The 115,343-nt window shown below is 48.8% G+C and carries 102 protein-coding genes; 44 read left to right on the plus strand and 58 right to left on the minus strand.

Features of this window, described 5'->3' with window-relative positions; translation table 11 throughout:
• Positions 1–144 precede the first annotated feature (144 nt).
• Both tsf and rpsB read right to left on the minus strand, forming a co-directional pair.
• A complete protein-coding gene (gene tsf / locus EWA64_RS04930) occupies positions 145–987 on the minus strand; it encodes a translation elongation factor Ts (protein WP_061894932.1) in 843 nt (280 codons plus the stop codon).
• A 130-nt stretch (positions 988–1,117) separates the two neighbouring features.
• Entirely contained in the window at positions 1,118–1,846 is a 729-nt protein-coding gene (gene rpsB / locus EWA64_RS04935; RefSeq protein WP_061894933.1) for a 30S ribosomal protein S2, read from the minus strand.
• A gap of 372 nt (positions 1,847–2,218) precedes the next feature.
• Here rpsB and map point away from each other — a divergent pair, with 372 nt between their 5' ends.
• From map to EWA64_RS04950, 3 genes are all read left to right on the plus strand, one after another.
• Positions 2,219–3,097 (plus strand): type I methionyl aminopeptidase, encoded by an 879-nt coding sequence (map, locus tag EWA64_RS04940; RefSeq protein ID WP_061894934.1) that lies wholly within the window; start codon positions 2,219–2,221, stop codon positions 3,095–3,097.
• Between the two features lie 92 nt (positions 3,098–3,189).
• The gene (gene glnD / locus EWA64_RS04945) at positions 3,190–5,811 is read left to right on the plus strand and encodes a bifunctional uridylyltransferase/uridylyl-removing protein GlnD (RefSeq protein WP_061894935.1); all 2,622 of its coding nucleotides are present in this window, start codon (positions 3,190–3,192) and stop codon (positions 5,809–5,811) included.
• A 168-nt stretch (positions 5,812–5,979) separates the two neighbouring features.
• The gene (locus tag EWA64_RS04950; protein ID WP_039430299.1) at positions 5,980–6,363 is read left to right on the plus strand and encodes a DUF3461 family protein; all 384 of its coding nucleotides are present in this window, start codon (positions 5,980–5,982) and stop codon (positions 6,361–6,363) included.
• A gap of 50 nt (positions 6,364–6,413) precedes the next feature.
• Here the strand turns inward: EWA64_RS04950 and truC are convergent, their stop codons facing one another.
• Both truC and EWA64_RS04960 read right to left on the minus strand, forming a co-directional pair.
• The gene (gene truC, locus EWA64_RS04955; RefSeq protein ID WP_061894936.1) at positions 6,414–7,142 is read right to left on the minus strand and encodes a tRNA pseudouridine(65) synthase TruC; all 729 of its coding nucleotides are present in this window, start codon (positions 7,140–7,142) and stop codon (positions 6,414–6,416) included.
• On the minus strand, positions 7,142–7,456 hold the full coding sequence (locus tag EWA64_RS04960; protein ID WP_061894937.1) for a YqcC family protein: 315 nt from the start codon (positions 7,454–7,456) through the stop codon (positions 7,142–7,144). Before EWA64_RS04960 ends, truC begins: the two co-directional genes overlap by 1 nt.
• Before the next feature lie 78 nt (positions 7,457–7,534).
• Here EWA64_RS04960 and EWA64_RS04965 point away from each other — a divergent pair, with 78 nt between their 5' ends.
• Both EWA64_RS04965 and EWA64_RS04970 read left to right on the plus strand, forming a co-directional pair.
• Positions 7,535–8,572: a DUF3549 family protein gene (locus tag EWA64_RS04965; RefSeq protein ID WP_061894938.1), complete on the plus strand. Its 1,038-nt coding sequence runs from the start codon at positions 7,535–7,537 to the stop codon at positions 8,570–8,572.
• Between the two features lie 6 nt (positions 8,573–8,578).
• On the plus strand, positions 8,579–8,878 hold the full coding sequence (locus EWA64_RS04970; RefSeq protein ID WP_039433441.1) for a DUF3301 domain-containing protein: 300 nt from the start codon (positions 8,579–8,581) through the stop codon (positions 8,876–8,878).
• Here the strand turns inward: EWA64_RS04970 and EWA64_RS04975 are convergent.
• Entirely contained in the window at positions 8,838–9,341 is a 504-nt protein-coding gene (locus EWA64_RS04975; RefSeq protein WP_061894939.1) for a GNAT family N-acetyltransferase, read from the minus strand. The two genes, EWA64_RS04970 and EWA64_RS04975, sit on opposite strands and share 41 nt — an antisense overlap.
• 835 nt (positions 9,342–10,176) lie before the next feature.
• On the opposite strand from EWA64_RS04975, the gene EWA64_RS04980 reads away from it, so the two are divergent.
• Both EWA64_RS04980 and EWA64_RS04985 read left to right on the plus strand, forming a co-directional pair.
• The gene (locus tag EWA64_RS04980) at positions 10,177–10,479 is read left to right on the plus strand and encodes a hypothetical protein (protein ID WP_061894940.1); all 303 of its coding nucleotides are present in this window, start codon (positions 10,177–10,179) and stop codon (positions 10,477–10,479) included.
• Positions 10,476–10,919 carry a YaiI/YqxD family protein gene (locus tag EWA64_RS04985; protein ID WP_039430306.1) on the plus strand — a complete coding sequence of 148 codons (444 nt, stop codon included), beginning with the start codon at positions 10,476–10,478 and terminating at the stop codon, positions 10,917–10,919. The genes EWA64_RS04980 and EWA64_RS04985 overlap by 4 nt, the downstream gene beginning before the upstream one ends.
• A gap of 77 nt (positions 10,920–10,996) precedes the next feature.
• On the opposite strand, the gene EWA64_RS04990 is transcribed toward EWA64_RS04985, so the two are convergent.
• From EWA64_RS04990 to EWA64_RS05000, 3 genes are all read right to left on the minus strand, one after another.
• The gene (locus EWA64_RS04990; protein WP_039430307.1) at positions 10,997–12,583 is read right to left on the minus strand and encodes an AbgT family transporter; all 1,587 of its coding nucleotides are present in this window, start codon (positions 12,581–12,583) and stop codon (positions 10,997–10,999) included.
• Positions 12,584–12,835: 252 nt separating this feature from the next.
• Positions 12,836–12,961: a type B 50S ribosomal protein L36 gene (ykgO, locus tag EWA64_RS04995; RefSeq protein ID WP_039430308.1), complete on the minus strand. Its 126-nt coding sequence runs from the start codon at positions 12,959–12,961 to the stop codon at positions 12,836–12,838.
• A 1-nt stretch (position 12,962) separates the two neighbouring features.
• On the minus strand, positions 12,963–13,226 hold the full coding sequence (locus EWA64_RS05000) for a type B 50S ribosomal protein L31 (protein WP_039439800.1): 264 nt from the start codon (positions 13,224–13,226) through the stop codon (positions 12,963–12,965).
• 124 nt (positions 13,227–13,350) lie between these two features.
• On the opposite strand from EWA64_RS05000, the gene tsaA reads away from it, so the two are divergent.
• From tsaA to EWA64_RS05025, 5 genes are all read left to right on the plus strand, one after another.
• The gene (gene tsaA, locus EWA64_RS05005) at positions 13,351–14,046 is read left to right on the plus strand and encodes a tRNA (N6-threonylcarbamoyladenosine(37)-N6)-methyltransferase TrmO (RefSeq protein ID WP_061894941.1); all 696 of its coding nucleotides are present in this window, start codon (positions 13,351–13,353) and stop codon (positions 14,044–14,046) included.
• 89 nt (positions 14,047–14,135) lie between these two features.
• Positions 14,136–15,851 (plus strand): proline--tRNA ligase, encoded by a 1,716-nt coding sequence (locus EWA64_RS05010; protein ID WP_011079744.1) that lies wholly within the window; start codon positions 14,136–14,138, stop codon positions 15,849–15,851.
• Between the two features lie 122 nt (positions 15,852–15,973).
• Positions 15,974–16,642 (plus strand): tellurite resistance TerB family protein, encoded by a 669-nt coding sequence (locus EWA64_RS05015; RefSeq protein ID WP_061894942.1) that lies wholly within the window; start codon positions 15,974–15,976, stop codon positions 16,640–16,642.
• A 120-nt stretch (positions 16,643–16,762) separates the two neighbouring features.
• Positions 16,763–16,966, plus strand: a complete 204-nt coding sequence (locus EWA64_RS05020) for a YaeP family protein (RefSeq protein WP_011079742.1) — start codon at positions 16,763–16,765, stop codon at positions 16,964–16,966.
• Positions 16,967–16,969: 3 nt separating this feature from the next.
• Complete coding sequence (locus tag EWA64_RS05025; RefSeq protein ID WP_061894943.1) at positions 16,970–17,161, plus strand: DUF4250 domain-containing protein; 192 nt, start codon at positions 16,970–16,972, stop codon at positions 17,159–17,161.
• A gap of 71 nt (positions 17,162–17,232) precedes the next feature.
• On the opposite strand, the gene EWA64_RS05030 is transcribed toward EWA64_RS05025, so the two are convergent.
• On the minus strand, positions 17,233–18,597 hold the full coding sequence (locus tag EWA64_RS05030; protein ID WP_061894944.1) for a sodium-dependent transporter: 1,365 nt from the start codon (positions 18,595–18,597) through the stop codon (positions 17,233–17,235).
• Positions 18,598–18,916: 319 nt separating this feature from the next.
• On the opposite strand from EWA64_RS05030, the gene EWA64_RS05035 reads away from it, so the two are divergent.
• Positions 18,917–21,457 carry an Ig-like domain-containing protein gene (locus EWA64_RS05035; RefSeq protein ID WP_061894945.1) on the plus strand — a complete coding sequence of 847 codons (2,541 nt, stop codon included), beginning with the start codon at positions 18,917–18,919 and terminating at the stop codon, positions 21,455–21,457.
• Positions 21,458–21,541: 84 nt separating this feature from the next.
• On the opposite strand, the gene EWA64_RS05040 is transcribed toward EWA64_RS05035, so the two are convergent.
• Entirely contained in the window at positions 21,542–22,285 is a 744-nt protein-coding gene (locus EWA64_RS05040; RefSeq protein ID WP_061894946.1) for a YggN family protein, read from the minus strand.
• 213 nt (positions 22,286–22,498) lie between these two features.
• Between EWA64_RS05040 and EWA64_RS05045 the strand changes: the two genes are divergently transcribed.
• On the plus strand, positions 22,499–24,418 hold the full coding sequence (locus EWA64_RS05045; protein WP_425315137.1) for a RecQ family ATP-dependent DNA helicase: 1,920 nt from the start codon (positions 22,499–22,501) through the stop codon (positions 24,416–24,418).
• On the opposite strand, the gene dinB is transcribed toward EWA64_RS05045, so the two are convergent.
• From dinB to EWA64_RS05100, 11 genes are all read right to left on the minus strand, one after another.
• The gene (dinB, locus tag EWA64_RS05050; RefSeq protein ID WP_061894948.1) at positions 24,405–25,469 is read right to left on the minus strand and encodes a DNA polymerase IV; all 1,065 of its coding nucleotides are present in this window, start codon (positions 25,467–25,469) and stop codon (positions 24,405–24,407) included. The two genes, EWA64_RS05045 and dinB, sit on opposite strands and share 14 nt — an antisense overlap.
• Positions 25,470–25,564: 95 nt before the next feature.
• Positions 25,565–25,798 carry a DUF2789 domain-containing protein gene (locus tag EWA64_RS05055; protein ID WP_061894949.1) on the minus strand — a complete coding sequence of 78 codons (234 nt, stop codon included), beginning with the start codon at positions 25,796–25,798 and terminating at the stop codon, positions 25,565–25,567.
• Positions 25,799–25,919: 121 nt separating this feature from the next.
• On the minus strand, positions 25,920–26,153 hold the full coding sequence (gene nqrM / locus EWA64_RS05060) for a (Na+)-NQR maturation NqrM (protein WP_061894950.1): 234 nt from the start codon (positions 26,151–26,153) through the stop codon (positions 25,920–25,922).
• A gap of 19 nt (positions 26,154–26,172) precedes the next feature.
• A complete protein-coding gene (locus tag EWA64_RS05065) occupies positions 26,173–27,177 on the minus strand; it encodes an FAD:protein FMN transferase (protein WP_061894951.1) in 1,005 nt (334 codons plus the stop codon).
• Positions 27,178–27,330: 153 nt separating this feature from the next.
• A complete protein-coding gene (gene nqrF / locus EWA64_RS05070; RefSeq protein WP_061894952.1) occupies positions 27,331–28,554 on the minus strand; it encodes an NADH:ubiquinone reductase (Na(+)-transporting) subunit F in 1,224 nt (407 codons plus the stop codon).
• Between the two features lie 33 nt (positions 28,555–28,587).
• On the minus strand, positions 28,588–29,184 hold the full coding sequence (nqrE, locus tag EWA64_RS05075; RefSeq protein ID WP_039430321.1) for an NADH:ubiquinone reductase (Na(+)-transporting) subunit E: 597 nt from the start codon (positions 29,182–29,184) through the stop codon (positions 28,588–28,590).
• Between the two features lie 7 nt (positions 29,185–29,191).
• Positions 29,192–29,824 carry an NADH:ubiquinone reductase (Na(+)-transporting) subunit D gene (locus EWA64_RS05080; RefSeq protein ID WP_061894953.1) on the minus strand — a complete coding sequence of 211 codons (633 nt, stop codon included), beginning with the start codon at positions 29,822–29,824 and terminating at the stop codon, positions 29,192–29,194.
• On the minus strand, positions 29,824–30,591 hold the full coding sequence (locus EWA64_RS05085) for a Na(+)-translocating NADH-quinone reductase subunit C (protein ID WP_061894954.1): 768 nt from the start codon (positions 30,589–30,591) through the stop codon (positions 29,824–29,826). Before EWA64_RS05085 ends, EWA64_RS05080 begins: the two co-directional genes overlap by 1 nt.
• On the minus strand, positions 30,581–31,825 hold the full coding sequence (locus tag EWA64_RS05090; RefSeq protein WP_061894955.1) for an NADH:ubiquinone reductase (Na(+)-transporting) subunit B: 1,245 nt from the start codon (positions 31,823–31,825) through the stop codon (positions 30,581–30,583). Before EWA64_RS05090 ends, EWA64_RS05085 begins: the two co-directional genes overlap by 11 nt.
• A 5-nt stretch (positions 31,826–31,830) precedes the next feature.
• Complete coding sequence (locus EWA64_RS05095; protein WP_082796687.1) at positions 31,831–33,171, minus strand: Na(+)-translocating NADH-quinone reductase subunit A; 1,341 nt, start codon at positions 33,169–33,171, stop codon at positions 31,831–31,833.
• Between the two features lie 504 nt (positions 33,172–33,675).
• Positions 33,676–33,987 carry a BolA/IbaG family iron-sulfur metabolism protein gene (locus tag EWA64_RS05100; RefSeq protein WP_061894957.1) on the minus strand — a complete coding sequence of 104 codons (312 nt, stop codon included), beginning with the start codon at positions 33,985–33,987 and terminating at the stop codon, positions 33,676–33,678.
• A 206-nt stretch (positions 33,988–34,193) separates the two neighbouring features.
• Between EWA64_RS05100 and EWA64_RS05105 the strand changes: the two genes are divergently transcribed.
• The 4 genes from EWA64_RS05105 (at position 34,194) to EWA64_RS05120 (ending at position 37,971) form a co-directional block, all read left to right on the plus strand.
• On the plus strand, positions 34,194–35,324 hold the full coding sequence (locus EWA64_RS05105) for a methyltransferase (RefSeq protein WP_061894958.1): 1,131 nt from the start codon (positions 34,194–34,196) through the stop codon (positions 35,322–35,324).
• Positions 35,325–35,401: 77 nt separating this feature from the next.
• A complete protein-coding gene (locus EWA64_RS05110; RefSeq protein ID WP_061894959.1) occupies positions 35,402–35,971 on the plus strand; it encodes a YajG family lipoprotein in 570 nt (189 codons plus the stop codon).
• A complete protein-coding gene (locus EWA64_RS05115; RefSeq protein WP_061894960.1) occupies positions 35,971–36,528 on the plus strand; it encodes a peptidylprolyl isomerase in 558 nt (185 codons plus the stop codon). Before EWA64_RS05110 ends, EWA64_RS05115 begins: the two co-directional genes overlap by 1 nt.
• A gap of 51 nt (positions 36,529–36,579) precedes the next feature.
• Entirely contained in the window at positions 36,580–37,971 is a 1,392-nt protein-coding gene (locus EWA64_RS05120) for an AmpG family muropeptide MFS transporter (protein ID WP_061894961.1), read from the plus strand.
• Positions 37,972–38,055: 84 nt separating this feature from the next.
• Here the strand turns inward: EWA64_RS05120 and EWA64_RS05125 are convergent, their stop codons facing one another.
• The 3 genes from EWA64_RS05125 to EWA64_RS05135 all read right to left on the minus strand — a co-directional run bounded on the left by EWA64_RS05125 (position 38,056) and on the right by EWA64_RS05135 (position 39,994).
• Entirely contained in the window at positions 38,056–38,721 is a 666-nt protein-coding gene (locus EWA64_RS05125; protein WP_061894962.1) for a ChrR family anti-sigma-E factor, read from the minus strand.
• Complete coding sequence (locus tag EWA64_RS05130) at positions 38,718–39,302, minus strand: RNA polymerase sigma factor (protein WP_061894963.1); 585 nt, start codon at positions 39,300–39,302, stop codon at positions 38,718–38,720. The genes EWA64_RS05125 and EWA64_RS05130 overlap by 4 nt, the downstream gene beginning before the upstream one ends.
• A gap of 107 nt (positions 39,303–39,409) precedes the next feature.
• Positions 39,410–39,994, minus strand: coding sequence for an LON peptidase substrate-binding domain-containing protein (locus EWA64_RS05135; RefSeq protein WP_061894964.1), 585 nt, complete (start codon positions 39,992–39,994; stop codon positions 39,410–39,412).
• Positions 39,995–40,303: 309 nt separating this feature from the next.
• Between EWA64_RS05135 and EWA64_RS05140 the strand changes: the two genes are divergently transcribed.
• The 4 genes from EWA64_RS05140 to csdA all read left to right on the plus strand — a co-directional run bounded on the left by EWA64_RS05140 (position 40,304) and on the right by csdA (position 43,890).
• Positions 40,304–41,083: a nucleoside-specific channel-forming Tsx family protein gene (locus tag EWA64_RS05140; protein WP_061894965.1), complete on the plus strand. Its 780-nt coding sequence runs from the start codon at positions 40,304–40,306 to the stop codon at positions 41,081–41,083.
• A 109-nt stretch (positions 41,084–41,192) separates the two neighbouring features.
• Positions 41,193–42,083 (plus strand): 2-dehydropantoate 2-reductase, encoded by an 891-nt coding sequence (gene panE / locus EWA64_RS05145; protein WP_082796688.1) that lies wholly within the window; start codon positions 41,193–41,195, stop codon positions 42,081–42,083.
• Positions 42,080–42,679 carry a DJ-1 family glyoxalase III gene (locus EWA64_RS05150; protein ID WP_061894966.1) on the plus strand — a complete coding sequence of 200 codons (600 nt, stop codon included), beginning with the start codon at positions 42,080–42,082 and terminating at the stop codon, positions 42,677–42,679. Before panE ends, EWA64_RS05150 begins: the two co-directional genes overlap by 4 nt.
• The gene (gene csdA, locus EWA64_RS05155) at positions 42,679–43,890 is read left to right on the plus strand and encodes a cysteine desulfurase CsdA (RefSeq protein WP_061894967.1); all 1,212 of its coding nucleotides are present in this window, start codon (positions 42,679–42,681) and stop codon (positions 43,888–43,890) included. Before EWA64_RS05150 ends, csdA begins: the two co-directional genes overlap by 1 nt.
• 196 nt (positions 43,891–44,086) lie before the next feature.
• On the opposite strand, the gene csdE is transcribed toward csdA, so the two are convergent.
• From csdE to EWA64_RS05175, 4 genes are all read right to left on the minus strand, one after another.
• Positions 44,087–44,521, minus strand: a complete 435-nt coding sequence (gene csdE / locus EWA64_RS05160) for a cysteine desulfurase sulfur acceptor subunit CsdE (RefSeq protein WP_061894968.1) — start codon at positions 44,519–44,521, stop codon at positions 44,087–44,089.
• Between the two features lie 40 nt (positions 44,522–44,561).
• Positions 44,562–45,371, minus strand: coding sequence for a tRNA cyclic N6-threonylcarbamoyladenosine(37) synthase TcdA (tcdA, locus tag EWA64_RS05165; protein WP_061894969.1), 810 nt, complete (start codon positions 45,369–45,371; stop codon positions 44,562–44,564).
• 82 nt (positions 45,372–45,453) lie between these two features.
• A complete protein-coding gene (gene mltA / locus EWA64_RS05170; RefSeq protein ID WP_061894970.1) occupies positions 45,454–46,557 on the minus strand; it encodes a murein transglycosylase A in 1,104 nt (367 codons plus the stop codon).
• Positions 46,558–46,675: 118 nt separating this feature from the next.
• Positions 46,676–47,149 (minus strand): DUF2850 domain-containing protein, encoded by a 474-nt coding sequence (locus tag EWA64_RS05175; RefSeq protein WP_061894971.1) that lies wholly within the window; start codon positions 47,147–47,149, stop codon positions 46,676–46,678.
• A 144-nt stretch (positions 47,150–47,293) separates the two neighbouring features.
• Between EWA64_RS05175 and argA the strand changes: the two genes are divergently transcribed.
• Together argA and EWA64_RS05185 are read left to right on the plus strand one after the other, a co-directional pair.
• The gene (gene argA, locus EWA64_RS05180) at positions 47,294–48,631 is read left to right on the plus strand and encodes an amino-acid N-acetyltransferase (RefSeq protein WP_061894972.1); all 1,338 of its coding nucleotides are present in this window, start codon (positions 47,294–47,296) and stop codon (positions 48,629–48,631) included.
• Positions 48,632–48,851: 220 nt separating this feature from the next.
• Positions 48,852–49,034: a hypothetical protein gene (locus EWA64_RS05185; RefSeq protein ID WP_039430341.1), complete on the plus strand. Its 183-nt coding sequence runs from the start codon at positions 48,852–48,854 to the stop codon at positions 49,032–49,034.
• 65 nt (positions 49,035–49,099) lie between these two features.
• Here the strand turns inward: EWA64_RS05185 and recD are convergent, their stop codons facing one another.
• From recD to recC, 3 genes are all read right to left on the minus strand, one after another.
• The gene (gene recD, locus EWA64_RS05190; protein WP_061894973.1) at positions 49,100–51,214 is read right to left on the minus strand and encodes an exodeoxyribonuclease V subunit alpha; all 2,115 of its coding nucleotides are present in this window, start codon (positions 51,212–51,214) and stop codon (positions 49,100–49,102) included.
• Positions 51,211–54,834 carry an exodeoxyribonuclease V subunit beta gene (gene recB / locus EWA64_RS05195; RefSeq protein ID WP_061894974.1) on the minus strand — a complete coding sequence of 1,208 codons (3,624 nt, stop codon included), beginning with the start codon at positions 54,832–54,834 and terminating at the stop codon, positions 51,211–51,213. The genes recD and recB overlap by 4 nt, the downstream gene beginning before the upstream one ends.
• Before the next feature lie 287 nt (positions 54,835–55,121).
• Positions 55,122–58,592 (minus strand): exodeoxyribonuclease V subunit gamma, encoded by a 3,471-nt coding sequence (recC, locus tag EWA64_RS05200; RefSeq protein ID WP_061894975.1) that lies wholly within the window; start codon positions 58,590–58,592, stop codon positions 55,122–55,124.
• Positions 58,593–58,845: 253 nt separating this feature from the next.
• Here recC and EWA64_RS05205 point away from each other — a divergent pair, with 253 nt between their 5' ends.
• Positions 58,846–60,672: a DUF3413 domain-containing protein gene (locus EWA64_RS05205; protein WP_061894976.1), complete on the plus strand. Its 1,827-nt coding sequence runs from the start codon at positions 58,846–58,848 to the stop codon at positions 60,670–60,672.
• A 33-nt stretch (positions 60,673–60,705) separates the two neighbouring features.
• On the opposite strand, the gene EWA64_RS05210 is transcribed toward EWA64_RS05205, so the two are convergent.
• Positions 60,706–61,686, minus strand: coding sequence for a TDT family transporter (locus EWA64_RS05210; protein ID WP_061895013.1), 981 nt, complete (start codon positions 61,684–61,686; stop codon positions 60,706–60,708).
• A gap of 106 nt (positions 61,687–61,792) precedes the next feature.
• Between EWA64_RS05210 and EWA64_RS05215 the strand changes: the two genes are divergently transcribed.
• The 8 genes from EWA64_RS05215 (at position 61,793) to EWA64_RS05250 (ending at position 71,125) form a co-directional block, all read left to right on the plus strand.
• The gene (locus EWA64_RS05215; RefSeq protein ID WP_061894977.1) at positions 61,793–62,686 is read left to right on the plus strand and encodes a LysR substrate-binding domain-containing protein; all 894 of its coding nucleotides are present in this window, start codon (positions 61,793–61,795) and stop codon (positions 62,684–62,686) included.
• A 111-nt stretch (positions 62,687–62,797) separates the two neighbouring features.
• Positions 62,798–63,106 carry a YebG family protein gene (locus EWA64_RS05220; RefSeq protein ID WP_039439704.1) on the plus strand — a complete coding sequence of 103 codons (309 nt, stop codon included), beginning with the start codon at positions 62,798–62,800 and terminating at the stop codon, positions 63,104–63,106.
• A gap of 265 nt (positions 63,107–63,371) precedes the next feature.
• On the plus strand, positions 63,372–64,403 hold the full coding sequence (gene dapD, locus EWA64_RS05225) for a 2,3,4,5-tetrahydropyridine-2,6-dicarboxylate N-succinyltransferase (RefSeq protein WP_061894978.1): 1,032 nt from the start codon (positions 63,372–63,374) through the stop codon (positions 64,401–64,403).
• A gap of 545 nt (positions 64,404–64,948) precedes the next feature.
• Positions 64,949–65,800, plus strand: a complete 852-nt coding sequence (locus tag EWA64_RS05230) for an MIP/aquaporin family protein (RefSeq protein WP_039433370.1) — start codon at positions 64,949–64,951, stop codon at positions 65,798–65,800.
• Between the two features lie 43 nt (positions 65,801–65,843).
• On the plus strand, positions 65,844–67,361 hold the full coding sequence (gene glpK, locus EWA64_RS05235) for a glycerol kinase GlpK (protein ID WP_039430349.1): 1,518 nt from the start codon (positions 65,844–65,846) through the stop codon (positions 67,359–67,361).
• A gap of 185 nt (positions 67,362–67,546) precedes the next feature.
• Positions 67,547–68,314, plus strand: coding sequence for a DeoR/GlpR family transcriptional regulator (locus EWA64_RS05240; protein WP_039430350.1), 768 nt, complete (start codon positions 67,547–67,549; stop codon positions 68,312–68,314).
• Positions 68,315–68,558: 244 nt separating this feature from the next.
• Positions 68,559–70,097, plus strand: a complete 1,539-nt coding sequence (gene glpD, locus EWA64_RS05245) for a glycerol-3-phosphate dehydrogenase (protein ID WP_061895014.1) — start codon at positions 68,559–68,561, stop codon at positions 70,095–70,097.
• 98 nt (positions 70,098–70,195) lie between these two features.
• Entirely contained in the window at positions 70,196–71,125 is a 930-nt protein-coding gene (locus EWA64_RS05250; RefSeq protein WP_061894979.1) for a zinc transporter ZntB, read from the plus strand.
• Positions 71,126–71,137: 12 nt separating this feature from the next.
• Here EWA64_RS05250 and EWA64_RS05255 read toward each other — a convergent pair whose 3' ends face one another.
• The gene (locus tag EWA64_RS05255) at positions 71,138–72,238 is read right to left on the minus strand and encodes a GNAT family N-acetyltransferase/peptidase C39 family protein (protein WP_061894980.1); all 1,101 of its coding nucleotides are present in this window, start codon (positions 72,236–72,238) and stop codon (positions 71,138–71,140) included.
• 66 nt (positions 72,239–72,304) lie between these two features.
• On the opposite strand from EWA64_RS05255, the gene EWA64_RS05260 reads away from it, so the two are divergent.
• Entirely contained in the window at positions 72,305–73,756 is a 1,452-nt protein-coding gene (locus EWA64_RS05260; protein WP_061894981.1) for a RimK family ATP-grasp domain-containing protein, read from the plus strand.
• A gap of 62 nt (positions 73,757–73,818) precedes the next feature.
• Here EWA64_RS05260 and EWA64_RS05265 read toward each other — a convergent pair whose 3' ends face one another.
• Positions 73,819–75,003, minus strand: coding sequence for an NnrS family protein (locus tag EWA64_RS05265; protein WP_061895015.1), 1,185 nt, complete (start codon positions 75,001–75,003; stop codon positions 73,819–73,821).
• 134 nt (positions 75,004–75,137) lie between these two features.
• Here EWA64_RS05265 and EWA64_RS05270 point away from each other — a divergent pair, with 134 nt between their 5' ends.
• Positions 75,138–75,692, plus strand: coding sequence for a gamma-glutamylcyclotransferase family protein (locus EWA64_RS05270; RefSeq protein WP_061894982.1), 555 nt, complete (start codon positions 75,138–75,140; stop codon positions 75,690–75,692).
• 30 nt (positions 75,693–75,722) lie between these two features.
• Here EWA64_RS05270 and EWA64_RS05275 read toward each other — a convergent pair whose 3' ends face one another.
• From EWA64_RS05275 to EWA64_RS05285, 3 genes are all read right to left on the minus strand, one after another.
• Positions 75,723–76,355, minus strand: coding sequence for an outer membrane beta-barrel protein (locus EWA64_RS05275; protein ID WP_061894983.1), 633 nt, complete (start codon positions 76,353–76,355; stop codon positions 75,723–75,725).
• 283 nt (positions 76,356–76,638) lie between these two features.
• Positions 76,639–78,240, minus strand: coding sequence for a methyl-accepting chemotaxis protein (locus EWA64_RS05280; RefSeq protein WP_061894984.1), 1,602 nt, complete (start codon positions 78,238–78,240; stop codon positions 76,639–76,641).
• Positions 78,241–78,438: 198 nt separating this feature from the next.
• Positions 78,439–79,347 (minus strand): LysR family transcriptional regulator, encoded by a 909-nt coding sequence (locus EWA64_RS05285; RefSeq protein WP_425315138.1) that lies wholly within the window; start codon positions 79,345–79,347, stop codon positions 78,439–78,441.
• Positions 79,348–79,446: 99 nt separating this feature from the next.
• Between EWA64_RS05285 and chrA the strand changes: the two genes are divergently transcribed.
• Together chrA and EWA64_RS05295 are read left to right on the plus strand one after the other, a co-directional pair.
• Positions 79,447–80,589: a chromate efflux transporter gene (gene chrA, locus EWA64_RS05290; protein WP_061894986.1), complete on the plus strand. Its 1,143-nt coding sequence runs from the start codon at positions 79,447–79,449 to the stop codon at positions 80,587–80,589.
• 249 nt (positions 80,590–80,838) lie between these two features.
• The gene (locus EWA64_RS05295) at positions 80,839–82,524 is read left to right on the plus strand and encodes an AMP-binding protein (RefSeq protein WP_061894987.1); all 1,686 of its coding nucleotides are present in this window, start codon (positions 80,839–80,841) and stop codon (positions 82,522–82,524) included.
• A 102-nt stretch (positions 82,525–82,626) separates the two neighbouring features.
• Here EWA64_RS05295 and EWA64_RS05300 read toward each other — a convergent pair whose 3' ends face one another.
• Positions 82,627–82,830: a DUF1127 domain-containing protein gene (locus EWA64_RS05300; RefSeq protein WP_061894988.1), complete on the minus strand. Its 204-nt coding sequence runs from the start codon at positions 82,828–82,830 to the stop codon at positions 82,627–82,629.
• Between the two features lie 129 nt (positions 82,831–82,959).
• Between EWA64_RS05300 and EWA64_RS05305 the strand changes: the two genes are divergently transcribed.
• Positions 82,960–83,859, plus strand: coding sequence for a LysR substrate-binding domain-containing protein (locus EWA64_RS05305; RefSeq protein ID WP_244881498.1), 900 nt, complete (start codon positions 82,960–82,962; stop codon positions 83,857–83,859).
• 105 nt (positions 83,860–83,964) lie between these two features.
• Here EWA64_RS05305 and fusA read toward each other — a convergent pair whose 3' ends face one another.
• Both fusA and radA read right to left on the minus strand, forming a co-directional pair.
• Positions 83,965–86,052: an elongation factor G gene (gene fusA, locus EWA64_RS05310; RefSeq protein WP_061894989.1), complete on the minus strand. Its 2,088-nt coding sequence runs from the start codon at positions 86,050–86,052 to the stop codon at positions 83,965–83,967.
• Positions 86,053–86,287: 235 nt separating this feature from the next.
• A complete protein-coding gene (gene radA, locus EWA64_RS05315; protein WP_039439676.1) occupies positions 86,288–87,667 on the minus strand; it encodes a DNA repair protein RadA in 1,380 nt (459 codons plus the stop codon).
• A 134-nt stretch (positions 87,668–87,801) separates the two neighbouring features.
• Here radA and EWA64_RS05320 point away from each other — a divergent pair, with 134 nt between their 5' ends.
• Positions 87,802–90,150, plus strand: coding sequence for a PilZ domain-containing protein (locus EWA64_RS05320; protein ID WP_061894990.1), 2,349 nt, complete (start codon positions 87,802–87,804; stop codon positions 90,148–90,150).
• 59 nt (positions 90,151–90,209) lie between these two features.
• On the opposite strand, the gene serB is transcribed toward EWA64_RS05320, so the two are convergent.
• Positions 90,210–91,190: a phosphoserine phosphatase gene (gene serB / locus EWA64_RS05325; RefSeq protein ID WP_061894991.1), complete on the minus strand. Its 981-nt coding sequence runs from the start codon at positions 91,188–91,190 to the stop codon at positions 90,210–90,212.
• Positions 91,191–91,292: 102 nt separating this feature from the next.
• On the opposite strand from serB, the gene EWA64_RS05330 reads away from it, so the two are divergent.
• The gene (locus EWA64_RS05330; protein WP_039431638.1) at positions 91,293–91,901 is read left to right on the plus strand and encodes a YtjB family periplasmic protein; all 609 of its coding nucleotides are present in this window, start codon (positions 91,293–91,295) and stop codon (positions 91,899–91,901) included.
• Positions 91,902–91,956: 55 nt separating this feature from the next.
• Here the strand turns inward: EWA64_RS05330 and deoD are convergent, their stop codons facing one another.
• The 8 genes from deoD to prfC form a co-directional block, all read right to left on the minus strand.
• The gene (gene deoD / locus EWA64_RS05335; protein WP_039430363.1) at positions 91,957–92,676 is read right to left on the minus strand and encodes a purine-nucleoside phosphorylase; all 720 of its coding nucleotides are present in this window, start codon (positions 92,674–92,676) and stop codon (positions 91,957–91,959) included.
• A 103-nt stretch (positions 92,677–92,779) separates the two neighbouring features.
• Complete coding sequence (locus EWA64_RS05340) at positions 92,780–94,000, minus strand: phosphopentomutase (protein ID WP_061894992.1); 1,221 nt, start codon at positions 93,998–94,000, stop codon at positions 92,780–92,782.
• 54 nt (positions 94,001–94,054) lie between these two features.
• Complete coding sequence (deoA, locus tag EWA64_RS05345; RefSeq protein ID WP_061894993.1) at positions 94,055–95,383, minus strand: thymidine phosphorylase; 1,329 nt, start codon at positions 95,381–95,383, stop codon at positions 94,055–94,057.
• A 92-nt stretch (positions 95,384–95,475) separates the two neighbouring features.
• The gene (gene deoC, locus EWA64_RS05350) at positions 95,476–96,252 is read right to left on the minus strand and encodes a deoxyribose-phosphate aldolase (RefSeq protein WP_045571126.1); all 777 of its coding nucleotides are present in this window, start codon (positions 96,250–96,252) and stop codon (positions 95,476–95,478) included.
• Positions 96,253–96,827: 575 nt separating this feature from the next.
• A complete protein-coding gene (locus EWA64_RS05355) occupies positions 96,828–98,090 on the minus strand; it encodes a NupC/NupG family nucleoside CNT transporter (RefSeq protein ID WP_061894994.1) in 1,263 nt (420 codons plus the stop codon).
• Between the two features lie 205 nt (positions 98,091–98,295).
• Positions 98,296–99,069 (minus strand): TatD family hydrolase, encoded by a 774-nt coding sequence (locus EWA64_RS05360; protein ID WP_061894995.1) that lies wholly within the window; start codon positions 99,067–99,069, stop codon positions 98,296–98,298.
• A complete protein-coding gene (locus EWA64_RS05365) occupies positions 99,056–99,193 on the minus strand; it encodes a DUF5363 family protein (protein ID WP_170320346.1) in 138 nt (45 codons plus the stop codon). The genes EWA64_RS05360 and EWA64_RS05365 overlap by 14 nt, the downstream gene beginning before the upstream one ends.
• Before the next feature lie 88 nt (positions 99,194–99,281).
• Positions 99,282–100,871: a peptide chain release factor 3 gene (gene prfC, locus EWA64_RS05370; RefSeq protein ID WP_061894996.1), complete on the minus strand. Its 1,590-nt coding sequence runs from the start codon at positions 100,869–100,871 to the stop codon at positions 99,282–99,284.
• 336 nt (positions 100,872–101,207) lie between these two features.
• Between prfC and EWA64_RS05375 the strand changes: the two genes are divergently transcribed.
• Positions 101,208–103,256 carry a putative bifunctional diguanylate cyclase/phosphodiesterase gene (locus EWA64_RS05375; RefSeq protein ID WP_061894997.1) on the plus strand — a complete coding sequence of 683 codons (2,049 nt, stop codon included), beginning with the start codon at positions 101,208–101,210 and terminating at the stop codon, positions 103,254–103,256.
• Here EWA64_RS05375 and rimI read toward each other — a convergent pair.
• From rimI to ubiT, 4 genes are all read right to left on the minus strand, one after another.
• On the minus strand, positions 103,243–103,695 hold the full coding sequence (rimI, locus tag EWA64_RS05380) for a ribosomal protein S18-alanine N-acetyltransferase (RefSeq protein WP_061894998.1): 453 nt from the start codon (positions 103,693–103,695) through the stop codon (positions 103,243–103,245). The two genes, EWA64_RS05375 and rimI, sit on opposite strands and share 14 nt — an antisense overlap.
• A gap of 6 nt (positions 103,696–103,701) precedes the next feature.
• A complete protein-coding gene (locus EWA64_RS05385) occupies positions 103,702–104,103 on the minus strand; it encodes a DNA polymerase III subunit psi (RefSeq protein WP_061895016.1) in 402 nt (133 codons plus the stop codon).
• A 124-nt stretch (positions 104,104–104,227) separates the two neighbouring features.
• Complete coding sequence (locus EWA64_RS05390) at positions 104,228–104,731, minus strand: GNAT family N-acetyltransferase (protein WP_061894999.1); 504 nt, start codon at positions 104,729–104,731, stop codon at positions 104,228–104,230.
• Complete coding sequence (gene ubiT, locus EWA64_RS05395; RefSeq protein WP_061895017.1) at positions 104,715–105,242, minus strand: ubiquinone anaerobic biosynthesis accessory factor UbiT; 528 nt, start codon at positions 105,240–105,242, stop codon at positions 104,715–104,717. Before ubiT ends, EWA64_RS05390 begins: the two co-directional genes overlap by 17 nt.
• A gap of 280 nt (positions 105,243–105,522) precedes the next feature.
• Between ubiT and EWA64_RS05400 the strand changes: the two genes are divergently transcribed.
• The 3 genes from EWA64_RS05400 to EWA64_RS05410 all read left to right on the plus strand — a co-directional run bounded on the left by EWA64_RS05400 (position 105,523) and on the right by EWA64_RS05410 (position 109,616).
• A complete protein-coding gene (locus EWA64_RS05400; protein WP_061895000.1) occupies positions 105,523–107,562 on the plus strand; it encodes a sensor domain-containing protein in 2,040 nt (679 codons plus the stop codon).
• Positions 107,563–107,708: 146 nt separating this feature from the next.
• Positions 107,709–108,722: a ubiquinone anaerobic biosynthesis protein UbiU gene (ubiU, locus tag EWA64_RS05405; RefSeq protein ID WP_061895001.1), complete on the plus strand. Its 1,014-nt coding sequence runs from the start codon at positions 107,709–107,711 to the stop codon at positions 108,720–108,722.
• 12 nt (positions 108,723–108,734) lie between these two features.
• On the plus strand, positions 108,735–109,616 hold the full coding sequence (locus tag EWA64_RS05410) for a U32 family peptidase (protein WP_061895002.1): 882 nt from the start codon (positions 108,735–108,737) through the stop codon (positions 109,614–109,616).
• A 35-nt stretch (positions 109,617–109,651) separates the two neighbouring features.
• On the opposite strand, the gene EWA64_RS05415 is transcribed toward EWA64_RS05410, so the two are convergent.
• The 5 genes from EWA64_RS05415 to rpsO form a co-directional block, all read right to left on the minus strand.
• Positions 109,652–110,989 (minus strand): MATE family efflux transporter, encoded by a 1,338-nt coding sequence (locus tag EWA64_RS05415; protein ID WP_061895003.1) that lies wholly within the window; start codon positions 110,987–110,989, stop codon positions 109,652–109,654.
• Positions 110,990–111,047: 58 nt separating this feature from the next.
• Positions 111,048–111,458, minus strand: a complete 411-nt coding sequence (locus EWA64_RS05420) for a MarR family winged helix-turn-helix transcriptional regulator (protein ID WP_061895004.1) — start codon at positions 111,456–111,458, stop codon at positions 111,048–111,050.
• A 125-nt stretch (positions 111,459–111,583) separates the two neighbouring features.
• Entirely contained in the window at positions 111,584–112,477 is an 894-nt protein-coding gene (gene nlpI, locus EWA64_RS05425; protein ID WP_061895005.1) for a lipoprotein NlpI, read from the minus strand.
• Between the two features lie 119 nt (positions 112,478–112,596).
• A complete protein-coding gene (pnp, locus tag EWA64_RS05430) occupies positions 112,597–114,729 on the minus strand; it encodes a polyribonucleotide nucleotidyltransferase (protein ID WP_061895006.1) in 2,133 nt (710 codons plus the stop codon).
• A 304-nt stretch (positions 114,730–115,033) separates the two neighbouring features.
• Complete coding sequence (gene rpsO, locus EWA64_RS05435; protein ID WP_011079620.1) at positions 115,034–115,303, minus strand: 30S ribosomal protein S15; 270 nt, start codon at positions 115,301–115,303, stop codon at positions 115,034–115,036.
• Positions 115,304–115,343 lie beyond the last annotated feature (40 nt).

The raw sequence follows: 115,343 nt of genomic DNA on the forward strand, positions 1-115,343 counted from the left end.
AGTCGCTAGAGAAGGCATCTTCGCTCTAGAAACTAGTCACCTAGGTGTTATTCCCTATTCATCACGGCTAAACAAATAGGCCGTTTATTCGTAAAAAGACCGCAGCCATGGCCACGGTCTAATCTTTGCACAAATCTCTAAGGATTAACCTTTCTGAGCCAGTGCTACTTCTTCAGCGAAGCTTAGGCCTTCAGCTTTCTCGATGCCTTCACCCACTTCTAGACGAACGAAAGTAGAAACTGATGCGCCGCGCTCTTTTAGGATCTCAGCAACAGTTTTCTTTGGTTCCATAACGAAAGGCTGACCAGTTAGTGAAACTTCGCCAGTGAATTTCTTCATGCGACCTTCAACCATCTTCTCAGCGATTTCTTTTGGCTTGCCTTCGTTCATCGCGATTTCAACTTGAACTTCACGCTCTTTCGCTACTACGTCAGCTGGTACATCTTCTGGATTTACGTACTCAGGACGAGATGCTGCTACGTGCATTGAGATGTGCTTCAGAGTTTCTGCGTCGCCTTCACCAGCAACAACAACACCGATTTTCTCGCCGTGACGGTAAGAAGCAATTGTCGTACCTTGAACGTACTGAACGCGACGGATGTTGATGTTTTCACCGATCTTAGCAACTAGAGCAACACGCTCTTCTTCGAATTTAGCTTGTAGCTCTTCGATAGACGCTTTAGATGCAAGAGCTTCCGCTACAACTTTGTCTGCGAATGCAGTGAAGTTACCATCTTTAGCAACGAAGTCAGTTTGACAGTTAACTTCAAGAAGTACTGCAACGCCGTTTTCGTCTTTGATGAAGATTGCGCCTTCAGCTGCAACATTGCCCGCTTTTTTAGCCGCTTTTGCAGCGCCAGATTTGCGCATGTTTTCAATCGCTAGTTCGACGTCGCCGTCAGTTTCAACAAGCGCCTTCTTACATTCCATCATACCTGCGCCAGTACGTTCGCGCAGTTCTTTTACTAGAGCAGCAGTAACAGCCATTCTCTATTCCTCAGTTAATTCTGGATACGGTAAAAATCAGGGGCCTACTTTTCGGCCCCCGATGCTAACTATAACTTAGCCTACACTACAAACAGGTTGCAAATAGGCCAAGTGTGACACAGAGCCGCTATTATTCAGCTTCTACAAAACCGTCTTTTTCAGCTACTGCTACAACGTCTTTGTTACGGCCTTCAGTAAGAGAAGTTGCCGCTGCGTTTAGGTATAGTTGAACTGCACGGATTGCGTCGTCGTTGCCTGGGATGATGTAGTCAACGCCGTCTGGGCTAGAGTTAGTATCTACTACTGCGTATACTGGAATACCCAGGTTGTTCGCTTCTTTGATTGCGATGTGCTCGTGATCAGCGTCGATTACGAATAGAGCGTCTGGTAGACCGCCCATATCTTTGATACCACCAAGAGATTTCTCAAGCTTCTCCATTTCGCGAGTACGCATTAGAGCTTCTTTCTTAGTTAGTTTGTCGAAAGTACCGTCAGTTGATTGAACTTCTAGATCTTTCAGACGCTTGATTGACTGACGTACAGTTTTGTAGTTAGTCAGCATACCACCCAACCAACGGTTGTTTACGTAGTACTGGTTGCTAGCGATAGCAGCTTCTTTAACAGCTTCAGATGCAGCGCGTTTAGTACCTACGAAAAGAACTTTACCTTTCTTCTCGCCAACTTTTACTAGCTCAGCTAGTGCTTCGTTGAACATAGGTACAGTTTTTTCTAGGTTGATGATGTGAACGCGGTTACGTGCGCCGAAAATGAATGGCTTCATTTTTGGGTTCCAGTAACGAGTTTGGTGACCGAAGTGAACACCAGCTTTCAGCATATCGCGCATTGATACAGTTGCCATTATATAATCCTCTATGGGGTTAGGCCTCCACATCCCCCATGCATCCGACCCTAACTTGGAGGGCACCCCGGAACATGTGTCGGAATGTGTGTGATTTAACAAAAAAGTTTAGTGGAAAAAACCCGCTTCGCCGAACGCAAATCGCAGTTTCGAAGAAAACAGACTTCATTTCCGGCGCGCTTTATACCATATTTTGCCTATCTATGGCAAAAAAAATTGGCAGATTCCGACAGCCGAACTCCACATTGCAAATCCTATTGCGCTTTACCGACGCCTCATGCACCAGTTCAACAAATACACATTCTCATTTGTTCCTGATAGAATACGCCATCGGCACATAACCGTGCTTGCGTATTTAAGTAGAGAAAGCCAATGTCAATTAAAATCAAAACTGCACAACAGATTGAGCGCATGCGACTTGCAGGTGCGCTGGCCGCTGAAATTTTGGAAATGATCGAACCTCATATTAAAGAAGGCGTGACCACCGACGAGCTCAATCAGATTTGCCACGACTATGCGACAGAAAAAGGCGCGTATTCAGCCCCTTTGAACTACCACGGTTTTCCTAAATCCATTTGTACCTCCATCAACCACATCGTTTGTCACGGCATTCCAGCCAGCAAAGATGAGATTGGCAGCAACGGTCAACTAAAACCTGCTGTGCTGAAAAACGGTGACATCCTCAACGTCGACATTACCGTCATCGTTCCTGATGATGAACAGGCGGACCTCTCTGTTCGACCACAAGGTTTCCACGGTGATACATCGAAAATGTTCCTAGTCGGTGAGGTTTCACCAGCCAACAAACGCCTATGTATGGTTGCTCAAGAAGCGCTGTATGTGGGGATGCGTCAAGTTAAACCAGGTGCAACGGTCGGCGATATCGGCACGGCGATAGAAAAATACATCAAAGACAACAACAAGAACAATCCGCGTAACAAGTTCTCTATTGTCAAAGATTTCTGTGGCCACGGTATTGGCGATGAGTTCCACGAAGAACCTCAAGTCGTGCACTATCGCAACAGTGACCGCCGCGTACTCAAAGAAGGCATGTGTTTCACTATTGAACCTATGATTAACGCAGGAAAGTTTGGTTGTACTGTCGATGCACAAGACGACTGGACAGTCTACACTGGTGATGGCAAAAATTCGGCGCAATGGGAACATACCATTGTAGTGACCAAAGAAGGCTGTGAAGTGCTCACTTTACGCAGCGAAGAAACCATTCCACGTTTGATGAAAAACGTCTGATATCTCAATATCCCCGCCTCGCGGGGATATTTTTTATCGTCCTCAACTCTGTTACAGTCTCCTGCAGATTATGATTGCACGGACAGCACAGTATGCCTTTTCACTCTCCTTTAGCTTTCAGTGACGAACAACTGGTAGTGCCGGATTTAAAAGACCAGCTCGAACAGTTTGCCGAAGCGCAAAAACACGCCTTTCTTAGCCACCATCCGGTCACCGATCTGGTCCTTGCCAGAGCGGAATACATGGATCTACTGCTGACTCGTTTGTGGCGCTACTATGGTTTTGCCAATATTCACAACATCGCATTGGTGGCCGTTGGCGGGTATGGGCGAGGAGAACTTCATCCGTTATCGGATATTGATATTCTGGTGCTGTCCCAGCACAAGCTTCCTCGTGAACTGGAAAGCAAAGTGAGCGAGTTCATCACCCTACTTTGGGACTTGCGCTTGGAAGTCGGCCATGCGGTTCGAACGGTGGAAGAGTGCGCCAATGTTGGTCGAGAAGACCTTACCGTGGCCACTAACCTCCAAGAGGCACGCCTAATTTGTGGGTGTGAAAACACCTTTCAAGCGTTGAAAAAAGTGGTCCTGTCGGATTCTTTCTGGCCGAGCGAAACCTTTTACCAAGCGAAAATCCAAGAACAGCGTGCACGGCATGCTCGCTACCACGACACTACCTACAATCTCGAACCCGACATCAAATCCACCCCTGGCGGGCTACGTGATATTCATACCCTCAGTTGGGTTGCACGCCGCCATTTTGGTGCCACCTCTTTGCTTGAGATGAGCCGCTATGGTTTTCTCACCGATGCGGAATATCGTGAACTGGTGGAGTGCCAAGACTTTCTCTGGCGTGTACGCTTTGCCCTGCACATTGAGTTAAGACGTTACGACAACCGCCTGACATTTGCGCATCAGGCGCAAGTAGCCGAACATTTAGGTTTTCACGGCGAAGGCAATCGCGGCGTAGAAATGATGATGAAAGAGTTCTACCGCACGCTGCGTCGTGTCGCTGAACTCAATAAAATGCTGCTCAAACTGTTTGATCAAGCGATCATCAATGGAGGGGAAACGGAACCCACCATCATCATTAATGAAGATTTCCAGCGCCGCGGACGCTTGATTGAAGCGCGTAAACCGGCCTTGTTCCAAGCCCGTCCAGAAACCATTCTCGACATGTTTTTGCACATCGCCAACGACTCAACCATTGATAGCGTCAGCCCCCCGACCTTACGCCAACTGCGCACCGCCAGACGCCGCCTAAACAAGTTCCTCCACACCTTGCCCGAAGCAAGAGAGAAGTTCATGGAACTGGTGCGCCACCCCAACGCCCTGCACCGTGCCTTTAACTTGATGCACAAGCTCGGCGTGCTTGCCGCATATTTACCGCAGTGGAGCCAGATTGTCGGGCAGATGCAGTTTGACCTTTTCCATGTCTACACTGTGGATGAACACAGTGTGCGACTACTCAACCACATCAATACCTTCAGCTATGCAAAAAATCACGAAAAGCATCCGATTTGCTGTGAAATCTACCCGAGACTACAGAAAAAAGAGTTATTGATTCTCGCTGCAATTTTCCATGACATCGGTAAAGGGCGCGGTGGCGATCACTCTGAAATTGGTGAAACCGAATCCTACGAGTTTTGCATTGAACACGGCTTGTCCAAGCCAGAGGCCAAATTGGTTGCTTGGTTAGTACGTAATCACCTACTGATGTCCGTCACCGCGCAGCGTCGTGACATTTATGACCCAGACGTCATCACCGAGTTCGCCAAACAAGTGCGTGATGAAGAGCGCTTGGAATATTTGGTGTGCCTAACAGTCGCGGATATCTGCGCCACCAATCCTGAGCTGTGGAACAGTTGGAAGCGTACTCTGCTTGCCGAACTGTTTTACTCCACCCAAAGGGCTTTGCGTCGTGGATTGGAAAATCCAGTCGATGTGCGCGAGCGTATTCGTCACAATCAGCAACTCGCTTCGGCCTTGCTGCGCAAAGAGGGCTTCAGTGCACGTGAAATCGAGGTGCTGTGGCAGCGTTTCAAAGCGGATTACTTTTTACGCCACACCCATCAACAGATCGCTTGGCACTGTGAGCATATTTTACGTATGCAAGAGCCCGAGCAACCTTTGGTGCTGATGAGTAAAAAAGCCACCCGCGGCGGCACGGAAGTGTTTGTATATACCAAAGATCAGCACGCCCTGTTTGCAACTGTGGTGGCTGAGCTGGATAGACGCAACTTTAACGTACATGACGCGCAAATCATGAGCAGCAAAGATGGTTATGTACTTGATACTTTTATGGTACTGGATCAAAACGGCGAGGCGGTCGATGAAAACCGCCATAAAGCCGTGGTCAGGCATCTCACGCATGTATTGACTGACGGACGGCCGACCAAGATCAAAACCCGCCGTATACCGCACAAGTTGCAACATTTTAAAGTCAAAACCAAAGTCGATTTTCTACCGACCAAGAGTAAAAAACGCACCTTGATGGAATTGGTGGCGCTCGATACCCCCGGGTTATTGGCTGTGGTTGGCGCAACCTTTGCCGACATGGGCTTTAATCTGCATGGGGCGAAGATCACCACCATTGGCGAGCGAGCGGAAGACTTGTTTATTCTTACCGGCGATTTGGGTGGTCGACTCAACGAAGAGCAGGAGCAATTGCTGCGCGAGAAACTGGTGCAAAATATTGCCGAGCTCGCACCTTAAACAGTTGCAATCATACGCTTCCCGTCGCATACACGGTGGGGAGCGTCCATCCTCAATCGAGCGCGATCTTGTCCACAAGTTAAACAATTTGGTGAGATATCAGCTATCTACTCTATGCACTGGCTGCTACATTGAAGCTTGTCAGTCATACATCAACAGAGGTCGCCTATGTATCCACACCTCACCGGATTAGGTATTCACGATCCAAACCAAATTGAACGTTATTCACTGCGTCAAGAAGCTCACAAAGACGTACTTAAAATCTATTTTCACAAGCAAAAAGGGGAACTGTTCGCCAAGAGCGTTAAGTTCAAATACCCGCGCCAGATAAAAAATGTGTTAGTGGATAGCGGCAGTCACCAATATAAAGAGGTGACGGAGATTAACCGTAATTTGACGTTGGTGATTGACGAGTTAAATCGCATCACCAAACCGCCGAAGCAGAGCGAAAGCGACATTAAGCAGAAAATCCTAACCGACCTAAAACACTTAGAAAAAGTCGTATCAAGCAAGATTGCCGAAATTGAAGCCGACTTAGAAAAGCTAAAGTAACCTGCCACTGACAAGGGTTGACTGCTCAACCCTTGTTTGGCTCACTAGGCCTAGTTAAGCACAGCTAAATCCCATGCAAATCGAGTAAATAACTGCTTCCACACCGCGTCAACGCCCGCGCGAATCACCACCACTTGCTGAGTAAAGGGATGGACAAAACGCAGCTCTGAAGCGTGCAATAACAACCTTGGCGCTGCAAATTCCTCGCGAAACAGCTTGTTGTGTTTACCGTCACCGTGGGTAGTGTCACCGACGATCGGATGACGCAAGTGCGCCATATGGCGTCTCAGTTGATGCTTGCGCCCTGTTTTCGGCTTAAGCTCCATTAATCCATAGCGGGTCGTTGGGAACTTGCCCGTTGAAAAAGGTACTTCCACTTTAGCAAGTGGTTTGTAGAGCGTAATCGCGTCTTGTGCTTCTTTTTCTTGAGAGGCAAACTTATCCGCAATCTTGTCCAGTTCGACCTTCAACGCGTAGTCTAGCTCGCCCCCTTCCTCAATCCAACCGCGCACAATCGCATGGTAAGTTTTCTCCATTTCCTGTCCGGCAAACATCGGCATCGCCTGCGAGGCCACCTCCGAGGACAAAGCAAACATCAATACCCCCGATGTTGGACGATCAAGACGATGCAGCGGAAACACATGCTGACCCAGTTGATCACGCAATGTCTGCATGACAAATTGCGTCTCATGCTTATCCAGCCAACTACGATGCACCAACATACCTGCGGGTTTGTTAACCGCCACAAAGTACTCGTCCTGATAAATAATCTCCAACATTAACGGCTTACCTCATCAATTTTTCTAAGTACGGCAATCACTCGATTGTGCTCTGGCTGCGCTTGCCACACTTGCTCAAAATAAGGAGTGATAGCAAATCCCGTTGGCATCGCGCTTTGTGCGTCGAGCAGCGCCTGCATTCGCGGAATAAAAATCCACTGCAACCATTGCTCAGGGGCCAAGGTGTCCAGCGAAAAAGGTTCAACACTTTGCAACGCCTTGGCGGGCGGCATGCGTTCTTGCCACAGTGCGGCAGTTTTCAGTTCCGCCTGCAACTCAACCAATAAAGAGGGCAAAAGTGTGCGACTGGTCATTAATCTTTCCATCCTCACCTTGAAATAGCCGCGAATGATACCATCTAATGGGGAAAGAAAGTTAGGACATCAGTGTTAATGGATACCATTCATACCCTTACCCAGTTGCTGAAAAGCAGCCACTGCGAGTACACCGTCTTTGATTTGGGACGCCGAATCAAAACCATCACCAATCACGATTTCGCGCAAATTGAGCAAGGCGCGGCGGCCTACCCTTACCCGCTGCAGAGAAAAGCACATTTAGCCATTGCCTACTGGAATGAACAAAAACAACCGTGGGTCTGGTTTTTAAAGTTTGAACTCGATGAGCGCGGCTTGCTCAAACAAGCAGACATCGGCAACTTCATCAAATACATCATTGAGGCGATGGGTACTCGCTTGTCGCAAGAGATGTCAGAAGAGCAGCAGCAAAAACTGGCGAATAACCCCTACACTTTCAAGCCAGCAGACGACAAAATGGCGGTATTTCATAGCCAGCTTCGCGCCCAACTCGATCTACCCGCCAGCCAATACTATGAACATGCACAGGCTTATTTCGCTGGCTCATTAGGCTGGGATAATTGGCAAACGGTGGGTTTGCAAGGAATCACCGATCTCTGCGCCCGGCTGGATCGTGAGCAAAATGGCGTACTGGTGCGAAAAGCGCTCGCTCATCTGCCCAGTCAGCCACTGTACGCCTTGTTAGGCGCTTTGGAACACACTGAGCTACCCGACAAGCTGGCGGCTCGTTTAATTGACCTGACCCAATCGGCCCTTGCGCAGCCCAACCCAGATCTATTTCTGATTTCCGCTTACGCCCGCGCCCTCGCAGGAGCGAAACCCTCAGAGATAAAACCGCTGTTGCAGACCATTTTATCCAGTGCCCGATTAAGCCACCAAGAAGTGTTAATTGGCATTGCTGGTCGTGCTTGGCACTGGCTCAGCGATAGCCAAACGGCAGAGCGCTTTTTAACCCGTTTGGCACAAACAGGAAATCAGGTTCTGTTCAACCAGCTATTTGCTGATCTGGTGATGTTACCGGAACTTCGCATGGTGCTATTGCCACTATTGCACGCAAGTCCAAGTGAAGAGCTCTCCTCTGCACTACGCAAGCTGCAACAGACGACGAAAGGATAGCGTTGGATGATGGGTGATCTTTTTGCCATTCTCGGCTTAGCGCTCTTTTGCTTTCTGTTTTGGCAGCAACGGCAACAGTCGGAGCTGGCAAAATCCGCCATTGTGCGCAAGTGCGAACAACTGGATTTGCAGCTCATCAGTGTGGCTTTTGGCGCGCATAAACTGAAAACGCCAGACGGTGTCTGGCGTTGGCATACAGTCTATCATTTTGAATTTTCAGCGCTTGGCGACGATTGTTATCAAGGTCATCTCATCATGAGCGGTTTTAGGCCGCTGAACTTTTTCCTGCCACCACATCGGATGTAAACAGCATCTGCCATGCTTCCTCTCGCTGGCCGCTTTGTGGCTGGCGATAAAAACCGAGTTTACTCAGCAGCGCGATTGCCGCCTTGTTACTCGGTTTAACCCAAGCAGTGACTTGGTCGAGCTGCAAATCGTACACCGCCTTGGGCAGAAACGCTTTCAAGGTTTCCGTTGCAATTCCTTGGCCCCAATAAGCTTTGTCAAATAGAAAGCCAAGTGTCGGCTGCGAATCACAATCGCTGATATACACATGTCCCATGTATTCGCGATTGTAGTTATCCAAGACCGCAATGGCATGAATGCTGGGATCATTGAGCACTTTATCAAACATCAGTTTCGCATTCGCGACCGTATAAGGCCCGCCCAGCTCAGCGCGATTCTTCGCACAGCAATTGAGCATGACAAACTCGAGCTTTAATGAATCATTGTAAGGAAGAAGCAGCGTTCTTCTGGTTACTATGGTCACATCGTATCCTTGATAGCCTTGACATCGGCACACTAAGCGCCGTGAGTGTCAAAAGAGAGAAGCCGAAATTAAACCAACTTGCACAATAGGTTATTGATCCAGATTGTTTTTTAGACGTTGTTTGTGAATTTTTATAAGATGCCAGCAGCGCTGGCTAGGTTCGAAGGGCTGAGTAATAAGAAAAGCCCCGATACAGAGTATCGGGGCTATAGTCTTACTCGCAGCAGTCCGGCTACTAATAATGCTCCCTGCATCATCCATAATAGTGGCTGAATCCTTCAGCTATTCCTTACGTCGCCATCCTAGCGGTGTCCTGAGTCTTCCCGACTGCTAACATTCCTCGTTAGCGCACATCACTTGTTCCCTGAGCGGTGTCCCTTGCTTCATCCTGAAGCGGTCCTTACCTCAATCCTTAGAGGGTCCATTGCCATTCCTTGCTCACTAACATCCTATTAGTGATTGCGTCCGTACAATGTCCTGCGCTCCTTGCTTGATTCCTCTTCCTGAGCAACCAAATCGTCTTCCTGACGATAACCAAATCCTTGGCGTTTCCTGTTCCGTGTCAGCATCCTTCCGACAGGGTCTAATTTACCTTTTTTCCCTATCGGAGCAATCGTTTAACTAAGAAAAAACACTATGACATCCATTACATTTCATTTACAATCTTTTATTATCAATAAGTTACTACAGAATGCTCGTGGAATGACGTACGCTGAATTCGCTTTTTCTTACAAAGCGTGTGAGACATCTCTTACAAGCAATTACCGAAATTGCCATTCGCCAAACGCCAAACCTCAACGTATGATGAGGGATATATCGTTATTAGAGACCGATTATGTTAACTCAAGACGTTACCGAACAGTTGCAAGCAGTGCTGGAGCAGTTGCAACAACAAGGCAAAGAGCCTACCGTCGCCCTAGTGCGAGCACGCATGAACACGTCAGTGCCGATGCCTGCCTTAATCGCCGCAATCAAAAGTTGGAAGAGTGCTCAGCGCGTACCCAAAGTGGAAGTGGCTGCGCCTCAAGCAGAAACCGACCAAGCCGAACGTATTGCCCAATTGGAAAAAACCGTGGCCGAACTGGTCGCGCGTCTTGCCTTTTTAGAGGCAAAGCTCAACGCGGAGACAAGCGCATGAAACTGTGGGTTGATGCGGACGCCTGTCCGAAAGTGATTCGTGAGACCATTGTCCGCGCCGCAGAGCGCACCGGCGTTGAGTGCACCTTTATCGCCAATCATGTGGTACCTGTGCCCAAAAGGCAAAATATCCACTCCATTCAAGTGCCATCCGGGTTTGACATTGCTGACAATGAGATAGTCAAACGCACCGAAGCGGGTGATTTGGTGATTACGTCAGACATCCCACTGGCCGATGAGGTGATCAGTAAAGGCGCGCTGGCACTAAGTTCCAGAGGCGAACTCTACACCAAAGACACCATCAAGGCGCGGCTCAATATCCGCGATTTTATGGACACTATGCGCTCAAGTGGTATCCAAACGGGTGGACCTGCGGCATTGTCGCAAACCGAACGACGCGAGTTTGCTAATCATCTCGACAGAATTTTGGCCAAGCGCTGAATCAATGCGAAACCCGCTTCGATGAGAATCGAAAAAAAAGCCTGCGAAATTGCAGGCTTTTTCTTTTGTTCAGCACGTTAAGGCGTGTAGTACGTCGCTGCGCCCGGACCAACAGGCAGGCCAAAGACGAACACCCACACGTAGAAGAGCAGGCTCCAACCAACAATGAACACCAGAGAGTACGGCAGCATGACTGCAATCAAGGTGCCTATACCAAGGTTTTTCATGTAGCGGGTGGCAACGGCAAGGATCAAACCAAAGTAGCTCATCATTGGCGTGATGATGTTCGTGGTCGAGTCACCGATACGGTAAGCGGCCTGAATCACTTCTGGCGCATAACCCACCAGCATCAGCATAGGTACGAAAATGGGTGCGGTCACGGCCCATTGCGCAGAGGCTGAGCCAATCATCAGGTTGATAAAGCCACACATCAAGATGAAGGCAAAAAACAGCATTGGACCGGTTAAGCCGATCTCTTGCAGGAATTCAGCGCCTGCAACGGCAAATACTTGACCAAAGTTAGTCCATTTAAAGAAGGCAACAAACTGCGCCGCAAAGAACACCAGAACGATGTACATACCCATCGACGACATCGATTTCGACATCGCATTAATCACATCACGGTCGCTTTTCATCGTGCCGACCACTTTACCGTAGACAAATCCCGGTACGGCGAAGAAGACGAAAATGAACGCGACGATGCTTTTCAAAAATGGGGAGCCGGCAATCGTGCCCGCATCAGAGCGCAGAATGCCGTCGGCAGGAACTACGGTCCAGGCCAAAAGTGCCGAGACCAGCAGCGTTGCCAGACCAGCAAGCTTGAGGGCTTTTTTCTCCAGCGCGGTCAATGAGCCCATTTTGTCTTGGCTAAGATCTTCTGAGGCTTCTTCATCGTTGTATTTGCCCAGTTTCGGCTCGACAATTTTCTCCGTCACAAACGCGCCCAAACCCGCAATCACAAACGTTGAGACAAACATGAAGTACCAGTTGACTTCCGGGCCAACGGTGTAGCTCGGATCAATCATTTGTGCCGCGGTTTCGGTAATTCCCGACAGCAGTGGATCCACCGTACCAATCAACAGGTTTGCCGAGTAACCACCTGACACACCGGCAAATGCCGCAGCAAGGCCGGCCAATGGATGGCGACCAAGCGAATGGAATAACATCGCTGCCAGTGGGATCAACACCACGTAGCCAAGCTCAGAAGCCGTGTTGGAGATGATGCCCGCGAATACCACCGTGACCGTCACCATGCGCTTTGATGCGCCCATAACCAGACCACGCATGGCCGCAGACAATAAACCCGAATATTCGGCAATCGCCACGCCCAGCATCGCCACCAGAACCGTCCCTAGCGGCGCAAAGCCAACAAAGTTTTTCACCAGATTGGTGACGATCAGTTCAAGACCATCCGCATTGAGCAGACTGACCACGTGGATCATACCATCGGCGGCGCGACCTTTCGCACCTTCTGGGCGAGGGTCGGCGACAGACACCTCGAAATAACCGGCAATGCCAGATGAAATTAAGATCGCCAAACAGAAAAGGGCAAATAGAGTGATGGGATGGGGTAACAAGTTCCCCAAATATTCCACCGAATCAAGAAAACGCGTAAACAGCGACTTCTTTGGTGAAGATTGATTTATTGAAGCAGATGAGCTCATCTGTTCCCTCCTTGTAGTTTTTCCCGAGCAAATGTGACAGAAATGTCAAAAGCTGGCGCAGGGTACTTGAGCAAGGAGGGAAATAAAAATTACAAATGTTACAAATTATTGCAAAATAGCCGTATTTATGACCACGTTCTGATTCATAAATGGTTACATCATCTATAAAACAAATATTTACCAGAATTATAATCAAGAGAAAATCATTACTGCGTACGATATCTGTTTACAACTAACCATTTGATACTTCGCCTACTTTTGTACCGCTTTAAAACGAGGATTGGATTTGCAAATCACATACAAGCGCCCTCTGCGTTTGACGATTTGGCAATCAGGGTGGCGGCTTTTGGCACTTTTTAGCGACGATAATACTTTCATTTTACTGCTCCGTTTCTTTGTTAAATTGGCCAAAACGGCGGTTGAAATTTGCCACTCGACCCTCTTTTTGCACCACACGCTGTTTGCCGGTGTAAAACGGATGAGATTCCGATGACACCTCAATGGTGAAATAAGGGTACGTCTGGCCATCTTCCCACTCAATGGTGCGATCGGTTTGCAATGTTGATCCGATCAAGAAATATTTATCGACGCTGGTGTCATGAAACACCACTTGGCGGTATTGAGGATGGATTCCCGGTTTCATTTAATTTCCTTCGCAATTAAGTGTTACAATATAACATAGCAAATGATAGTTATTATCAAAAAGAGTTGCAAGTAAAAAAGTGTGGTAGCTTTGCTGCATTCTTTATTCAGCCTCCACAAACGCTATGTACGCCATCGAACCCATCGGTATTATCCAAAGTCCGTATAAAGAAAAATTTGCCGTCCCTCGTCAGCCAAGGTTGGTGCCTGCTGCCAGTGCCAGAGTCAAACTGAGTGGCACGGCCAATAGCCCTGAAGCGGTCAGAGGGATAGAACAGTTCTCACACCTTTGGCTGCTGTTTCTGTTTGATCAAAACCTTGACGCTGGCTGGAAGCCAACCGTGCGTCCACCGCGTTTAGGGGGCAATGAACGGGTTGGCGTGTTTGCTTCGCGCTCAACGTTTCGCCCCAATGGCATCGGCATGTCAGCCGTCGAGCTTAAAGGCGTGAGCAAACAGGGTGAGCAGATCTATCTTGAGTTGGGGAGTGTCGATCTGGTTGATGGCACGCCGATTATCGATATCAAACCCTACATCCCCTACTCCGATGCCATTCCCGAGGCACAAGGTGGGTACGCAGAGCAAGCGCCCGAACAAGCTTTAGTGCAATTTAGCGAACAGGCCGAGCAGACGCTGCAAAAGAAAGCCACTGGCGCACACGAGCGTGAGGTTATCGCTCAGGTGTTAGCGCAAGATCCGCGCCCGGCTTACAAGAAAAGTCGCGCCGATGAGAAGCAATACGCGGTAAATTTGTTCGATTTGAACGTGAAATTTATCGTAACCGACAAGTTAGTGACGGTAACCTCTATTGAACGCTTTTGACATTGAGCAATGGCTGATATTATAGAAGGCTTAATTTTACTCCCTCTTTGCTGAGGGGCTTTTAAACATGATGAAACGGATACCATAGAATGCGTACCAGTAAATATCTTCTTTCTACTCTGAAGGAGACTCCAAACGACGCAGAAGTAGTGAGCCATCAGCTCATGCTACGTGCAGGTATGATCCGTAAGCTGGCTTCAGGTCTTTATACCTGGCTGCCTACCGGTCTACGTGTACTGCGTAAAGTCGAAAACATCGTTCGTCAAGAGATCGACAATGCAGGTGCAATTGAAACCTTGATGCCCGTTGTGCAGCCGTTTGAACTATGGGAAGAGACTGGCCGCTCTGAAAAAATGGGCCCGGAACTTCTTCGCTTTACTGACCGCCATGTTCGTCCGTTTGTACTCAGCCCAACAGCAGAAGAAGTGATCACTGCACTTGTGCGTAACGAAGTGAGCTCGTACAAACAGCTACCGATCAACCTATACCAAATCCAAACCAAATTCCGCGATGAGCGTCGTCCACGTTTTGGTGTTATGCGTGCACGTGAATTTTGCATGATGGATGCGTACAGCTTCGATATCGACAAAGCTGGTCTGGAAAAATCTTACCAAGCGATGCACGATGCTTACTGCAAAGCGTTTGACCGCATGGGTCTTGAGTACCGCCCTGTTCTCGCAGATTCAGGTGCGATCGGTGGTAACGGCTCTCAGGAGTTCCACGTACTGGCTGAAAGTGGTGAAGACCTGATCGCCTTCTCGACTGAATCCGATTACGCAGCCAACATCGAGAAAGCAGAAGCCGTTGCTCCTGCGGTTGAGCGTGCAGCGCCAACGCAAGAGATGACGCTAGTTGATACGCCAAACGCTAAAACCATCGCTGAACTGGTTGAACAGCACGGCATCGCAATCGAGAAAACCGTTAAGACGTTATTCGTTAAAGCGTCGGATGCCATTGAAGCGCCTATCGTTGCTCTTATCATCCGTGGTGACCACGAACTCAACGAAATCAAAGCAGAAAACCTTGCTGAAGTTGCAACGCCTTTAGAGATGGCAACGGAAGAAGAGATGCGTGAACTGATTGGTGCCGGTGCAGGTTCGCTTGGGCCTGTCGGCCTTAAGTTACCATTTATCGTTGACCGCTCTGTAGCAGTAATGAGCGATTTCGGTGCGGGCGCAAACATCGATGGCAAACACTACTTCGGTATTAACTGGGGTCGTGATGTAGAGCTTGGCCAAGTTGCTGACCTACGTAACGTCGTCGAAGGCGATCCAAGTCCATGTGGAAAAGGCACATTGATGCTCAAACGTGGTATCGAAGTGGGTCACATTTTCCAACTCGGTAATGTGTACTCTGAAGCGATGAACTGTGGCGTGCTCGATTCCAACGGTAAAAACGTGATCCTAGAGATGGGTTGTTACGGTATCGGTGTTTCTCGCGTTGTTGCAGCGGCTATCGAACAAAACAACGACAAATACGGCATCATTTGGCCAGACGCACTCGCACCTTTCCAAGTCGCTATTGTACCAATGAACATGCACAAATCTGAGCGCGTTCAAGAAGCGGCGGAAAAGCTTTACGCTGAACTGACCGCTATGGGTATCGAAGTGCTGTTCGATGACCGTAAAGAGCGCCCTGGTGTGATGTTCTCTGATATGGAACTGATCGGTATCCCTCACACTATCGTGATTGGCGATCGCAGCATGGACGAAGGTCACTTTGAGTATAAGAACCGTCGTTCTGGTGAAAAAACACCTGTCGCGATGGCGGATATCGTTGAGCACATCAAAGCGCAACTGAAATAACACCGAGCTCTGTGTTATAACAACAGTTAAAAGGGATTGGTCAAGGCCAATCCCTTTTCTATTAATCTTTGGTTCAGATTTCTCCCGTTATGCTTGCCTTATGTTTAGTCAGGAGAGTCGTCATGGATCTAAAAAGCCTTATAAATCAAGCACTCAACTCTGATCTTTTAAAACAAGGTTCAGAGGCATTGAACAAACAGACCCAAAATCTCAAAAACAACACCAACGCCAGTCAACTCAAAACACTCGGTGCTGGCGCATTGGGTGGCGGCCTCATCGGCATGCTGATGGGTTCGAAAAAAAGCGGAAAGATGGCCAAGAAGCTCGGCAAGAATGCACTCAAAATTGGTGGCGCCGCAGCCTTAGGTGCGTTGGCTTATAAGGTTTACAACGACTGGCAAGGAACTCAACCAAACACTGGCGTGACGGAAGCTTACGACCCACAAGACAATCACCACTCAGTGCTGATCATCAAAGCGATGATTGCGATGGCCAAAGCAGATGGTCATATTGACCAGCAAGAAATGGCCCAGATAGAGCAAGCGCTCAGTGAGATGAACGCCGATGAACGGGTGCGACAACTCGTTCAACAAGAGCTACAAAAGCCCCTCGACCCAACCGACATTGCCAAGTTAGCGACATCACCACAACAAGCAAGTGAAATTTACCTCGCCTCGCTGATCATCGCGGACGAACAAAGCTTTATGGAAAAAGCGTATTTGCAAGAACTGGCTAAGCAGCTACAGCTGGCTCCTGAAGTCCTCGAACAACTTGAACTGCAATTGCGTTGATGAATCTTTGCTCAGGGGGAGCATTAACTTGCGCCAAAACAACTCTGAGCTTTGAGTTTCAAAACCACACTGTGTATATTTGAGAGCAGTTATCATTTGTTTAAGTTCAAGGAAAACGCCATGCAAGTATACGGCTGTTGTGAGTTAGTTCGTGAGCTTTACGCTCAAATTGGTAGTGGTGATCAAGGGTACATTCCACAAGCCATTTCATGTGCAGTGAAAGCATTGAATGATATTGCGGCAGATGAATCACTACCGAAAGAAACCCGTGAGAAAGCCGCTTTTGCCGCCGCCAACTTACTCATTTCCGATTTTGAGGACTGATTGATGAACTTGGCAAACTTTGCATCCATGGATCCGATCATGTTGATGAGCATCGTCAACATGAAGCTGCGGGACGATTTTGCCGGTGACCTCGATAAACTCGTGTGTTATTTCGATATTGATCGTGCAGCATTAGAAGCCAAATTGGCCACCGCGGGTTTTGAGTTTCTGCCCGACGCTGGACAATTTCGATAGATCCTAGAACCTATTAACGTAAAAAGCTTGATGCCACCGCATCAAGCTTTTTTATCTACTGCTCTCTGGCGTTAACCAAAAGAAGCCCAAATCACCGTTGCCACCAGCACCGGACAAACGAACTTCACATACGAAGGCCAAACTTTACCAAACCACCCCAAGGTGAACTCAGGGTTGCCTTGTTCAAGTTCTTTGATCTTGCTAGAGCGGCTCCACACCCAACCACCAAACAAACAGAACATCAGAGCAGCGGTAGGCTGAAGATACTGCGTTGCGACGGTGGCCACCAACCCAAACAGCGCGCCGAAGTTGTACACAATCACCACACTGAACAGGGCAATGAGGCCACCCAAGACCCAACTCGTGGTGCTGCGTTTGGTATTAAAGCGCTCACCGACAAGCGCAACTGGGCACTCCAACATCGAGATAGAAGAAGTGAGCGCGGCAATCGTCAGCAGCAAGAAAAACACCACAGCAAATATCTGACCGAGAAGCCCCAAGCTATCAAACATCAGCGGTAGCACGGTAAACACCAGCGTGTCTGAGCTCAGTAAAGAGCCATCTTCCGCATAGATTTGCACCCCTTTCTGCATCGCAACAAACATCGCAGGCAGCACAACCAAACCGGCAATAAAGGCCACAGCAGTATCGACCAGTGTGACATTCATGGCCATTTTCGGTAAGTTCTCTTTTTTGCTGAGGTACGAACCGTAGATCAGCATTGAACAGCCACCAATGGTTAACGAGAAGAAACCTTGTCCCATAGCCGCCAGAATCAGTTTTCTATCCCACACCTTATCGAAATCAGGCACTAGGTAGTGTTTTAGCCCTTCCATCGCGCCATTTTGCGTCATGATATAGACAAACAGCACAGCAAAGAGCACAAACAGAGCTGGCATTAAGCGGGTTGACCACTTTTCAATACCTTGTTTCACGCCACCTTGCACAATCAAAATCGTCAGCACATAGAAAACCAGGGTACCAAACAGGTTACGCTCAGCGCTAAAGCCTTTAAACCACGCACTGGCTGCATCGAGACTGAGCAGATCGGTGATGGCTCCTAGCATAAAGCAGATGATCCAACCACCGACGATGGAATAAAACGCCAACACGGCGCTTGGCACGCTAAGACCAATCCAACCAACCAGCCCACCAACTTTTTTACCGACAGGGTGACCGGTGAGTGCGCGCATACTATCGACGGGGTTTGCTTGCCCATGACGACCAATCGCCATCTCCACCACCAGCATTGGAAAAGCAACGATCAAAATCATGACTAAATAAACTAAAAGAAAAGCACCACCACCATTTGAGGCGGCTTGTGTCGGGAAGCCCCAAATATTCCCTAAGCCAACAGCCGCACCCGCTGCCGCTAGAATAAAGCCTAATCGAGAACCAAAATGTTCCCTCGGTTGAGAAGTTGTTTGCTGTGACATACGACCTAACTGCACTTGTGAACTAGTTAGCTAGTACAATACAGAAACATGTTTGGCATAACAATCTTCAACTGGTCAATAACTCGACACTTAACAAAAATATCAGACAATCACATCGTAAAATTTGCCATACACACCAGCTTTACTTTCCATAGAACACCTTGAAGTGCGCCGAAAAATTGATGTCGAGTGCTGTGATATCAGTGAACTGTACGTGATATCGAGGGAGTAAATATCATTTAATCAGCAATTTAGCCTGCAAAACGCTCCAACTTGGCTACTTATTACTCTTGAGATATTTTTATTAATGGAGAGAAAAATGAGAGTCACTTTGTTATCAAGCGCGCTGATCAGTGCGCTTGGCGTCAGCTATCAAGCGCAGGCTTATAACTGCCAAAGCCTAGCGACATGGAATAGCAGCGAGATCTACACATCCGGTAGTCAAGTTCAAAAAGAGAACCAAGCATTCGAAGCCGCCTACTGGACTCAAGGCAATGATCCTGTCACGAACTCTGGCCCTTGGGAGGCATGGAAATCGCTTGGGCAATGTGACAACGGTGGAGGTAATCTACCACCAAGCATCACCTTCTCTTCTCCAACCAATAATGCAGAAATTCCTGAAGGCGCGAGCATCACTTTGTTGGCGAATGCCAGCGATGAAGATGGCCAAGTTAGCCAAGTCAAGTTTCTTGCAGGAACACAATTGATTGCGGTGGTCACACAAGCACCATTTGAAACCCCATGGACAGCGGTGAAAGGTACCTCTCAATTAACGGCCATTGCCATGGACAATGAAGGGGCAATCCAGTCCACCAACGTCAACATCAGCGTGTTGCCCCAGGGAGAGCTTGCGCCACCAACGATTTCTCTGACCAGCCCAACCGGAAGTGAAACACTGAGCGATAAAGACCGCTTAGTAGTGAGCGCTCAAGCGGCAGACAGCGATGGCATCGTGACGCAAGTGGAGTTCTTCGTCGATAATCAATCGGTCTTTGTAGATACCAACGCGCCTTACGAGTACCTCTGGAATGCGGTTGCGGGCACCCATACATTCAAAGCACAAGCGACCGATGATGCCAATTTAACCACCATGAGCCAAAACGTCTCATTGGTTGTCAGTGGCAGCCATTCTGGTGGCTGCGCGGACGTGGCTCCTTATCTGGCTGGCACACGCTACGAAGCGGGTACGCTGGTCTCCAATCTCAATCAGAAATACCGTTGCGATGTCGCAGGCTGGTGTTCTTCTGATGCCGCTTGGGCTTACGAGCCTGGCGTAGGCCAATACTGGCAAGATGCTTGGAGTGGATTGGGCGCGTGCTCAACCCCACCGCAAATTACCATCACCTCACCGAATGACGGTGCGGTGGTACTCGCAGGCAGTAACCTAACCCTCAGCGCTGATGCTAGTGATGCCGATGGCAGCGTCACCCAAGTCGAGTTTTTCGCCAATAACTCGAGCTTAGGAGTGGTGACTCAGCCTCCCTACGCACAGACTTGGAGTGCCACTTTCGTTGGGGCCAATCAGCTAAAAGCGATCGCAACCGACAATGACAACAACGTGAGTGAGTCGGTGGTCAATGTCACGGTCAGTGATCAAGCGCTTGTCGTCACGCTCACTTCACCAACGGCTGGCCAAACGGTGGGTTTGGGGAAAAACGTGACCCTAAGTGCCGACGCGACCTCCCTCACTTCCGCGATTAAGCAAGTCGACTTTGTCGTCAACGGCAGTGTGATTGCAACCGACAATAGCGCTCCGTACTCTGTCTCTTGGACACCTGCGGCGATCGGTAACTTTACCGTCAGTGCTCAAGCCGTCGACTTAGCGGGTAATCAAGCACTCTCGGAAGCGGCGGCAATCAAAGTGGTTGAACAGTCGGAAAAACGCCACAAACTGATTGGCTACTGGCACAACTTTGTAAATGGGGCTGGCTGTCCGATACGTCTCGCAGACATGTCAAACGCATGGGATGTGATTGATATTGCTTTTGCTGACAACGATCGCAACAGCAATGGCACCGTCCACTTCAACCTTTACTCAGGGGATATTTACAGCAGTTGTGCGCCGCTTGATCCGGTCCAGTTCAAACAAGATATGGCGACACTGCAAGCGCAAGGTAAAAAGTTTGTACTTTCCCTTGGCGGAGCAGAAGGCACCATTACTCTGAATAGCGATCAAGATGAAGCGAATTTTGTTTCTAGCTTAACCGCACTGATCAAAGAATGGGGATTTGATGGACTCGATGTGGATCTAGAAAGTGGCTCAAACCTTGTCCACGGTTCGCAAATTCAGGCAAGATTGGGCAGAGCCCTACTGCAAATTGAACAAAATATCGGTGGTGACATGTACCTCACCATGGCACCAGAACATCCTTACGTTCAAGGCGGTATGGTGGCCTACAGCGGAATTTGGGGAGCCTACATTCCGGTCATTAACGCCACTCGTAGCACACTCGACTTACTTCATGTTCAGCTCTACAACAATGGTGGATTACCCAACCCTTACCTACCGGGCGCCGCTCCTGAAGGCTCTGTCGATATGATGGTTGCACAATCTAAGATGTTGATCGAAGGCTTTGAACTCGCCGATGGCACTCGTTTTGAGCCGCTTCGCGACGACCAGGTAGCCATTGGCCTTCCTTCAGGGCCAAGCTCAGCTAACTCTGGCCAAGCGCCGACTCAAAATATCCTAGATGCACTCGATTGTTTAACATTAGGCACAAAATGTTCCACGGTGCGACCGGCGTTCAACTACCCGAATTTTGGTGGCGTGATGACGTGGTCAATTAACTGGGATGAGCATGATGGGTTCAATTTCTCCAAACCTGTGGGAGATAAATTAACGCAAATGAATGCCCGCTAAGTGCGAGTGTCTATAACAAGAGAGCACCTCAATCGGTGCTCTCTTTACTTCGTCAGTTCATCACAACCCGATACAATACACGTGTTAAATAGTAAAGACTTGATAGTTCTTCAGTTCTGGAATTTTTTTCAGCATCTCTTGCTCTTGCGCCGCCATGTCATCCAGTGAGTCACAGAAATCTTGTGTCTGCTTTTCCACCTCTTTGCTATGCGCTTTTACCTTCTCTTCGACCTTTTTCTTAAGCTCAGCCATGCTGTCTGAGAGCACTGAGAGGTTAAAGCCACCCTCGCCTTTCATTTTGCTCGAAAGAGCCTCAAAGGCGCTGGCAAAAAACTCTTTATTGAAAATCTCTTGAGCGCGCTGGAAATCCTCTCGCCAAGATTGGGTCATCGAAGAGAAACTCTCCGCCGGCAGAACCAACTCGCCCTCTTGGTAATAACGCGATTCAACCTCGGCGAAGAACTTACCCACCGCCTGTTTGACGTTATCAAAAGCGCCAGGCGCATCCAAACTGGCTGCGACGTCATCAATCACATCATTAGCAAACGCTAATCCATCGGCAGCTAATTGCTTTGCTTTTGGCAGATAGGCGTTGAGGTTTTCACGATAAGATTCGATAGCGGCTTGTTGATCTTGGCTGAGTTCGATCTTTTCCCCGTGAATGTAGAGATTGTTTTGGCTATCGACGCGAGCTTTATCACCATTTTGTTGATGAACTTCCACCGCTTCACCGTCGAGGCGAATTTCATTTTTGATGTCGACACGGCACTGCGCCGCAGAAACCGAGAATGTGGTTAGCATGGAGATCAAAACGGCTAGCTTTTTCATGGCGCTTCCTTAACGATTTTCGCCAAACTATAACAGCTCGTAATAGGTATTTTGTCAGTAAATTGTCACAACTTATCGTACACATCAAGGCCGTAAACTGACGGATTTCTCCACTTGATTCATACTATTGTCCTTCTTCTACACCATGAGATTTGCTGGCTTTCCGGTTATGATAATCAAGAACGTCACAGGAGAGAATGGAACATGAGCGAGATGAACCTCGAAGCAACACTCAAATCGGTATTTGGCTTTGACCGTTTGCGCCACGGACAACAAACGGTGATAGACAACGTGCTGTCGGGACACTCGGCCGCGGCCATATTCCCCACAGGTTCTGGCAAGTCACTCTGCTATCAGCTTCCGGCCCTGTGCCTACCTCACTTAACTTTGGTCGTTTCCCCACTGATTGCTCTGATGAAAGATCAACTCGCTTTTCTGCACAGCAAAGGCATTGCCGCTGCGGCCATCGAATCAGGTCAAGCCAAAGAAGAGACTCAGGCGGTGATGAACGCCGTCAAACAGGGGCAAATAAAGGTGTTGATGATCTCGGTTGAGCGGCTGAAGAATGAACGCTTTCGTCAATTTATCTCAGAAGTGGCTATCTCGCTCATGGTGGTCGATGAGGCGCACTGTATCTCGGAATGGGGCCACAATTTTCGCCCAGATTATCTCAAACTGCCTCAATACCAACGTGCATTAAACATTCCCCAAGTGCTGCTGCTCACCGCAACGGCTACTCAAGCAGTGGTCAAGGATATGCAGGATAAATTCGCCATCGCGCCACAGCATGTCACGATTACTGGCTTTTATCGCCCAAACTTGGATCTCTGTGTCTCGCCTTGTCGCGAGGAGAATAAAGGCGAGGCCTTGTTAAGTTTGTTGGCGCAAGACCCTCATGCGCCAACCATTGTATACGTTACTTTGCAGCACACGGCTGAAGTTGTCGCTCAAATGCTACAAACTGCGGGTGTGAAAGTGGCGGCTTACCACGCAGGTCTCGATCACAGCGTGCGTGACGCCATTCAAAGGCAGTTTATGCAAGGCGAACTCGATTGCATTGTCGCTACCATCGCCTTTGGTATGGGCGTCGATAAAGCCGATATTCGCCGCGTAATCCACTTTGACTTGCCCAAATCGATTGAAAATTATGCGCAAGAAATTGGCCGTGCCGGACGTGATGGAAAGGCGTCACAGTGCATTCTGCTCGCCAATCAAAATGGCTTGAGCGTGCTGGAAAACTTTGTCTACGGAGATACCCCAGAGCTGGCCGACATTGAACATGTTTTGAGGCAAATTGCCAATGCGGGTGAGCGATGGGAAGTGATGCTAAATAGGTTGGCAAATGAGGCCAATATCCGTCAACTGCCGCTAAAAACGCTGTTGGTTTATCTCGAACTGGCTGGGCAAATCGAAGCGCAGTTTGCCTATTTTGCTGATTATCGTTTCAAATTTATCGACAGCGCCAATGCGATTTTGCAGCGCTTTTCCGGTGAAAGACGCCAGTTTGTGGAGGCCATTTTCCACTGCTCTGCACAATCCAGAGTATGGTGTCAAACCGATTTCGAAGCACTTTGGCTCACCTACCGCGCCGAAAGACAGCGCATAGTGGCCGCGTTAGAGTATTTTCATCAGCAAGGTTGGATCGAACTGGAAAGTAAACAGATGACCGATGTCTATCGGGTGTTTCCGTTCCAAGAGCCACTTAGCACGCTAGCTGAGCGCTTGTATCAACTGTTCAAGGACAAAGAGCGGAGTGATGTCGCTCGCATACATCAGATGCTCGACTTTTTCCAAGCAGATTCCTGCCTAAGCTACACCCTTGCCAGCTATTTTGCCGACAGCCAAGCGCCAAAGCACTGCGGACATTGTTCGGTGTGCCGAGGCCAAGTGGCGCATCTGCCGCTTGAAGTGGAGCAAACTTTTCCAAACGACAAGGCGCAGGATTGGCTCGATGAGTTACAAGCGCAAAGTGCAACGCCATTGAGCGCGGAGTTGATCACTCGTTTTCTCTGTGGCATCAATACGCCATTGCTGACCAAACTGAAAGCCAAGAAGCTAACGGGTTTCGCCAAGCTTGAGAGCGTGCCATACAGCAAGGTTTACCAACAAGTAGAGCAGCTTAGAAAAAGCTAAGTTGCCGAGTTTGTTCTTGCGGTTTTAGCATCACGCTCAATCCAAGCAGGCGAATCTCGCGCCCTTTTTGCCGTTGCAGAACATCTTGTAGCAACTGACGAAAATAGGCCAAATCCAGCTCACTGTGCACATGTTCAATGGTGGTGAGTTGGAAGTCGGCAAATTTCATTTTGATCCCTTGCTTGATAATCGCTTTGTCTGGGTTGGCTTTTTGCAAACGCTTTTCCAACTCGGGATAGAGCTTTTCTTCAATCACTTGCCAGCACTCTTGATAACTGGAGATGTTCTGACTAAAAGTGCGTTCAACGCCAACGGATTTTCGTTCACGTTCAACCACCACTTCGCGTTCATCAATGCCATGACTGCGTTTCCACAACGATCCCCCTAAACGGCCAAAGTGGCGTAGCAGCTCGCGATAATCACTGTTTTTAATGTCTTCACAACGATAGAAGCCTGCTTGATGGAGTTTTTCTAGGCTCACTTTGCCAACCCCAGGGATCTTTTCCAGCGGCAGTTTATCCACCACCTCCTGCACTTTCTCTGGCGGAATCACAAATTGTCCGTTGGGTTTGTTCATATCCGAAGCCACTTTGGCGAGAAACTTAATTGGCGCGACTCCGGCTGATGCTGTCAGTTGCAGTTCCTGCCAGATATCACGGCGAATCGCTTGTGCGATTAACGTGGCAGAACCATGACATTGGGTGGAGTCGCTGACGTCTAGGTACGCTTCGTCCAACGAAAGCGGTTCGATAAGGTCGGTATAGCGGGAGAAGATTTCCCTGATATGTCGCGAGACCTGGACATACACCTGCATCCTTCCCGGCACCACCAGTAATGAAGGGCAAATCTTGAGCGCTTGCGCGGTTGGCATAGCACTGCGCACACCAAATTTGCGCGCCTCGTAATTACAGGTACTGAGTACCCCTCGCTGCTTTTCATGTCCACCGACCGCCAAAGGGCGGCCACGATAATCGGGATTGTCGCGCATTTCTACTGCGGCATAGAAACAATCCATATCAACGTGAATGATTTTTCTCACGCGTTCTGACATTTTGCGCCCAGACAATACTGTTTAAAAAAACAGTATAATAACGACAATCGATTTTGCAAAGCAAGACGTCGCTGATGTCACGCCATGGGCTAACATTATTTGCGCAGCATCACGTCTAACTGGTCGACCAACTCTGCCCAATCTGCATCTTCTTCAATCGCTTCACGCAGAAAACTCGCTTGAGCTTGGGTCCAAAAACTGGCCTGGTGCAGTGGTGTGGTGTCGCGTGGATAACGGTGAGCGTCGATAAACTCATCTATCTCCCTAGGTGAACTGCCAAGCCCTAACTGTTCAAACAGCTCAGCCATGCCGTGTTGATGAAGTTGCATAGTACCTCCTGACATCACAACGGTTTTCAAGTCCAATTTCCTAAGTATAGAACCAAGTGCTAGCACATACCCCTGCAAAGAAAAAACAACCCAGCCGAAGCTGGGTTGAGTAATGACAAGGTCATGCTATGCGGTCTTTTTCCCACTCTGAGAGTTTTTGTGCCCGGGCCGCTTCTCGTGCTTCACGCTTTTTACGCGCATCACACGGTTCTGGGCAGTTGCAGACTTTTTCAATACCAACCGCGCCCAAACCACCACAACTTCCTTTCACCACTTTTTTCTGGAAGATATAACCCACTGCCATCGCGGTAATCACCGTAACAAACACCGCAAAGGTAATTAGAAATGTACTCATACGCTTAAACTCAATCCTGTCATTTTTTCACAAATGGTTGGTAGGCTTTAGAAACCAGCTCTTTAAAACCGTCATCCGTTTTTACAATCATCAGTACGGGGATGTTGTTTTGGTTGGCCAATTCCATTCCTTTGATATCGCCAAGCACCATCAGTCCCGTCGCTAAGCCATCGGCGGTCATGGACGACTTATCCAACACCGTCACCGACACCACTTTATTGGCGATTGGTTTACCGGTCGTCGGGTCAATTATATGTGAATAACGGACCCCATCGCGCTCAAAATAGTTGCGATAATCGCCAGAAGTGGCAATCGCCATATCACCCGGCTCAATAATTTCTTGAATCGCACGTTCTTCAACAGAGGGCTTTTCGACAGCAATACGCCAAGGAATACCTTCACGGTTGACGCCTTTCAGGCGAATCTCTCCGCCCACTTCAACCATATAGTTGTGAATGCCTTGTGATTGGATGTAATCAGCAACCACATCAACTCCCCAACCTTTCGCAATGGTAGAAAGATCCACATACAGATGCGGCAGGTCTTTGCTCAGTTTATTACCATCAACTCTCAGATGATGAATACCAGTGTTAGCTTTACGCTCTGAGAGTTCCGCATCGCTCGGCACCACTTCTGGGCGCGCTTCTGGGCCAAATCCCCACAGATTGACCAACGGCCCGACCGTGACATCCAACGCTCCTTGGGTCAACTGATTAAGACGAATGGCTTCCTTCACTACCGTTGCGGTTTGCTCAGAAACAGTAAACGGCTCTGAACCTTGGTATTGGTTAAAACGGCTCAGCTCTGAATCTTTGCGATAAGTCGACATCTGATCGTTAACTTCTTCCAACAAGCGATCCACTTCGGTTTGGATCGCTTCTGCGCTCGGGATGTCGGATTGAACGATGTATTTTATATTATACGTCGTGCCCATGGTTGGGCCGCTAAGATGAACTTGTTCTGCAGGCTTTTCACAACCAGCGAGAATCAATAGAGAAGCAAATGCAACAAGCCACTTTTTCACTTGTTTAACTCCTATTGTGGAATGGATATAGAAAATAGGTGCAAAATTTGACCTCCATTTTCTATATCAACTCTATTGCGTCAAAAACATTTAATAAGAAAAAAGAATGGCTGACCCACAAGAGCCAGCCATAGTTTCAGTCACTTAGCGGAATTAACCACCGAAGTCATCCAGTAGGATGTTTTCGTCTTCAACACCAAGATCTTTCAGCATGCCGATAACAGCCGCGTTCATCATTGGTGGACCACACATGTAGTATTCACAATCTTCTGGCGCATCGTGATCGCGCAGATAGTTTTCGTACAGTACGTTGTGGATGAAGCCAGTGTAACCATCCCAGTTATCTTCTGGTTGCGGATCAGACAGCGCACAGTGCCACACGAAGTTTTCGTTTTCCGCCGCTAGGCCATCGAAATCTTCTACGTAGAACATTTCACGCTTAGAACGCGCACCATACCAGAAAGACATCTTACGTTTAGACTGCAGACGTTTTAGCTGGTCGAAAATGTGTGAACGCATTGGTGCCATACCTGCACCACCACCAATGAAGACCATTTCTGCATCGGTATCTTTGGCGAAGAACTCACCAAACGGACCAGAAATCGTACACTTATCACCCGCTTTTAGCGACCAGATGTAAGAAGACATCTGACCCGGTGGTACGTTTGGATTGTTTGGTGGCGGTGTCGCGATACGAACGTTCAGCATGATGATGCCAAACTCTTCCGGATAGTTTGCCATGGAGTAAGCACGGATAATCGGCTCATCCACTTTTGAAACATAACGGAACAGGTTGAATTTGTCCCAATCACCACGGAATTTTTCCGGTACATCGTAATCTGCGTACTTCACTTCGTGTGCAGGCGCTTCAATCTGAATGTAACCACCCGCACGGAATGGTACAGACTCACCATCAGGGATCTGCAGCTTAAGCTCTTTGATGAATGTCGCTTTGTTATCGTTAGAGATAACCGTACATTCCCACTTCTTAACGCCGAAGATCTCTTCTGGAAGTTCCAGATCCAGATCGTTCTTCACGGCAACCTGACAAGCCAGACGCTCACCTTCACGTGCTTCACCTTTAGTAATGTGGTCAAGCTCGGTAGGCAAAATGTCACCACCGCCAGATTTGATTTTTACGCGGCACTGACCACATGAGCCACCACCACCACAAGCAGACGAAACGAACACACCAGCACCAGCCAGCGCACTCAGCAGTTTGCCGCCTGGCTGCGTTACGATCGCTTTTGCAGGATCGCCATTGATAGAGATTGTAATGTCACCTGTTGGTACCAGCTTAGACTTGGCGAACAAAATCACCAGCACTAGAGCTAGAACAATCAGAGTAAACATCACTACACCAAGAATAATGTCCATTGACTATTCCTTTATTGTTGCGGTTTACCCGACTTACAGTTGAACACCAGAGAAAGACATAAAGCCTAGCGCCATCAAACCTGCTGTGATGAAGGTAATACCCAAACCACGCAGACCAGGAGGTACGTCAGAGTACTTCATTTTCTCACGGATACCTGCAAGAGCGACGATAGCTAGCATCCAGCCCACACCAGAACCGAAACCGTACACGACAGATTCAGCAAAGTTGTAGTCACGTTGTACCATGAAAGATACACCACCGAAGATCGCACAGTTTACTGTGATCAGCGGTAGGAAGATGCCCAGCGCGTTGTACAGAGGCGGGAAGAAGCGATCGAGGATCATTTCTAGAATCTGTACCAGTGCCGCAATTACACCGATAAAGGTAATAAAGTTCAGGAAGCTTAGATCCACTCCCGGAGCCAATGCATCTGGCTTCAACACTAGGTTATACACCAAGTTGTTAACCGGAACGGAAATGGTCAGAACCACCACAACCGCAACACCTAGACCAAACGATGTCTTTACTTTCTTTGATACAGCCAAGAAGGTACACATACCCAAGAAGAAAGACAGTGCCATGTTCTCGATGAAAATCGATTTAACCAGCAAACTAATATAATGTTCCATGACGACCTTACTCCTTCGCTTCTACTTGTTCAGGCTTGAACGTACGAATCGCCCAAATCATGAAACCGATCAGGAAGAACGCTGAAGGTGCCAACAGCATTAGGCCGTTTGGTTGATACCAGCCACCATTGCTGATCAGTGGCATCACTTCCATACCGAACAGTTTGCCAGAGCCTAAAAGCTCGCGGAAGAAACCAACGGTGATCAAAACGAAGCCATAGCCTAAACCATTACCAATACCGTCGATGAACGACGGGATTGGTGCAGACTTCATCGCGAACGCCTCTGCACGACCCATTACGATACAGTTGGTAATAATCAGACCAACGAATACAGACAACTGTTTAGAGATGTCGTACAAGTACGCTTTCAGGATTTGGTCAACCACGATTACTAGTGATGCGATGATCGCCATCTGCACGATGATACGCACGCTGTTAGGAATGTGGTTACGGATCAGTGAAACGAAGAAGTTAGAAAATGCAGTAACAAACATTACCGCTAAAGTCATAACAAACGCCGTTTCCAGTTTGGTTGTCACTGCCAATGCAGAACAAACACCAAGAACTTGTAGCGCGATTGGGTTGTTGTCCAATACTGGCGCTAGCACGCTCTTTTTCAGCTCTTTTGCGCTAGACATTAGTTCAGACCTCCGTCACGAACTTTAGCTAGGAACGGACCAAAGCCCATGTCACCTAACCAGAAGTCGAATGTGTGTTGAACGCCGTTACTGGTCAATGTTGCGCCTGAGAGAGCGTCAACACCATGCTCAGAACCTGCTGGAGCGCCACCTTTGACGATTTTGATCGCTGGCTGGTGGTTTTTGTCAAACAGTTTCTTACCAACCCATTGCGCACGCCAAGAAGGGTTTTCTACTTCGCCACCCAATCCCGGAGTCTCACCTTGTTGGTAATAAGTGATACCAGATACGGTATTGCCGTCAGTTTCTACTGCAACAAACGCGTACATCATTGACCAAAGACCGTTGCCGTGAACCGGAATGATTACCTTAGACACTTGAGCGCCATCTTTAACCAGATAAACCACACCCGTGTTTGCACGACGAAGGATTTTTGCGGCATCCTGATCGGCAGATAGCTTGATCGATTCCGCAGGATCTTTCGCTGCTTTACGTTGGTCAAATGTAGATGCATCACCTTCAACAAAGTCGCCAGATTTAAAATCAACCAAACGTGGTTCGATGTATTTGGCAAACAGTTCAGGGACAGAACCTTTTTCTGTAATGCCAGCTACTTCGACAATCTTACTTTGTTTATCTAGGACTGCGTTTGCTTTTTGCTTATCACGCAGACCTACTGCCGCTGCCGATACGATGATTGAACAAACAAGGCTCAACCCGACAACAACAGCCAACGTCTTTTTAATGCTGTCGTTATTACTTGCCATAGCGCGCTTGTCTCCGCTTGATGTTTTTCTCAACAACGATGTGGTCGAACAGAGGAGCAAATAGGTTAGCGAATAGAATCGCTAGCATCATGCCTTCTGGATATGCAGGGTTGACCACGCGAATCAGCACACACATGATGCCAATCAGAATGCCATAGGCCCATTTCGCATTGTTGGTAAACGAAGCTGATACTGGATCGGTCGCCATGAAGAACATACCGAATGCAAAACCACCTAAAACTAAGTGCCAATGCCAAGGCATGTTGAACATCGCATTGCTGTCTGAACCAATCACGTTGAACAGGGTAGACAGAGCGATCATACCGATCATCACACCCGCGATGATGCGCCATGAAGCAATACCCATGTACACGATAAACGCAGCGCCGATCGCGAGAGCCAGTGTCGATACTTCACCGATTGAACCAGGAATGTTACCAATGAAGGCATCCATCCAAGTGATCGCTTGACCAGTTGCGGCATTCACTAGCGCACCGTTACCGCCTTGCGCCCATTGGCTCAGAGCAGTTGCACCAGAGAAACCGTCCGCAGCAGTCCAAACTAAGTCACCCGAGATTTGCGCTGGGTAGGCGAAGAATAGGAATGCACGGCCCGCGAGAGCTGGGTTCAGGAAGTTACGACCAGTACCACCGAAGACTTCTTTCGCAACAACCACACCGAAGGTAATACCCAGTGCTGCTTGCCATAGTGGAAGTGTTGGCGGAACAATCAGTGCGAACAAGATAGAAGTCACAAAGAAACCTTCGTTTACTTCGTGTTTACGCACCATACAGAACAGCACTTCCCAGAAACCACCAACGATGAATACCGTCGCGTAGATAGGCAGGAAGTAAGTCGCACCCAGCAGCATTTTGCTGCCCCAACCTGCATCAGCGGCCAGTGTGCCACCGAACATTTCGGTCAACCAGTAGTGCCAGTTGCCAGCAACAATTGCTGCCAGCTGATCACCAGCATACATATGATTGAGCGCGGCAATTGCTTGTCCACCCGCGTTGTACATACCCCAGAACATCGCTGGGAACACGGCTAGCCAAACCATGATCATGATACGTTTTAGGTCAACGCTATCACGAACGTGTGAGCTTTTTTTCGTCACTAAACCCGGTGTGTAGAAAACTGTTGCGACAGCTTCATACAGGGCAAACCATTTTTCATGTTTACCACCCGGCTCAAAGTGATGCTCGATATCTTCAAGAAACTTTTTGAGGCCCATGAAAATTACCCTTCCTTCTCAATCTTGTCGAGGCATTCACGCAGTAGCTGACCGTACTCGTATTTGCCTGGACATACAAAGGTACATAGTGCGAGATCTTCTTCGTCCAGCTCCAAAGCACCTAGGCTTTGCGCACTGTCAGAGTCACCAGCACAAAGATCACGAAGCAACAGCGTTGGCTCCATGTCGAGCGGCAGTACTTTTTCGTAGTTGCCAATCGGTACCATTGAACGATCACTACCGTTAGTCGAGGTTGTCATGTTGAACAACTGACCTTTGAATAAGTGACCAAGGAATGAACGGGTAACAGAGAACTTGTTCTTGCCAGGCATTGCCCAACCAAGGAACTCTTTGTCACGACCTTCACGCAGAACAGAAACCTGCAGGTGGTAACGACCCAGATAAGCGTGAGGACCCGTTGCATGAACGCCAGAAAGTACTGAGCCAGAGATGACACGCACTTCACCAGGCATGATTTCGTTGTCGGTCACTTCATCTAGGCTTGCACCGATAACGGTACGAACCAAGCGAGGATTGTTGACAACCGGACCAGCCAGAGAAATGACGCGCTCAGCATGCAGTTCACCAGTCAGGAACAGTTTACCGAAAGCGATAACGTCCTGATAGTTGATGCTCCAGGCCACGTTTTGTGCATTTACAGGGTAAAGAAAATGCATGTGGGTGCCAGCTAGACCAGCTGGATGCGGGCCATCAAATACATGCTCTTCGACATTTGACTGCGCGCTGCGTGGCAGGCTAGAGCCAGATTTACACACGTAAACCTTGCCTTCAGTCAAAGCGGAAAGCACATCCAATCCAGCAACGAAAGCTTCAGCTTGTTCGTTGATAATCAACTCAGGTTTCGCTGCCAATGGATTAGTATCCATAGCTGTAACGAAAATCGCCTTAGTTGAAGACTCGATTGCCGGAACCTTACTGAACGGACGAGTACGCAGAGCAGTCCAAAGACCAGACTCAACCAGTTGAGTTTTAATCGCAGCGCGATCAAGACCTGCCAGTTGACTAGCTTCAAACTTATCGAAAGTAATCTGCTCGTCACCCGCCACTTCAACCACAACCGATTGAAGGACACGTTTCGCGCCACGATTAACTTCGATAACTTTACCACTCACTGGAGAAGTAAATTTCACGCCAGGGTTCTTTTTGTCTTCAAAAAGAATTTGGGCTTTCTTCACTTCATCACCTACGCGTACATGCATCGTAGGACGCATGCCAACGTACTCTTCGCCAAGCAAGGCGACTTTTTTGATGGCTTTGCCATCATTAATCACCTGGGTAGGAGTTCCTGCGATAGGAAGGTCCAAACCCTTTTTTATTGTAATCATACGCACTTGCACTACTTTTATCGGGAAAAAGATTCTTTTGATTGCGTAACTTTTAGACACGACATTTGTGTCCGGTTTTGACGTCGTTTTAAACGCCAAAATCGCAACATCCTTTTAAAAATCTCTTCACATGAAATTGGAGAGATTTATCAGGTGCGATATTTTAGCACCTTTTACGAACTTGATGCCATGACCAATAAACGCATTAGCCGTTTTATTTCGAATGAATTGAGAGATATAGGCTAACTATTGTTCATAACTTTGACACGTCGCACAAATGGCAACCGGACGACAAACCTATGGCATAGGCAGGAACTATCGATCTTGGCGCATCATTTGTTACAGTCATTTGTTGAAACGCTGTTAATACATTTTTTAATCAGTATCGCTGAAAAAGCGAACAATTGATGAACATAAAAAAAGATGGCTTACACCATCTTTCCCTCAATCATCAAACAAGCCAACCTTCCATCAAACAAACTAACCTTCGTACAAAGTCCGATTTTAAACACGGCTACCGCCCATACACATTGGGCTATCTGGCGCGCCACCGCGTTCTAATCGCCACTCTTTCTCAGTATAAGTGTGAATCGCCAAGGCATGGATGTGATTATTCAGTTCATCGGCCAAGGCTTGATTCACTTGACGATGACGGGCAAGCAATCTCTGCCCTTCAAATATGTTACTCACTACAATGACTTTGAAGTGACTTTCTGAGCCTGGTGGCACGTTATGCATGTAACTCTCGTTTACGACGCTCAGATAATCTGGCTCAAACGTATTGTGCAGCTTCGTTTCTATGACTTCTTGGATCATATTTCATCCCCTTTGCTCACGAACCCTACAAGTATATACCCTAATTTCACCGACATTGATCTGATGAATAGAATAGGACTGAACATTCTATCAACATCAAGCGCGACAGAAGAAGATCCGTTGTGTTTTTTTGTAGGCTCCGCCTATCTTGTTTGCCGCCCATCTGCGAGAATATTGTTAGAACTCAATATGACACGCACCATTTTATGAAAACCGATCTTTCTCTTCACGACAGAAACCTCACCCTCTTCAGATATCCAAAATTAACCAATGAAACACTGCAAGCGTGGGACGCCGGAGATGAGTATCTGATCAATCATGTCGAAGCACTCGACTTAAACCCGGGCCAGAACATTCTAGTGTTGAACGACCATTTTGGGGCGCTTTCCTGCTGGTTCTCAGCCAAACATAAAGTGACCTTGATGAGCGATTCCTATATTTCTCATCAGGGCGCACAGCACAATTTACAAGTGAATCAATGCCATAATGTCACTATCCTGACGTCAATGGACGCCCTACCCAATGACATTCAATTGGTTGTAATGCAATTGCCCAAAAGCAATCGCCATCTAGTTTGGCAGCTAAGCCAACTTCACCAAGCCCTCCCAAGCAATATTCCCGTCATTGCGGTCAACAAGGCCAGAGATATTCACACTTCCACGCTGAATCTGTTTGAGAAACATCTCGGTACGACCACAACCTCACTAGCGTGGAAAAAGCATCGCCTTGTCTTTTGTCACGCCAACTGTTCACAACCAGAATCACCAGCAGCGATCGTCAGTTGGGATGTACCAGAGCATCACATGACGCTGCAAAACTTGCCAAATGTCTATTCTGGTGAAAGTTTAGACTTAGGTGCTCGCTTTATGCTGGAGCATATTCCAAGCGATGAAAAACTCAAACACATCATTGATTTAGGCTGCGGCAACGGAGTGTTATCGGTCAAAGCCGCGCGGCTCAACCCACAGGCTAAAATCACCTTGGTGGATGAAAGCTTTATGGCGTTGGCCAGTGCAAAACTCAACATTGAACACAATACGGAACACGCGGCCAAGGTGGAATTTGTTGCTAACAACTGCTTGGAAGGGTTTTCTTCGCAAAGTGCTGATCTGATCTTGTGCAACCCGCCATTTCATCAGCAACAAACCGTCACTGACCATATTGCTTGGCAGATGTTCTGTGATGCAAAACGGGTGCTGGTAAAAGAGGGGAAACTTTTGGTGATCGGCAATCGCCATTTAGGGTACGATGCCAAGCTACGACGCCTTTACGGTGAGAAGAATGTAAAGCTCGTCGCTTCAAATAGTAAGTTTGTGATTTTACAGGCAACTAAGTAAGCTGCTAGTTTTAATCCGCTCCATTCTTGATTTTAATGTTAGGTTATAAGCCACCGTTGCTAACAAAGGAATACACCATGAGAAAACTGGTTATCGCCGCTTCTATCGCCCTGCTTGCAGCTTGTTCGACTCCTCAGCAGGAACAACTCAATCTGAGTCCGCAAGCGACCTTAAGCACCAATCCACTTGTACAGGGCAAAACTTACAGTCTAACAAGTAAAGATCTGCGCGCCGCACAATACGTTGCCCTACTCGACAGTGGTCGTTCCAACATTCTGCCACTGCACGCCAAACAAAATATGCGTATTCTACTGGAAAGCCTGCTGGAGCAGCAGTTCTCCTCACAAGGCTATAAAGTGGATCTCAACAGTAATAACTTGATCAACTTAGAGGTACGTGAAGCTCTGGTCAACGTGCGCCACAGCGTGATGCAAAATGAGATGGACGCCAAAGTCGTGCTGGTGGTTACCGCAGAAACGCCGCGTGGTAAGTTGGAAAAAACCTACAACGGCACAGCGCAGCGCACTGGCTCTTTGAGCGCTTCGGACGAAGAGATCGAAATGGTGCTCAATGATGTGCTCAATTTGGTGATGGCTGAAATCGCCAATGATCAAGAGTTGCAGTCATACATGCAGGAACGTTTCTAATGCTTAAACCGACCATGAAAGCCATTCTCGCGACGATGGCTCTGCTTAGCTCTCTGGCATACGCAGGGCCTAAAGTGGCGTTTGAAACGACACTCGGTACGATCACCATTGAGTTGGATGAAGAAAAAGCCCCCAACACCGTTGCCAACTTTCTTAAGTATGTGAATGATGGCAGCTACGTCGGTTCACAATTTCATCGTGTTATCCCTGGCTTTATGGCACAAGGCGGTGGTTTTGATGCGAAGATGAACCGCTTACCGACCTACGATGCGATCAAAAACGAAGCCAATAACGGGCTAAGAAATAACACTGCGACCATTGCCATGGCACGCACTCAAGACCCGCATTCAGCCACGCGGCAATTTTTCATTAATCTCAATGACAATGATTTTCTCAACTATGATGTGCAGCCTCCGGGTTATGCGGTGTTTGGCAAAGTGACCGACGGCTTTAGCGTGGTACAAGAGATGGCCACTAAGCCAACGAAGAGCCAGGGCCGGATGCGCGACATTCCGGTCGAGCCGATTATCATCACCAAAACCACTTTACTTCCATAATGATTCGCCCCTTAACCAAAAGGGGCGCATTCTATTTTTCTGGGATAGGTTATGTCTTCTTCCCCTGCCATTTCTTGGCGTGAAACCTTACAAAGCTACCTAGACAGACGCTTGCTGTGGGTATTTATGCTCGGATGCTCAAGCGGCTTTCCTTGGGTTCTGATTGGCTCAAACATGTCTGGCTGGTTGAAAGATGCCGGACTCACTCGAGCTGCCATTGGTTATTTTGGCAGTGTGTTTGCCGTCTATGCGATCAACTTTCTCTGGGCGCCACTGGTGGACCGAGTGAAAATCCCATTGCTGCACGCGCGTTTGGGCCAAAGACGCAGCTGGATTTTCCTTTGTCAGATATTTGTTTTGTTGGCCACTTTGCTAATTGCAGGCGTCAACCCAGCTGACAATCTCGCTTTAACATCCGCATTAGCGCTGGTCATTGCCATCGCCTCAGCAACGCAAGATGTCGCGATTGACGCCTTTCGTATCGATACCTTTCCCAAATCCAACACCTCAAAGCTGCCGCAAGCGTCTGCCATGGCGGTAATTGGTTGGTGGACGGGGTATTCACTGCCGGGCTACTTGGCTTTTGTGAACGCAGATTCGATTGGCTGGAACGGTGTTTATTACGGCATGGCGGCTATTGTCGCTTTGCTCATGTTATTCACCTTACTGGTTGGGGAACCCGTTACCCATCGCGACGAACTACAGGCCGCTGCGCAAAAGCGTCACAGTGATGTCGTCGGCTCGAAATGGCTCGCTTGGCTGAGTGTGACGGTACTCGAACCCTTTATCGACTTCTTTAAACGCAACGGTACGCGCGTCGCCATCACACTGCTTTTGTTTGTTTTTCTGTTCAAAATTGGCGAAGCCTTTCTTGGCCGCATGTCGATCACTTTTTACAAGGAGATTGGCTTTAGTAATGAGCAAATCGGCTACTACTCTAAGCTGCTCGGTTGGGGCATCACCATGTTTTTCACCCTAATTGGTAGTATGGTGAATGTTCGTTTTGGCATTGTGAAAGGATTAATGGTTGGCGGCACGGCAATGGCCGCAAGCAACCTGATGTTCGCTTGGATAGCGCAAGTCGGGCCAAATGAGCAGCTCTTTTTAGCCACTCTCGTGGTCGATAACTTTACATCTGCGTTTTCAACCGTCGCCTTTGTCTCTTTCCTCACCGTCGTCACGGGGCAAGCTTTTTCGGCTTCTCAGTACGCACTATTGGCATCGCTGGGTAACTTTGGCCGCACAACACTGGCATCGTTTAGTGGCGAGCTGGTAGATTATCTGGACAATTGGTCGATGTTCTTTATCGCCACGGCGGTGATGGTGATCCCGAGTTTAATAATGCTTTACTCGCTACGGCACTACTTTAGCGATGTGTTAAACAAAGCGGCACAAAACGACCAAGTCGAGGCTGAAACGGATAGCGAGTTGAAGACACAATAGGTAACAGAGCGCGATAACAGTGTTGGATGAAAACGATAAACAGGATAAGAGAAAGGCTTGCAGAGTTTGCAAGCCTTGTGCTTTTTAAGGGTACATGCCACGTCCGAACATATTGAAGATACGCGCCACGCCTTGAGTAAACACCATCGGCTCGGTAAGCACCGTCAAACATAAGCAATCGGCATCCGCTTTTGTTCTTGGACTATGCTTGACCGAAGCATCGCGCAGCAAGAAGTCTCCGGCCTCGTACTCACCATCTTCATCACTAAAACTTCCGTGCAGCACTAAGGTCGCTTCCAGACCTTTGTGTGTGTGCTGCGGGATCTGCACCCCTTCAGAGATATACATCAGATTGACTCGCGCCTCTTCGCCAAAATCAATTGGTGCACTGTAGACCTTACCACCGTAACTGCGCCAGTCGGCCAGCAAATCCGCGTAGCGGCTCAGCGTCTGCGGCAAGGTGAAACGACGGTTTTTAACTGTAACAAATCGGCGATCATAAACTTCGCGAGCATCGGAGCGAACCTGGCTGTCCATCACTTGCTCCAACATGTCAGTCAAATCGACCTCAACCAGTTGAGCAGAGCTTGGGGCAAACACATTTTGCGCCTGAGCTCCTTCCAGTTTTGCGACCGCTTTCTGACACTCAGGGCAGGTTTCCAAATGAGTTGCCATCATCAGCCCAGTGACCGCGTCGACTTCTCCACAGGCATACGCCTGCAACATGGTAATATCGGGGTGAAAACTCATAACTTATCCGCCTGCATGCTGTGTCTTAACTTCTCTACCGCGAGTCTTAAACGTGACTTAACTGTCCCCAGAGGAATATCGAACATCTCTGCCACTTGCTGTTGTGGTAAATCTTCGATGTACACTGCCTGCAGCACTTCTCGCTGTGCTTTAGGTAAACATTGAAGAAATTTGATCACTTGTTCTTTAAGTAGATCTTGTTCCGGGCTGTAGCAATCCACTAAGTCAAGTGGGTAGTAATCACTCGGCCAAATATCATCGGCATGAATGTGCAAATCTTTGCCTTTCTGTTTGCGCAGTAAATCGAAGCAAAGGTTACGAATGATGGTATAAACCCAAGTAGAAAGTGCGCTTTTGCTACCATCAAACAGATGTGCTTTATGCCAAACCGTCATCATGGTTTCTTGCACTAACTCCAAAGCAACTTGATCATTGCCCACATGTTTGTAGGCGAAATGACGCAACTTTGGCGCGTAAAAGTTGAAGATAACAGCAAAGGCTTGCCGATCTTTCTCTTTCACTCTGTCCATGCACACCGACCAATCTTGCCGGGTCATCGCTTGAGGATTTTCATTCAACATAGCCAGTCCTTTCTGAAGGCGTTATGCTCGCTTTGGGGGTATACGTCATTGTTCAGCGTATGGATCAGTGTCATCACGCACATTTTTCTCGCTTGATTGTGCTTTGCTTAGTGCTTGACGCGTGCACTGTCATCTTCCACTACTTGGCTCAGAAAGTTTAGTCCACTAGAACAATCGGCATGTCCGGCAAATTGTTCAAATTGTTGCACGCTAAGTGGTAAGATTTCCAGCCAACGCTGCGTCACCCAGTTGGCATCAGTGTAAAGCCTTTGCGGGTACAACTCACCCAGTTGAGGAAATTGCGCGTAGATTTGCTCAAGCTGTTTACCAAGGTAACTCTCTTGATCAGGCAGCTCGGTTTGCGGCCAAGGTAACAGTGGCTGCACAGTCGCTAAACGCAAACCATCTTCTTCAAGCGCTATTTGCTCGATAGTAAAGCGCTGCACGCCCTGCACGGTAATCCCCAGCAGGCCATCCGGCAAGACATCAAAATCGATGATTTTCACTTCCGTTCCACATTGGGACAAAGTACTGCGCCCTGCACTTCTATCCACCAAACACATGCCAAAGGTCATATTATGCTCACAGCACGTTTTCACCATGCGTTTATATCTTGGCTCAAAAATCCTCAATTTCATTTTTCCGCTTGGTAACACGGTTGAGCTGAGAGGAAAAAGCATTAGTTGCGTCATAGTCACCCCGCTTAAAACTTCTGCAGCTTTCTACGCGCAATCCTTTACCTAGATCACAATGAAGGCAATTTATTAACAACCATGCCTCTTTCTCGCTTTCAACAAATCCCCACCTGCATCCAGATTGATAGCTTTATAAAAGTTCCCAACTTTCGTTCCAAAAGGAGATCACGATCACCCAAATTGAAGAGAAATTGCACTCACATCACTTTTATTTGCGATTTAAATCGCTATGATGCGCGCAAATCAGATAACACAAGCACACGAACCGTGTGTCTTAACACCGTGACAAATATAGAGAGTTCCCCTATGCGTAAATCACTATTAACTCTTGGTCTGCTAGCAGCCACTGCAGCACCAGTTATGGCTGCTGACTACTCAGATGACATCCACAAGAATGACTACAAATGGATGCAGTTTAACCTAATGGGTGCATTCGACGAGCTTCCAGGTGAATCTTCACATGATTACCTAGAGATGGAATTTGGCGGCCGCTCTGGTATTTTCGACCTATACGGTTACGTAGATGTATTTAACCTAACAACAGACTCTGGCAGCGATAAAGCAAACGCAGACAAACTGTTCATGAAGTTCGCTCCTCGCATGTCAATTGATGGCCTAACAGGTCAAGACCTTTCGTTTGGTCCAGTACAAGAGCTGTACGTTGCAACTCTAATGGAATGGGGTGGCAAATCAGGTCCAAACAACCAAAAAATCGGTCTAGGTTCAGATGTCAATGTGCCTTGGTTGGGTAAAGTTGGTCTAAACCTATACGCAACCTACGATGGTTCTCAAAAAGACTGGAACGGTTTCCAAGTTTCTACCAACTGGTTTAAACCTTTCTACTTCTTTGAAAACGGTTCATTTATCTCTTACCAAGGTTACATTGACTACCAATTTGGCATGAAAGAAGAGTACTCTTCTGCTAGCAGCGGTGGTGCAATGTTTAACGGTTTCTACTGGCACTCAGATCGCTATGCGGTAGGTTACGGCCTAAAAGCATACAAAGATATCTACGGTATCAAAGATACTGATGCATTTAAGTCAACTGGCGTAGCCCACTACCTTGCCGTGACTTACAAGTTCTAATTGAACTTAGTTGTAATGCAAAAATGGCGCTTTCGAGCGCCATTTTTATTTGCTTTCGCCAATTCCCTCATTATCCTTGCAGCAAATCCTTTTTGATGAAGATGATTTGGTGAACATTGTCATTTTAGGCCCGGGCGCGGTTGGCTCACTTTGGGCGCTCAAATTACAGCAAGCTGGCCACAAAGTGGCACTGTGGGCAAGAGAGAATGCTCCGACACTCTCACTGCAGTTGGATCAAGGCCCCTTATACTCTTTTGCCAATCAGTCGCGCCTGGAGATAGAACAAGCGGATCTGTTACTTGTCACCGTTAAAGCTTGGCAGGTTGCAGAGGCTTTAGCACCGCTGGTCGATTCCCTTTCAAGCGACAGCATAATTGTGCTAATGCATAACGGCATGGGCACGGCTGAACAGGTAGCGGCTTTGTTACCCGCCAATCCACTGGTCATAGCCACCACCACACACGGGGCATACAAGCCTTCGCGCCAGCAGGTTTTGCACACCGGCTTAGGCACGACCCAACTTGGCGGAGTGAATGCGCTTGGTAAGCAGTGCGCTTTTCTCGCTGACGTGTTTGACCACGCCCTGCCCGCGGCGCACTGGAATGAACAGATTGAGCACGCCCTGTGGACCAAACTGGCAATCAATTGCGCCATCAACCCGCTCACCGCCATTCATCAATGCAAAAATGGTCAGCTGGCAGACGCTCGTTTTGCGCCTATGCTGAGTGAAGTCAGCGCAGAACTTGCCGCCGTCATGCAACGCGAAAGAATCGCGAGCAATCACGCTGATCTGCTGCGCAGCGTCATGCAGGTAGTAGAGGCAACCGCCGAAAATTACTCCTCCATGCAGCAAGATATCTATTACCAACGCAAAAGCGAAATTGACTTTATTAACGGTTACTTACTGCGCTGCGCTGCCAAACATCACATTGAAACGCCTCACAATCAAAAACTGTTTGAACAAATCAAACAGATAGAACAGAGCTGGACAACATCATGACAAAACGAATTTTGGTGCCGATTGCACCGGGAACCGAAGAGATGGAAGCGGTCACCGCCATTGATATGATGGTGCGCGCCGGGTATGAAGTAACGGTCGCCAGCGCCGACTTTGAGGGCAACCTAACGGTCACGGCGTCGCGCGGCGTGATTTTGGGTGCCCAGTGCCTTTTGGTCGACGTCGCCGATGAACCCTTTGACGTGATTATTCTTTCTGGCGGCGTTGCGGGTGCAGAGGCGTTTCGCGACAGTCCACTGCTGCTAGAGATGATCAAACAGCATATGTACGAAGGCAAACTGCTGGCAGCAATTTGCGCCGCGCCTGCACTGGTGTTGCAACACCACAACCTCTACCCCAAGGCGCTCATGACCTGTCACCCCAATTTTCGCGCGCACATCCCACAGGATAACTGGCGCGCCAAACGGGTGACTTACGATGTCAACCACAATCTGCTCACTAGCCAAGGGCCGGGCACTGCATTGGAATTTGCTATGGAAATCATCATTCTGCTTTCCGGTAAACAGCATGCTCGCCAAGTCGCCGAGCCGATGGTGACGGTTCCAGTGCTGAACTACCACAAGCTGGGTGAAGAGTGATGTTTGACGTCGATTCGGTACGCGCGCAATTTCCCGCGCTGCAACAAAGCGTCCATGGCTCACCGCTGGTCTATCTGGACAGCGCAGCTACAACGCAAAAACCTCAATGTGTGATTGATGCCATCAGCCACTACTACAGCCGACACAATGCCAATGTGCATCGCGGTAGCCACAGTTTAACCGCCGAAGCCACCAGCCAGTTTGAACAGGCAAGGCATAGCGTCACGCAGTTTATCGGCGCGCAAAGTGACCAAGAGATCATCTGGACACGCGGCGCCACCGAGGCGCTCAACTTGATCGCCCAGACCTATGCGCGCAGCACTTTACAGCCCGGTGATGAGATTTTGGTTGGTGAGATGGAGCATCACGCCAATATCGTTCCATGGCAAATGGTCGCCGAGCAAACGGGGGCAAAAGTGGTGAAAATCCCCATGACCCAAGATTGCCAATGGGACATGGCGGCCTTTGCGCAGCGTTTAAGCAACCGATGTAAAATTGTTGCCGTGGCGCAAATCACTAACGTCACCGCCAGCCGTCAACCGATTGAAGCAATCATTACACTTGCCCACCAAGTGGGGGCCATTGTGGTGGTCGACGGGGCGCAAGGCATTGTGCACGAGCCTGTGAAGGTCGCGGAATTAAACGCCGACTTTTACGTTTTTTCAGGGCATAAACTTTATGCATCCGCGGGTATTGGCGTTTTGTATGGCAAGCTCGCCCTACTGGACGCGATGCCACCCTGGCATGGCGGCGGGAAAATGGTAGAGAGGGTGTCGTTTGACAAGACGACGTTTTCCGCTTTGCCGGGCAAATTCGAGGCGGGCACGCCCAACGTTGCGGGGGCACTTGCCCTAGCGAAAGCGATTGAGTGGTATCAAGGCTTTGAGCGCCAAGAGGTCGAAGCGCATTTGCATCAGCTGCAATCCGCGGCGTATCAGGCACTCGTCAACATCGATGATATTCGTGTGCTCGGTTACCAAGCGAATGCGTCGGTGCTGACTTTTGTCGTTGACGGCGTACACCATCAAGACATCGCCACTTTGCTCGACCAGCAAGGCATTGCGGTGCGTGCAGGCCACCACTGCGCCCATCCTCTGATGGACGCGTTAGGTGTCTCGGGCACTGTGCGGGTGTCGTTTGCGATTTACAACACCATGGACGATGTTGAGCGTCTTATCGCTGCGGTGAAAAAAGCACTCGAGTTGTTGTGAGGAAGAGAGAGGGACTAGGTTCTAGGTTCTAGGTGCTAGGTACTAGGGGCTAGGGGCTAGGGGCTAGGGGCTAGGGGCTAGGGGCTAGGTGCTAGGTGCTAGGTGCTAGGTGCTAGGTGCTAGGTGCTAGGTGCTAGGTGCTAGGTGCTAGGTGCTAGGTGCTAGATAGCGAGTCTCTCCTTTGTGGATGAGTTGTCTAGTCGGTTTGAACTTGCTGTTTGATCTGCTCCACAATCGCTTTTAGCCCGTTGCCACGCGACGGGCTAAGGTGAGCAATCAAACCCAGTTTGGTGAAGTAATCATCGATATCAAAGGCCAAAATCTGCTCGGCACTCTTGCCGTCAAACGCCGCCATCACCAGTGCAATCAAGCCACGCACAATGCGTGCGTCTGAATCGGCGCAGAAGTACCAACGCCCATCCCGCTGCTGGCTCAAGAGCCAAACTTGGCTTTCGCAGCCAGCCACCGTGATTTGCGCCGATTTTAGCGCTTCAGGCATCACTGGCAGCTGTTTGCCCCACAAAATCACCTGACGATAGCGATCTTCCCAACCAGAGAAGCCTTGCATCACCGACACAATCTCATCGCTGTTGATCTCAGAACCAAAAGGGGAAGCGGGAAAATCAGACATGGTGAGGCTCCTAATATTGCAGGGACATTGAGACAAATAATTACTGTTTGTGCTTTTGGATTAACTTTTCTACGATGCGCGCCACGGCGATAAAAGCAAACGAGGCCGTGACCACCGTCGCGGCGCCAAAACCACTGGCACAGTCCATCCGTTTTGGTCCTTCGGCGCTCGATTTCACCGCGCAAACAGACCCATCCGCTTGCGGATATTTCAACTGCTCAGTGGAAAACACACAGTCTATGCCAAACTTACGCGCTGGATTTTTCGGGAAGTTATGATGGCGACGCAAAGTATCTTTGATTTTTTTCGCCAGCGGATCTTGAATCGTCTTGGTCAAATCCGCCACTTGGATTTGGGTCGGATCCACTTGTCCGCCCGCACCGCCAATGGTGATCACTTTGATTTTGTTACTACGGCAGTATGCCAGCAGCGACGCTTTGGCTTTGACGCTGTCAATCGCATCCAGCACGTAATCGAACGATTTGCTGAGATACTGGTGCTGATTGTCAGGCGTAATAAAATCGTCAATCAAGTTCACTTTGCACTCTGGGTTGATCAACTTGACCCGTTCAGCCATCACTTCGATTTTACTCTGCCCGATGGTACCGCTCATCGCATGAATTTGACGGTTTATGTTGGTCACACACACATCATCCATATCGATCAGAGTGAGCTCGCCAATCCCGGTTCGCGCTAACGCTTCAACCGCCCAAGAGCCCACGCCGCCAATGCCAATCACACACACGTGCGCGGCGCGAAGTATCTCTACTTCACTGTTGCCATATAAACGACGCGTGCCACCAAATCGTAGGTTGTAGCTATCAGAGGCAGGGGTATCGATTTCGCGCATAATCTAAGTTCCAAAGCTCGCCAGAAAAACAAAGAGTGCGATTTATACGCACTCTAAGAGGAAATGTCCAGATGAGGAAAAGCTATTGTAGCTTTTCCGGTGGCATTGCCCAAGGGGCTTGCGTTGGCGTGCCTTCCAAACCCAATTTCCATACTCGGCCAAAATGTTTGTAATGGCCCGCTTCCGTTCCCGCTCGTGGCCCCATGCCATGATAGAGATCTAGGTGGTTCTGTTTCACCGCCCCGCCCGTATCGAGCACGATCAGCAGGCGCAATTGGTGAGCCCCACTCCAAGTGCCATCAGCGTTGAGCAGCGGTACTTCAGCCAAAATCGGCGTGCCCATCGGGAAAATCGAGCGATCGCCGGCAACCGAAGCCATCGGCAGCAGAGGGATCCCAGCCGTTCCCGTCACAGGCGCTGCGGCGCGCGGCGCAAAAAAGACAAAAGAAGGGTTCTGTTCGAGCAGTTCTCGCACACTGGCTTCATCGTTACGCAGCACCCAATCTTTGATCGCCTTGAGCGACATTTTTTCTCGTGCCACTTCGCCACGTTCAATCAACACCTTACCGATGCTGACGTACGCTTTGTTGTTTTTCCCGGCATAAGCGAAATATTCCAGCGTATCGTCGTCACCAAAATGAACAAAGCCGCTGCCTTGCACTTCCATGATAAACGGATCGATCAAATTCTCTGCGTAACCAAGCTCCAATCCTTGCCCTTGCAGTGCACCAGCATAAATTTGCGCGCGGGTCGGACAATCTTCACTACACTCCGGTTTGCGGTAAACGGGATAGCGAAAACGCTCATCAGGCTGATGGCGAAGCTCCATCACCGGAGAAAAATAGCCAGTAAACAATACATTGCCTTGCTTATCTCCACCGCCGAGCTGCGCGGTTTGAATGCCAAACGCGCTCAGCTCACTCGGCTCGCCGCTTTGCAACACCCACTCATTGAGTTTTTCGTACAGCGGTTGATAAAGCGCCGCCAGCGATGGAGAGTTGCTCACTACCGCCTCAGATTGGCGGGCAAATTCGGTAAAATCGCGCGGCTTGCTTGAGTTGACTTGTTCGACTTTATTAAGCGGATCGGCGAACTCGCCATCAAGATACTGCTGAGCCCGATCGGTTGGCTGAGCACAGCCAAACAGAAGTAAAGAAGCAAACAGAGGAAAGGAAGGTTTTAGCACACGTTATCATCCATCAATCAAGGTGAAGTGAAGGATGGCAAACTCACGCCACAAGCGCAATGGAAAAGGCGTAACCGACTGTGAGACTGACACAAATCTGACCCGATAAGATTGGCAACTAACGTAAAGAGAGGTTTTGCCGCCCTTCTAAGCGGAAGATAGGCAAGTAGTGATCGTTGGAATCCAGCTTCATCTCAACGTATTGCTGCTGACCTAAAATACGAAAGCGGCGCTCTTTTCCCCCGGTTTGGTAGGAAAAGTATTTCCCATCAAACTCGAAACTGGTCGCCACCACCGAGCCATTTGACGTCACCCCTTCCGCACTGAGCTCAAACACTTCGCGGTCATAATGGGGCACATCTTGTTCCACCCACTTGCCATAAATCAGGCTTTTCGGTAGCGGTGGATTAATCGCGCGCGAAATCAAATCACCATACAAAAACAGCACCACCACCGTTCCTATCAGGGCTATCCCCATCAGGAGTCGTTCCACAATTTTGCGCTGCTTACGCTTTTTCGCATCCATCTCCATTGCGGTATCTAAGTCGGTTTGATTCTTCTTAACAGTCGGCGGCATCTTGTTATCTTTCATTAATAGAACCCGGCTATATTACACCTCTGGTCGTGCTGAACAATCACGCAGATCAATAGTTGCTATCTCAACAAAAAAACACCTTGCTAAAATAAAAATAAAAAGACAGAATTTATGCATAAAAAATCACAAGGAAAGACAATTGTGAAAATTCGCAGCACCGCTCTCGTAAAAGGTTTTAGACAGTCCACTCCTTATGTCAACGCTCACCGAGGAAAAACCATGGTGATTTTGCTCAGTGGGGAAGCGATTGAAGATAAGAACTTTGGCAACATAATTAATGATATAGCATTAATGCACAGCCTCGGCGTGAAGATTGTTCTGGTTTATGGTGCCAGGCCACAAATCAATCACTTACTGGAGAAGCAAGCGTGCCAAACGCCTTATCATAAAAACATTCGCGTGACTGATGAGAACACCATTTCGGTAGTTATGCAGGCAGCAGGACAACTGCAACTGGCGATAACCGCCAGCCTGTCGATGAGCCTCAACAACACGCCCATGGCGGGCACTCAACTGAATGTGGTGAGCGGCAACTTTGTCATCGCCCAGCCGCTTGGCGTGGATGATGGCGTCGATTACTGCCACAGCGGGCGTATCCGTCGTATCGATACCGAAGCGATTAATGGCTCTCTCAATCAAGGATCAATTGTGCTGCTTGGTCCGATTGCCAGTTCGGTGACAGGCGAATGTTTTAACTTGCTGTCGGAAGAGGTCGCCACTCAGGTGGCGATTCGCCTCAATGCCGATAAGCTGATCGGCTTTTGCTCCGAGCAAGGGGTGATCGATGAGAACGGCAATGCGGTCGCTGAACTGTTCCCAAGTGAAGCGGACGCGGTGATCAAAACGCTATCGCAAGATGTCAATCTCAGCAGTGATTTTAGCTCAGGTACATTGCGCTTTCTCAAAGGCGCAGTGGCCGCGTGTCGCGCGGGCGTCCCCCGCAGCCATCTGATCAGTTACAAGATCGATGGTGCATTGATCCAAGAACTGTTCTCGTTTGACGGCATCGGCACACAAGTGGTGATGGCCAGCTCTGAGCAGGTTCGTCAGGCAGATATTGACGATATCGGTGGCATTTTGGATCTGATTCGCCCGCTGGAAGAGCAAGGCATCTTGGTGAGACGCTCGCGCGAGCAGTTAGAGCAAGAGGTCGAACGTTTTACCATCATAGAGAAAGACGGCCTGATCATCGGCTGCGCGGCGCTTTATCCTTATATCGAAGAGAAGATGGCGGAAATGGCTTGTGTAGCGATTCATGCTGACTATCGCGATGGTAACCGTGGCTTAATGTTACTTAACCACATGAAACATAAATCAAAACCAATCGGCATTCAGCAGATCTTTGTTCTGACCACCCACAGCGTGCACTGGTTTAGAGAACAAGGTTTTTATGAGATTGGCGTGGATTCTCTACCGATGGCGAAGAAAAATCTCTACAACTATCAGCGCCGTTCTAAGATCTTAGCGCTGCATTTGTAGAGCTTCCTACTAACGAAAGCGTGAAATCCGATATGCAATGCTTTACATTATCCTTGCTCACATTTTGTTCTTTTTTTAATCAGCGCACTGCTTTATAATGCGCGCCATTCAGGAATATGACCTGAACCAAGGACATTGGAAATACACCATTGCACGGAATGCTCGATTGATTACTTAACCGCCGTCAGTAGGCCACGGCTAAGCAATAAAGAGCACTAATATGAAAACCGTTATTTGTAATTCGTTGCAAAGCTTCTGGGATATGGCAGATAACCAGTTTCTAGAAGGTCTGGATGTTCACTGTGTTTTCCCAGTGAACGCCGCGTTAAAAGAGTTCATCATGAACTACCAACAGCAATACCGAATTCGCAGCATCACTTTCACTAAAGCGTTTCATGCTTAAACAGTTTTACAAGGCCGGGGTTATCCCGGCCTTGTTGTATCTGTGCGATACACGGTGACAATGGCCTATCCTTGCAAACGCTCCACCAAGCCACTCGCCCGCTGAGTGCGGACACGAATAGCTCGCTTGAGCACTTGGCCGTCGGCATACAGCGCAAGTCTTTTCTTCGCTCGAGTAATACCGGTGTAAATCAGCTCGCGTGTCAGGATCGGGCTAAACTCTGCTGGCAGCACCATCAGGGTAAAGTCAAATTCACTGCCCTGCGATTTATGAATGGTCATGGCATAGGCCGTTTCATGCTCGGGGACACGGCTCGGTAAGATCGCCTTCATACTGCCATCAGGCAGTTCAAAAAAGACTTTCAAGCGCACCTCGCCCTCACTCTCATCACGCATACAAATGCCAATATCGCCATTGTACAAGCCCAGCGCATGGTCGTTGCGCGTCACCATCACAGGACGACCGTGGTACCAGAGCTCATCTTGAGTGCGGATCAACTTGCGCACCGCAAGCGCTTTTTCAATCCGTTGGTTAAGCCCACTGACACCAAAATCGCCCTCACGCAGCGCGCACAATAAGCGGCATTGATTGAACAGCGCCAAGGCCACTTTGGCCTTTTCGGCACTACTTTCGCTCTCCCCCGTCACCGGGCTGAGCTGAGTCTCTTGCAGGCGTGCGAGATAGCGGCCATATTCGCTAACCAGCGTTTGGATCATCTGATGGTAGTTCTGCGCATTGAGATCCCAGTGGGTAATGTCACTCATCTCTCGCTGCCACACTTGATCCACCGCGTGCCCATCCCCCGCGTTAACTGCCCGTGCCAACTGACCAATCCCCGAACGGGCATCAAAGCGAAAGCTTTTTTGCAGCATGCATAAGCTATCTGCAATCGACACTTTGCTGCGCCCCAGCGAAGTTAAGCTGGCAAAGCCAGTCAAACGCACCAACGCACTCGCTTGCTCCGAGCTGTAACCGGTGTGAGAAAAGGAACAAATATCTCCCAGCACCGCGCCCGCTTCCACCGAGGCAAGCTGATCTTTATCGCCGAGCAAAATCACTCTGGCCTGCTTAGGCAAGGCATCGATCACTTTGTACATCATGGATAAATCCACCATGGACGCTTCATCAATCACCAACACATCCAGATGTAGCGGGTTTTTACTGTGATGACGAAATTCGGCGCTGCCGGGAATCGCGCCCAGTAAGCGGTGTAAGGTTGACGATTCGGTCGGAATTTTGTTTTTCAATTCAGGGGAGACAGGCAGAGCCGATACCGCTTTGCCGATCGACTCCGTCAGGCGAGCGGCAGCTTTTCCGGTCGGAGCCACCAGTTTGATGGTGAGATCGTGACCGCCAGCTTGCTCAATCAGGGCCGCCAAAAGTTTACATACTGTGGTGGTTTTGCCCGTGCCCGGCCCGCCGGAAATCACTGTAAAACGGCGCGTTAACGCCACCGCAGCTGCCACTTTTTGCCAGTTGAGGCAGACACTTTGCGCCACCAAGTTATCCAAGGCGCTGAGCTGCTCAACCTTAGTTGCGGCGGCAACTACGCGCTCAATCGCCGCCCAGTCGAGCTGACTTGCATTCACCACATCCAAATGATCGCACACTAACTGCTGGCGCAGGCCTGCCGAGTTCGTACTTTCGTTGCGGCCACGCAGCAGCGCCTCAAGTAAAAAGCGATAGTCACGCGCAAACAGGTGATCAAGTAAATTGGCCAGTTTTTTCATCTCTTCAGCGTCTAAATTTACCGCGCTACTGAGCTGGTTGAGCTTGGCCGCAACCATCACTTCATAGTGCCAGTAGCGCTGTAAATAGAGTCGCTGCCCATCAAAGATCAGCGGCAAAGCCTCATGGCTCTCGCCGACAATGGGCGATGCTTTGAGCCTTTCGGCCCAATCAATCGACGTCAACTGAACATTCAGCGCTTGCGCCGCCTCACCGTATAACCCCAGGCGCGCCGCGATATCGAGGCCCAGCCCGTGTGAACCGATTAATGGTAGACAGATATGACCACGCCCGACCTCTGCGCTGACCAGCGCCGCTAACAGCGCCAGTGCCTCATCGTCACTTTGCGAGGCAATCAAACGCGCGAACTGGTAATCAAGCTGGCGCAGACTGCCTTGCTTGGCAAGATCGGCAAGTAATGGCAAAAAATGCATCGCTGAATGGGCGCTCATAGTAACTCCATCTGACCAGATTGACTGCTGGCAGGCTCTTGCGGCTCCTGACCATCCAGCAGACGATCCATTTGTTGTAAAAACGCCAGCGAAGGGCGCGCCGAAAAGATGCCGCTGCCACTTTCGCCATCCATGCCACGCAGAAACAGGTAGTAGACGCCGCCAAAGTGACGCTGGTAATCGTAATCCGCGACTCGGCTACGTAAAAAACGGTGCAGCGCCAAGGCATAAATCTGGTACTGCAAATCATAACGGTGATCGACCATCGCTCCTTTGAGCGCTTCGCCGTGATAAAAGTGCGTCGCATCGCCTAAGTGGTTGGATTTCCAGTCGAGTACGTAGTAGCGTCCTTTGTGTTCAAACACTAAGTCAATAAAGCCTTTGAGCATGCCTTGCACCGTTTGAAAACCGAGATCGCCAGCTTGGGCAGAGAGCGGATCGTGCCGCTGGCAAACACGATTGAGCGCGGCGGCGCTCAGCACTTCGATGGGGAGAAAGAACTCCATCTCGACCAAACGCTGACTAGGCGCTTTGTCTCGCAGGCGCAGCGCTTTGCCGTCCAGCGGCGTCTCCAGCACAGTATCAATTAAGCGTTGCAGTACGGGTAACCAATCACTATCAATCTGCTCTTGCTCCATCAACGCTGAGATGACTTGGGTATTGTGCTCTGATGTGGCTAGCTCGGTGAATTCCACCTCTTCAAACAGGGCATGCAAAAACGTCCCCGGGCGGGCGCCGCGAGGGAAGTTAAAAATATTTTTCTCCACTTCCAGCACCGCGCTCTCATCTCGTTCTCCCGACGAGTCAATATCAAAGCCGCTGAGTTCCAAACTCGCATCGTACTCACTGTGCTGCGATCCTTGTTTGACCAAGGCAGAATAACTGGTCATGCGCCACAGACGGTCAATCGGCGTGTGCAGCTCTCGCGCCGCGAGCGCACCGACGGGCTGCGCACTGGGCTGAAATTTTTCCTCCGGCAGCGGCAACGGCGCGCAAACGTCGACGCACGCCAGAGCCGTTTTTTGCTGCAACAGCGCCGCAGTGAGATCGGCAATACCGCCCTGTTGACCATTTTGCAACAGATAGCCCATGGCACTTTGATGTACCCCTGTCGGCTCTTTGGTCGAACGACCATTGCGCAGCGGCGCACTACCGATGAAACAGCCATACACGGCGCGGGTCAGCGCCACGTAGATCAGGCGCAAATCTTCGGCCAAGCGCTCTTTGTCTGCCTGCTTTAACGCCGCTTCGTGGCGAGTGATATCCAGCACCGTAGTGTCACTGTGCGCGTCGTAATATTTCGCTTCACTCGCCTCTCGGGCCGCAAAAACAAACGGCAGAAACACCAGATCGTATTCCAGCCCTTTCGATTTGTGGATGGTGACGATCTGCACCAAATTCCGTTCGGATTCCAATCGCTGGATCTGCTCGTCACTGCCGCCCATGCCCGTTTGTGCATCGCTGATCGCCTGTGCCAGCCAGCGTAGTAAACCGTGGTCACTGTCAAGTTCACCACTGGCTTGTTGCAACAGTTCACCAATGTGCATCAGGTCAGTTAGCGCTCGCTCACCGTTTTCTTCACCGAGTAGACGCTCTGCGACGTGGCGCTTAGCCATCACCGAACGCAGCATAGGCAGCACGCCACGCTGCTGCCACAGGCGGCGATACTCGCGAAACTCATTCAACGCCGTATCCCAAGCCAGCTCGTCGTTGTTGAGTGCATCAAGCGTGGCGGCGTCTAAAGCAAACAGCTCAGACGCCAGCGAAGCGCGCAGCGCGCGATCGTTGTCTGGGGTTAACACCGCTTGCAAAAGACGCTGGATGTCCTGCGCAACCGGGCTAAGAAAAACGCTGTCGCGATTGGAGAGATAGACACTGGCGATGCCTTGCTCTGCCAATGCTTTTTTGATCAAACGTCCTTCACTCCCGGTTCTGACCAACACCGCAATGTTGCCCGGCAAAATGGCTTTTTGCTCTTCTCCGCGCTGCAGCCACGCATGGCCTTGTTGCGACTGGCTGAGCACTTGCTGAATTTGACTCGCGCTCGACGCGGCCATAACTTGCTGGTACTCGCCTTTGCTGACCGGCCCTTGCTGCGCCTCTTGTAACCAGTAAGTGAGCGCTGGTTGCTTTTGACCACCCATGATCCAAAAGCGATGTTCCGCCCCCGGACTAGCGCTAACAGGCAGAAAAGGAATGTCTTGATCGTAGATAAACGGGCTATCCGGCCGTTGGAATACCTGATTAACCACCTGCACCATCTCGGCACTCGATCGCCAGTTGGTACCAAGCGTATAGTGAGCACTCACTTGATTCCGCGCTTTGATGTAGGTGAAGATGTCTGCGCCGCGAAAGCCGTAAATGGCCTGCTTGGGATCGCCAATCATAAACAGACCGCACTCGGGATGGTTGAGATAGATACGGCTGAAAATGCTGTATTGCAGCGGGTCGGTGTCCTGAAATTCGTCAATCATCGCCACCGGATAGAGGGTGCGAATTCGGCTGCCGAGCAAATCTTGCTCATCATTATCGATTACTGCGGATAGCTGGGTGAGCAAGTCATCAAAAGAGAGCCACTGCTTCTGCATTTTGGCTTTCGCCAGCCAAGTGCGGCACTGCGCAATCGCATGAGCCAACAGCGGCGCTTTTAAACTGATCGGCTGAGCAAGAAAGGCATCAATAGCGAGAAAAATCTCATGCTCGGGCACTACGCCCTGCGGCGTTTTCTCTGTCAGTTCGGTTTGTGAGAACTTGACCAACTTGTCCGGAAAATCATAGCTGCTGGTTTCACTCGCCGCCCACTGATTGACGGCGGCAAGCCATTCAGGCAGCGATTTTTTGCTGTAACTGCGTTTATTGACATCGGACGCCGAAATCAAAGGCATGAGGTCGTCTTGCACCGCGCGCCAACGCGCTTTTAAATCGGCAATTTTTTCTAGATTGGCTTGATGCAATTCGGCCAAGCTGCCGGTCATCGGCGCTACTGTCAGTTTGAGCGGTGCGCCCGTTAAGTAGCGGCCAATCTCGGCGAGCAGTGCCGCTGGCGAGCTCCACAATTGGCGCACTTCCGCGGCCAAAGCCTGCGGTAAAGGATAGAAATTGCGTCGCCAGTAATCGGCGACCACCTGCGCTTTGAGCTGACTTTCATCGGTAACGAACTCATTATTGAAACGACTACCGGACTCAAACGCGTTTTGCGACAACATGCGCTGACAAAAACCGTGAATGGTATACACCGCGGCCTCGTCCATTTGCCGTTCTGCTTGCAACAAGATCTGCGCGGCCTGATGATGATCGTCAATCTCGGCCAACAGCGGCTTGATCACCGCATCATCACTTTGCCCACGGGAAAACGCCAATCTTGCGGCATGAATACGCGCGCGGATGCGATCACGCAGTTCGGCCGTGGCCGCTTCGGTAAAAGTCACCACCAGAATTTGATCGACGGTTAACGGCACGCGGTGGCGGGTATCGTCACTGCCATGACCGAGCAGCAAACGCAAATAGAGGCCCGCGATGGTGAAGGTTTTGCCCGTTCCGGCAGATGCTTCAATCAAGCGCGCGCCATGCAAGGGAAACTGCATGGTGTGCAAAGGAATGGCGACAGGCTTGTCAGTCATCGGCGTAATATCTCCGGATTATCTGCTAATCGAACTGTGATCAAACATCAAAAATTCTATGAATATATGCAAAGTGTATAAATATTAGGATGTTGTGAGATCTCACTCACGGAACCTCTGCACTGCTCTGGTTAGTATGCGCCTCACGAGCTCTGCCGTACTGTTAACGGTATTCTCCATCGAATCGTGGTCCCTCTGACCTCGTGGCCGTACAGCGAACGCCCTACACCAATAATGATTTTCTGGCGGCCACTCTACTCTTGCACTTTTCATCATCACCCGCACTGTCAAGACGCATCCTCGCCGTCAACCACACTGAGCCTTGCTCCTTGCAACACTAAACTACTGAGCAGACGAACTTCATGCGCCAGCGTTTCGTTCCACTGCGGCCAGATGCGCGCAATATAGACATCACTGCCCTCACCTGCGCCTAAAAAGCCATCGTTAAAGGTATCGGCCATTTTTTTGTGGGCTTTTTCTTGGTCATCAACCCACTGGCCGCGGTTAAAACCAGCTTCAATCGCCGCCAAGGCGGTGTGCGGGAAATAAGCTAAGGGGCGATTCATCCCTTCGACAAACAGGCGCACCAGCTCGGCAAGCAAGGCTTTGGCTTGCTCTGGTTGATCCTGCGCCGGGTAGATAAGATGCTGCACGCCCTCTTTGCGATCGTAGCCAATCAGGTGTGTCGGCTGAGCCAAACCACTGGCGGACATCGCTAAATGATCTATCCAGCCAGCTAAATAATCCTGCGCGCGGATCCGGCCACTGCGGTAACGTATCAAACCACATTGATAGTGACGTGTTAACCAGCCCGTTAAGCGGATCGGCTTGCCTTCGCCCAGCAGATCAAAGCTCAAATCGATTTCGATGTCTTCCTGTTCGCGCACTGCGAGAAAGGTCAATTTGTCCACCAGCGCTTCTGCTTGAGTACGGTTGGCAGCAAACTCGATTTCACCAAAAGCGCCAACGGGCAAATGGCCGCAAGCTCGCTGCTGTTGTAAAAACTGTTCAATCACTGCTTGTGGATCTTGCTGAGCCACACGAGCTTCAAGCAAGCGGTCAAGGAGCTCATCACGCAATTGAAAGCTGCTTAGCCCGTCGAGAGTGAAAGGCTCATCATCTTCCATCACCGGAAGCGGTGGTTCAAACAGGACTTTTAAGCGGCGATTGAAAAAGTACTGGACGGGTAAACGCCAGAAACGTTGCAGCTCAACCAGATCCAGCTCATACGGAAAACTTATCCCCAACCAATAATCATCCAATGCACGTAAAAATGCGCCGCGGCTTTGATTGAGTGAAGCTTGGTTTTGCAACTGCGCGGCCGGGATCCACTCTTTGGCGTAGCTGCTCATCTCACCTTGAAATGCGCTAGGGCTGAACGGCACCAAAGGATGATGAGTTTGTAAACTGCGCACCAAACGCTCACCTGAAGCATCCACCGCCAGCGCTTCATCGCCCGCCAAACAGTAGTTTTGCTGGCAATATTCCAGCAGTTCAGAGACCAGCACCGAAGGCACCCGCTCGCTATTATCTTGCACCGAGCGCCCCACATAGCTGATGTACAGCGTCTGCTGCGCAGAGAGCAAGGCTTCGAGGAACAGATAACGGTCGTCATCGCGGCGTGAGCGATCGCCCGGCCGAGCGCGGCCGTTCATCAGGTCAAAGCCTTCCGGCGGCACCGTGCGCGGATAAACGCCATCGTTCATGCCGAGCAAACAAACGGTGCGAAACGGGATAGAACGCATCGGCATGAGAGTACAAAAGTTGACTTGTCCGGCGAGAAAACGTTGGCTGACCCGCGTGCCCGACAGTTTGTTGTGCAAGTATTCACTCACTACCGCCGGAGACAAGTCCGCGCTAAATGCGGCGTCACTCAACTGCTCTTTCAGTTGCGTTAAGGTGTCACGGATCGACTTAAGCGCCATTTCTCCATCCAGATCGACCTGAAAGAAATCATCCAGCAAAGCATTCAAAGCGTCACGCCAGCCATCCACTTGGAGGTTTTGCGCTAATTTGCTGCGATATTCGCTAATTTTTTGAATAAAATGGCTCAGTTTTCCTGCCAGCTCAGCACCCATTCCTTGCACCTCGTTGTAAGGTGCAATCAGCCCGCTACGCGATTGAAATAAGCCCGCCGTGTCGGCCATGGCATAACCGAGCAACATGCGACGAATACCAAACTGCCAGGTATTTTGCTCGGTTTGCGGCAGTTCGAACTCACCGCCCGTATGCTCATCCAGCCCCCAGCGAATGCCGGACGCTTCGACCCACTGCTTGGCTTGCAGAAAATCCTCATCACTGAGTGCGAAACGGCGCAAAATCGCCGGCGTTTCCAGAAGTTCGAGCAGTTCTGAGGCTAAACAGCGCGCTTGAGGTAAGTTCAGCAACTGTAGAAAAGCGCTCAAAATCGGGCTTTCCTGCGCGGCGCTGCGGTCTGAAATCGAGTACGGAATGAAACGCTCGCCCGGCGCGTTACCAAACACCGCCTGAATGGCCGGGCTGTAGGCGTTGATGTCGGCCACCATGACGATAATGTCGCGCGGTTTTAGACTGGGATCGGCGTCAAACATCGCCAGTAAACAGTCGTGCAGCACTTCCACTTCCCGCATAGGGCTGTGGCAAACGTGCAGTGACAATGACTGATCACCCAGTGAAATCACCTGCTTGTGCCCACTGTAGTCGAGTTGATGGTCATCTTGGTGCTCTTCTAGATTGAGGATGTCCGCTTGCAACTGATGCAGCAGAGTGTCGCGTTCCACCTCAACAAACGCTTCAATTTCATGGGATTCAAGCTGCGAGAGCAGATACAGGTTATCCCGTCCCAATTTACCCATCGAGGCGAGCAAACTGTTACCAACCATTTGGCTATGCAGTTCATCGGCAAGATTATCTTCAATCGAGCCTTTCAACTGCTCACTTTCACCCAGCGCTTGTGAATGGTCTTGTTGCCACACTAGATGCTGACGATGCTTGGCCGCCAAGCGAGCGAGAAACTTGCGATCGCGCACGTCTCCCCAGTAGTAACGACAAGGGTTGGTGAACATCAGATGCACATCGATATGCTCTCCAAGCGCTTTCAGCGCATCGAGATAGCGCGGCGGCAGCGAAGAAATACCAAACACAAACAGCCGCTCGGGCAGTTGTTCAAAAGTTGCCGATGACGCTTGCAGAGCGTGAATAAAGTCTTGATAGAGGTTGGCGCGATGATAGGGCGATTGCCCTAACGCCAAGGTGTGCTGATAAAGCGCCTGCCAAAGCGGCGCCTGCCAAGGGTGCTCATCCGCAATTTCCGCCACCGCTTGCCCTGTCTCCCACTTGGCGATCCACTCGGGTCGATAGACCAAGTAACCATCGAAAATATCGGCGATTTTCTCGGCCAGCTGGTAGAGCCGGCTGCGGTCTTCATCTTGCTGTAAATAACGTGCTAATGGTTCGAACGCCGCTTGTCCTAGCATACTCGGTAGCAATTGCATCAACTTCCAAGTCATGGCTTCTTTGTTAAATGCGCTGCGCTTGGGCACGTCCGGCAGCACCTTGGTAAACATCTCCCAGATAAACGTTGCCGGCAGCGGAAACTCAATATTCGCCGCTACACCAAACTCTTTGGCCAGTTCGATCTTTAGCCACTGCGACATGCCGGGGCTTTGAACCAAGATACGCTCTTGCGTGAACGGGTTTTGCAGCGGCTCTCGGCGGATCAGTTCCACCAACAGAGATTTAAGAACATCAACCTGATTGGAGTGATAAACAGTAAACAAAATAAGGCTTCCGAGCAGTAAGCGTGACTGTGCCTAAGCTTAACATACGCCTGCAAAATCAAGCACCGCTGTAACTCACTGATTTGCTAAATGGTTATAACGCATTCCATACACACTCCTTTAGCTATCCAAGTGGACTGTAAAATATTACTGACACAGCGATACAAAGCGTGACATACCTCACAACTATTCCATGTTAAAAAACACCGTTTTATACTCTTCCGCTTTCCAATCTTGCAGAGGGCCCTTTCGTATGCTGCGTAAACTGTCTGACAACAGCGCTTGGCTAGTCGCTTTTTTTGTCTGCTTTAGCCTGTTTCTGGCTCTGGCTTGCTATCCATTTTTACTCCCAGCCGATGCACAGCAAACGTTCAGCACTTTGCAAGTGTTCTATCTAATCGCCACTCAACTCGGCTGGCTGGGATTGTTGGCCTTTTTGCTTGTGCTTTTAGCTCTGCCATTGACTTGGTTGCCAACCAAGTGGTTTAGGGGAGGCGTTGTGGTGCTCGCGGCTCTCTTGTTAGTCATTTTGCAAGTGGACATTACCGTCTTTCAGCACTACAAGTTTCACATTAATGGCTTGCTGGTGCGTATGTTTGTCGACAGTGGCAGCGAAGTGTTTCATATCTCGTGGCTCAGTTGGGCACTGTTTATCTCCGAAATCGCCGTACTGCTGATCGGCTTAGCCGTGACTGTCTGGCTGACAGGCCGTTTAGCCACACGGAAAAGCAAATATGCGATGGTGGCTGTGTGGTTTGCACTGCTCATGAGTAGCCAAGCAATCCATGCTTACAAGAATGCCTTATATGACAACGAAGTGAGCCAGTTCACCAGCAATTGGCCACTGTACTACCCACTCACCGCGCGCTCTTGGATTTATCAGCACGGTTGGGTGGATGAAAAAGTGGCCGCCCGCAATCGAGTTGAGCTAAAGAATGTCACCAGCAGTCCATTGCACTACCCGTTGCAACCTGTTGCGCTGACAACGCCAGAGCAGCAGCCAAACGTGCTGTTTATCCTGATTGACGCGTGGCGCTACAGTGATGCAACCGCCGAGATCATGCCAAACGTGAGCCAATTTGCCCAAAAGAGCGCGCAATTTTCCCAACACATGAGCGGCGGGAACTCAACTCAGGCTGGGATGTTTAGCCTGTTTTATAGTTTGCCCGCGACGTACTGGGACAGCGTTTATGCCAGCCAAACCGCGCCCGTCTTTCTCGACGCGCTACAACATTCCGGCTATCGCATGGGGATCTTTGGTTCCGCGTCACTCACCAGCCCTCCGCTGTCGCGTACCGTGTTCAAGAATGTGAAAGATTTACGTCTTAAAACACCTGGCGATAGTCAAGTGGAGCGTGACGCGCGCATCACAAATGACTTTCTGCAGTTTGTTCAGCAACCAAACTCTCAGCCGTACTTCGGTTTTCTCTTTTACGATTCAGCTCACGGCACTGAGTTTCCTGAACCTGAAGGGGCGAAATTTACCCCCTACTGGGAGCGAGTGGATCATATTCTGCTCAATAACGATTTTGACGCCGAGCTCTACCACAATCGCTACAAAAACTCGCTGTATTATATCGATGGTCTGATTGACAAGGTGCTGAAAAACATCGATTTAAGCAACACCATCGTAGTACTCACATCAGATCATGGTGAAGAGTTTAACGACAACGGTATGAATTACTGGGGTCACTCGGGTAACTACAGTCAAGCGCAGATCCATGTGCCTCTGTACATTTACACACCTGACCAGCCAGCAGCTCGCTACGATTACCGTACCACCCATTTTGATCTGGTGCCGACCTTGATGGAGCGTTTATTCGGTGAGCAAACCGACACCGCGACTTACAGCGTCGGGCATAATTTGTTTGATGATTCAGTGAAACGCGAGTGGTTTATTGCGGGCAGTTACTACAACTATGCGCTGGTGGGGCAAGAGATCATGATGGTGGTTAATCCGGCTGGTAATGCCAAACAGTTAAACAGCCAACTGAGTGTGGTCCGGGAAGAGAAAATCCCGCCGAGTGTGATTCAGCAATCGCTCGACGAAATGTCGCGCTTTTTCGTGAAAAAAAGCTAATATCAAGCCCGGCTTCCCGCCGGGCTTGCTATTTTAGCACTGTCTTACCTGAGCCTGCTGCATCTTGGGCAAAATGAGCAGGTTATAACCGTATTGCATCGCCACATAGCCAACCACTAAGGTGGCAACAATAAGTTCTAAGCTCGCTAGCCACTGCACCTGCACCACATATTCCGCGCTGATATCGACCGTTTTCATCCAAGCCGCCATTTTAAACAGCGCGGTCGAACCAATCACCATCGGAAAGGTAAACGCTGCATAACCGGGGCTAAAAGGCAGTCGCAGCAAGGTAAAAAACGCCAGATAGATGATGGCCGTCATCAACACTGCAATGCCAAACAGCAGCGCCACAATCACAGGCGAAGGATGCGCGGTGACGGTCAAATAGCCAGCCAAAGAGAGACTCGCCGGCGCGGCCAGAATCGCCATGGTGGGTTTGGCGGCATCGGGCACTTCATGGGTAAACATGAAACGGTAGATCATGATGGGTAGCATCACCGCATAGGCAATCATGCCAAAGAGCAAAGCACCGTGCGCAACAGGCGCCAATACAGGGTTACCGGAGAAAGAAACATCCGCGACGATAATGCCAACCGGAGGCACAAACCAACTGGGCACCATGTGGTGAAGTTCAAACTCTTTTGCACGGTGATAAACAAAACTCAGCAAAAATACGATGTGTAACGCAACCGCCGCAGACCACATGACATCACCAGCGATAGGGAAGAAATGCCCTAGCGAATTCGATACCACCATGGTCGCCATAGCAAAAGTCGGCACCACACTGCCCACAACGGGGTGTGCCAAATCTTGTCTCAGCAAATGGCGATGAAAAAGGAATTTTACCGCGAGGATCAACAGCAAGACACTGGCAAGCGCTGCGCTAAGCCACTGTCCGTAGCCATGGAGTTCGGCGAAGTTTTCCCAGCACCAACCCAAACTGGCAATTCCTAGCGCCAAGCCAGCCATCGGCGTCGGAGCACCCATCACTTTTGCTTTTGTTGCTTGAATCATCATGACCTCGACCTACTGTTTTTAGGAAACAAGCTCATTTTAAACTTGCGTCATGTTTAAAGATATCTAATTATTTATAACGAACGTTCAACTAAATTAAACAAGCATGGCCAGCCACATTTCACTGCGACAACTGAAAGTTTTCATCACCATCACGCAGCATCATACCTTGACGGCGGCGTCCGAAAGTCTGTTCCTTTCCAAAGCCGCGGTTAGCATGGCGCTCTCTGAACTGGAGAAACAGATCGGCCACGCGCTGTTTGACCGAGTGAACAACCGTTTAATTCTCAATCAAGAAGGGCAAAAGCTCTTACCTTTAGCCGACGAACTGCTCAGCCGCGCTCGAGATATCGAAAGCCTGTTTGATGGTGACGCGAGCTTATCCGGCCAGTTACGCATCGGTGCCAGTGACACCATCGGCAACCAGGTGGCTCCTTATCTACTGCGTGATTTTCGCCGTCAGACCCAGCATCAGTCACAAAGCTTGTTTATTTCCAATTCGGCACAGATCTGCGACAAACTGGTCGACTATGAGCTGGATATTGCGCTGATAGAAGGCAAAACACTGCATCCAGAGTTACATTCCAGCCAGTTTAGCCAAGACGAAATGTGCGTGATCTGCGCTATGGATGCCCCATTCGACGCCAATCAAATGATGACGCTGAGTGAACTGGAAAACAGCGAGTGGATTTTGCGCGAAGCCGGTTCAGGTTCCCGCGAGTTTTTTCTGCGTGTCATCGCGCCGCGTTTAGAACAGTGGCAAGAAGCGTTTCAGCTCAATACGACGGAAGCGCTGATCAACTCTGTTTCCGCGGGTTTGGGATTGGGCTGCCTATCACGCTTGTCCGCCGAGCCTGCGATCCGTGAGGGGCGAGTAAAAATGCTCCACATGCCACTGGATATGAAACGCCGCTTTTGGCTGCTGGTACACAAAGAGAAATACCAAAACCCGCTTCTGCAAGCGTTTATCGCCTTTTGTAAAGAGTGGCAGAACGTGTAAAACGCTGAATTCATCAGCCTCTCATTCTGACAGGCACAATTGGACATTACCGAACAAAAACTGTATAAACAGACAGTAAATTTTCGCAACGACTAACCTAGGGGATTAACCATGGCTGTTATCGTCAAGTACGTGGTAGAACGCAACGGAGAAGAGAAAATGACTTTTACCTCTAAAGCGGATGCTGACGCATACGACAAGATGCTCGATATGGCAGACGAGCTTTTCGAACTACTGGGTAAAAGTGACCTTCTAGAAGATGAAGGCAAGCAGGAAGATCTGGCGATGTTCCTTGCACAGAACAAAGAAGAGCTCCTCTACGCTCTGGGTGCAAAACGTCGCCCAGCGCCAAAGAAAGAGAAAAAGCTCACTGCTGTAGATGAACCATCAACAGAAGAGTCCGCCGAAGACGCGGCTTAAGTTCTACCCACACCGCCAAGAAGCCGTCGCACCAGTGGCGGTTTTTTATTGGCTGTACGACACCATTTCTCGTTAAAGCAATTTCTCGTGAAAGCAATTTCTCGTTAAAGAAATATATCGCTAAAAAGACAAAAGGTATCCACTGACGGACTTTCTCCCCGCTAGACCTTTAAGTTCGTTTTTTGTCTCTTTATGATGAACTCAACCTTATTCATGCTCTTCAGTGAACAGACGAGCACCAAGATTCAACAGATGGAGATCTCCTATGGCTTACTTTTCCCTAGCCTTTGGCACGGCGACTAAAAACCGCGATGGCAAAATTATCGAAGCGTTTTTTCCTCATCCAGTTTTAAACCCAAGCGAAGCACTGGTTGACGCACTGGCTGTAGTAGCTGGATACGAGCAAGGCAACCAAGCCATTGAGATCTCTGCTGCGCAAAGTGCCGAGCTTGCTAGCGCGTTTGAGAAAAACGGCGATGCGGCCAACGCCGCGTTTGCGGCTAAAGCGGCGCAGTCTACCCAGCCGCTGGTACTGGTGATCCTCGCAACAGATGAGCAATCTCAGTCGGTGGCGGAAGGTTTCCTCAAGCTGCAGTTGATTTCGCACCGTTTGATCAAACCACACGGCACCGTACTGGACGGCATTTTTGGCCTGCTGCACAACATCGCCTGGACCAACGAAGGCCCGATCGATCTGCCTGAGCTGGCTGAACGCCAAATCGAAGCGCGCCTTGCAGGCCGCGTATTGACTGTCGATTGCGTCGACAAGTTCCCGAAAATGGTCGATTACATCGTACCAACGGGAGTGCGCATTGCTGACACTTCTCGCGTGCGACTTGGCGCTCATGTGGGCGAAGGCACCACAGTAATGCACGAAGGCTTTATCAACTTTAACGCCGGTACGGCAGGCGTGAGCATGGTTGAAGGCCGTATTTCTGCTGGCGTGGTGGTCGGAAACGGCTCAGACATCGGCGGCGGCGCGTCTATCATGGGCACGCTTTCTGGGGGCGGTAAAGTGGTGGTATCGATTGGCGAGAACTCACTGCTTGGTGCAAACGCAGGTCTTGGTTTCCCGCTAGGCGATCGCTGCACAGTGGAGTCCGGTTTGTACGTCACCGCAGGTTCGAAAGTGCGCATGCTAGACTCAAGCGGTCAAGAAGTCGAAATGGTCAAAGCGCGCGATCTGGCTGGTGTCTCTGATCTGCTGTTCCGCCGCAACTCAGTGACAGGACAAATCGAGTGTCTTGCCAACAAAACCGCGGTGGAACTCAACAGCGAACTGCACAAAAATAACTAAGCCAGAGTATCTGCGAGTGTGCTGAGCACCTCGACGTACTGCTCCGTTGGCTTGACCATCCAGGCGATAGCACAGGCTGTCGCCTTTTATTTTAGCAACGGATCCCACTTGGCTGCTGAAACACTCGACTTCGAACCTTCTTTTAAACTCCATTTGGTATGACCAGTCACGACACCCGTCGCTGGCTATTTAAGCGAACAGCCAACATGCTGCGCACTCATCTCACATTTCCCTAACCTAGCTCTGCTTACCTAGTTAATAAAATGTAATATTCTCTGATACTTAACGAGAAGAGACCGCTTCGACATCTCAAGTACATGGTTGACTGGCTATGAAAACAATGCCTTCAATCGCCTGTTGCGCGAAAAATGTTCAAACAATGACTTATTTAACAAAAAAGATACGTATCATTAATAAAATTATGCTCGAACGCTCAATTTGGTTGATTGTTTGTTTTCGCAATCGTTTAAATGTGCAAAATAACCGCTGTGCATGTGGTTTATAAAAATAAGCACGCCGACTGTGGAACATAAAGGACTCTTACCATGACAAACAAAAAAACAACTCTCTTCGGAGAGTGCCTGGCCGAATTCATCGGTACAGGTCTACTTATCTTTTTCGGTGTTGGCTGCGTTGCCGCGCTGGTTCTTGCCGGTGCTCAATTTGGTCAATGGGAAATCAGCATTGTGTGGGGCTTTGGCGTCACCATCGCTATCTACTGTACAGCAGGGGTATCGGGTGCGCACATCAACCCAGCGGTGACTATCGCACTGGCTGCTTTCCACGGCTTCGACAAAGCGAAAGTCGTGCCTTACATCATCGCTCAACTGCTTGGCGCATTTTGCTCTGCGGCGCTGGTTTACAGCCTGTACAGCAACCTCTTCACTGACTACGAACTGGCACACAACCTGATCCGTGGCAGCAAAGAAGGCTTGGCAACGGCTGGCATATTCTCCACTTACCCACACGCTTCACTCTCTTTCCTTGGCGCTTTTGCGGTGGAATTTGTGATTACTGCGGTACTGATGTTTGCCATTTTGGCGCTAGGCGATGAGCACAACGGCGCTTCTCGCGGTGCGATGAACCCACTATTGATCGGTATTTTGATTGCGGTCATCGGTGGCTCACTTGGCCCACTCACCGGTTTTGCCATGAACCCGGCTCGTGACTTCGGACCAAAACTGTTTGCTTACTTTGCAGGCTGGGATTATGCACTCACTGGTGCGAAAGACATCCCTTACTTTATCGTGCCAATCCTTGCTCCGATTGCCGGTGCTTGTTTTGGTGGCTGGTTGTATCCAAAAGCGATTGCGGCCTACCTACCTAATGTTGGCCAAGGTTGCACCATCCCAAATCAATGCGATGCTGCTGAAGACGTTGAAGAAGCTCGCGCTTAATAAATTGACTAAAATATAACTAACGAAACGAAAGGATCTTACCATGACTGAGCAGAAGTACATTGTGGCGCTGGACCAAGGCACAACCAGTTCCCGCGCAGTGGTTTTAGACCACGACGCGAATATTGTTTCCGTTTCCCAGCGCGAATTCACTCAGATCTACCCTCAAGCAGGATGGGTAGAGCACGATCCCATGGAAATTTACGCCACCCAGAGCTCAACCTTAGTGGAAGTTTTGGGTAAATCGGGCATTCGCAGCGACCAAGTAGCCGCCATCGGTATCACCAACCAACGTGAAACCACCATTGTATGGAACAAAGAGACTGGCAAACCGGTGTATAACGCGATTGTGTGGCAATGTCGCCGCACCGCCGATATCTGTGAAGATCTGAAAGCACGCGGCTTAGAGAGCTACATCCGTGACAATACAGGCCTAGTTCTCGACCCTTACTTCTCGGGCACCAAGGTGAAGTGGATTCTCGATAACGTGGAAGGCGCGCGCGAAGACGCTGAAGCTGGCAAACTGCTGTTTGGTACCGTCGATACTTGGCTCGTTTGGAAAATGACCCAAGGCCGTGTGCACGTAACCGACTACACCAACGCCTCTCGTACCATGCTATTTAACATCAACGATTTGTGTTGGGATCAGAAGCTTCTAGACGAAATGGGCATTCCAGCCTCAATGATGCCAGAAGTGAAACGCTCTTCTGAAGTCTATGGCCAAACCAACATCGGTGGTAAAGGTGGTACGCGTATTCCAATCGCCGGGATCGCAGGTGACCAACAAGCAGCACTGTACGGACAAATGTGTGTCGAAGCGGGGCAAGCGAAAAACACCTACGGTACGGGCTGCTTCTTGCTGATGAACACGGGTAAAGAGAAAGTGGCGTCGCAAAACGGCCTACTGACCACACTGGCTTGTGGCCCACAAGGCGAGCCCGCCTACGCACTGGAAGGCGCGGTATTTATGGGCGGCGCATCGATTCAATGGCTACGCGATGAGCTTAAGCTGATTTCTGATGCGCACGACTCCGAATACTTTGCTACCAAAGTGGACACTTCAAACGGCGTGTATGTGGTGCCGGCCTTTACTGGCCTTGGCGCACCCTACTGGGATGCCTATGCTCGCGGTACCATTGTCGGCCTGACTCGCGGCGTGAACGCCAATCACATCATCCGCGCGACACTGGAAGGCATCGCCTACCAAACTCGCGACGTGTTGGATGCGATGCAAGCCGACTCGGGCATCAAGCTCTCAGCGCTACGTGTCGATGGTGGTGCAGTGGCCAACAACTTCTTAATGCAGTTCCAATCGGATGTATTGGATACCGAAGTACACCGTCCGAAAGTGACCGAAGTAACCGCACTTGGCGCGGCATACCTTGCCGGCCTTGCAGTAGGTTACTGGAACAGCATTGATGAGCTGAAGAACAAAGCGGAAATCGATCGCTCTTTCCTTCCTCATCACGACGAAGAGAAACGCAACCGCCGCTACAAAGGCTGGAAACGTGCGGTTAAGTGTGCGCAAACTTGGTCTGAAATGCGCGATCTCGAAGATTAATTCTTACCTCCCCCTCTGTTTGGGCGCCTTCATGGCGCCCTTTTTTGTTGTTTCAGCCGATTTCTTGATGTGGGTTGCTTCTATGAATGCGTTATTTAGCGCACAATAGCCCGAGTGATTATTTTCGAATGCCAGCATTTCTAACCCTTAAGGACTAAGCTGGTTAGAGGCATCAGGGAGACAAAGTGAAGCAGATACCAAGACATCAACAAATTATTGAAATGGTGAAAAAGCAGGGATACGTCAGCACCGAGGAACTGGTCGAGAAATTTAATGTTAGCCCGCAGACCATTCGCCGTGATCTGAACGAACTTGCCGACGAGAATAAAATCCGCCGCTACCATGGTGGTGCAACCATTCCGCTCAGCTCAGAAAACACCTCCTATTCGACCCGTAAAAAAGAGCACTTTACCGAGAAAGATCTGATCGCCGAAGAGCTGGCTAAGCATATTCCCGATGGCGCGACGTTGTTTATTGACATCGGCACCACGCCTGAGGCGGTTGCCAAAGCGCTCAACAAAAATCACAAGCAATTGCGCGTCGTTACCAACAACATCAACGTCGCCAGTATTTTACTCAGCAATCCAGAGATCAAAGTTATCCTCGCGGGCGGAGAAGTGCGTAACCGGGATGGCGGCATTGTCGGAGAAGCCACACTAGATTTCATCAAACAGTTCCGCCTCGATTTCGGCATCTTAGGCATCAGCGGTATTGATTACGATGGCTCCCTACTCGATTTCGATTATCACGAAGTGCGCGTTAAGCAGGCCATCATCGAAAACAGCCGCAGTGTGTACTTAGCGGTCGACCACAGCAAATTTGGCCGTAATGCGATGGTGAAACTGGGCAACATTTCGCAAATTAACTTACTGATCACCAATCAGCAGCCTCCCGAAGAGATCAGCGCCATCCTTAAAGAGCATCAAATTCCGTTAGAAATCGCCAGCCACTAATCTACTTTCCTCAAGTTCGCTTTGCGCCTCACCTCTTTGGTGGGGCGTTTCTGTTTTCGCCACCGTAAACACCCAAACGCACGCCTTATCAGCTTCCCTTTCTTCGTTCTTATGCGCAAATCACACAAACACTCAAAAACGAAAATAAAGGATGATCTCATTCGAAAATTCAGTTAGGCTTCCTTTAGTTTCCAAAATGTTCGTTCGCTCAATATAACAATACAAAAATAGGTCAGCTTCTATGATGAACTCACAACCTCAACAATCTCCAATTCTTGATCTCATTGTCGTTGGCGGTGGGATCAATGGCGCAGGTATTGCCGCCGACGCAGCAGGCCGTGGGCTTAGCGTTGGTTTATACGAAATGAAAGACTTCGCTTCAGCTACCTCGTCAGCCAGTTCGAAACTGATCCACGGTGGTCTGCGCTACCTTGAACACTATGAGTTTCGTTTGGTCTCAGAAGCGCTTGCTGAACGTGAAGTGCTGCTGAAAAAAGCGCCGCACATCGCCTTTCCGATGCGCTTTCGTTTACCACATCGCTCCTATCTACGCCCAGCATGGATGATTCGCTGTGGGCTATTTTTGTATGACCACCTTGGCAAACGCACAACGTTACCAAGCAGTGAAAAGGTCAATCTGGCGCAGACAGGCCTTCTCAAAGAAGAGATGAAAGTGGGCTTTGAGTACTCCGATTGCTGGGTGGATGATGCCAGACTCACACTCTTAAATGCTCTTTCCGCACAGCAAAATGGCGCGGAAGTGCGCAACTATTGCAAAGTGGAAAAAGCCGAACGCACGGAAGGGATGTGGAAAGTCACGCTGCAAGATCAGCACACCGGCGAGCGTTTTGAGCGCATGGCGCGTGCGTTGGTCAATGCGGCTGGCCCTTGGGTAAAAGCGTTTTACGATCAAAGCTTGGATACACCATCACCGCGCAATATTCGTTTGATCAAAGGCTCACACATCGTGGTACCGCGCGTGCATCCTGATCCTCAGGCGTATATTTTGCAAAACAACGATGGTCGGATCGTTTTTGTTATCCCTTACCTAGACAAGTTCTCAATTGTCGGCACCACCGATGTGGAATACAAAGGCGACCCGCGCGAAGTGGCCATCTCCGAACAAGAGATCGAATACTTGATTGATATCGTCAATCAGCACTTTATCCACCAGCTTGAGCGTAAAGACGTCGTGTGGACATACAGCGGCGTGCGCCCTTTGTGCGATGATGAGTCGGACTCACCGCAAGCCATTACCCGCGACTACACTATCGAGCTTGAGCAAGAGTTAGACCAAGCGCCGCTGCTCTCCATCTTTGGGGGTAAACTGACCACGTACCGCAAACTGGCAGAATCGGCAATGCGCAAATTAGCGCCCTACTTTAGCGAGATGGGTCAAGCATGGACCGCCAACCAAGCCCTGCCGGGTGGGCACTTCAGCTGCTCACGTGAGCAGCTCGCGACGTCACTGACCCAGCAGCACGCATGGCTTACCCCTGCTTTGGCACAACGCTACGTAGCGCAATTTGGTAGCGATGCTCGAGTGCTGCTGCAAAATGTCACTCAAGAGAGTGACATGGGTACGCAGTTTGCCGAGGGTGTCTACCAAAAAGAGATCGATTATATGCTGAACCATGAGTTTGCCCGTTGCGCAGACGATGTACTGTGGCGACGTACTAAACTTGGCCTTTACCTCACCCCTGAGCAGGTCGATGAACTCACACGCTACATTAAGCAGCAAGTAGAAGGCACTCAGCCAGCACCACTTAAAGCGGTCTGTTAAACCTAAGCTCTCTGTTTCTTAGCAAACAACACTGGCGTCATGGCAGTAAGTCGCGTACTTTGAACACTGCCATTTTTTAGGAAACAGAGAGCCTATCCATGGGATTTATCATTGATCACTGGGATTTCAATTCCGCCCCGGCGAATCAGCCAAGTCACAATCAACCGCGCATGCAAGCGGGTCACTGGTATCATTGTGAACGCCACCATCCTGATATCCGCCACTGGCTAATCGACAATCAAGTGCCCCTCAGCACCATCAACCACCTTTTAGCAGACGAAACTCGACCCTCTTTTCATCGCTATGATGATGAGAGCTTCATGCTGATCCTGCGTGGTGTGAACATGAACGAAAACGCCACGCCAGAAGACATGCTAAGTGTGCGTATTCTCTATTTTAATGGCTGCTTAATCTCTACACGCAAAATCTCCTCCAAAGCCATTTCCGAGATCCGCGAAACGCTGACGCAACATAAAGGGCCGCAAACACTCGGCGATCTGCTACTCGCGATTATTGATGGCTTGACGGGGAAAATGCAGAGCTATCTGCAAACGATCGAAGATCAAATCGAACGCTTTGAGTTAGACACCGAACAGATTGGCGATGTGATTGAGGTGCAGAAATCGCTCCTGAGCGTTAAACGCTTCATTCGCCCACAGCAATACGCGATTGCCGACTTCGCCATGTCTGAACTCAATCTTTTACAAAACAAAACACTGCTGATTAATTACGCGCTCAGTAACATCACGCGTATCAATGAAACTATCGATTTCTACTTAGATGAGCTGCAACTGTTGAAAGAACAAATTCAACAGTTGCGCGAAGACAAGATCAGCCGCAACAGCTACTTATTTACCTTGATTGCCAGTATTTTCCTGCCGACCAGTTTTTTAACGGGATTGCTGGGCATCAACATCGGTGGTATCCCGGGTGTGGAATCCCCGGTTGCCTTTATGTGGTTTTGCATTGGTTTAGTGGTAATTTTTGCCGCTGAAGTGCTGCTACTCAAACGGCTCAAATTTTGGTGACCATTGCCACTATTATCGAGGTACACGGCCTGGTTTGATCACCACGCAGGCCGTGTGTTTCTGTTTGCCAAAACCAATGATCTGCGACAACGCCTTTTTACTCACCGTCACATGTGCCGAGGCTATGACATCTTGCTCAGACTCGGCATGCGGATCGTGAATAAAGAAAAAGCGCTCGCTCATACCGCTCAACAGCACCCAGTGCGGCTCCTTACTGCCATTAAAGCGGTAGGTGCTGATCAGCAGCAGCACGCTCGCCCCTTCGCTGACCCACTGCTCCAATTGCATTTGGGTTGGCGGCGCTTCAATCATGCTGACGTCAAACTCTTGCAACTGTTGGCAGAAATCTTGATGGACGATTTCAATCACTTGCTTTTTGTTTTCATCTCGCACGCTGTCGATAAACGGGGTCGATTTGGCATGACTCCACAGCTCGACATGGTAACCACGTCGCGCCGCAGCAAGCGCCAAGCCGTGGCCACTGCAACCACCGTGCCCAGCTGCCATGAAAATCGTTGTCGCTTCACGCCACAGTTGTAACTCCTCTTTTCTTGACGGCGTAAACTCCGGAGTGTGATGTGCAAAGGCCATCAGCAAACAGGCCGCGCCACAAGTAAACGGCGTAGTCTGCACGTATAAAGGCATCGGCAGTAACGTTTTCGGCCCATAGTGAGCCAGCCGCTTTTGCATGCGGATGCCATCACACAAATCATCATAATAATGAATCAGTAATTTAAAGGTTTTGTAACCCAATTTTTGGTACAAATTTATTGCGGCTGTATTGTCTTCACGAACCTCAAGGCGTAATGTAGTGAAACCCTGTTCAATGGCCGAACGCTCACATAGTTCAATCAAAGACTGAGCAATTTTCTGCCCACGAAACTCAGGTCTTACAGCAATCGAATACAATCTTGATAGTTGTGTTCCTTGATGAAACAGTAACAGCGCATAGCCTGCTAACTGTTGGCCACTATCCGCAACCAGCAGTACGGCATGCTCAGATTGGATAAAACGTTTCATTTGTCTCGGTGCAATTCTGTCACCCGTGAAAAGTTCTTTTTCCAGCTTGTTCAACGCATCAAGATCGGTCATTTTCGCGACACGAAAATCCATTTGGCACCTTCGGGAATGAGTAAGAAAGCTTCCTCATCATAGCTCGTTTATTAAGGAAAAAAAGAGATGGCAAATCTTTTAATTGTGACTGACCAAACCAGTGATTGGCAGCAGTATTTTCCATCCGAACAAGTGGTCAATGTTGCCCAATATTTAGACAGTGAATGGCAACACAATCAGCGCAGTGTACAGGTGGTTAACCTGTGCCGAGATTACAGTTACATGAGCAGTGGTTACTACTGTTCACTGATGGCAGGCGCACGTGGACATCGCGTCATTCCGACCGTCACTGCCATCAACGACATTACCCAGCCATTATTGATCTCCTCCGGTTTTCTTCGCCTTCATCGTCTACCGAAAGATCAAGATGAGATCGCGTGCAAGATCTACTTTGGCCGCACAGAGCAAAAAGGGCTAGAAAAGCTGGCCAGACGCCTGTTTGAACAGTTTATGGTGCCGGTGATTGAGCTGAAAATGACCCGCAATCAGCACAACTGGCAAATCGACTCAGTGCAGCCTTTCCCATTCCAAGATCTTGAAGAACAAGAGGAAAACTTCTTTATCGAGTCGCTAGAGATGTTCTCCAACAAAGTATGGCGCAAACCCAAGCAAGAGAAAAAATATCGCTACGATATCGCAATGCTGGTCGATGAAGAAGAGAAAATGCCCCCGTCAGACCCTTCCGCGCTCAAACGCTTTAAGCGTGCCGCGGCACGTTTAGGGATGAATTTGGAAACCATTTCTCGTGATGAAATTTCGCGCCTTGGCGAGTTCGATGGCCTATTTATCCGCGCGACCACCAATATCAGCAACTATACCTACCGCTTTGCTAAAACGGCCGAGAAACTAGGACTGGTGGTGATGGACGACTCCGAGTCGATCATGAAGTGCACCAACAAGGTCTTTCTCACTGAGCTTCTGAAAAACAACAAAGTACCCGCGCCAGCCAGCGTGATTTTGAAAAACTTTGACCCGGAGTGGAAAAGTGATCTACTCAGCGAACTAACCTTTCCCATGGTACTGAAAATTCCAGATGGCGCATTTTCACGTGGTGTGGTGAAAGTGCGTAATGATGAAGAGCTGGAAAAAGAAGCGGCGGCGTTGTTTGAAAAGAGCGAGTTGATTTTGGCACAAGCCTTTATGCCAACCGACTTTGACTGGCGCGTTGGAATTTTGAACCGCCAAGCGATCTTTGGCTGTAAATACATGATGAGCCGTGGTCACTGGCAGATTTATCAGCATCACAACAGTGGCCGCGTCTCTTCCGGTGGCTTTGAAACGCTGGATCTAAAACAAGTGCCGAAAAATGTGGTGGATGTGGCACTCAAAGCGGCCAACTTGATCGGTAATGGCCTTTACGGCGTGGATCTCAAAGAGATTGATGGCCAAGTGTACGTGATTGAAGTCAATGACAACCCGAGCATCGATCATCATGTCGAAGACGCCTTCCTCGGTGATTTACTTTACGATCGCATCATGACCGAATTCTTGCGCCGTATTCAGATGCGCGGTTTCTAATCTTACACAACAAGCTCTGAGAACAACCAAGCCACTCGCCACGAGTGGCTTAGTTTTTTCTATCATCCCGGATGTCCATCCACCCTTGGCGTGAGTAACATCTTGCCAAACTTAACCACAAACAAGGTAAAAGCGATAACCCACAGCGCCGCACTCAAGTTTACCCACACAAACAGATGTTCAGGAAAAGCGATCACCCCCAAGCTGCGCACGCAAGCCGCCAACAAGATGGAGAAAAAAGCGACGCGCAGATTAGGCCCTTTGTATATCATCCGCCCCGTGTGCCCCATTGTTACGCGCGCAATCATCGCCAAGATCAAGCCGCCCAGCGCACCGATGGCGAACAGATGCAGCAAATTATGCGTTGCCAACGGAGTGTGCCAAATACCTCGCAAGATCAAGCTAAGCGGCAGACACAAATACGCGCCGTGTAGTGACCAAACCAACGGCTCGCTCAATGTTCGCCATGGTTGCCAACGGCAAAAACGAACCAGTTGAGCAACCCCTGTAAACAGCATCAGCGCCGGACCGATTTGCAGAAAAGTGACCGGGAAAAAGCTGAGAACAAACAGCAAAACCAGTGGCAAGTTTGCCAGCCAATCTAACCAAACTAAAGTCGGCGCTTTTTCAAAGTTAAAACGACGGGCAGTAAAAAACGGGATAACGCGGCCACCCATGACCGAAAGGAGTAAGGTAAACCACCACAACATCGCCTGCCACACTGCAGAGGCACTAAAAGGCGGCATGCCTTTTATGGTGGCGTAACTGGCAAAATTGGCCGCTATCGCCAACAGAAAAAGGGGCACGAAAAACAGGTTGCGCCAACCTTTCGCTTTTACCACACGACTTCCGACTTCATACGCGACTAAAGCAAGGAACAAGGCTTCAATACTGGAGGTCAGCCAAAGTGGCGTGGGTGTCCAGAGCAGAACTCTTGGCAGGATCCAAAGTACCACCAGCCAAGCGAGACGATGGTGTTTGGTGCCATTTGATCCTGTCCAGTTTTGTACTGCGGTGAGTAAAAAGCCAGCGACGATCGCCATGGCAAATCCGAACAGCATTTCGTGGACATGCCACCACAACGCGGGGACTGCCAACCAAGAAGGTTGCCCTTTTTGAAACATCCATACCCAAGCAACAATGGCGACAACTGCATAAATAGAGCCCAGTAGAAAGAAAGGACGAAACCCCAATCTTAACCAAGGTGGGATCGCTTCCTCCACCCGCTTATCCGTAATGTTTAGCATCGCAGCCCCCATAGCTGATTTGATTTTGCTCGCATGTCCGCAGTGTAACACCAAAAGATGCAAAACAAATACAAGTTTAAAATTATTCTCAGGTGGGTATAAATAGTCTCACCGCGATCACTTTGGGAGCTCTTATGTACATCTTTGGTTATGGTAGTTTGATCAATTCAGCATCGCGCCAATTAACCGGGCAAACAGGCGAAGCAATTCCTGTTATTGCTCATGGCCTAGTTCGCTATTGGGGCAAAGTGGACGAGAGTTATATCCTCTCACCTTTGGTGGTTAACCGTGGCGACAGCCAAGTCAATGGTGTGTTGCTTGAGATTGATGAGCGGGCATTAGCTGAGTTTGATCGAAGAGAGCGCGGTTATCACCGCATTGCCATCAGCGCAGAACAGATAGAAACGGAGCACACTTTTCATCGTGACTATCCAATTTGGGTTTATGTAAAAGAGCGGCCAGAGCCCCCCAGCACTTTAAGCCCTATCATGCAAAGCTATGTCGATACGGTTTTAGCTGGTTGCTTGGAAATCTCGACCGATTTCGCCCGTCATTTTATCGACTACACCGTCGGTTGGCACTTTCCCAAAGAAAACGACCGCCACGCGCCAAAATACGGCAATTTAGCTGGCGTTGAGGAGCATCACTATCCACTGATCGATGCACTGATAACACAAAAGGGAGCATAATGCTCCCTTGGGTCAACCATCAAGTAATCATCAGAACTTGTAACGACCACCGATGTAAAGGGCTGTTAGGTCAACATTAGTGTCGTAGAACTCTGTGCCAAGAGCGCGGTAACCGCCTTGGATCATCCAACCAGAGTCAAACTCGTAGCCAGCTTCAATACCGTAAGTGAAACCATTGCCACTTTCGCTCTCCAACTTGGCAGAGTTGTAGTTGCTTTTGGTCAGCTCTACTTCAAATTTAGTTGCTGAATAACCCAGTAGAGCCCCTAAATAAAACTTAGTATTAGAAAAATAGTACTTCGGGCGAATATTCAGACCATAGCCTGAAAACGATCCTTCAACATCCGCAGAAACAATCCCACCATTAGTGGTCGTTGCTAGTGCACTACCCAAATTTTTAGAGCCGTAATTGACGTACTCAAACTCAATACCAGTCACGAAATTGTCAGTGATTTTTTTATCGAAACCAATAGAAAATGCAGCCCCGGCATCCAGATCATAAGACTTCGTATTTGCATCATTGATGGAAACTTCTGTTTTTAGTCCTTCAAGCCCCACATACCAGCCCTGTTTTGGGCCAACGTGAGTTTGTTCGATCTCTTCCGCACCTGCTGTAAATGCAGCACCCATAGCCAATGCCAGAATCGGCAAAATTTTTTTCATTATAATTCCCTTGTATATCATACTGTTAAACAGTAAACCAATCGCGCGGGATTATAATCTTTATTACTTTGTAACCAATTAAAAATCTCATAAAATGAGACCAATTCCATAAAAATGGATGATATATTTATACTTTTGTATACTAATCAACCATCAGATAACATTCTTGCAAGCATAAGTCGTTACGTGTGCAAACAGTCTTTAGATATGTTTGGCAGATCAAAGAAGTGAAGAGATACAAAGCCCAACACTCAGCATCTCTCTTCTCCTATTCTCAACACCGTTAAATTTTAAAGCGCATCATTTTTTCATCGAGCTGGCGAGAGAGATCCGCTAATGTTTCACTCTCTTCGGCCAAGAAATTGGCGGCTTGCGACATCTCCATCGCGGCGTCGTTAATCCCACTGACGTTACGATTCATCTCTTCCGCCACGGCACTCTGTTCTTCCGCTGCGGTCGCTATTTGCGTCGCTTTGTCACTCACATGACGAATATGGTCAACGATAAGCTGTAAATCTTCTCCAGCATGCTCTGCCTGTGCAACACTGCTGTCGGCCAAAGAGCGGCTTTTTTGCATCGCATCCACCGCAGCCACAGCAAGTTGCTGTAGAAGATTTATCGTGGTTTGAATTTCATCGGTCGAATGATGAGTACGCCCAGCGAGATTACGCACTTCGTCAGCGACCACGGCAAAACCTCGTCCTTGTTCGCCAGCGCGAGCGGCTTCAATCGCTGCATTAAGAGCCAGAAGGTTGGTTTGTTCAGAAATGCCGCTAATCACACTGGTCACTTCACTGATTTGCATCACGCCTTCTTTGAGTTTGTTGACCTGCTCATTAGCCACATTTAACTCAACGGAAAGCTGGCGAATACTATCGACACTAGAATGCACATCCTTGTCACCGAGATTCGCTTCTTTGGTGGCATCGAGTGTATCGCGCGCCGTGTCTTCAGCATGTCCAGCCACATCGGCCACCGTCGCACTCATCTCATTCATCGCGGTCGCCAGTTGATTGAGTTGATCGCGCTGACTGACTACCGCTTGGCTGGTCTCTTCCGCTGAAGTAGCAATACGCACCGCGGCATCGGCTACTTCTGACGCTGACTGCACGGATTCATACAGAGCATCCCGAACCGAAGTAATGCTTTCGTTGATATCGTGCGCCAAGCGGCCGAACTCATCTCGACCTTCAACCTTCACACGAGCGGTTAAATCGCCTTTCGCCACTTGCTTCATGCTTTCGCGAATCGCTTGCAATGGCTCAACCACTGCGCGGGTAATCACAATACCCAAGCCGCTCATCAGCAAGGTGACGATTAAAGTGGCTAGCCCCATTTTCATGATCTGCTGGTTGACCGCCGCTTCAATGTCATCTAGCAGCATACCCGAACCAATAATCCATCCCCAAGGCGCAAAACCTTGTACCACCGAGAGCTTATCGGCTGGCTGGCCAGCATTATTCTGCCAAGGGTAGATCAATGACCCGGTTCGGCCACCACTGCCTTTTTCTACCATAGTGAACCAGAATTGCCCGTCGCTACCATTGCCCATCTGCTTTCCGACCAGATCATCACGAATGGGATGGACAATGGTGTAGCGGTTTTCATCTATCACAAATAGATAATTTTCGCCGTCAAAGCGTGTATGTTTGATCAATGCTTGCGCTTGTTGCTGCGCTTCTTGTCTCGGTAACGTCTGATTGAGATAAGTCACTTGAGAAAACACACTGCGGATCACCGCAGTTAGGCGGGCTTCTCTTTCGAAAATGAGATTTTGTTTGAGTGCATTGGCAGAAATAGCCAGAAGAGAGAGAAATCCCAGTATTCCAACCGCAATAATAATAGTCAGCTTGTAGCTGACTTTGATGTTTCTTAGCTTCAACATGACGTGATACCACCCTAAATCAATCTTGAATAAATGTTGAGACTGATAATTTTGTTATTTTTAGACTCACTTTATTTAGCATGGTCGACGGTTTTTACTTTGCCAGAATAGAAATGCAGATTGTTATTAAGCTCAAAAAATATTATGCAAAACCATGAAATGCACCAAGTGGTTATGCGTCTATTCTAGCCATTTCACCTATTCGATCGACGCTTTCACCACCCCTCTAAGCCACAGTCCCTTATCACTTTGTGTGGCACTCGCATGCCAAACCAAGGAGATATCGAAATCGGCTACGGCGAGAGGTGGCTGAAACGTCACCAGACCATCATCAAAACCGTTCGCTTTCGCCATACGTTCTGGCACGATGGCGATTAACTCTCGGCCAGCGAGAAGATGGCGAATCGTGAGAAAGTTTCGACTGGCTAAAGAGACACGGCGGCTCAAACCGTATGAAGCTAACGTTTTGTCGGTTTGTGTCGTCAAACTGCCATCGGTACTGACCAACGCCTGTTCAAGCGCCGCAAATTTCTCTAACGTCATACTTTGCACATCAATAAGCTTTGGATCGCACAGGCATACATGGCGCTCAGTGTAGAGGTACTGCGCACAAAACTTGCTATCCAGTTGCGGGATCGATCCTATCACCACATCCAACTTTTCTTGTTCCGTTAAGGAGAGATAGTTTTGACGGTTGACATTGACAAAGCTGACTTGCGCGTTAGGTGCTTCCGAACGTATCGCGTCATACAATTGAGACGCGAAGATGAACTCTGCATAGTCGGTCAAACCGATACGGCAAACACCTTCAAACTGTGATGGGCAGAACTCACGCCGAGTCAAAAGCTCGCGTGAAATCGATTCAAGTAGCCCATCAATAAACGGCGCAATTTTATGTGCGTACTCAGTTGGCTCCATCTTATGCCCTTTGCGTTCAAACAGCGGATCGTCCAACATAATGCGTAGTCGGCCTAAGCTGTGGCTCATGGCCGACTGACTAACAAAGCCCATTTCGGCGGCGACGCTGACACTCCGGTAGCGGTAAAGCTGTGAGAAGACCACCAGCAGGTTCAGATCCATATTCTTCCAGTTCAGATCGCCGAGCACTTTCATCCCATCCTATTCATACAAAAAATGAAAACTATTAATTTGAATCATTATAAGTCGCTGCGTACAGTGTGCTCATCATTTATATGAGAAAAATCCATGTTCACAATTTTCAAAACCTTCTTTTACTTGGGCTGGATCAGTTTCGGCGGCCCTGCAGCACATATTGGTTACTTTCGTCATACCTTTGTGGAAAAACACCATTGGCTAAGCGATGAGGAGTACGCTCAATTAGTCGCTTTAAGCCAATTTTTGCCGGGGCCGGGCTCAAGTCAGGTCGGTTTTGGTTTAGGCTACAAACAAGGGGGCTTAGCTGGAGCTTGTGCGGCTTTTTTCGGTTTTACGCTTCCGTCAGTCATTGTCATGTTGCTGTTGGCGCTGCTAAGCAGCCAAATCATGGGCAATGTCTGGTTCGAACAGGTAGTGCATGGTCTCAAGCTGCTGGCCGTAGTCGTGGTCGCCGATGCGGCTTGGGGCATGTATCAGAATTTTTGTCGCACGCGTCTAACCACTGCGCTGTGTGTGGGCACTGCTTTTGCCTTGCTGGTTTTCCCTTCGATCGCGACACAAATGTTGCTGTTGCTTGTAGCTGCTTTGATTGGTGTGGCCTTTATAAAAAGCGACAAGGTCGCTTCTCCATCCGAGTTTAAACCGTCACTATGGCCACTGGTGATGTTTGTTCTGCTGCTATTGGTTCTGCCCATTGCCGCGACCCAACACTCTCTTTTCACGCTTTTCAACGACTTCTTCCAAGCAGGCAGTCTGGTGTTTGGTGGCGGCCATGTAGTGCTGCCTCTTTTGCAAAACATTGTCGGCGATAAGCTCAGTCAAGACGCCTTTTTAACCGGTTACGCCGCTGCGCAAGCCGTACCTGGGCCTATGTTTACCTTTGCTACCTACATTGGCTATGCACTTCATCCACAAGCACCTATTTTCGGCGCCTTAGTCGCGACATGCGCCGTCTTTCTGCCTGGTTTTCTTCTGATGCTCGCTGTCTTGAAAAACTGGCAACAACTGGCAAACAAACCGAAAGTCAGTGGCGCATTGATGGGCGTCAACGCGTCAGTGGTGGGCCTACTGCTAGCGGCGCTTTATCAACCCGTGTTTAGCAGTGCGGTAAGTACTGGTCTTGATGTCGGGCTAATTTTGTGCGGCTTTTTTCTGCACAAACAGATAAAGCTGCCCATATTGGCGTTGGTTATTTTCTTTATGCTCGCAGGTATTGTCAGCGGCGGGTTTTAATCCAGATCGCAAGTCATCAAACGTATTGATTGCTCAACGGGTTGTTTTGACTACCGTTGGGCAACGCCGCTCTCTCCTCTCAATGCCACATCCCGGCAAAGGTCAGCGAAGCAAATTAGCGACATGGCTTGACACAATTTCTCACCAACAAACGTGGATTTTTATTTCTGGCCAACCCAAATCATGCTAAATTAACAACAAATTAACATAAAAATAACGATTGTTTTGCCAATAACATGGAGTTAGAGAATGATTCAGCCTAACGAGTTAAGCAAACCCAACTGCGCTCTCCCACCGCCAAATGAAATGATCTTAAAATGGGCAGCGGAACGCCCGAATGAGGTCTATCTAAAACAAATCATTAACCGCCAGTTCGTCGAGTTCACCTATGAGCAAGTCGCTGACCAAGCGCTGCGTTTAGTCACCGCTCTTCGCGAGCTCGGGGTACAACCGGGCGATCGTGTCGCACTGATTTCGAAAAACTGCGCCGAGTGGTTTATCTGCGATTTAGCGATGATGCTTGGTGATTACGTCAGTGTCCCGATCTTTCCAACTGCCAGCTCAGAAACGATTGAATACTGCTTGAGCCACAGTGAAAGTAAAGTTTTGATCGCGGGTAAACTTGATAATCCGGAGACTACGCAAAAAGTTATCGACGAGATGACCGATATCAAGAGCATCGCGTTGCCGTATGATTCTGCGCCACAATGCCAGTATCAGTACAAAAACTTGATTGCCAAGGCCGAGCAGAGTCAAGAGCGCCCGCAGCACCACGATGATAAACTGATGTCTTTAGTTTACACCTCGGGCACCTCTGGTCTGCCGAAAGGCGCGATGCTCACTTATGGCGCATTTTGTTGGTCGGTGCATCAACTGATTAAACACATCGGAATTCAAGAAAACGACCGCCTGTTCTCCTATTTACCTCTCGCGCACATCACTGAGCGCGTCTATATCTTTGGCTCCTCAGTAATCGGCGGTGTTCCGACTGCCTTTCCGGAATCGCTAGATACTTTTATCGAAGATGTCAAAATGCAGCGCCCAACGCTGTTCATTTCAGTACCACGTTTATGGACACTGTTCCAGCAACGCATCCAGGACAAATTGCCGCAAAAACGTCTTAATTTTTTGCTAAAGATTCCCTTGGTCAATTCCTTGATCAAAAAGAAGCTGGCCGATGGACTTGGTTTAGATCAAGCTCGCGTGCTGGGTTGTGGGTCCGCTCCAGTTTCTCCTGCACTGCTCCAGTGGTACCACAGTGTCGGGCTCAACATTACTGAAGCTTGGGGAATGACAGAGGCCTTTGCCTACACCACATTGAATTACCCATTTAGGGCCGACAAAATCGGCAGTGTTGGTAATGCAGGGCCGGGCATTGAACTTAAAATCGCTGAAGATAGCGAGATCATGGTTCGCAGCCAAGGGCTCTTTTCTGGCTACTATAAGAATGACATTGCCACCAAAGAGTCCTTTGATAAAGAAGGTTGGCTACATACTGGCGATATAGGCTCTATCGACAGTGAGGGCTATTTGACCATTCAAGGGCGTAAAAAAGACACCTTCAAAACCGCCAAAGGCAAGTTTGTCGCACCTGTTCCTATCGAGAAAAAACTCTTTGAATACAGCCGTGTGGAGATGATGTGCCTCATTGGGTCCGGGTTACCCGCACCAATATTACTGGTTGTGCCACATAACTTCCCTCACTTTGACCGTGAGCGGTATGAACGAACCACGCAAAAAGTCATCAAACGCATGAATGCCGAATTGGAATCTCATGAGCAGATCAAGGGAGTCCTGATGATTAAAGAGCCCTGGAGTATCGATAACGGCATTTTGACGCCAACATTGAAAATAAAGCGCCATGTGCTTGAGCAGAAGTATCACGAAGTTGGCCACAACTGGCCAAAAGACAAACTGGTGGTTTGGGAACAATAACCTCTCCATCAACACGTCTTAAAGACTCAAAAACCGCAGGCTCACTCCTATTCTTGAACCTGCGGTTTTTTCCTTTACAAACATCGATATGACCTTTCTCAGTTAGTCCCAAAAGCTACGCTTCACCTCATTCGAAACTTGTTCTTTAGTCAGACCAAGATCTTTGTACATATGTTCCGACAACTCGGACAACTGTCGCCGCGTTTGGTAGTTTCTTTTCCAACGCAACACTTCGATAAATAAACGCTTAAGTGACCGTACTGTTTTCTTAGCATTAAGAGGTAGATGATTTATGCTGGATTCCATATTGACTCCTTGAAATTAAGCTTTGTTCGAGCTAATAATCGCTTTATCGTCCCCAATCCTCAAACGATAAAAACCATCATTAAGTTAAGGAATACTTAAGTGAAAGAGAGAATGCCACCGCTGTAAGGTTTGTATTACTTTTATATCGCATGTCAGCAAGGCAGCTTCAAGCGTGCGGCCGAGCAGTTATTTGTTTCCGCAGCCGCAGTCAGTCAGCAGATTCGACAATTGGAAGAGTGGTTAAACGTTGATCTTTTTGTTCGCCAGCATAGAAAAGTACAACTGACTGCGGAAGGTGCACTGCTTTTTGAACAGACAAAGAAAGGCTTTACCCACTTGCAAGAAGGTATTCGCTTAATCAATACCGACCCAAACCCCAATCAGCTATCGGTTTCCACTTTGCCCTCTTTTGCTCAGCATTGGTTAGTGCCTAGGTTGACCGAGTTCAAAAGCCGCTATCCTCATATCGCTCTGCTACTCGAACCAACCAATCAACTGATCACATTTGATGATTCCCGAATCGATTTATGCATTCGCTATGGACGAGGAAACTACCCCAATATTGAGAGCCAATGGCTAATGGATGATGTTATGTATCCCGTCTGTCACCCGATTTATCGGCAACAGCACAATATCCAAACGCTGGCAGACATCAACCAAGTGGATCTGATTGAAGACACTTGGCCAGACATGGACTGGGCCTCTTTTCTAAGTAATCTAGGTCTTAACGGGGGACAGTCGACACTCAAATACGATGGATCGCATTTTGTTTTGGAGGGAGCCCTGGCGGTGCAGGGGGTCGGATTAGTCAAGCACTCACTAGCAGCGCGTTACATAAAAGAAGGGAAACTGGTGCGCATTGGCAGTACTGCGTTAAAGCCAAGGTATAGCTACTACATGTGCGCACCTACTGGCTATTTCCGCAGAGAGAAAGTCCAACTTTTTCGCCAGTGGCTTCTCGACGAAATAGCCAACTTTCAATACGCTTATCCTCTCACCGACATCGATGTGATCAACGATATCGAATAGTTGATTCAAATGAACAAAGAGGGCCGCTTAGCGCACCTTGATATTCAAATAATAAAAAACCCGCAGTTGCCTGCGGGTTTTTCTGTTATCGAGTTAAGTTAAGAATTACTTCTTAGCGTTACGCTCTTTAACTTCAGCAATTACTTGCTCTGCTACGTTGTTTGGACATGGTGCGTAGTGTGAGAACTCCATAGAGAACTGACCACGACCAGAAGTCATTGTACGTAGAGTACCGATGTAGCCGAACATTTCAGAAAGTGGTACGTCTGCTTTAACGCGAACGCCAGTTGCACCCATTTCTTGGTTCTTGATCATGCCACGACGACGGTTCAAGTCACCGATTACGTCACCAACGTGATCTTCAGGAGTGAACACGTCAACTTTCATGATTGGTTCAAGAAGCTGAGGAGCCGCTTTAGGAATTGACTGACGGAATGCGCCTTTCGCTGCGATTTCAAATGCGATTGCAGATGAGTCAACTGCGTGGAAGCCACCGTCGAACAGTTCAACTTCAACGTCAAGCACAGGGAAGCCAGCCAAAGTACCGGTCGCCATCATAGACTTGAAGCCTTTCTCAACTGCTGGCCAGAATTCCTTAGGAACGTTACCACCAACAACAGTTGACTTGAAGGTGAAACCAGTGTTTTGCTCTCCTGGCTTGATACGGTAATCGATCTTACCGAACTGACCAGAACCACCAGACTGTTTCTTGTGCGTGTAGCTGTCTTCAACTGCTTTCGTGATAGTTTCACGGTAAGCTACCTGTGGAGCACCTACTTCTAGCTCAACGCCATAAGTACGCTTCAGGATGTCAACTTTGATGTCTAGGTGAAGTTCGCCCATACCTTTAAGGATGGTTTCGCCTGAATCTTCGTCAGTCTCAACTTGGAATGATGGATCTTCTGCAACCATTTTACCGATCGCGATACCCATTTTCTCAGAGCCGTTCTTATCTTTTGGCTTAACAGCGATAGAGATAACTGGATCTGGGAAGATCATTGGCTCAAGAGTACATTCGTGCTTAGGATCACATAGAGTGTGACCAGTTTGAACGTTCTTCATACCAACGATAGCGATAATGTCACCTGCTTGCGCAGATTCTAGCTCGTTACGGTCGTTTGCGTGCATTTCCACCATGCGGCCAACACGCTCAGTTTTACCTGTTGCGCTGTTAAGAATGGTATCACCCTTCTTGATTCGACCTGAGTAAACACGAACGAAAGTCAGGGCACCAAAACGGTCATCCATGATCTTGAACGCAAGCGCTTTTAGAGGAGCATCAACAGATACTGTTGCAACTTCACCAGTTGGCTCACCCGTTTCTGGGTTAGTCAGAGGCTGAGGTTCAACTTCAGTTGGAGACGGTAGGTAATCAACAACTGCGTCTAGTACAAGTTGCATACCTTTGTTTTTGAATGCAGAACCACAGTATGTTGGGAAGAACGCTAGTTCACGAGTACCTTTACGGATACACGCTTTGATTTGCTCGATAGATGGCTCTTCGCCGTCCATGTAAGCCATCATCAGTTCGTCGTCTTGCTCAACAGCAGATTCGATCATCATCTCACGGTATTCTTCAACTTGATCTACCATGTCTGCTGGGATTTCTTTGATTTCGTAGTTTTCTGGAAGACCTGAGTCATCCCATACGAATGCTTGACGAGTTAATACGTCAACTACACCAACGAACTCGTCTTCACGGCCGATAGGTAGAGTCATCACTAGAGGGTTAGCGCCTAGTACTTTCTTCACTTGCTCAACAACGCGGAAGAAGTCTGCACCCATACGGTCTAGTTTGTTTACGAAGATCAGACGAGATACTTCTGATTCGTTTGCGTAACGCCAGTTTGTTTCTGACTGAGGTTCAACACCGCCAGAACCACAGAATACACCGATACCACCGTCAAGAACTTTCAGAGAACGGTAAACTTCAACAGTGAAGTCAACGTGTCCAGGGGTGTCGATTACGTTAAAACGGTGGTCTTTCCAGAAACAGGTAGTCGCAGCAGACTGGATAGTGATACCACGCTCAGCTTCCTGTTCCATGAAGTCCATCGTTGAAGCGCCGTCATGTACTTCACCCAGACGGTGGATTTTACCAGTAAGCTTCAAGATACGCTCAGTGGTAGTGGTTTTACCCGCGTCAACGTGCGCGAAAATACCAATGTTTCTGTATTTTGATAAATCTGCCATTGTCTTACTCTGTTAATAAGGTATAAAGTGCGCGCAGAGTATATCACAATCGTTCAAGACTGATACCCTTGCATGCTATTCGTTAAGAAAAATTTTCTTCTACAACAGTAAAGCTTACCAATGCTTAGCTTGCAAAGCAGCGTGAAACTATATTTTCGCTCTCTTTACTGATGCACAGAATTTCGTTTTCTATTGTTTCTCTATTCTATTGTTTCTCTATATAGATATATAGATGTTAAAGCTCATCAAAAGCACTGATCGCATCGGCAAGTTTTTTCACCCCGTGGATCTGCATGCCCGCAATTCCGCCTTTCGGCATATTCGCCATTGGGACAATCGCTTTCTTAAAGCCATGTTTGAACGCTTCATTGAGACGCTCTTGACCACTGGGGACTGGGCGGATCTCGCCAGCCAAGCCCACTTCGCCAAAAATCACCACATCTTTTGGCAGTGGCCGATCACGAAAACTCGACAGCAGCGCCATAATCAGCGCCAAGTCAGCGCTGGTTTCACTCACCTTTACCCCACCGACCACATTAACAAAGACATCTTGGTCAGCCATTTGTAAGCCGCCGTGCTTATGTAAGACCGCCAATAATAAAGAGAGACGGTTTTGCTCAAGACCAACAGCGACCCGACGAGGATTAGCAAGCTGCGAGTAGTCCACCAGAGCTTGGATCTCGACCAGAAGCGGCCTAGTACCTTCCCAAACCACCATTACCGAACTGCCAGAGGTTGCTTCTTCTCCACGTGACAAGAAAATCGCCGATGGATTACTCACTTCTCGCAGCCCTTGCCCGGTCATGGCGAATACGCCGAGCTCATTCACCGCACCAAAGCGGTTTTTGTGGCTACGCAGGGTACGAAAACGACTATCGGTATCGCCATCAAGTAGCACAGAACAGTCAATAATATGCTCTAATACTTTCGGCCCCGCTAAGGTGCCATCTTTAGTTACGTGCCCAACAATAAAGACAGCGACATTGTTTTGTTTGGCATAACGGGTTAACGCCGTCGCGGATTCACGTACTTGTGCAACACTACCGGGTGAAGATTGCACATCAGAGACGTGCATTACCTGAATCGAATCAATCACCATAATGCGTGGTCGTACTTCTTCGGCAATTTGGCAAATCTTATCCACGTTAGTCTCTGAGAGCATTTTCAAATGCTCTTTCGGCAATCCCAAACGAGAAGCTCGCATAGCAACCTGTTGTAAAGACTCTTCGCCAGTGACGTACAACGCTGGCATGTGTGCCGAGAGTGCACACATCGTTTGCAACAACAACGTCGACTTACCCGCACCTGGGCTTCCGCCAATCAAGATTGCCGCACCGGGTACGATACCACCACCCAACACGCGATCCAGCTCTTTAAAACCACTGGTAAAACGTGGGACTTCCTGCAGATCGATATCAGACAAAGTCTGTACTTTAGACTCGGTTGCACTGCCCGCATAGCCTGACAAACGCTCATTACGAGCGACACTTGGAGAAGCGGCTAGCCTAACTTCAGTTATGGTATTCCAAGAGCCACAGGCGTTGCATTGCCCCTGCCAGCGAGGGAAATCCGCCCCACAGTCGTTACATACATACGCGCGTTTTGCTTTCACCATGCCGCCTCAAATTTTCCAACCTGTGATCCTGTCAGACCACAGATTCATTAAACACAGAACAAAGTGCTGTTATACTTAAGTTTATTATCACTTTGCCGATACGCTTATCAAGAACAGATACTGTAACAGAAAAGATGGAACAAGCTGAAATTCTCTCAATAGCAGAAAGGCTCATCCCGCTTTACAACGCGGAAGATTTTGATTTTGTCCTGAGTCAACTGACTGAGGGAGAACCGCCATCGGCTAAGTTATTGGTTAAGATGGAGCTTAACCGCATCATGGCGCCATGTAAGAAAAGTATCGACTTACGGGGTCGTGTACAAGGTGAATGCCGTGAATACGAGCTGGATGGTTTAAAACATTGGCTTGATGATGTCGCTTTTAATGCTTATCACAAAAACACCAAGAAATTTGGTCGTTATACCGAAGGGGTATGGGAAGCATTAAGCAATACGCGCAATAGTTTCCGTGTTTTGGGCAAAAACACGCAGCAACAGGAAGGGCTCGGGTTAACGGATCCGGCCAGCCCTTACGAAGCAGAAACAATTTATCTTGGCTACGATCTCAAAAGACAAGAAAAACGCCTGCGCGTGCAGTCACAGGTGGAAATAAAACTGGCTAAAGGCCAAGTTTTGCATGGTGTGAGCGTCGATCTCTCTAGCTCTGGTGCCAAGTTCAAAGTGCCGAGTGCTTTTAGTTACAACCTCGGTGAAATTATCCAGATCTCCTTTTCCGAACTCGCCAAAACTTCGCAAGTGGCAAACATCGACAAAAAGTTGGAGTATCGCGTGCTTGCCGTCGAAGACTCTTATGAGAACGATGCGGTTAAATTTCTACGTTGTCTGCGCCTAACCGAAACCAACATCATTGCTCGTGTGATCGATGAGTCACTAAGTAATTCGGCCAAACGGACTCGCCACGACAACCAGGACAAAATCATTCGTTCAAGAACGCGGGGATACGAGCACATCTATCTGAAGCACACCTGTAACCTGCCACTGTTTTTCCAAGGAAGTGAACTTAAACTGGCGATGATGACGCCAAACAATGCGCCGATTTGGAATTACTGGCACGATGAGCGAAAACAACAAGTCTTCGGCACCTTATTTAACCCACAAAGAATGGAAATGTTGATTAAGGCTGGAGTGAAGGGAACGAGCAACGTCATCTACTCCTTCACTCATGAACATGAGAACAAGACATTCTTCTATTCGATGCTGATGCCAGAAGCGACTCGAGAACAACGACAGCTTTTTTGGCATTTAGGAGCACGTCGTTCAAGCTGGCGCGCGTTTCGCATTTCCATCTTTGAGCTTTCAGACAAAGAGAAGCAGCAGTTGGCCTCTTTCTCTTCTGAGCTCGCCGATGCGTCAACCGCCCTCACCCACTGCGGTATTTTGCAAGAAATCGCCGATGACAGTGTGGGTGATGATTACCTATTTACCGAGAAACCTCGAATCCCTGCCAGCACCTTGAATACATTCCGTCACCCACGAAAGATCGTCGGCTCGCCCAAAGGGGTTTTCTTTGACGCAAAGTCAAGACGCAAAGAACCAAGATACAGCTTTCAATCACCCCTGCTCTTAACTAAGAGTGACGGCTTACAAGCACAGGGGAATACACTCGATTTATCCAAACGCGGGCTGAGTTTACAATTGAATGCACCTCTAGAGCTGATTGCTGGGGAGGAGGTTGAGGTTAATTACCTTGAACTGCAGCTGTATGATAAAAAACTGCCACTCGATAAAGTACCGTATCGAGTAATACGCGTCAGCCCTGATGGTCAACAAGTACAACTGGTGATTGACGAAAACAGTCAAACCATCAAAACCATCGCTTTTTTCAATAGTATTATTGAACACAACCAAGATAAGTTGATTGCTCAGCAAGAGATCTTACCGAGCAATGAACTACTGGAGTCGTTGCACAGTACATTGCTCTCCAAAATGGTGAGCACACCTATTTTTATCAGTAAAAATCCATCGGGTTATCGCACCAAAGCGATTGGGGTGAATTTTCCACTTGAAAAACACTTGATGCTACTGGCAAAGCTAGGCCACAAAGAGAACTTCTCTCTCGAGCCACTCTACAAAGGCCGCTCGAATACGCTGATTGCGAATCCGACCAAAAGGATCGACGGAGCAGAACCCGTTCACCACGAGATTTATATTGCCGTTACCAAATTCGGTGACAAGATCAAAGCCGTCCAGACCAAGATGCCGATGGAATTCGACAGCGTCAAAGAGCGTATCCAATTTGTGAAAAAAGCGAAAATGTCTGGTGAGTTTTATGTGCTGAGGCTCTCCACCGCGCCGATTTTCAGCCCGATGACCTCATTGCTGCAAAAAGATCTGAACGATTTAGCCCACCTGAGTATGCACCAAGCCAGCAAACTGGAAAAAGAGCTCTCCACCTTGATGGGTTATTGTGAAATGGAAGACGTCACCGAAGAAGTACTGATTCGGCTTGAATTAAGCGATTAAAACTCATATACAACAAGGAGCGATGAACGCTCCTTGTTGTTTAGAGAATGCTCAATCGACTAAGGCTTACTTTGCCAACTGATTTTTTGCTGCCGCGCCAATACACCAGACAAAATACACACAATGCCACCTAAACCAGCAAAGCGCACCGCATTTTGTGCCTGCTTTTCTACTTTGGGCTTGGCATGATAGGCAATTCCCAGCCCAGCCGCCTGCATCATCACCAAATCATTGGCACCATCGCCGACAGCAATCGTGTTGTGCATTTCGACGTCATATTTCTCGGCAAGCTCGATGAGAATATCGGCTTTAGTTTGCGCCGAAACCACCTCGCCCAACACCTTCCCCGTCAACCGTCCGTCAATAATTTCTAGTTGGTTAGATTGGGCATGATCTAAACCCAAATTCTGCTTTAAATGATCAGAAAAATAGGTGAATCCACCTGAGGCAATCGCCGTCTTCCAACCAAACGCTTTTAAGGTGTTGATAAGCTCAGGCAAATCCGGCATTAAAGGCAACTGCGCGCGCACGCTTTCCAGAATCGACTCATCAGCGCCTTGCAACTTTCCGACACGAGCTCGCAAGCTCTGCTCAAAATCCAGCTCGCCTTGCATAGCCCGTTCGGTGACTTCAGCAACTTCATCACCCACACCCGCCAACTTAGCGATTTCATCAATGCATTCAATTTGAATGGCGGTGGAATCCATATCCAGAACAATCAACCCCGGTTTGGAGAGATCGGGAACATCTTGCAAATTGGCGTAATCAATTCGTAAGCCTTGCAAGATGGTTTCATGTTCTGCAGTCACTTCGCCCGCCATCAGCGCCACCTCGTAGCGCCCGACTTTCCAAGTATCGATGATCGGGTTATACATACCGGTAAAAAAATCGATATCCTCAAAATGTCCCGGAGCCAAGTACTCCGCATACATCAGCCAGCTGGCTTTGTTTTTATCCAGTTGTGTAGCAAATCGAGTTTCTGGCAAACGAGTCAAAAGTTGGGTATGCCTTCTCAGCGGCAATGTCTTTAGCGCTTCCATGAATCTAATCCTTTGTGAACCTTGGCAAACGTTAACCTATTGCAATTTGAAAAGGCAAGCCCCAAACTGGCATTTGTTCGCGAATCAAAGTTAGTGCTAGATATGAAAGAGTCTCTTTTTTCACTGCGTAATGCCTTACGCGTTGTCGCGCTGATCATTTTAGGGGTGATGTTTTTCATCACCATCAAAAATAGCGTGGTGATCAGCAAGGGGAATGAACGCATCCAGGCGCAACAACTGGAAACCTTAACCAAAGTGTTAAGCTCTCAGGCTGCCCTTTCGGCCAGTGATATGATTGTGCAAAAAGATCAGGAACAGTTGCTCAAATTAACCAATCAGTTAGCAAAAGAACGTTTGGTCTTTGATGCCACCATTTACGACGCAGAAGGCATCCGTCTCGCTTCCAGCGAAAAAGCGCTGACGGTGCGTGAGGTGTTGGGACTGGATACGCCGCTAGCAACAGCGGGTATTGGACGCCAACAGTTGGTCGAACCCGTTTATGCCGATAACAGCATCATCGGTTTTATCCGCATCACGTTTGAGACAGGCAAGGTGACGGCAATTTCTGATCATCACTACCGTAAAAGTGACCGCTATATGTTTTTGATGATCTTGATGAGTTTCGTCGGCGGCATGCTCTTTATTCTCATCCTGCGCAAAAAGCCGCAGCCTAAAGTCGAGAACCTGTTACTCACTCATAAAGATCCATAAAAAAGAGCCTGCATTTTCGCAGGCTCTTTGATATTGCGTTGTAAATTTAAAGCACTTACTCAGCATCACCTAGCAGTACAGAGTCCAACGCGATGATCATCATATCGTTGAAGGTGTTCTGACGCTCTTCCGAGGTGGTTTGCTCACCAGTTTTGATGTGGTCAGACACGGTACAAATCGTCAATGCTTTCGCGCCGTATTCTGCAGCAACGCCGTAGATACCCGCCGCTTCCATCTCCACACCCACGATGCCGTATTTATCCATCACGTCGAACATATCTGGATCTGGCGTGTAGAACAGTTCCGCTGAGAATAGGTTACCCACTTTTACATCGATACCACGCGCTTTCGCTGCTTCTTCAGCGGCTTTGACCATTTTGTAATCCGCGATAGCGGCAAAGTCATGACCTTTGAAGCGGATGCGGTTCACTTTGGAATCCGTACACGCGCCCATGCCGATCACCACATCACGCACTTTGATCGCTTCGCTCACTGCACCACAGCTACCTACGCGAATGATTTTCTTCACGCCGTAGTCTTTGATAAGTTCAGTCGCATAAATAGAGCAAGATGGGATGCCCATACCATGACCCATAACCGATACTTTACGACCTTTGTAAGTACCAGTGAAACCGAACATATTACGTACATCACACACTTGAACCACGTCTTCTAGAAACGTCTCTGCGATGTATTTTGCACGTAGTGGGTCACCAGGCATCAGAACGACGTCTGCAAAATCACCCATTTCAGCATTAATATGCGGAGTTGCCATGTTTTTGTTTCCTTGTTTTTCATTCACAAAAGACTTGCTGTGTATTCGCAAAAGAATAGAGAGGCACACCTCTCTATTCAATAAGTTCCATTATAGCTCTGGATTAGAGAAAGTTTTTGCCGTAATCCATTGGCGATGTGCCAAAGTAGCTCGCCAGTGTTTGGCCAATATCCGCGAACGTTTCGCGGCGACCCAATGAGCCCGCAGGGACTTTTTGACCATAGACAAGCACTGGAATGTGCTCGCGAGTGTGGTCGGTGCCCGGCCAAGTTGGGTCGCAGCCGTGGTCGGCCGTGAGGATAAGGATGTCGTCTTCTTGCATCAATTCCATCACTTCGTGGATGCGACCATCGAAGTACTCCAGCGCGGCAGCGTAACCCGCCACATCGCGGCGGTGGCCGTAAGCAGAGTCGAAATCAACGAAGTTGGTGAAGACGATGGTGTTATCACCCGCCGCTTTAATTTGCTCAAGTGTCGCTTCAAAAAGCGCTGGAATGCCCGTCGCTTTGACTTTTTTGGTGATACCGCAGTTGGCGTAGATATCGGCAATCTTACCAATAGAGACCACTTGGCCTTGTTTTTCCTCAGCCAACTTTTGCAGAACGGTCGCTGATGGCGGCTCAACAGAAAGATCGCGACGATTACCGGTGCGCTCAAACTGACCTTTACCCGGGCCAATGAACGGACGCGCAATCACACGACCGATGTTGTAGTCTGCTAGCTCTTCACGAGCGATTTGGCAAAGCTCAAGTAGGCGTTCTAGACCGAATGTCTCTTCGTGACAGGCGATTTGGAATACCGAGTCCGCAGAGGTGTAAAAAATTGGCTTGCCCGTTCTCATGTGCTCTTCACCAAGGTCATCAAGCACTTGTGTACCTGACGCATGGCAGTTGCCGAGGAAACCATCAATGCCAGCACGGGCAAGAATGCGATCAGTCAGCTCTTTCGGGAAGCTGTTTGCTTTGTCAGTGAAGTAACCCCATTCAAACAAAACAGGGACGCCAGCAATTTCCCAGTGACCAGACGGTGTGTCTTTACCAGAAGAAAGCTCCGCGGCATGGCCGTACGCGCCAATAATCTCCGCATTGGCATCCAAACCTGGAGCAAAACGACCAGTTGACTCTTTGTGCGCCATTGCCAAGCCCAGTTTGGACAGATTTGGCAGACGAAGAGCCCCTTGACGCTTGTCATTGTTTGCCAAGCCTTGCTCACACTGGTCCGCAATATGGCCCAGTGTATCGGAACCCACATCGCCAAACTGCTCGGCATCCGCCGTTGCACCCATACCAAAAGAATCCAGTACTAAAATAAATGCTCTTTTCATTGCTTCTTCCTCAGGCCTGCCGGTACGCAAATGTGCAAGCAGGCCCAATAGTCATTAAATATCTTCTTCGCGAATCAGGCCGTAAACATCAGGAGTTGGTACGTAGTCGCCACCCACTCTAATCGCCGCTTGCAGCGCATTTGCCGCTTCTTGCCATTGCGCTTCGCTACGCGCATGAATCACCGCCAAAGGCTTGTTACTGTCTGCAACTTCACCCAAACGGATGAAGCTATCAAAGCCAACCGCATAATCGATGCTGTCGGTCGCAACACGGCGTCCACCGCCCATCGCAACCACCGCCATACCGATAGCACGTGTATCCATTGCCGACACCACGCCGCTCTCTTTGGCATAAACCGGCTTGACGATTTCCGCCTTATCTAAGTAGTGATCGTAGTTGTCGATAAAGTCCGCAGGGCCGCCCAAACCAGCCACCATTTTGCCAAAACACTCGGCGGCTTTGCCGTTATCCAACACCGCCATCAACTTCGCGCGCGCTTCATCGGTGTCTTGCGCCAGCTTACCTAGCACCAACATTTCCGCACACAGCGCTAACGTCACTTCGAGCAAACGAGGATTGCGGTACTCTCCTTTGAGGAATTGCACCGCTTCGCGCACTTCCAGCGCATTTCCCGCCGATGAGGCCAACACTTGGTTCATGTCGGTAAGAATGGCGGTGGTTTTAGTGCCCGCACCATTGGCCACGGCAACAATCGATTTCGCCAGCTCTTGTGACGCTTGGTAGGTTGGCATAAAGGCACCAGAGCCCACTTTCACGTCCATCACCAGTGATTCAAGGCCAGCAGCCAGCTTCTTCGACAAGATGGAAGCGGTGATCAGCGAGATGTTGTCCACCGTCGCCGTAATGTCACGCGTGGCATAAACACGTTTGTCTGCTGGTGCAAGATCGCCCGTTTGGCCGATGATCGCCACGCCAGCATCTTTAGTTACTTGACCGAAAACATCATTGCTTGGGGTGATGTTGTAGCCCGGAATCGCTTCCAGTTTGTCCAAGGTGCCGCCAGTATGGCCAAGGCCACGACCAGAAATCATTGGCACGAAACCACCACATGCAGCCACCATAGGGCCAAGCATCAGTGAGGTCACATCGCCCACACCGCCAGTGGAGTGTTTATCGACAATAGGGCCACCGAAATTCATGTGGCTCCAGTCGATCACCATGCCGGAATCGCGCATGGCACACGTCAGTGCGATGCGTTCAGGCATGGTCATTTCATTAAAGAAAATCGTCATAGCAAAGGCCGCAATCTGACCTTCAGACACGGTATTTTTCGCCACGCCTTGAATGAAAAAGTGAATTTCATCGGCAGTCAGCACTTCGCCATCACGTTTTTTACGAATAATTTCTTGAGGTAAATACATTAGAGCCTCCCAAGCTCAAAATGAGCCGTGGTAACAGTAGAGTAAGAAGGTTGCGTGGCGCAAAACGCGCCACGCTCAGACATTTATTAGAATTAGTACGCCGCAGGATCGGCGACTTGGTCTGTCACTTCTAATGTATTGAGTAGATTGGTTAGCAAACTAGATGCACCAAAACGGTAGTGCATATTATCCGCCCAGTCAGCACCTAGGATCTCATCTGCCATTGCTAAGTAAGCCGCAGCGTCTTCCGCAGTACGCACTCCGCCAGCTGGCTTGAAGCCCACTTTTTCAGCCACACCCATGTCACGAATAACTTCGAGCATCATACGTGCATATTCTGGGGTTGCGTTGACTGGCACTTTACCCGTTGAGGTTTTGATAAAATCGGCACCCGCTTCAATACAGATTTGCGATGCTTTCTTAATCAGTGCTTCTTCTTTGAGCTCACCGGTTTCGATGATCACTTTCAGAAGAATATTGCCACAGGCTTCTTTACATTGCTTAACCAGTTCAAAGCCGACTTTTTCATCACCAGCGATCAGCGCGCGGTATGGAAAAACAACGTCAACTTCATCGGCACCGTAAGCAACTGCAGCTTTGGTTTCTGCCACAGCGATAGCGATATCGTCGTTACCGTGTGGGAAGTTGGTTACTGTCGCAATGCGAACCTCTGGTGTACCTTGCTCACGAAGTGTCTTCTTAGCAATAGGAATAAAGCGAGGGTAAATACAGATCGCAGCCGTGTTACCTACAGGCGTTTTGGCGTCATGACAAAGCTTGATGACTTTCGCATCCGTGTCATCGTCATTTAGCGTGGTTAGGTCCATAAGTTTCAGTGCACGTAGTGCTGCTGCTTTTAAATCGCTCATTTCTATCTCCGATCAATATTCAAAAATTTTACTACTCAGCCCCTTTTCCCTGTTTCTGCTCACCTCAAAAGCAAACAGCAACTCAGTAAAAAGGTCTTTGCTAAACAGTCATTGATGAACGGACTTGGTTCCCTGAAGACTCGGCAGTCATTACTTGCCAATTGCTATCCTTGTCACCGCACAGTACCAATTTGGCCTATGGCACAACAATCTATGATTGCGGTGTCTTTTTATCTGCACTTGGCGCCACCCACTCTATCAGCTTAGCTAACCAAGGCAGAGAGTATCGGGCAATTCATTTGCCCAAAACATATCTATTCAGATGAGCGATGAAACGTCCTGCCTCGTCCCTCTTCTGTGATTACTACATTATAGATATTCATCGCAAAACTGTAGCACCAAATAGAGCGCAAACGGTTTGTATCTCAAAAAAACTCAGCCTCGACGCCCATGACGATTCGCTCTCACAGAGTCCATTTCATTCACTGTGGCGCAAAAACTGAAAACGCCCCGCAGCAATCTCTTGCTACGGGGCGAAATTAAACGGCGTCTATAAATACTGTCTCTTAACTAACTTAGAAAGACAGGAAGAAGCCAGCGATGGTCGCCGCCATCAGGTTAGATAGCGTACCCGCTGCAACCGCTTTAACACCCATACGAGCGATGTCGTGACGGCGGTTTGGCGCTAGGCCACCTAGACCACCCAGTAGAATTGCGATAGAAGAAAGGTTCGCAAAACCACACAGAGCGAAAGAGATGATTGCAGCAGTCTTAGTAGACATCACTGCACCCGTTGCCGCAACAACTTGTGCGTTCTCACCAACGTAAGGAACAAAGTTTAGGTACGCAACGAACTCGTTCACCACCAGTTTTTGACCGATGAAAGAACCCGCTAGTGTTGCTTCTTCCCATGGCACACCAATTAGGAATGCAAGTGGAGAGAAAATGTAGCCTAGGATGATTTCTAGCGTCAGTTCAGGCATACCGAACCAACCACCAACACCACCAAGGATACCGTTGATCAGAGCGATCAAACCGATGAATGCCAATAGCATTGCACCTACGTTCAGTGCAAGTTGCAGACCAACAGATGCGCCGCCAGCAGCTGCATCGATTACGTTTGCAGGCTTGTCGTCACCGCCGTCGATCTCAGCGCCAAGATCTTCTTTTGGCGTATCAACTTCAGGTTTGATGATTTTTGCGAACAGTAGACCACCCGGTGCCGCCATGAATGATGCTGCTACAAGGTACTCTAGTGGCACACCCATTGATGCGTAACCAGCTAGTACACCACCAGCAACAGAAGCAAGACCACCACACATTACGGCAAACAGTTCAGATTGCGTCATGTGAGGAACAAACGGACGAACCACAAGTGGCGCTTCAGTTTGACCTACGAAGATGTTTGCAGCAGCAGACATTGACTCGGCGCGAGACGTACCAAGAGCTTTCTGCAGGCCACCACCAAGGATCTTGATAACCCACTGCATCACACCAATGTAGTAAAGTACAGAGATAAGTGCTGAGAAGAAAATCAGTGTTGGTAGTACTTGGAAGGCAAAAATAAAGCCGATACCGTCAACTGAGAAGTTAACTAGGCTGCCGAACAAGAAACCAGTACCGTCTTTACCGAAGTCGATAACGCTTTGAACACCAGCAGAGAAACCTGCTAGTAGATCACGACCCCATGGTACGTAAAGAACGAAACCACCGATGATAAATTGGATAGCAAAAGCGCCACCCACAGTTCTTAGATTGATAGCTTTGCGGTTGTCAGACAGTAAGAATGCAATTCCTAGCAATACTGCCATGCCGACTAGGCTCATAAACAGGCTCATAGTTTATGACTTCCTTATTAAGTTATTTATTGGCGTGTTACAAAATGGAGCTATAAAGCGGAGGCAATTATACTCACGCCTCAACAATTAAAGTAATGCCACCTTCACACTTTCCCATCAGACTCGGTGCAAATTCACTTTTGTTTGTGAGTATCTTCACAATAATATATAAAACGCCATATTGTTTGAGCGGGAATGTTAGATTTCATTCACAGATAGAGAACAGCGAATTGCTATTTTTCCAAAGTTGCGAAGCAACCGTTTGCTTTGTCTGATTTCTCAACTCACAGAGTATAGTCAAGATGTTAACTATTTGTGATGGCGTATTTACCACACCCTGATAACCACTCAGTGGCATATCTGGTGCGTCGGTTTCCAAAAGCAGATGCTCAAGCGGCAGTTTCGCCACCGCTTGGCGAGTTTTGTTGGCGCGCGGATAGGTGATTGTGCCGCCAATACCGAGCGAGAAGCCCAATCTCAGCCACTCCATCCCTTGTTCATAACTGCCAGAGAATGCATGCAGTACGCCCCCTTTAGGCAACTGAGCAGCTTTGACCATCTGGATCAGGCGATTATGCGCCTTACGGCCATGTAAAATAACCGGCAGACCATACTGCCTCGCTAACTCAAATTGCCACCGCAACGCTTCTTCTTGTAAGGCAGGGTTAACCTTAATGGCAAAATCTAGCCCACATTCACCAATGGCGACACAGCGCGTCGGACGCGCATCCAATCGTGCCATCAGTTGTGTTTGGTAGAGCGTATAGTCAGCGTTTAAGAAATAAGGGTGCAAGCCGAGTGCGTAGTAAATCTCTGGATGTTGCGATGACAGCTCAGCGACTCGCAACCAATTTTCCGGACCAACGGAAGGAATGAGGAATCGCTTCACGCCCACGTGCTGAGCAGATTGCAAGATATGCGAAAAGTCGGTCTCAAACACCGGAAAATCGAGGTGGCAGTGACTATCAAACAGCGTCATTGTTACGGCGTTCTCGCGCAGGATCTTGCTTGTAGGGTACACAACTGCGCTTTTGCTCCGGCGTTAAACCAAGCTCTCGACACCAATCGTCATAGCGCTTTAACCACTTTTTCAACCACTGCATACTCATCATCTCCACACTGTTTTACGCACCATATAAAAAAGCGCCCCGGGCTGCAAACCCAGGGCGACAATTCTCAATCACTCAGCGCTTAGTGCTCACGTGTGGCGCGGAACTCTACCTCAGGGAAGCGTTCTTTGGCTAAGTTCAAGTTGACCATGGTTGGCGCGATGTAGGTAAGATTGTCACCGCCATCCAGCGCTAGGTTAGCTTGGTTCTTACGTTGGAACTCATCGAGTTTCTTCGCATCCGCACATTCAACCCAACGAGCCGTAGCAACGTTTACCCCCTCGTAGATCGCCTCCACGTTGTATTCTGATTTCAAACGCGCCACCACCACGTCAAACTGCAGCACACCGACCGCGCCGACTATCAAATCGTTGTTTTGCAGCGGGCGGAATACCTGTACTGCACCTTCTTCAGACAGCTGAACCAGCCCTTTGAGCAGTTGTTTTTGCTTTAGAGGATCGCGTAGACGAATACGACGGAACAGTTCTGGGGCAAAGTTGGGAATACCCGAGAACTTCAGTGTTTCACCTTGAGTAAAGGTGTCACCGATTTGAATTGTGCCGTGGTTGTGCAAACCAATGATGTCACCGGCGTAGGCATCCTCAGCACGAGAACGGTCTCCCGCCATAAAGGTCACGGCATCCGAAATATTAATCTGTTTCCCAAGGCGAACATGGTTCATTTTCATCCCTTGGTTGTAAGTACCAGATACAATGCGCATGAAAGCGATGCGGTCACGGTGTTTCGGATCCATATTCGCTTGGATCTTAAACACGAACCCAGTGAATTTGTCTTCGGTTGCTTCCACCTGACGCTCATTGGCCATACGCGGCAGTGGCGCAGGCGCCCATTGAGTCAGGCCATCCAGCATGTGGTCAACACCAAAGTTACCTAAAGCGGTACCAAAGAAAACCGGCGTCAGTTCGCCTTTGAGGAACATCTCAAGATCAAATTCATGCGAAGCACCCAGCACCAATTCAAGCTCTTCACGCAGTTGCTCAGCCAGATCAGCACCAATTTCAGTATCCAGCTCTGGATTGTCTAATCCTTTGATAATGCGCTCTTCTTGGATCGTGTGGCCGTGACCAGTGGCGTACAAAATCGTTTCATCGCGGTGAATGTGATAGACACCTTTAAACTCTTTACCACAGCCGATTGGCCAAGAGACAGGCGCACAAGCGATATTGAGTTCGCTTTCAACTTCGTCCAGCAGTTCCATCGGATCACGAATATCGCGGTCCAGTTTGTTCATGAAGGTGACGATCGGTGTATCACGCAGGCGAGTAACTTCCATCAGCTTACGCGTTCGATCTTCAACACCTTTGGCGGCGTCGATCACCATCAAGCACGAGTCAACGGCAGTCAGCGTACGATAGGTATCTTCCGAGAAGTCTTCGTGTCCCGGAGTATCAAGCAGGTTGACCAAGCAGTCATTGTAAGGAAACTGCATCACAGAAGTGGTCACCGAGATGCCACGTTCTTTCTCCATTTCCATCCAGTCGGATTTGGCATGCTGGCTTGAGCCGCGGCCTTTCACGGTACCAGCAGTCTGAATAGCACGTCCGAATAACAGGACTTTTTCTGTAATGGTGGTTTTACCCGCATCCGGGTGCGAGATAATAGCGAACGTTCTGCGCTTGGCAACTTCGCTCAAAAATGGAGCATTTGACATGACACTGATCTTCTTGTGTGTTCTGGACGGGAAACGGGCGGCTATCGCTTTTGCTCAATAACCCTGCAGATTGCTATCTGCGGCGCCCCTTCCTGAGGTAGATTCAATTTTGCGCGGTATTCTCGCTTATTATTCGCCAATCGGCAACTCTGGACAGCAAAGTGCCGTGCGTTCAAAAAGCACTCAACGCTCTGCCTGTGAGAAATTTCCATCATGACGACTCGATTTTTCAACATCTATGTGTAGCAACACAAACGATTTTATCTCGTTCAAGTATTTTGGGTTACTTGGCTATATGTTCTATAACTATAGAAGTAAGAAGGATTGGTTGACGGTATGCTAAAAAATAAAAAAGTACATTCTTTAGCTTTTAAGCAGGCACGAACCGTGTTTCTGGTTTCGGTTGTTCTTGGCCTGTGTTTTAGCTTGTACCATATTCTGGTTGATCTCCATCAGGAGCAGCGGCGCATCGAAGAGCACTATCAGTTTAAGTTGATGCAAAATTATTCCAACGCCAGCCAAGCCGCATACCACTTGAACCACCTGCTAGCGGAGCAAGTCGCCTCCAGTTTGATGATGGATAACGCCGTCTACAGTGTCGCGATTGTTGACGATTTCGGTGACGTTCTCACACAAAAAAATCGGCCGATTGAAGCTCAAGATATGATCACGCAACTGCTTTCCACTATCTTGACGCCCGCCTCACCGTTTTACAAAACCGAGCTCCACCAGCCAAACTCAAACGTGGTGGTTGGCACGCTCAGCTTTTCCGTCAATGGTTCCAGTATCGCCGAAGCGTTTATCAGCAAATCGAGCCGAATTCTGTTATTTGATTTGTTTCGTAATATTTTATTGACCACCATTTTGCTGGCTTTCTTCTATGTGAAGCTATCGAAACCGATCATTACGTTGAATAATTGGGTGAATTCGCTGCAAAACCGCAAAACGGCGATCGAGCTACCACCAAGAAACAGTAATGATGAGCTCGGTCGTTTGGCGCTCTCTTTTCACAATTTATGGCAAGCGCGCGCGGCGGCAGAAAGCCAGTTAAACCAACTAGCTTACTACGATACGCTGACTGGGCTTGCTAACCGCAGCCTGCTTCTGAAAACGCTCAATGATAGTTTGAATGAAGCACTACGTAATAACAGCAATGGCGTTTTGTTCTACATGGATTTGGATCGTTTCAAAACCATCAACGATTCGCTCGGTCACACCATCGGCGACAATTTAATGCGAGCCATTGCCAAGCGTTTGGAGGGTTGGCTACACGATGGCGAAACGGCAGCTCGTATCGGTGGTGATGAGTTCGCCATTCTGATCCCTAACTTGTCGCTGGAGCATGCGGCAAATAAAGCTCAGCAGTTACTCGCGTTAATATCAAATCCCTATTCGATTGATGATCACCAACTTTATTGCACAGTGAGTATTGGCATTTCCAAGTTCCCCAGTGAAGGAATTTCCAGCATTGATGTTTTGCGCCAAGCCGATACGGCGCTCTATCGCGCTAAGGTCGCAGGACGCAATAAATACATGTTTTATGAGCCAGAAATGCACGCTCAAGTTGAGTCGTTTCTGGAAATCGAAAAAGGTCTGCATGAAGCACTGCATCAACAACAACTTGAACTCTATTACCAACCTCAAGTGAACGACAAGATGCAAATAATCGGCGTGGAAGCCTTAATTCGTTGGAATCACCCAGAACGCGGATTGCTCCCCCCTGGTGTTTTCATGCCTATCGCAGAAGAAACCGGGCAAATTCTGCCAATCGGTGACTGGATAATCGAACAAGCTTGTTACCAGTACGCGCAGTGGAAAAAGTTGGGCGTTTTCCCGGACACCTTCCGTCGCTTAGCAATCAACATCAGCCCGCTGCAGTTTTCTCAGCAGTTTTTTGTCGAGCACATTACCCATGCCCTTACACAAGCGGGTATTTCCGGCGAGCATATCGAACTGGAAATTACGGAAAGTTTGCTGTTAGAGAACGTGGAAAGCGCAATGAACAAGATGGCACAACTCAAAGAGCTTGATCTGAAAATTTCTATCGACGATTTCGGTACGGGCTACTCATCCTTGCGCTACCTTAAACATTTGGCGGTGGACGTACTGAAAATCGACCGCTCCTTTGTCACCCAATTGCATCTAGATCAAAGCGACCAAGCGATCGTCGACACCATTATCATGACCGCGGATCGCCTCAACTTAGAAGTGATCGCCGAAGGGGTGGAAGAGCACGAAGAGATGGAAGCATTAATGAAGCTCGGTTGTGAGCAGTTTCAGGGCTATCTCTTTGATAAGCCGCAGCCGGTTGATGTCATCACGCAAAGATTAAAAGAGAACAGCTACGGCGAAACCCGAGCCGCCGCGATGCTCAAAAGCAGTTGAACAGATAACTCATAATGATGGCATCTTCGTGACCCGTTTTGGTCGGGTAGTAATTGCGGCGACGATCCACCTCGTTAAAGCCCGCGTCTTGATATAAGGCCAATGCACGCTGGTTACTCTCACGCACCTCCAGCCAAGCGCTTTCAGCGCTTTGTTGCTCGCCTAACTCAATAAAAGCGTCCAGCAGCTGACGTCCGTATCCTTTGCCTTGCTGAGTCGGACAAACGGCGATATTGAGTAAAGTTACCTCACCGACAATATTTTGCGCGTAAAAGTAGCCCACTACGTTGCCGTCAACCAGCATCACGTGATGCATTGCCCCACGGCTGGAGAGATCGTGGATCAAGCTTTGCGCCCAAGGGTGGGAGTGAGCACGTGTTTCTATCTGATAAACCGCGTCGAGGTGCTCGACATTCATAGCGACTAAAGTACAACTCATTTCTATTTACTCATAAGCACAAATTTGCTGCCAAAGCGCACGGCGATGCTCGTTATTCCCATCGATGTCACTCAATGCAGGAGAGTGCAGTACGTTCACCGTCGCTGCCACAGGTTGAGTCACTGTACCAGCAAACCAGATCCAAGTGAGAGGTTCTAGGTTTACCAGCGCAAGCTCTGCGGGAGAAACGTGTCTCGCTTGTGAAAGCTCAAGCTTGATACTTTTCAGCACTCTTTCAAACAGTTGCGCGGTGTGATTTTTAGGGCACTGTTCTGCCACCAATAGCAAGCAACACTCTGCCGGTAGCTCGATTGGAGCAAATTGGAAGCCTGCCAACCGTTCAGGATGCGTGAGTTCCCAAGTGGGGATACCCATTTGCTGTAAGTAGAGTTTTTCGTTTTCTGACATCATCTGACCATTTCCATCAACGGCGCAATAGTATCAAAAATTTGTCGTCGAGTCAGAGTAAGTCTGACACTGACTTTTTGCGATGCTTGGAGCGCCAAACGGCCTGTACAGCAGGCCGTTTGGCTTAAAACATGGAAAATTCCGCACTGTACTCAATGTTACCTTGGTGCCCTTGAAATTCATTGTCGGCTAACGCGAGCGATTGAAAAGCCCCTTCAGGCACCTCCCACTGACATGCAAATCCCAAGTCACTCGCAGCAGTAAAACCGAAACGGTGATAGTAGGCCGGATTGCCCAATACAAAGCAGGCTGGATAACCGAATTCCGCCAAGCAGGTCAAACCCTCTCGCACCAACTCTGCCCCTATGCCCTGATTTTGGTACTGCGCTTTAACTGCGAGTGGCGCCAAGCCTTGCCATGAAAAGTCTTCGCCATTGAGCGTCACCGGAGAAAACATCGCGTGGCCAATCACTTCCCCTTCTTCACTGCACGCCACCAGCGATAAAGTCAAACGTCCGTTCTCACGCAGCGCCATCACCAAGTTCGCTTCAGCGTCGGTGGGAAACACCGCTTTGAGCAGTGCATCAATCGCCAGGAGATCCGCTGGCGCTTCAGTTCGAATAAGCATTTACAACCCCATTGTGTGTTTGGGCTGATTGTACTCCCTTATGAACGAACTCGGCCAGTTGATTTAACAACTGTTGTAGCGCTTTCGGTAACTGCTCTAAATCAACACTATCCATCAGATTTTTCACTTCTAGACCCAATTCCGTATCGCCTTCAATTGACAAACGGCGTTGGAAAAAGAGGGTATCTGGGTCTTCTTTACGTCCAGCGATCAGCACCAGATCATTGAGATTACCAGCGAAGCTCACCGACGCTTCCACCTCACTCTTGGCCACCACCAGTTGTTCATCCTGATAGCTGATATACCAATGCAGTTGCAGGTCTTTTATCTCTACTTTTAACCACTTATCTTGTAGAAATTCAAAATCACCATCAACGAGCGCTTCTTTAAAAACCAGTTTCAGCCCTTCAAGCAAGGCTTTTTTCTGTACAGCTTGTGGCAATAACTGGACTGGAGATCGCAAAATTGATGCGGCGTTTTGAACTAGTTGACTGCGAATCTTGTTTATCACGCTCATTTTCCGTTACTTTGTCAAAGGAGCACCTATCTTAGTGGATAGCATGAAAGGAATACCTGTTATGCATCAAAAAAAGAATTTTATACCGATTGCATAGGCGCATTGAGCAAATAGATGACAATGGACGACGTTTTTTTGACCTTTGATAATTTATTGTCACTATTGTATTGATAAACCCTTTAATAAGCATACTTTCACAGTTATAGTTAGATGGCTCTGCGTTTTTCATTACATGGACGAATAATCACGCTCTCTGGAGCTCGGTAGTACTTTAATGCCATCCAAGCAATTACATCATTGGTTTAAGACACTTACAGCCAACAGCCCATTCTTTTTTGCTATCCTCGATCGTCAGCATGGCTACTGCATGGTCAATGAACGCTATTGCGATATTGCCGGACTCTCTGAGCAAGAGTTGATCGGTATGAATGATGCGAAAATTCTCGGCGAAAATTTCTACCAAAAACTACGTCCCTACTATCAACGTGCGTTTGACGGTGAATATATAGAAGCGGAAGTGACGCTGGATGAAACCGATCTGGAAACCAGTTTGCATTTCAGCCTATCGCCGCTGCGCGACGAAAATGGCATCCAACACATCGTTTTTCATTCCATCGACACCTCAGAAAAACAGATTTTAATCAAATCTCTTGAAGAATCAGAAAGTAAGTTCTCGCAGTTAACGCAACTGCTTCCAGACGGTTTGTTGTTGGTTGAAGATGATTCGGTTTTATTTGCCAATCCTGCTGCTGCTCGGCTGTTGGGTTTCAATTCCCCCCATGATCTGCTCGGGGAAGAACTAAGCCGCCTGTTCATCGATGAAAAGACCAAAATGGTCTTTCGCCACAAGCTTTCAACGCTACTTTCCAGCAAAGCGTTTGTCTGTATGACCAGTGCACGTTGCGGTTTCGAGCGCCGCGTTCAGTTGCATGCCGACAACACCACGGTACTGGGCAACCAGTCACAACTCATTTTGATTCAAGATGCGGATGAAGCTCCCAAACAGCTTTCTAATCAAGGTGATGATGATATTCATATCGACTCTCTGACTAGGCTGTATAACCGCTTTGGTTTTACCAAACGACTCGAACAGTTGATCAAAAACCAAACGCCGCTGCTGCTTTTGTATTTGGACATTGATAACTTCAAAAACATCAACGACTCGCTAGGTCACCATATTGGCGATCGCGTGATTTTGGAGGTCTCTGCTCGGTTAAAGCGCCTTTTACCGCAGCATGCCGTGATTGGCCATTTAGGCGGAGATGAGTTTGGCATCATCTTGCCCGAGCCAGAAAACAACCGCATGGCAGAGCTGTTGTCAGATAGAATCATCGCTTTGATCAATCAACCGTTTGATCTCCACCATTTCAGTAAACGCCTCGCCTGCTCGATTGGCAGTGTGCGCTATCCGGAAGACGGGCAAGATGCGCGAATCCTGCTACAAAATGCCGATACCGCCATGTACGAAGCCAAAGATCGCGGCCGTAATCGTCTGATCAAATTTAATGATCAGATGAACAAAGAAGCTCGCATGCGCTTATGGCTGGAGATAGAACTGCAAAAAGCACTGCAACAGAACGGTTTAGAAGTGTGGTATCAACCCAAAGTGAATGCGCGTGACTTCAGTATTAATGGTGCTGAAGCCTTAGTGCGCTGGAAACATCCGGTCGAAGGATACATCAGTCCAGCCGCGTTCATCCCGGTCGCTGAGAAAGCGGGCCTTATTGAGCACTTAGGCCGAGTAGTCATGCGTGAAGTGTTTAACACGGTTAAACGTTGGAAGCTGCAAGGCATTTTGCCTGGGCGTGTGGCAATCAACCTCTCTCCCGAACAGTTCGGCAATCCCCAATTAATTGATTTTATGGAAAAGCTGCTAAGAACCACAGAGCTCGATCCTGGCTGCATCACCTTTGAACTGACCGAGAGTGCAGTAATGAGTGACAGCGATCATACGCTGCAAATGCTCAACTCCATCAAAAAATTAGGCTTTTCATTATCGATAGATGATTTTGGCACTGGCTATTCATCACTGGCCTACCTCGCTCGCTTTCCCATTGATGAGCTGAAAATTGACCGCGCATTTATTAACGACATTGACGTGTTACCCAAACAAGTCACGGTGATTGAAAACATCATCAATCTTGGAAAGTCGCTGGATCTCACTGTGGTGGCAGAAGGCGTAGAAACCCATCAACAAGCTACGTTGCTCTCTAACTTACGTTGCCACTCTATCCAAGGTTTTCACTTCTATCGCCCTCAGCCTAAGCATGAAATCGAAGAGCTGTTCGCACAAAACCGCCGTCACAAAAACTAACCAATCCGCTTTAGTGCGCTCCAAAGCCCACTACCCACAAAGGGTAAATATCGGATTTATTGCGACAAACCTAATTTACATCAAATCGACTATTCATAATCCTTCATAAAATGCTGCCACCTTTTCGTCTCGATTTTAGACAGCATATGGAACTCCTTTGCCCGGCAGGTAACCTCCCTGCGCTAAAAACCGCCATCGATTGCGGTGCCGATGCGGTGTACATCGGTTTTAAAGATGATACCAATGCCCGCCATTTCGCAGGCCTCAATTTTACTGGCAAAAAACTGGATAAAGCGGTTGAGTACGTCCACGACCGACAAAAAAAAATCCACGTAGCCTTGAACACCTTTGCCCATCCGGATGGTTTTCATCGCTGGACTGATGCCGTGGACAGGGCCGCGGAGATCGGCGTGGATGCTTTGATTGTTGCAGACATCGCCATTTTGCAGTACGCCGCTGAGAAGTACCCTGAATTAGAGCTGCATCTTTCAGTACAAGCTTCCGCCACCAACGTTGCGGCTATCGAGTTCTACAAGCAGAATTTCAACGTCAAACGCGTCGTGCTACCACGTGTTCTTTCCATCCATCAAGTAAAACAGCTCTCCAGAAACACCCCAAAAGATGTTGAACTGGAGGTGTTTGCTTTCGGTAGCTTGTGCATCATGTCGGAAGGTCGCTGCTATCTCTCTTCCTACCTGACTGGTGAGTCACCGAACACCGTAGGAGCCTGTTCGCCCGCTAAATATGTTCGCTGGCAAGAGACCGACACGGGACTAGAATCAAGATTGAACAACATTTTGATCGACCGATACACACACGGAGAAAACGCAGGTTACCCGACGCTGTGTAAAGGTCGCTTTGAGGCAGATATTGAGGGCGAACGCAAACGCTATCACGCCCTGGAAGAGCCTACCAGCCTCAATACCCTTTCGCTCTTGCCGGAACTGTTTGCGGCCAATGTGGCCTCGGTCAAGATCGAAGGGCGACAACGTAGCCCCGCTTACGTCGAACAAGTGACTCGTACCTGGCGTGCCGCCATCGATCACTACCAAGCCAACCCACAAGCTTATCAAGTGCAAGAGGCGTGGAATGCCGCACTGGCGAATGTTTCAGAAGGCCGACAAACCACGCTCGGCGCCTACCATCGCCAGTGGCAGTAACGAGGAATTAGCATGAAATACTCACTTGGCCCTTTGCTGTACTTTTGGCCAAAACAGAATGTCGAAGCCTTTTACCAACAGGCAAAGCAGAGCTCAGCCGATATCATCTATCTCGGTGAATCGGTCTGTTCAAAGCGACGTGAAATGAAACCCGCTCACTGGTTTGAGTTGGCTAAAGAGCTCTCTTCGGCAGGAAAACAAGTGGTGCTTTCGACCATGGCACTGCTTGAAGCTCCTAGCGAAGTCAATGTGATGAAGAAATACATCGACAATGGTGACTTTGCTATTGAGGCCAACGACGTGGCCGCGATTCAAATGGCGCATGAAAAAAAGGTGCCGTTTGTCGTCGGCCCAGCGATAAACTGCTACAACGCTCATGCACTCAATGTGTTGCTAAAGCAAGGTATGATTCGTTGGTGTATGCCTGTTGAGCTGTCAAAACAGTGGTTACAAAACGTCTTAACTCAATGCGAGTCACTCGACATCCGTCAGCAGTTTGAAGTGGAAGTATTCAGCCACGGCTATCTGCCTTTGGCGTACTCGGCGCGTTGTTTTACCGCTCGAGCGGAGAATCGCGCCAAAGACGATTGCGAAACTTGCTGTATCAAATATCCCACCGGTATTCAGGTTTGCAGCCAAGAAGGGCAGAGCGTGTTTAACCTCAATGGCATCCAAACCCAATCCGGTTACTGCTACAACCTGATAAACGATCTGGCGGGCATGCACGGTTTGGTTGATGTGGTGCGCCTAAGCCCGCTTGGCCTAGATACCTTCTCGCAACTTGACCAGTTCAAAGCCAATGAAAAAGGCCTACAACCGACGAAAATTAGCGATCATCAATGCAATGGTTACTGGCATCAAATTGCCGGGCTCGAAGTCAAAAACATTCGCTGATCGTACTGTTAGCGCGGAGCACATCGCACCGCGCTTTAACTCATTTTAACCACAACCTCATCCGCTGGCATTTGCCGCATATCTCGCCATAGCATTACCGCCACCACACAGCTTAAGGCAACATTCGATAACGGGAACGCCAACCACACGCCAGTAATGCCAAATAATTTAGGCATGACGAAAAGAAAAGGCAGTTGTACCAGCATATTGCCGATACTGACAAACAGCGCTTTTCCACCACGATTGATCGACTGATAGTAAGCGGCACACACCACTAAAAAGCCGTCGAGAAACATCGCGAACATATGCAGTCTAATTCCGGTGACGGTACTTTCGGTTAAAGCTTGATCATGAGCATTAAAGACCGCGACGACATTTTCAGGAAAAAGATTCAAAAGCACGACAAACACGACTCCGGTGAGCACAGCCGAACTCATCGCCACGTTGAGCAGTTTGCGAATATTGTGGCGATTACCCGCACCGTAATTGAAACTGGCCAAAGGCTGCATACCATTGGCAATACCCTCTGCAATCAGGTAATAAACCACCACGATGTAGCCCAGAATGGCATACGCTCCCACTAAAATCGGGCTACCATATTGAAGGAGTAAGCTGTTGTGCAGCGCCACCATCATCGAACCATAGGCGTACATAAAGAAGCTGGAAGTGCCAACTGCAACTATGTTCGGCAATGCGCGCCATTGGAACGCATAGCTATCGCGACCCAAGCGCAGTTTCGCTTTGCGTGACAGGAAATAACTCAATCCTACAAAAGTGACGATCATCTGCGCCAACGCCGTTGCGATTGCAGCCCCCGTCAATTGCCACTGCAACACCCCGATCAAAAGATAATCGAGCACAATATTGCTCACTGCACCAAGAATCATCAACATAGTCGCCAGATTGGGGCTGCCATCGTTGCGCAGTAAGATGGGCATCGCTATCGACCCTAAGGTAAAGACACACGAGTAAACCAGTACCTCTAAGTACTGCAAACCAAGCTGGTATACCGCACCTTCAGCTCCCTGCCAACGGAGAAAATCGTCCGCGTAGTTGGCCAGTAACCAGGCAACGAGTGGACTGATTAACAGCAGCAGAGACAAGCCTGTCGACAGAAGTTTTCTGGCTTGATCAAGATTTTTCTCACCCAGTTTGATTGACGCCAAAGCACCAGTACCGACTCCAACCATCAAACCGATGCCGAGCACTGAACCAATCAGCGGCCAGGCGACGTTAATCCCCGCTAGCCCTTCTGCCCCAACGTAGTGGCCAATAAAAATCCCATCCACAACTTGGTATAAACCGTTAACCAACATAGCGGCAATCGTGGGAATCGCGTAGCGCCAAAACTGGCGGTAAATCGACACTTGCATTTTTTACTACTCTGCATGCTCTTCAACGAAGAGATAATTCAACAAGCTAACCTTGGGCTTATCCCAATGCCTTGGTTAGCAGATTGTCTAACTGAATACGCTCATCCTGAGAGAGATTTTTGCCAACTTCCTCGGCGATAAGTGCATAGACCGCAAGTTCAAGTGCCAAATGTTGCTTTGCCCGCTCGGTCAAAGAGATCCGTTTGGCTCTTGCATCTATTGAGCACGGCACGCGAACAAGCAACCCTTTGCTCTCCAATTTGGTCACCATATTGGTCGCAGAAGGCTTCGAAACTTCTAAAGCATTCGCCAAGTCGGTGAGCCGAATAGGCTCAGGTAAAGACTGCACTGCTTTTAGGTAGTCGTATTCATTGAAACTCAAATGGCCAATAGGATCTTCTTTGGCAGTTTGTCGCCACACTTTGGCTGAGAAGCGTTCCAACTTTTCTAGCTGTAAACTCAGGGTCATAATACACTCATTTAGTTAGCCTAACTAAATATTATAGCGACTCATTTGGTTTTGCCTAGACCCTCAAAGAAACCAACGAAAAAAAACCGCCAAAAAGGCGGTTTTACAATAGCTGAACAATGCACCTATTTGCTCTTCGCCATACGCTCAGCCTGTAGCTGGTCAAAAATATTACCTAATTCAAGAAAAGCATAACGGTGCTCAACGTATTCATAGACATTAAAAGAAATAGCCAACTTATACAATGAGATAGCGTTAGCAAAGTCGCCTTTCAACTGATAGCGTTTCGCCAGATAGAAATAGACTTCCGTCAGTCGCTGAGCCAGTAATACATTTTCTCTCGATGCATCAATGATCGCTTTAAATGCCTGTTCTTCTGAGACTTGCTCTGCCATCAGCGCCACTAAAACCCATCCCCACTCTTCACTCCGTTGACGATAACGTTCAAGCAGATCTTTTTTGGCCACTACGGGATCGATTTCCGCTTCAATGATATACAGCCACAATGCGCGAAAGGGATCGCTGGGGTCATCGTGATAATGCTTCGCCATTTCGTCGCGCGCTAATTCCAAACGCCCACCGTAGTAGAGGGCAATGGCACGATTGCGCTCTGCATAACTGTTGTGTGGATCAAGCTCTAAGGTTGAATCAAATGCTTCATAAGCCGCGTCGTATTCCCCTACTTGGGTATAGTAGACACCCAGCAAATTAAAGATATCTGGCTGAGAAGGATTCAATTGTAGAGATTGGCTAAAGTCCAAACGCGCTAAATCTCTCAGACCAACACTGTCATAGTAATTGCCGCGTTCATAGTGCATTTTGGCCCGTACAGGATCGCTGAGATCTGGGCGTTGTAAAAGCTGAGATAGACGCGCAATCTGCACTTCCTGCTGTACACTCGGCTGCAGAGGGACGGCCATTGGCGGGTAAATCCATTGACTGTTGTTACTGCTAAGGCTAGAGGCGCAGCCTGTTGTCGCTAAGGCTAGGCAAAGGCCGACGGTTTGAAACCATTTCACTCAGGGAGACTCCTGTTAGACCGCAATAAAAAAGGGAGCAAAGTTGCTCCCTTTATAACATGCTTTCAGCGCCTTAAGCGAGAAAAGCGCCAAATTACGACATTGTGCCGCGTGTTGGCTTACTCTTCTACCACGGGTGCTGCTGGCGTTTCTGCCTCTACAGGCTTTTCTACTGCTTCTTTCATGCTCAGACGCACGCGGCCTTGACGGTCGATTTCCAGTACTTTAACTTGCACTTCTTGACCTTCAGACAGCACATCTGACACTTTCTCGATACGCTTGTCAGCGATTTGAGAAATATGCACTAGACCATCTTTGCCAGGCAGAATGTTAACGAAAGCACCGAAGTCAGCAAGGCGTGCCACTTTACCAGTGTAAATACGGCCAACTTCCACTTCTGCGGTGATCTCTTCGATACGACGGATCGCTTCTTTCGCTTGCTCACCAGAGGTGGCTGCAATCTTAATCGTGCCGTCATCTTCGATTTCAATGGTAGTGCCGGTTTCTTCAGTCAACTGACGAATCACTGCACCGCCTTTACCGATCACGTCTTTGATCTTGTCAACGCTGATCTTCATGGTGTGGATACGTGGCGCGAACTGAGAGATATCATCACGAGCACCAGCAATCGCTTGATCCATAACAGATAGGATGTGCTTACGTGCACCTTGAGCTTGGTTAAGCGCAATTTGCATGATCTCTTTAGTAATACCTTCGATCTTGATGTCCATTTGAAGTGCAGTGATACCAGTTGAAGTACCCGCGACTTTAAAGTCCATGTCACCTAGGTGGTCTTCATCGCCAAGGATATCTGAAAGAACAACGAAATCGTCGCCTTCTTTCACTAGACCCATTGCGATACCCGCAACAGAAGCCTTGATTGGCACACCAGCATCCATAAGCGCTAGAGAAGTACCACATACAGAAGCCATTGAAGATGAACCGTTAGATTCCGTGATTTCTGAAACAACACGTACTGTGTATGGGAACTCATCAATTGATGGCATTACCGCAGCAATACCACGCTTCGCCAGTTTACCGTGACCGATTTCACGACGCTTAGGAGAACCGACAAAACCCGTTTCGCCTACACAGTAAGGAGGGAAGTTGTAGTGTAGTAGGAAGTAATCTTTCTTCTCACCCGTTAGCTCATCAATGATTTGCGCATCACGCTGAGTACCTAGCGTTGCCGTTACGAGCGCCTGAGTTTCACCACGAGTGAACAGCGCACTGCCGTGAGTACGTGGAAGAACACCAGTACGAACATCTAGTGCACGAACCATGTCTTTTTCACGGCCATCGATACGAGGGTTGCCAGCAATGATGCTACGGCGCACAACAGTCTTCTCTAGATCGTGGAAGATAGTGTGAATTTCTTTCGCATCGGCTTCTGGGTCTTCTGCAAGGATAGCTGCATTCACTTCTGCCGCAATCTCATGGATACGGTCGTAACGAGCCATTTTTTCAGTGATTTTGTAAGCTTCAACCAGTTTCGCTTCTGCTAGAACAGCGACTTTCTCATTAAGAGCGGTGTTCGCTTCAGGAGCAACCCAGTTCCAAGATGGCGTCGCCACTTCGGCTGCAAACTCGTTGATCGCTTTGATCACAGCTTGTTGTTGGTCGTGACCAAATACCACTGCAGATAGCATTTCTTCTTCAGTTAGGTTGTCCGCTTCTGACTCAACCATTAGCACGGCAGATTCAGTACCCGCAACAACAAGATCTAGACGAGATGCGTTGAGTTCAGTGTTGCTTGGGTTTAATACGAGTTGACCGTCAATGTGACCAACACGTGCCGCGCCGATAGGACCGTTAAATGGGATACCTGAGATAGCAAGCGCTGCAGACGTACCAATCATAGTTGGGATATCTGGTTGTACGTCTGGGTTAACAGACACGACCGTTGCGATAACTTGTACTTCGTTATTAAAACCCTCTGGGAATAGAGGACGAATTGGGCGGTCGATTAGACGTGCAGTCAGCGTTTCACCTTCAGAAGGACGGCCTTCACGCTTGAAGAAGCCACCCGGGATTTTGCCCGCTGCGTAAGTACGCTCTTGGTAGTTTACGGTTAGTGGGAAGAAGTCTTGACCTGCAACCGCTTCTTTTTTACCAACCACAGAAACAAATACCGCAGTATCGTCCATGGTCACCATCACAGCGGCAGTAGCCTGACGCGCGATTACGCCAGTTTCCAGTGTCACGGTGTGGTTGCCGTACTGGAATGTTTTAACAACTGGTTTTTCGAACATGTTTATTCCTTGCTCTAAGCACACGCTTAGATAAATTAAATGAGGCTCAGAACACTACGAATCGCGACTAGTAAAAATAGGCTTGCGCTGCGCGTTTGACACGATGGGAAAACAAACCGACTTTTAATAGTCGCGACCTTTAGGTCGACGAGGTTGACTGTAATGCCTGAACTGATGAGTTATCTCATGAGTTGAGATAAAGCCGTGTGTAGTATAACGACTTGAAACCGATTTGGCTAAATTTAGGTAACGAAAAAGGGGCTTACGCCCCTTTTTTGAACAAACTGTACTATGCAGCCACTAATTAGCGACGTAGGCCTAGACGTTTGATTAGGTCTTGGTAGCGAGCTAGATCTTTACCTTTTAGGTAATCTAGAAGCTTACGACGACGAGAAACCATGCGTAGCAGACCACGACGGCTGTGGTGATCGCCTTTGTGCGCTTGGAAGTGACCTTGTAGGTGGTTGATAGAAGCAGTCAGTAGAGCTACTTGTACTTCTGGTGAACCAGTGTCGCCTTCGCCACGTGCGTAATCAGCAACGATTGCTGCTTTAGTTTCTGCATTCAGAGACATAATTCTCTCCTAATAAGAGTAGGTTAGTGTTTGTGCCAGC

Source organism: Vibrio cidicii (genome assembly GCF_009665415.1).
In the GTDB taxonomy this organism is placed as follows: Bacteria; Pseudomonadota; Gammaproteobacteria; order Enterobacterales; family Vibrionaceae; genus Vibrio; species Vibrio cidicii.

Coding starts and splice junctions, on each gene's coding strand:
- EWA64_RS05270 (WP_061894982.1), top strand. CDS start 75,138: ATGTACATCTTTGGTTATGGTAGTTTGATCAATTCAGCATCGCGCCAA.
- EWA64_RS05080 (WP_061894953.1), bottom strand. CDS start 29,824: ATGTCTAGCGCAAAAGAGCTGAAAAAGAGCGTGCTAGCGCCAGTATTG.
- EWA64_RS05215 (WP_061894977.1), top strand. CDS start 61,793: ATGGCCAGCCACATTTCACTGCGACAACTGAAAGTTTTCATCACCATC.
- deoC (WP_045571126.1), bottom strand. CDS start 96,252: ATGAGCGATTTAAAAGCAGCAGCACTACGTGCACTGAAACTTATGGAC.
- EWA64_RS05120 (WP_061894961.1), top strand. CDS start 36,580: ATGTCTTCTTCCCCTGCCATTTCTTGGCGTGAAACCTTACAAAGCTAC.
- EWA64_RS05000 (WP_039439800.1), bottom strand. CDS start 13,226: ATGAAACCGGGAATCCATCCTCAATACCGCCAAGTGGTGTTTCATGAC.
- serB (WP_061894991.1), bottom strand. CDS start 91,190: ATGGAAGCGCTAAAGACATTGCCGCTGAGAAGGCATACCCAACTTTTG.
- rimI (WP_061894998.1), bottom strand. CDS start 103,695: ATGAGTTGTACTTTAGTCGCTATGAATGTCGAGCACCTCGACGCGGTT.
- map (WP_061894934.1), top strand. CDS start 2,219: ATGTCAATTAAAATCAAAACTGCACAACAGATTGAGCGCATGCGACTT.
- EWA64_RS05140 (WP_061894965.1), top strand. CDS start 40,304: ATGCGTAAATCACTATTAACTCTTGGTCTGCTAGCAGCCACTGCAGCA.
- glnD (WP_061894935.1), top strand. CDS start 3,190: ATGCCTTTTCACTCTCCTTTAGCTTTCAGTGACGAACAACTGGTAGTG.
- pnp (WP_061895006.1), bottom strand. CDS start 114,729: ATGTTCGAAAAACCAGTTGTTAAAACATTCCAGTACGGCAACCACACC.
- EWA64_RS05360 (WP_061894995.1), bottom strand. CDS start 99,069: ATGACGCTGTTTGATAGTCACTGCCACCTCGATTTTCCGGTGTTTGAG.
- ykgO (WP_039430308.1), bottom strand. CDS start 12,961: ATGAAAGTATTATCGTCGCTAAAAAGTGCCAAAAGCCGCCACCCTGAT.
- EWA64_RS05030 (WP_061894944.1), bottom strand. CDS start 18,597: ATGTCACAGCAAACAACTTCTCAACCGAGGGAACATTTTGGTTCTCGA.
- rpsO (WP_011079620.1), bottom strand. CDS start 115,303: ATGTCTCTGAATGCAGAAACTAAAGCAGCAATCGTTGCTGATTACGCA.
- EWA64_RS05055 (WP_061894949.1), bottom strand. CDS start 25,798: ATGCAACTTCATCAACACGGCATGGCTGAGCTGTTTGAACAGTTAGGG.
- dapD (WP_061894978.1), top strand. CDS start 63,372: ATGGCTTACTTTTCCCTAGCCTTTGGCACGGCGACTAAAAACCGCGAT.
- EWA64_RS05415 (WP_061895003.1), bottom strand. CDS start 110,989: ATGCAAGTGTCGATTTACCGCCAGTTTTGGCGCTACGCGATTCCCACG.
- ubiU (WP_061895001.1), top strand. CDS start 107,709: ATGGAACTCCTTTGCCCGGCAGGTAACCTCCCTGCGCTAAAAACCGCC.
- EWA64_RS05230 (WP_039433370.1), top strand. CDS start 64,949: ATGACAAACAAAAAAACAACTCTCTTCGGAGAGTGCCTGGCCGAATTC.
- EWA64_RS05105 (WP_061894958.1), top strand. CDS start 34,194: ATGAAAACCGATCTTTCTCTTCACGACAGAAACCTCACCCTCTTCAGA.
- EWA64_RS05255 (WP_061894980.1), bottom strand. CDS start 72,238: ATGGATTTTCGTGTCGCGAAAATGACCGATCTTGATGCGTTGAACAAG.
- EWA64_RS05375 (WP_061894997.1), top strand. CDS start 101,208: ATGCTAAAAAATAAAAAAGTACATTCTTTAGCTTTTAAGCAGGCACGA.
- deoA (WP_061894993.1), bottom strand. CDS start 95,383: ATGTATTTACCTCAAGAAATTATTCGTAAAAAACGTGATGGCGAAGTG.
- EWA64_RS05020 (WP_011079742.1), top strand. CDS start 16,763: ATGCAAGTATACGGCTGTTGTGAGTTAGTTCGTGAGCTTTACGCTCAA.
- EWA64_RS05110 (WP_061894959.1), top strand. CDS start 35,402: ATGAGAAAACTGGTTATCGCCGCTTCTATCGCCCTGCTTGCAGCTTGT.
- recD (WP_061894973.1), bottom strand. CDS start 51,214: ATGAGCGCCCATTCAGCGATGCATTTTTTGCCATTACTTGCCGATCTT.
- fusA (WP_061894989.1), bottom strand. CDS start 86,052: ATGGCAGATTTATCAAAATACAGAAACATTGGTATTTTCGCGCACGTT.
- EWA64_RS05385 (WP_061895016.1), bottom strand. CDS start 104,103: ATGTCAGAAAACGAAAAACTCTACTTACAGCAAATGGGTATCCCCACT.
- EWA64_RS05330 (WP_039431638.1), top strand. CDS start 91,293: ATGAAAGAGTCTCTTTTTTCACTGCGTAATGCCTTACGCGTTGTCGCG.
- EWA64_RS05085 (WP_061894954.1), bottom strand. CDS start 30,591: ATGGCAAGTAATAACGACAGCATTAAAAAGACGTTGGCTGTTGTTGTC.
- csdA (WP_061894967.1), top strand. CDS start 42,679: ATGTTTGACGTCGATTCGGTACGCGCGCAATTTCCCGCGCTGCAACAA.
- EWA64_RS05250 (WP_061894979.1), top strand. CDS start 70,196: ATGGGATTTATCATTGATCACTGGGATTTCAATTCCGCCCCGGCGAAT.
- EWA64_RS05150 (WP_061894966.1), top strand. CDS start 42,080: ATGACAAAACGAATTTTGGTGCCGATTGCACCGGGAACCGAAGAGATG.
- EWA64_RS05095 (WP_082796687.1), bottom strand. CDS start 33,171: ATGATTACAATAAAAAAGGGTTTGGACCTTCCTATCGCAGGAACTCCT.
- EWA64_RS05365 (WP_170320346.1), bottom strand. CDS start 99,193: ATGCAGTGGTTGAAAAAGTGGTTAAAGCGCTATGACGATTGGTGTCGA.
- nqrM (WP_061894950.1), bottom strand. CDS start 26,153: ATGAGTACATTTCTAATTACCTTTGCGGTGTTTGTTACGGTGATTACC.
- EWA64_RS05115 (WP_061894960.1), top strand. CDS start 35,971: ATGCTTAAACCGACCATGAAAGCCATTCTCGCGACGATGGCTCTGCTT.
- EWA64_RS05340 (WP_061894992.1), bottom strand. CDS start 94,000: ATGAAAAGAGCATTTATTTTAGTACTGGATTCTTTTGGTATGGGTGCA.
- EWA64_RS05220 (WP_039439704.1), top strand. CDS start 62,798: ATGGCTGTTATCGTCAAGTACGTGGTAGAACGCAACGGAGAAGAGAAA.
- EWA64_RS05420 (WP_061895004.1), bottom strand. CDS start 111,458: ATGACCCTGAGTTTACAGCTAGAAAAGTTGGAACGCTTCTCAGCCAAA.
- EWA64_RS04960 (WP_061894937.1), bottom strand. CDS start 7,456: ATGACCAGTCGCACACTTTTGCCCTCTTTATTGGTTGAGTTGCAGGCG.
- dinB (WP_061894948.1), bottom strand. CDS start 25,469: ATGTCAGAACGCGTGAGAAAAATCATTCACGTTGATATGGATTGTTTC.
- glpD (WP_061895014.1), top strand. CDS start 68,559: ATGAACTCACAACCTCAACAATCTCCAATTCTTGATCTCATTGTCGTT.
- EWA64_RS05320 (WP_061894990.1), top strand. CDS start 87,802: ATGGAACAAGCTGAAATTCTCTCAATAGCAGAAAGGCTCATCCCGCTT.
- EWA64_RS05125 (WP_061894962.1), bottom strand. CDS start 38,721: ATGAGTTTTCACCCCGATATTACCATGTTGCAGGCGTATGCCTGTGGA.
- EWA64_RS05390 (WP_061894999.1), bottom strand. CDS start 104,731: ATGCTTATTCGAACTGAAGCGCCAGCGGATCTCCTGGCGATTGATGCA.
- EWA64_RS05400 (WP_061895000.1), top strand. CDS start 105,523: ATGCCATCCAAGCAATTACATCATTGGTTTAAGACACTTACAGCCAAC.
- recB (WP_061894974.1), bottom strand. CDS start 54,834: ATGACTGACAAGCCTGTCGCCATTCCTTTGCACACCATGCAGTTTCCC.
- EWA64_RS05175 (WP_061894971.1), bottom strand. CDS start 47,149: ATGAAAGATAACAAGATGCCGCCGACTGTTAAGAAGAATCAAACCGAC.
- EWA64_RS05185 (WP_039430341.1), top strand. CDS start 48,852: ATGAAAACCGTTATTTGTAATTCGTTGCAAAGCTTCTGGGATATGGCA.
- EWA64_RS05040 (WP_061894946.1), bottom strand. CDS start 22,285: ATGAAAAAGCTAGCCGTTTTGATCTCCATGCTAACCACATTCTCGGTT.
- EWA64_RS04980 (WP_061894940.1), top strand. CDS start 10,177: ATGTTAACTCAAGACGTTACCGAACAGTTGCAAGCAGTGCTGGAGCAG.
- EWA64_RS05010 (WP_011079744.1), top strand. CDS start 14,136: ATGCGTACCAGTAAATATCTTCTTTCTACTCTGAAGGAGACTCCAAAC.
- tsf (WP_061894932.1), bottom strand. CDS start 987: ATGGCTGTTACTGCTGCTCTAGTAAAAGAACTGCGCGAACGTACTGGC.
- EWA64_RS04965 (WP_061894938.1), top strand. CDS start 7,535: ATGGATACCATTCATACCCTTACCCAGTTGCTGAAAAGCAGCCACTGC.
- EWA64_RS05280 (WP_061894984.1), bottom strand. CDS start 78,240: ATGTTGAAGCTAAGAAACATCAAAGTCAGCTACAAGCTGACTATTATT.
- EWA64_RS05210 (WP_061895013.1), bottom strand. CDS start 61,686: ATGATTCAAGCAACAAAAGCAAAAGTGATGGGTGCTCCGACGCCGATG.
- rpsB (WP_061894933.1), bottom strand. CDS start 1,846: ATGGCAACTGTATCAATGCGCGATATGCTGAAAGCTGGTGTTCACTTC.
- EWA64_RS05090 (WP_061894955.1), bottom strand. CDS start 31,825: ATGGGCCTCAAAAAGTTTCTTGAAGATATCGAGCATCACTTTGAGCCG.
- EWA64_RS04990 (WP_039430307.1), bottom strand. CDS start 12,583: ATGAGCTCATCTGCTTCAATAAATCAATCTTCACCAAAGAAGTCGCTG.
- csdE (WP_061894968.1), bottom strand. CDS start 44,521: ATGTCTGATTTTCCCGCTTCCCCTTTTGGTTCTGAGATCAACAGCGAT.
- EWA64_RS05410 (WP_061895002.1), top strand. CDS start 108,735: ATGAAATACTCACTTGGCCCTTTGCTGTACTTTTGGCCAAAACAGAAT.
- radA (WP_039439676.1), bottom strand. CDS start 87,667: ATGGTGAAAGCAAAACGCGCGTATGTATGTAACGACTGTGGGGCGGAT.
- EWA64_RS05135 (WP_061894964.1), bottom strand. CDS start 39,994: ATGACGCAACTAATGCTTTTTCCTCTCAGCTCAACCGTGTTACCAAGC.
- EWA64_RS05100 (WP_061894957.1), bottom strand. CDS start 33,987: ATGATCCAAGAAGTCATAGAAACGAAGCTGCACAATACGTTTGAGCCA.
- EWA64_RS05025 (WP_061894943.1), top strand. CDS start 16,970: ATGAACTTGGCAAACTTTGCATCCATGGATCCGATCATGTTGATGAGC.
- truC (WP_061894936.1), bottom strand. CDS start 7,142: ATGTTGGAGATTATTTATCAGGACGAGTACTTTGTGGCGGTTAACAAA.
- EWA64_RS05300 (WP_061894988.1), bottom strand. CDS start 82,830: ATGGAATCCAGCATAAATCATCTACCTCTTAATGCTAAGAAAACAGTA.
- chrA (WP_061894986.1), top strand. CDS start 79,447: ATGTTCACAATTTTCAAAACCTTCTTTTACTTGGGCTGGATCAGTTTC.
- EWA64_RS05355 (WP_061894994.1), bottom strand. CDS start 98,090: ATGAGCCTGTTTATGAGCCTAGTCGGCATGGCAGTATTGCTAGGAATT.
- nqrF (WP_061894952.1), bottom strand. CDS start 28,554: ATGGACATTATTCTTGGTGTAGTGATGTTTACTCTGATTGTTCTAGCT.
- prfC (WP_061894996.1), bottom strand. CDS start 100,871: ATGTCAAATGCTCCATTTTTGAGCGAAGTTGCCAAGCGCAGAACGTTC.
- tcdA (WP_061894969.1), bottom strand. CDS start 45,371: ATGCGCGAAATCGATACCCCTGCCTCTGATAGCTACAACCTACGATTT.
- glpK (WP_039430349.1), top strand. CDS start 65,844: ATGACTGAGCAGAAGTACATTGTGGCGCTGGACCAAGGCACAACCAGT.
- nqrE (WP_039430321.1), bottom strand. CDS start 29,184: ATGGAACATTATATTAGTTTGCTGGTTAAATCGATTTTCATCGAGAAC.
- EWA64_RS05265 (WP_061895015.1), bottom strand. CDS start 75,003: ATGCTAAACATTACGGATAAGCGGGTGGAGGAAGCGATCCCACCTTGG.
- EWA64_RS04970 (WP_039433441.1), top strand. CDS start 8,579: ATGATGGGTGATCTTTTTGCCATTCTCGGCTTAGCGCTCTTTTGCTTT.
- EWA64_RS05260 (WP_061894981.1), top strand. CDS start 72,305: ATGGCAAATCTTTTAATTGTGACTGACCAAACCAGTGATTGGCAGCAG.
- EWA64_RS05295 (WP_061894987.1), top strand. CDS start 80,839: ATGATTCAGCCTAACGAGTTAAGCAAACCCAACTGCGCTCTCCCACCG.
- EWA64_RS05015 (WP_061894942.1), top strand. CDS start 15,974: ATGGATCTAAAAAGCCTTATAAATCAAGCACTCAACTCTGATCTTTTA.
- tsaA (WP_061894941.1), top strand. CDS start 13,351: ATGTACGCCATCGAACCCATCGGTATTATCCAAAGTCCGTATAAAGAA.
- EWA64_RS04985 (WP_039430306.1), top strand. CDS start 10,476: ATGAAACTGTGGGTTGATGCGGACGCCTGTCCGAAAGTGATTCGTGAG.
- EWA64_RS05045 (WP_425315137.1), top strand. CDS start 22,499: ATGAACCTCGAAGCAACACTCAAATCGGTATTTGGCTTTGACCGTTTG.
- EWA64_RS05205 (WP_061894976.1), top strand. CDS start 58,846: ATGCTGCGTAAACTGTCTGACAACAGCGCTTGGCTAGTCGCTTTTTTT.
- EWA64_RS05275 (WP_061894983.1), bottom strand. CDS start 76,355: ATGAAAAAAATTTTGCCGATTCTGGCATTGGCTATGGGTGCTGCATTT.
- deoD (WP_039430363.1), bottom strand. CDS start 92,676: ATGGCAACTCCGCATATTAATGCTGAAATGGGTGATTTTGCAGACGTC.
- EWA64_RS04950 (WP_039430299.1), top strand. CDS start 5,980: ATGTATCCACACCTCACCGGATTAGGTATTCACGATCCAAACCAAATT.
- EWA64_RS05035 (WP_061894945.1), top strand. CDS start 18,917: ATGAGAGTCACTTTGTTATCAAGCGCGCTGATCAGTGCGCTTGGCGTC.
- EWA64_RS05130 (WP_061894963.1), bottom strand. CDS start 39,302: ATGTTGAATGAAAATCCTCAAGCGATGACCCGGCAAGATTGGTCGGTG.